The organism is Microbispora triticiradicis, from assembly GCF_005864065.1.
Taxonomy (GTDB): Bacteria; Actinomycetota; Actinomycetes; order Streptosporangiales; family Streptosporangiaceae; genus Microbispora; species Microbispora triticiradicis.
The window spans coordinates 1-115,343 of the sequence record NZ_VANP01000012.1 but is presented as its reverse complement, the minus strand read 5'-3'; the positions used below and the strand labels follow the sequence as shown (position 1 = coordinate 115,343).

Sequence of the window (115,343 nt, the reverse complement as noted above, 5' to 3'; positions counted from 1 at the left end):
GCGATCCGTCAACATCGCCCGGCCGACGCTGGACGACGTCTTCCTCGCCCTGACCGGATCCTCGCTGAACGAGAACCACTCGTGATCCCGGCGCGGCGGCGGCCCCGACCTTAGAGGAGCGTGAATGTCCCTCATATCCGAGAGTTCGCTGATCTTCGTCAGGCAGATGCGGCTGTCGCTGCGCTCCCCGGCGTGGCCGATCATCGGCCTGTTCCAGCCGGCGCTCTACCTGGCCTTCCTCGGCCCGCTGCTGGTCAGCGTGGCCGGGGCCGGGGTCGACGGGCTGCCGGCCGGGGCGGCGTGGCGTTTCTTCGTGCCCGGCCTGCTGATCCAGCTCGGCCTGTTCGGCCCCCTGTTCGCCGGCCTGTCCATCATCGCCGACCTGCGCTCGGGCGTGTTCGAGCGGATGCGGGTCACTCCGGTGAGCCGTTTCGCCCTGCTCGCCGGCCGGGTCATGCGGGACACCGTGGTCCTGCTCGTCCAGACGGTGGTCCTGCTCGCCGTGGCGTACGTGTTCGGCCTGCGCGCGCCGCTGGTCGGCCTGCTCCTGATGTTCCTCTTCGTCGCGGCCATCGCGGTCGGGCTGTCCGCCCTGTCACACGGGCTCGGCCTGCTCGTGCGCAACGAGGAGTCGTTCACGCCCCTGCTGAACGTGGCGGCCATCCCGCTGCTGCTCCTCTCCGGGATCCTGCTCCCGATGACGCTCGCGCCCGCGTGGCTCGACGTCATCTCCCGGCTCACGCCGTTCCGGTACATCGTGGACGGCATGCGCACCGCCCTCTACGGCGACTACACCGGTTCGGTCGTCGTGACGGGCGCCGCGGTCGCCGTCGTCACCGCCGTGGTCTGCCTGGTGCTCGGCGCCCGCCTCTTCTCCAGAAGGCACGCGTGAGGACGGCTCCTCATGCGGGGGCGGGCGTCACGGCAGCGCGTCCCCGCGACGGTCGCCGAGCAGTTCCCGCAACCGGCCGACGCGCGGGTCGTCCGACTCCTCGCAGATCGTGAGCGCCTCACGGAGCGCCACCCGGGCGGGGGCCTCCTCGCGGACGTCGCGGTAGACCTCGCCGAGGTGGAGCAGCGTGGTCGCCGCGCCGTGCCGGTCGCCCAGCTCACGGCGTACCTGGAGCGCGGCGCGCAGGAGATCGACGGCGCGGTCGCCGCATCGGAGGGTCTGGTAGGCCACGCCCATGGTGTCGAGCACGCGCGCCTCGCCGTTCCGGTCACCGAGCTTGGTGAACACGGCGAGCGCGTCGGAGAGGAACCGGAGGGCCTGGTCGATCTGACCGATCCGCAGATAGGTCTCGCCGATCCGGCCGAGCGCGGTGGCCGTCTCGCGCGCGCCGCCGATCTCACGGCTCAGGGCGAGGGCCTCGCGCAACCGGACGAGCGCGGTCGCTGTACGGCCGAACGTGCGGCAGATGTCGCCGAGATCGTTCAGGGAGGCGCACTCGGCCGCGCGGTCGCCCACGCGCCGCCAGATCACGAGAGCCTGCTCGCAGCACTCCAGCGCCTCGTCGAGACTGCCCAGGTCACGGTGGACCGCGGCGAGACCGTCCAGCATCCAGGCCTCGCCCACCTCGTCCTTGCCGTCCCGTGCGGCGGTCAGACCGGCCTGATACGCCGAGACCCACTCGGCCCACGGCTTGCGCAGGACGAAGTAGCTCCCCCCGGCGTCGGCCAGCCGCCAGGCGAGGACGGTGTGGCCCGTGCCGGCGGCGTGCCTTACGACGGCGGCCAGGTTGGCGCGTTCGGCGTCGAACCAGTCGAGCGCCTCGGCGTAGCCGGCGAACGTGATCAGCTGCTCGCCGGGAGGGCCGGACTCCGCGCGGCGGCGCAGGGGATCGATCCGGCGGCCGGCGGCGTCCGCGGTGTGCAGATACCACCCGAGCAGCCGGCGTACGGCCGCGGACCGGTCCTCCGCGGACTCGTCGGCCTCGGCGCACTCGGCGGCGTACAACCGGACCAGGTCGTGGAAGCGGTACCGCCCGGAGGCGGCCTCCTCCAGCAGGTGGACGGCGGCCAGCGCCTCCAGCAGGCGCTGCGCCTGGGAGCGGCCGGTCCCGGCCAGCGCGGCGGCCGCCGGAACCCCGAGGTCGGCGCCGCGGTGCAGGCCGAGCAGCCGGAACATGCGGGCGGCGTCCGGCGGCAGCGCCCGGTAGGACCAGGAGAACACCGAGCGGACCGTGGTCGCCTCGTCCTCGGTGGTGGCCAGCAGGTTCAACCGCTCGCGGGTGACCGCGAGCTCGGTGGCGAGGGCCGCCAGCCGCACCGACGGCCGTGCCTGCGCCCGTTCGGCCGCGATGCGCAGCGCCAGCGGAAGATAACCGCACCTCCTGGCGATCTCCGCGGCGGCCTCGGGCTCCTCCGCGACGCGACGGTCGCCGATGGCCTCCCCGAGCTGCGTCAGCGCCTCGTACTCCGGCAGCGGCGCGAGCACGAGGCGTGCGGCGCCGTCCCTGGCGACCAGGCCGGACAACCGGCTGCGGCTGGTCACCACCAGCCGGCATCCGGCCGAGCCCGGGATCAGCGGGCGCACCTGGTCGGACGTCGCCGCGTTGTCGACGACGATCAGGACGCGCCTGCCGTCCAGCAGGGTGCGCAGCCGGGCCGCGCGCGGCTCCAGACCGGCCGGTATGGACGCGGGGGAGCAGCCGAGGTCGCGGAGGAAGCGGGCGAGCACCTCGGCGGGCTCGGCGGGAGCGCCGGTCGGATCGAAGCCGCGCAGATCCGCGAACAGGCACCCGTCGGGAAACCGGGGAGCGGCGCGGTGGGACCAGTACAGCGCCGTCGCCGTCTTGCCCACGCCGGCCGGGCCGGAGACGACCACCATCTGATGGCTCCGCCGGGCGTCGTCGAGTTCGGCCAGGGCGGCCGCGCGGCCGGCGAAGGCGCGGGGAGCGGCCGGAAGCTGCGCCGGACGCCGGAAGCCGTCCTGGTGCCGACGGCGCGCCGGCACCAGCCCGGCGAGGGCTCCCTCGGCCCGGAGCACCTCGTCACAGCGTCTGGCCACCAGCGGCGTCGGCGGGCGTTCCCCCGTCTCGATCCTGCTCAGGTAGCCCTTGCTGTAGTGGGTCAACGCCGAGAGCGACGCCAGCGACAGGCCGCGTTCCCTGCGTAGATCCCGGAGTGCGACTCCGAACGACGCGTTCTCCATCGAAACCCCAGATGCGGCGAACGTCGGACCGCCGTGACGCGCGGTGCCTCCGGGACGTCGCCCCCTCCGGACCTCCTCTCGGCACACCTCGTCCCGCGCGATCATGTGGCCCCGTGCCGCGTCCAGCCGGTGTACGAGAAGGCCATCTCGCGATCTATCGACTATTCAAGCACTAATTGCCTCAATTGCCATATAGGCATCGTTTGTGCCAGTTTCGGACTGAATGTTTCTGATTTACGGCTCCGCCGCAGATTCGCTTGCTTACTTGTAGTGCTGCCGAATCGCCCTGTGTCATCCACGGGAGTGAGCTTCGAAGCGGTCATGTTCCGGAGTTTCGGTCGCGGAGGACGCGACGGCCGCCCCAGGCCGCGCTACGCCGGTTCCCTGAGGGCAGACCCCGCCGCGGTCCGCTTGTGGGTGACGGGGCGGCGCCGGGCCGGCATGCCGAGCGTCGGGTTGGCGACGCCCCAGGCGGCGCTCTTGCAGACGAGTTCCTTGTAGAGGGCGGCGAGCCGCCCGGTCAGGGCCGCCGGCACGGCTCGGTCGTCGGCGGTGACGAACTGGATCAGACCGTCCTTGCGGCCCAGCGAGACGCACTGGTTGAAGTAGCGGATCGACACATGGGGAAGCTTGCCGCCGGTCAGGCGAGCCGCGATCGCGTCGGCCGCCTGCCAGGCGCTCGGGGTGCCCGAGGCGCACGACATCCGCAGCGGCTTGTTCCCGGGGCCCATCGCCATGGCCGCGTCGCCGACGGCGTACACGTCCGGGTGCGAGACCGAGCGCAGCGTCCCGTCGACCACGATCTGTCCGGTTTCGCTGACCTCCAGGGTGGTCGCCTGCGCGATCGGGTGGACCGCGAACCCGGTGGCCCACACGGTGACCGCGGCCGGGACGGCCGTGCCGTCGGCGGCGACGACGCGGTCGGCCTCGACGGAGCCGACGGTGAAGTGCTCGTGGACGGTGATCCCGAGCCTGCCGAAGACCTTCCGCAGATGCTCGCGGCCCTTGGGCGAGAGCCAGTCGCCGAGGCCGTCTCGGGCGGCGAGGGCGACGCGGAGGTCCGGGCGCGCCTCGGCGATCTCGGTCGCGGCCTCCACACCGGTGAGGCCCCCGCCGACGACGACCACGGTCTGCCCGGCGCCGAGGCGGGCCAGGCGCTCGCGCAGCCGCAGCGCGCCGGGACGGCCGGCGATCTCGTACGCGTGCTCGGCGGTTCCCGGGACGCCCTGGGGATTCCAGCCGCTGCCGAGGGCGTAGACGAGCGTGTCGTAGGCGAGTTCTCCGTCGCCGTCCGCGCCGGTGACGGCGACGGTCCTGCGGTTGGCGTCGACGCCGGTGACCTTCGCGATCCTCACCTCGACGCCGGTGCCCGCGAACATCTCGGCGAACGGCCGGGGCTTGAGGCGCTGGCCGGTCGCCAGCTGGTGCATCCGGACGCGTTCGACGAAGTCGGGCTCGGCGTTGACGAGGGTGATGGCGACGTCCTCGCGGCGGAGCCGCTTGGCGAGGCGTCCGGCGGCGATGGCTCCGGCGTATCCGGCGCCGAGGACGACGATGCGGTGCTGCATGTCCCTGCTCCTGTCGTGTGGTGATCTGCCCCTTGAACCGGGCAGCGCGCCGTTTGCTGACAGGACCGCGATGTGAAGCACCTCACACTGGTTCAGAAGGCGGTGGCCAGCGGCTTTCCGTGGTCGGCGAGCGCCCAGAGCGCCGTGGCGCGTTCGAGCTTGTCCGGATTGACCTGGTTCCGGCACGCGGCGATGCCCTCGGCGGTGACCTCCAGGCACATGACGCCGACGACCCGGCCGTTCACGACGGCCACGACGGCGGGGTCGCCGTTGGCGGTCGACGCGTAGAGTTCGGGCGCGCCGCCGGCGAAGGCGCGCTTGGCCTCGCCGGGTCTGAACAGGCCCCGGAGGAACTTCGCGACCGCGATGGCGCCCTCGAACGCCTTGGCGCGGGCGGGGACCTTCCCGCCGCCGTCGCCGATCGAGACGGCGTCCTCGGTGAGCAGATGTACGAGCGGCTCGATCCGGCCGCTGGCGGCGGCCACGAGGAACTCCTCGACGATCCGCCGGGCGGCGGCCTGGTCGATCTCGGCGCGGGCCCTGCCGTCCGCGACGTGCTTCCTGGCGCGGTGGAAGATCTGCTGGCTGGCGGCCTCGGTGATGTCGAGGATCTCGGCGATGTCCCGGTGCGGGTAGCCGAAGGCCTCCCGCAGCACGTACACGGCCCGCTCGCTGGGGGAGAGGCGCTCCATGAGGGTGAGGACCGCGTACGAGACCGACTCGCGCTGCTCGGCGGTGTCGGCCGGGCCGAGCATCGGGTCTCCGGCGAGCAGCGGCTCCGGCAGCCACTGGCCCACATAGGTCTCGCGGCGCGCCCGCGCGGAGGTGAGCAGGTTGAGGCACAGGTTGGTGAGGACCTTCGTCAGCCAGGCCTCGGGAACCTCGACGCGGTCGACGTCGGCGGCCTGCCAGCGCAGGAACGTCTCCTGTACGGCGTCCTCGGCCTCCCCGGCGGAGCCGAGAAGCCGGTAGGCGATGGCCTCCAGGCGCGGCCTGGCCGCCTCGAACCGGTCGACGTCACTCGCGGTCAAGGGCATGCCCCGATCCTAGGTCGCCGATCCGCCGCCCCTGCGCCGGGGCTCGATGGGATCGCCCTCTGATACTCGCCCCGACCGCGGTTGCCGTCGCCTGGGACATTCGCCTTCATCGGTGAATTCAACGCGATTCACGGATCGCGACCGGTCTGATGTAGATGGTACTTCAATGACGGATTTACGGTGTCCGAGTGACTAGTAGGAGTAAGAAGCAACTCAACCAATCGCCAATGGGTGAGGTGTGGCACCGTTTCCTGTCGCCTGCGAAGGTGGAAACGGGAAACACCGATATCGGCCTTGTCCGGACGGTCCGGCTGGCGCAGTCTTACAGCGGCGGCTGTCCGGCGGAGTGATGGAGGTTCACGCGGTGCAGCAGCCGATCCATTTCGGGCAGGAACTTCGGAGACTACGAATCAGTTCGAATCTGTCGCTGACCGATCTGGCGAAGTTGGTCCACTACAGCAAGGGCCAGCTCAGCAAGGTCGAGCGCGGGCTCAAGGCGCCGAGTCGTGACCTGGTCCGCCTCTGCGACGTCAAACTCGGCGCCGGAGGCGCGCTGGCCCGGCTCGTGCCCGTGAGCTCCGATCCGCCTGCGGACCTGACGACGACGGACGACGCCGACAAGAAGGAGGTGTGGCTGATGCGATTGTCCTTGGACGGGCAGAGCTGGTTCCAGCCCATTGGGCGAAGGCAGGTGCTCAGCCTCGGTGCGATGTCCGTGGCAGGCATGGGCATCGGTGTCACAGGAGGCTCCTCGGGTGCCAAGGCCGCGCTCGGCACCGGGAGCGAGTCCGTGCTCGAAGCATCCCGGGCGTTGTTCGACCAGTACCGGCGGCTGGGTCAGATCGCTCACCCCACAGTCGTGCTTCCCGCGCTTGTCGCGCAGACGCACACGCTCAGGGAAGTGGCCGCCGAAGCCGCCCCCCGTGTCCGCCGAGGCCTGCTGAGGCTTGGCTCCCGGTACGCGGAGTACGCGGGGTGGCTCGTGCAGGAGAGCGGAAACGACGAGGGCGCGCTTTGGTGGACGAGGCTCGCCGTCGAACTGGCGACCGCGGGCGGTGACCGGCATCTCGCCTCGTACGGGCTGGTGCGAAGGGCGCTGATCACCATGTATCGACAGGACGCCGCGCAGACCGTCGGGCTGGCCCGGCAGGCGCAGACGGGCGGGACTCCGCCTCGGATCAGAGGGCTCGCCGCGCAGCGGGAGGCCCAGGGCCACGCGATCGCCTGTGACTACGACGCCTGCATGAGTGCTCTGGACCGTTCCCGGAGCCTTCTCGCGATGGAAAAAGCCGATCAAGACGAGCCGGCGATCGGCACGACGAACCTGCCCGATCCTGTCGCGATGATCACGGGATGGTGCCTGTACGACCTGGGACGTCCGGACGAGGCCGCCGCACTCCTCGACCGGGAACTGGGACGGCTCGCCCCCCAGGCCGTCCGGGCCCGGGTGCGATTCGGGGTGCGCCGCGCTCTCGCGTACGCCGCTGCCGGTGAGGTGGACCACGCGTGTGCGCTGACGCGTGACCTGCTCGGCGACCTTGTCACCGTGGGTTCCGCCACCATCACCTCCGACCTGCGAACACTCGCCCGCATGCTGAACCGCTACCCCAAGAACCCGGCGGTGCGTGATCTGTCACCCGAGCTCAGCGCGGCACTGCGCATCGTCGCCTTATGAAGAAGGAGCAAGCTGCCATGCCCGACGTCTTCGTCAACTATCGCAACGGGGACGGCGACAAAACCGCCACGTTCATCGAAAGAGAACTGTCCCACCGCTTTGGAGACGAGGCGGCCTTCCGTGCGTTCAAGTCCATCCCGCCCGGTACACGCTACCAGGAGGAACTCCTCCACAACGTGCGGCGGAGCGCGGTCCTGCTGGCCGTCATCGGACCCAACTGGACGAACTACCCAGCACTGCATGACGAGAACGACTGGGTTCGCAGGGAGATCCTGGAGGCGTTCGACTGCGGAATATCCGTCATTCCCGTGCTCGAAGGCGCGGGAACCGCACGGCTCAAAGCGGCGGATCTCCCCAAGGAACTCGGACAGCTCGCCGATCGCCAGTTCGTACGACTGGACATGAAGGACCCGGAGCCGGGCCTGACCAAGATTGCGAAGAGGCTGACGGAGTTGGTGCCCACGCTCCGGGATCGCACCGCCCCCGAATCCCAGAGCGCCGTGCGCAATCAGATGGGGAACGTGTCCGGCGGGACGAACGTCCAGGGCAGGGATATCACCGGTGACATCGGTAATGTCATCAAGGGTGACTATGGGCAGTTCCACCTGGGCAAGGGCAACATGTACAACCAGCACTTCTCCGGGCCGGGCGCGACGTTCATCGACGGAGTGAACAACGGCGGTATCCACCAGCGGTTTGACGGCCAAGGCAAAAACGAGGACGACGACCGTTGAGTGACGAGTTCTCCTCTCTCATCCTCAGCCGCTTCGCTCAGATAAGCACGGGAACGGCCCCTATCTTCAATTTCCTGCCGCCGCCTCAGCAGGCCGGTGAGGACAGGTCCTACAGAGGGTTCGCGGCGGATCATCTCCTGTGGCTGGACAGGCGTTTTGTCCCTCCATCGGGATTCGGCGAGGCGCGGGAGATTCTCGACTCGTCCTGGATCGTCCTGCTCGACGGAGCGCCGGGTGGCGGCCGCTTGGCGGCCGCGCAGATGCTTCTGCACGAGTTGCGCTGGGGCGAGATGACGTTCCGGGAGATGCCGCTCAACGACGAGGATGGCGAGAACAGCAGGGACAGACGCCTGCTGGCGTGTGACGCCGTCGTCGACGGCGACCTGCTGTTGCTCGACCTGTCGGCGGCCGACGAACGGTACTGGGCACGTGCCCACCGGGAACTCCTCGACGCGCACGCAGAGGTGCGCGAACACGGGGCGCGACTCGTCGTCGTGCTCCCGCACGACAGAGCCGAGCGGCTGCAGCCGACGCTCGAACAATATCGGGTGGAGATCGTTCGCCCGGCGGAGCTGCAGGTGCTGCGGAGGTATTTGCTGCAGGACGGCTTCACCTGGGACGAGGCACGTTCTGCCAGCCCTGCCGTCGACCGGTTCCTCAGCACGCGACCTCGAATGGAGGACGTCGCCCACTTTGCTCTGCTCGTGGTCGGGCTGAGGAAGCGAGCCGGCGGTGCGGGCAACTTCACATCCTGGTGCCAGGAGGCATACGCCGCTCTATACGTCAGAGACAAACAGGTCGTCACCAATATGCGCAAGCTGCCGGAAGGGCGGCAACGCGCGTTGTTGCTCGCCACCGCCATGCTGCACGGAGCACATGCGGATGTGATCCACGAAGCGGCCTCCACGCTTCTTCACGAGGCCAAGCACCCGCTTGAGGACCTTCCACCGTTGCAGCATGAGGGCCTCGGCTCGCAGTTTCGTGAGATCCGCGCCGTGCGCGGCGACGACGGCCGGGTGCACTTCACAGATCTCGGATATGACGCGGCGGTTCGTCGGCACTTCTGGACCCACCTCCCGGACCTACGGGCGAGCCTGTGCGAATGGGTGCGCCGCACGGCTGTCTCCCAGGGAGTGCACCAGGACGACCGCGACGACCTGGTGGACCGGTTCACCGAGTTGTGCCTGCAAGAGCGCTATCGCGGCGTGCTCATCTCCCTGATCGATGGGTGGACGGCGAAGCCGCTGAACAGTGCGGGAAGGCGTGCGGCGGCGCAGGTACTGACCAGAGGGCTACAGGACCAGTGGCAGGGCAGGTTCTTCCGCCATGCGATTTACGAATGGTCCAGACATGGAGCGCTGTCCGAGACGCTCGCCGAAGTAATCGTCACCGTGTGCTCCGAGGTGATGGCCGTGCGTCATCCTTACGAGGCTGTGGTCCGCCTTCATCACCGGGCCAGGCGCGAGACCGGGACCACGCAAGCCCGTGAGGCGCTCCTCGAACTGGTGCGTGCGGATCGGCGGCTACTGCGCCTGATGTTCAGCCGGCTCAACGACCAGTTCGCTCAGGACAACCGTTATGGGGCCGACGCTGGCCTGTTCCTGGATCTGGCCGACCCGGATCTACTGACCTCGACAGACGGCGGTGCCCGGGCGCCGTTGGCCCGGCCGGTCATGCGCGAGCAGGTGACGGTGGGTTGGAGCGTCGTCTTCGAGCGGAGTGGCGAGGAGGTCTGGACCCAACGGGCCCGGCACTGGCTTGAGGCGGCGGGCGAGAGCGGACCGTGGGCCGACGTGCTCATCGGCGTGATCGTCGAAGGTGGCCGGCAGCGGCCGCCCATCCTGTCCGCCCTGTACGCGATGGCCGGGCAGCTGGAGCGTTCCCGGCCCGAATGGCAGGAGAGCGACGTGCGGTTGCGTGATCGCCTCCTCATGAAAATCAATGCCGTCCTGGGCATCCAGGTCGCGTAGACCCCGCTAGAAAGGCCGTTCCATGAGTTCTGGCCGCACCACCCTGACCGCATACTTCGCCGTTTTCTCCGGCTTGATCTTCGCCGGTTTGTTCATGTTCGCTCCCCGGCCCCTGTGGCTCGGTTTCCTCGTCGTCGTACTGTTCGCGGCCCTGTGGTTGGGGCTGGTGAAGGAGTGGCTCCGGCCGCGGGAGCCGATGCACCATCCCGCTCCACCTCCTCCGGTGACGCCGATTGAGCGCGAGGAGCGGCAGATCACCGATGTCGCTCTGCCGAGCGCCTGGGGCGACTACGACTTCGTGTTCTCCGCGACGGTCCGCTGGTCGCCCATCGCCGCCCGGTTCGACGAATCACTCGCCAACCCCGAAGCTCTGGCGGTCGACTCGATCCTCGAACGCGCCCGCGAGATCACCGAAAGCAGGCCGCCCGGCCGCGCCTCACTCGTCCGGCACGAGCTGAGCGGCGCACTGGCCCGAATGGAACCAGACGCGAAGAGATCCATCCAGGCGATGGCGCACTCCGTCACGCTCACTCTCACCGACCAGGACCAGGACCGGCTCGCCAAGCTCGCGGCGAGGCGCAAGGAGAACGCACTCTGGGAGCACGAGATGAGGTACGAGCAGACCAGGCGCGCCTATCTCAGCGAGAGCGTGCTGAAGGACACCGGCAGCGCTGTGGTCTGGTGGCTCGCCAAGAACGACGACCACATCCAGAAGACCGTGCAGGACATCGGCCTGCTCGCCCAGCTTTCCTCCGCCGCCAACAACACGCATGTCGCCGAGCCGTTCCGCCACCTGCTGTCCACGCCCGCCAACGGGACGACGGCGGCGTCCGCCGGGTACGCGAGCAACGGTGAGACTGGCGGCTTCGCCCCTCCGCCCCGGACCGTACCGGACCTTTTCGGGAACTTCCTGAGCGTGATGGACATCGAGCAGGACAGTCCCGAGCGGATCCTGCTCGCCAAGCACGTGGCGGACGTCCTGCACGCGCACGGCAGGCATGAGGCCGCCGACGCTCTCCTGCGCCGGTTCGACCCGTCGGAGCCCCCAGTGACCGGCGACTTCGACCCTCCGTCCGAGCCGCCCAGCGACGGGCCGGACCAGTGATCGCGCGAGGGCACGCGCGGACGACAAGCCTTGAGGAGGCCGGCTGTGGAGCCTGAACTGGTGGCACTGGCGAGTTCGGGAGCGGCGACTCTGGTCGGGCTGATGGTCTCCGATTCCTGGGTCAAGGTGAAGGAAGGCGTCGTCCGCATGCTCGCCAGGGGGGAGAACGCCAAGCAGATGGCCCTGGACCTCGACGTGTCGCGCGCGGAACTGCTGACCGCGCGCGAAGCCGACGACGGGAGGCTCATGGCCGGCGTCGAAGAGATGTGGCGGGCCCGGCTGTGCCGTCTGATCGAGGCGTACCCTGCTCTGGCGGAAGACCTTAGGCGGTTGTCGGAGGCACTGGACACCACGCCGGGGACGGGGGAGGCGAGCAACGTGTTCAACCTCATCAGTGGAGACGTGCGATACGGGCCGGTGGTGCAGGCGGGACGGGTATCCGGTCTCGTGTTCAATGCTCCGTTTCCCCCACCACCGGCCGAGGAGGGCGAGGGATGACGGGGTTCCGGCAGCCAGAGGTGGCCTGAGGGCAGGAGCCGGCGGTCAGGGCTCGGTCGCGAGGATGGCGCGGGCGGTCATCAGGGCGAAGCCGAGCAGGTTGAGGCCCTGCCAGGTGGCGGGGGAGGCGGCGCGTTCGTCGCCGGCGGTCAGGCCGATGCCCCAGATCCGGTCGTTCGGGCTGGCCTCCACCAACACCCGGCCGGCGGTCGCGAGGAGGAAGCGGCGCAGGTCGGCGTGCTGCCCGAACTTCGCGACGCTGCCGCGGACCACGATGTCGAACCGGTGGGCGTTCCAGACCTGCTCGTCGAAGTCGCGTACGGCGCGGCCGAGGGTCTTGGCCTCGTTCGGGTGACCGGCGGCGAGGATCTTCCCGGCGGTCTGGTCGTCGCCGAACAGCCAGGCCTTGTGCGCCATCATGTAGTGCTCGGCGGAGGCGAAGGCGTGGCCGTCCTCGGTGAAGGCGACCGGCCACCACTGTGACAGGCAGCCGGGGCCGACGCCGCCGTCGCGCGGGGGCCGGTGACCCCAGAAGTACAGGTAGCGAAGGGCGTGACCCGCCTGCTCCGCGGCGACCGCCTCGTCCACACTGCGCGGCAGCGCGATCTGCTCAGACACGTCCACACCGTGCCACACCCGGTCCCGTCCCCGCCATCGACTTATGCGCCGCCCGGCGCTGCGGCGGCGGCACGCCGCCGCAGCGGGGGAGCGGGTCAGCAGTAGCCGAGCATGGTGGTCAGGGCGGACTTCTCGCCGCTCTGCAGGGTGAGGCCGTAGTACCACTTCACCTGGATCCACGCGCGGGCGTAGGTGCACCAGAAGGAGGTCAGGGACGGCTTCCAGGTGGTGGGGTCCTGGTCGCCCTTGGCCTGGTTGACGTTGTCGGTGACGGCCCACAGTTCGGGACCGCCGAGGTCGTTGGCGTACGCCTGGCGCTGGGCGGTGGTCCAGGCCCACGCACCGGACCGCCAGGCCTCGGCGAGAGGGACCATGTGGTCGATGTCGACGTCGGAGGCCGCGTGCCAGGTCGCTCCGTCGTACGGGCTGTACCAGCTTCCGGACACGGAGGCGCAGCTCGAGTCGGTCACCACGCCGCTGCCGTCCCGCTTGAGCACCTGCTCGCGGGTGTTGCAGGCGCCCGAGACGGTGATCCAGTGCGGGAAGAGGTCGCGGTTGTAGGTCGACTGGTGCGACTCGGCGGCCACGGTGAGCGAGGCCAGCCGGGAGGCGGCGGTGCTCGCGGACGGGATGTTCGGCGGGGTGGCGAGGGAGGGGCCGGTGGTCAGGGTGAGGAGGAGGGACAGGGTGCCGAGGGCGGTGGCGAGGGCGGCGAAGGCTCGTCTCACGAGCGTCCCCTTCTGCCTGCTGCTCCGGCCAGGAGAGGGGGCTGGACACGAACGGAGCAGTCAGACAGCTCGGAGATTCGCTAATGGCGATAAATCCGGAAATAGCAGGTCGTAGTTATGCAAATTGACCTTTTTTGTCGGGCTTCGCCGACGACTTCCGCGAGGTGCGGTCGTACCTGCTCAAAAGGCCTCTCAGGGCCGCGGGAGGCGGGGTACGCCCCGCCATCGGGCAAATGAAGATTGTGTAAACGGCGGCGGATCCGTCCTTCCGGCGCGGCCGCGTATGTGACATCGCACCGGCGATCAGGCAGGGTTGCCGGCGAACGAGGCATCGGCTGGCGGCCTGTCAGCGCCCGGCCGCATAGTGATCCGGTGACACCGCCTCCATGCGGAGTGGTCCCCGGCCGCGCGGAGCGCCCGGCCGGACCACACGTCATCGAGGCGGCGTGGCTCGATGCCGCGGCTTGAGAGAGGAGGAGAAACGCATGGCGACGTTCGTCCTCGTGCCCGGCGGTTGGCACGGTTCCTGGTCGTTCGAGGAGGTGGTTCCGCTGCTGGAGGGTGCCGGTCATGCCGTTCACGCCCTGACCCTGACCGGTCTGCGGCCGGACGACGACGACACGACGGTCGCGGCCGCCAACCTCGACACGCACGCCGACGACGTGTTGCGCCTCCTCGATCGCGCCCGCGTCACCGGCGCGACGCTGGTCGGCCACAGCTACGGCGGGATGGTGATCGCCGCCGCCGCCGACCGCGCCGACGGCCGGGTCTCACGACTGGTGCATCTCGACGCCTACGTACCGCGCGACGGCGAGTCGTGCTGGTCGTCGACGACCGAGCGCTACCGGGAGGCGTTCGCGGCCGGCGCCGCGGCCACCGGCTACGCCGTCCGGCCGCCGGACGGCGTCGATCCCCGCTGCCGTCCCCATCCCCTCGCCTCGTTCCTGCAGACGATCCGGCTCACGGGCGCGTTCGGCCGGGTCCCCCGTCGGGAGTTCGTCTACTGCTCGCGGTGGGAGGACCGGACGCCGTTCGCCGCACTCCGCACCCGGCTCCAAGCCGATCCCGCGTGGCAGGTCCACGACCTCCCGACCGGCCACGACGCGATGCACGAGGCTCCGGATGCGGTCGCCGCACTACTGCTCGGCGAAGGTGCCGCGCACGCATCGGCGCAGAGACGGCAGGCCTGCCGTTGAGGGCCGCGCAAGCCCCACCGGTGTGACGGCCGCGGACATGTGCGGCGGCAGTCCCGGCCGGGAGGCGCGCGGCCGGGACTGCCGCTTTTTTGGGACAGGCACCGCCCCCGCCGTGGTCACGCCGACGCTCGCGTACGCATGACCGGGAGCGGGACGCTCACGAGCGCGACTCCGGTGGCACGTACTCGAAGGTGGGGCCCGCGGTGGTGCCGTCCGCGTCCGGCAGCAGCAACAGGGCGTCGGCCTGGGCCCTGAGCGTGTACATGGTGCCGACGGCGGCCCCGAGCAGCTTCGGCAGGCCGTCGAAGGCCTGCTCCAGCTGGTTCAGCAGGGTGCAGTAGGTGCGGTTGAACTCCTCCTGCGCGGTCCGGACGACGCTGCCCGGGGCGTGGTCGGACAGCCGCGGGTTGGGCCGCATCGGGCGTACGGCGGCCGGGTCCACGGAGATCGGCTCGCCGGTCGGCCCGGACTGCGGCGTGTCGCCCCGCCGGTAGCGCCGGCCGAGTTTGAGTTCCTGGAAGCGGTAGTAGTGCGCGACCTCGTCGCGGTCGGGGTGGAAGACGTCCTGGTCCCCGTCCCAGACCTCGCCCCGGGCCGAGCCCTCGCCCTCTTCGACGATCTCCTTCAGCGCCCCCAGCGCCGACTCCAGATCCTCCACCGCGAACAGCCGGCCCGTCGTGTGCCGGAAATGCCCGCCGTTCACCTGGCGGGCGGGGTCGCCGCAGAAGACCTCCTGTTCGCCGAGCCGCTCGCACAGCCGGCGCAGTCCCTGTTCGATCGCCTCGTAGAACTGCCCGATCGTCTCGTAGCCGTCGCCCTGCGCCGGGGCGCCGGGCGGCGCCGGCCGTTCCAGGCGCAGGAACATCTCCAGGGCCTCCGGGCCGAACGGGAGCAGCGACAGTTCCAGGTCGCTGTGGGGCAGCCGCCGAGGGTACGGCGGCAGCATCCCGGGCATGTCGAGACGCGGCCGGCCTCCGACGGCGTTGAGCAGGTTCGCCGCCAGCGCCAGGTGCAGCATCTCCTCGGCGAAGACGCTGCCCACCACCTCCACGGCCTCCGGATTGTCCTCCGGCCGCAGTGAGTACAGCGCGCACAGGTACGACGGCAGCGTCGCGTGTTCCAGCTCGACCGCCCACTGCAGGTGCTCACGCAGACTGTCGAGCGTGTCGATCCCCGCCGGACCGGGAACGGCGATGGTCCCCCGTGGTTCCGGATGTGTCATAAGAGCTCTACCTCCATTGTCGATCGCAGGTGCGCGACCGGTCGTCCGATAGGACCGGACAGCCGCCGCGTTCGTGACAGCCCCGGAGGTCTCTCCGTGATCAGGCTCGTGCCGGGAAGGTGCCGATGCCGCAGCGTCAGCGACGTCGTGGTGGCTTCGGCGGGGACCCCCGGGAGTTCGAGCCGGAGGGAGGCGGCCATGCGCCACCTGGACCTTTCGTGGCGGCGTCTGCAGCCCGGTCTCCACGGTGAGTGGAGACCGGGTGCGGTTCAGGCGCTCCGGCGGAGCCTCAACGCCGCGCGTGGCCGGCGGCGTCGCGGATGACGGCGGTCACGGCGTCGGGCTGCGACGCGGCGACCGCGTGTGACGCGCCCGCGATCTCCCTGGTCCTGCGGGCGCCGGCGCGCTCGGCCATGAAGCGCAGCGCCGCGGCCGGGATGCTGAGATCGCGCTCGCCGTGGACGAACCAGGACGGAATGGTGCGCCAGGCGGGCTCGTCCGCCGTCAGCGCGCCGGTCAGCGCCCGCTCGGTCACCGGCCGCTGGGTCGCCGCCATCAGGGCGGCCTCGCCGGCGTCGAGGTCGGCGCAGAACTGGTGGTGGAACCTGTCCGCCGCGATGCGGAACTCGTTGCCGCCGGAGACGACCGGGTAGGCCTCCAGCGCCGTGCCCAGGGTGCTGCCCTCGAACCTGCCGGTCAGCAGGAACGCGCTCTCGCCGGGCTCGGGGGCGAAGGCCGCGACGTAGACCAGGGCGCGTACGGCCGGGTGACCGGCCGCGGCCTGGGTGACGACCATGCCGCCGTACGAGTGGCCGACCAGGACGACCGGGCGGCCGAGGCCGGCGATCACGTCGCGCACGTACGCGGCGTCGCCCTCGACACCGCGCAGCGGGTTGGCCGCGGCGACGGCGGACAGGCCGTGACCGTGCAGGCGCCGGATGACGCGGTTCCAGGAGGCAGACTCAGCGAAGGCGCCGTGGACCAGGACGATGACGGGCTGCTCGCTCATGCGGGTGCCTTTCCGGTGTTCAGGGCGGTCCTGAGGACGGCGACGGCCTGCACGGTCGCGGCGCGGGTGTCGTGGAGCGGGTTCAGCATCATGAAGAGCGTGCCGTTGTAGCGGACGCTGGTGGTGGGGCCCCCGCCTGGACGAGCTTGCGGGCGTAGGCCTCGCCTCGCCGCAGCATGTCGCACTCGACGACGACGAACGCGGGCGGCGGCCCGGGCCAGGCCAGGCCAGGCCATGCTAGATCATCGAACCGCGGAGCCTCAGTCCGTGGCCCCCACGCCGTCGAGCGGCGTGGCGTTGATCTGCCTGCGGGACGCGATGCCGAGCTTCGCGAAGATCTTCCGCAGGTGCCATTCGACGGTGTGCGGGCTGATGAAGAGCTGCGCGCCGATCTCGGGGTTCGTCAACCCCTCGCCGGCCAGTCGCGCGATCTGCGCATCCTGGGCGGTGAGCGTGGGGCGCGCCTCGGTGGCGCGCCTGCGTACCGTCTCGCCGGTGGCCTGAAGCTCGCGCCGGGCGCGTTCCGCGAACGCCTCGGCCCCCGGCGCCGCACCTCGAATCGGCGCGCAGCCTACTTTTCCGCCGTGCATCCCAACAATCAACCCTGCCGATCAACGCTGCCAATGAACACCGGCCTGGCCGTCGTCGGCGGGACCGCCCGGGCAGGCGCCGTCCTCCAGCACCTCGACCGCGTCGAGGAGACCTCGCAAAGCGATCTCCTCGCGTTCGGCGTCCGCGGGGTCGAACAGCCAGTCGGCGACCGGCAGGCCGGCGGCCTCCTCGGGACGGCTCCACCCGACCTCGACGACCTCCGCCTCGACCTCGATCTGGAGCTCGTGCAGGAAATCGTTCTCGCCGCTCGGGGCACTCATCATTCCTCCGTACGCATGTCCTGGCGCGTGATCCGGTCGTGTCATCCCCGTGTCGTCCGGCCGTGTGATCCGGCCGGGCGCGAAGCGGCCCCCGGCGGGCGGCCGGCACCCAGGCGGGCCCGGCCTCCCGCACCGGCGTCCCGTGCCGGCCTCCCGTAGTGGGGGCCGGCGCCGTCCGCCGTGGTCTACTTTCCGGTGCTGCCGAGCCAGTCCAGGTAACGGATCGTGCCGAGGGTGGCCTCGTCGATCGGCACCAGCGACTGCTCGCTCAGCTCACTGCCGAAGTAACGCGCGTGCGGGTCGGTCACCACCTCGCGCGGGTCGCCCCAGGCGGCGAGCGCCTGGCGGAAGAACTCGTCCATCCGGAGCCGCTCGGGCCCGGCGATCTCCACCCTGCCGTTCAGCGGCGACCCCACCGCGGTCCGGCCGACCGCCTTGGCGACGTCGTCGCCCGCGATGGGCTGGAAGAGCACGGGCGCCATGTGCACCTTGCCGTCCACCGTGCCCTCGTCGGCGATGCCCCGGGCGAACTCGAAGAACTGGGTCGAGTGTACGAGCGAGAACGGGATCCCCGACTTCTCGATCAGCTGCTCCTGCGCGATCTTCGCGGCGAAGTAGCCGTTGTCCGGCATCCGTTCCGTTCCCACGATCGACACCGCGACGTGGTGACCCACGCCCGCCTCCGCCTCCGCCGCGAGCAGGTTGCCCGTGGAGGTCTCGAAGAACTTCAGTACGGCGGCCCGCTCGAACGACGGGGAGTTCGAGACGTCGACGACCACCTGCGCGCCCGTCAGCACCTCGGCGAGTCCCTCGCCGGTCAGCGTGTTGACGCCGGTGTTCGGCGACGCGGCCACCGCCTCGTGGCCGTGCTCGGTCAGCTTCGCCACCAGCTTCGAGCCGATCAGGCCGGTCCCGCCGATCACCACGATCTTCATGCCGTTCCCTTTCCGTACGCCGGGCCACCTCGTCGCGACCCCGGTCGCCAGCTAGGACCGGACAGCCTCCCGGCTTGTGACGGCCGCCGCGGAATTCTTCTGGGCGTGGCGTACGTCACGGGAAAGGGACCGGCTCACCGCGGTTCCCACGACGTGCCCCGGCGGCCGTCCAGATCGTGACGGCGACCAGCAGCACGCAGACGGCCGCGATCGCGGCGACCACGGCGGCCACGCCGATCCAGGGCGCCGCGAGCGGCAGCGACAGGACGACGGCGGCGCACCCCAGCACCACGGCGGGCAGGATGACGGGCTCCGCGACGACGAGCACGTGTACCGCCAGCAGCAGGGCGAGATACAGACCCACCGGAACGGCGACCGCGTAGCCGAGCGCCGTCGGCGACGCCGCGCCGTCGTGCCCGTTCCACTCCACCGCCACTTCGAGCCCGGCACCGAGGGCGGCCAGGGCGGCGAATATGCCGTAGTGGCCGTACCCCCACAGGTAGGACCGGTGACGGCGGTCGGTGAGACCGTCCCCAGCCGGGCCGAGGAAGTACAGCCACCACAGGGCGAACAGCAGGACGAGACCGGCGCCGGCGATCACGAGGAAGGGACCGCCGACCTCGCCCGCCTCGAGCGCTCCTCCGACCCCTCTGCTCGCGGCCAGCACGCTCTCACCGAGCAGGATGATCGTGAACAGGCCGTAGCGCTCGGCGATGTGGTGTGGGTGCCAGTTGGTGGCCCTGACCCGCTCGGCCCACCACGGCACCGCGAGTTCCAGGGCGGCCAGGCAGACGAAGAACGGCAGGCCGGACCACGAGGGCAGGACTCCCGTCTCCACGAGGACGAGTCGCGCCAGCCAGCCCGCCTGCAGGGCGGTGATGCCGCCGGCGTAGCGGAGCGCGGTGCGGCGCCTCTCCGGGTCTTCCAGACCGGCCCGCAGCCACTGGGCGACGAGCCCGATCCTCATGACGAGGTAGCCGAGCGTGATGACCCCGTAGTCGGAGCGGCTCCCCGCGGCGGGCACGCCGGCGGCGAGGATCAGCACACCGGCCATCTGCACCATGGTCAGCAGCCGGTAGGCGACGTCGTCGGTGTCGTAGGACGAGGCGAACCACGTGAAGTTCATCCACGCCCACCAGATCGCGAAGAACACCTGAAGGAACGGCACCACACCGGCCAGGCCGTGCCCGGCGGCGATCTCGTGCGCGAACTGGGCGGTGACGGCCGCCACCGCGACCACGAAGGTGAGGTCGAACAGCAGCTCGAGCTGGCTCGCGGCGCGGTGCGGCTCGTCGACGGCGCGAGCGCTCATCCGGACCCGGATCCGGATCGTGGTGCCTGCTGACGGCAAGGTCGTTCTCCTGTCACTTCGCGACGTGGGGGCCGTCTCGAAGACAGGGCGGCGCTCGGATCTGTGACGACGTGGTGCGGGCCGCCTGCCCGCGGCCGGAGGTACGGACCCTCGCGGAGCCGGCACGGGCGGTGATGCGCCTGCGGCCGGGGCGCGGCCCGGTCAGCGCGCGAGCCACTCCCGATAGGTGGTCCCGGCGATGACGGCGCCCTCCCCGGCGACGAGGGCGTCGCCCGAGGCGGCGGCGTACAGGCCCGCCCCGTCGTCGGTGACGACGGCGCGGTGGTCGCCGCGGGCGGCGAGGGTGATCCTGCCCAGCTCGTCGAGCGCGAAGACCTCGGGCCCGGCGATGTCCAGGGTGCCGCGCAGCGGGACGCCCACGCTGACGTCGGCCACAGCCCGCGCGACGTCGTCCGCGGCGATGGGCTGCATGAGGACGGCGGGCAGGCGGACGGCGTGCTCGTCGGAGGTCCAGGACATCACCGTCTCGATGAACTCGAAGAACTGCGTGGCACGCACGATCGAGTACGGCACGGGGCCGGCCTTGAGGAGGTCCTCCTGCAGCACCTTCGCCCGGTAGTAGACCGAGCCGGGCACCCGGTCGGCGCCCACGATCGACAGGACGACCGCGTGGCCGACGCCGGCCGCCTCTGCGGCGGTCAGCAGGTTGCCCATCGTCGTGCGGAAGAACGCGGGGGACGCGTCGTCGAAGGTCCGCGGCTTCGTCAGGTTGACGACGACCGCGGCGTCCGTCAGCGCCTCGGCGAGGCCCTCTCCGGTGAGCAGGTCCACACCCGTCGACGTCGAGTGCGGCACCGCCTCGTGCCCGTGCGCGTTCAGGATCCCGACCACGCGGGAGCCGATGAGCCCGGTTCCGCCGATGACAGCGATCTTCATATGCCGGCCTTCCTGGTGACCGTCACGGGCCCCTGGGCACCGGTGCCAGGGTAGCGACCAGGCTCACTCCGGGGCGCGACGGAGGGGCCCCGGAGGCGACCGTGACGTTTGCCGGCCCGGTCCTGATCGTTCCGGCTCAGCGGAGCCGGTCGTAGACCATGGCCATCTCGCCGAGTTCGCCGGTCTCCTGGTGGGCGAGCGTCCACTTCGTGGCCGGCAGGCCGTCGTCGAACAGCCGCTGCCCGCCTCCGGCGATCTCGGGGAGGATCATGAGGTGGAGCCGGTCGACGAGGTCCGCGGCCAGGAGCGCCTTGATGACACTCGCGCTGCTGTTGACGAGGATGTCGCCCTCGCCGGTGGCCTTGAGATCGGCGACGACCTCGGCCGCGGGGGCGTTCACCACGCGGGTACGCTCCCACGGCGCCTCGGTCAGGGTGGTCGACAGAACCACCTTCTCGGCGCCGACCAGCCACTTGGCGTATCCGCGGTCACGTGGATCGGCGTCGTCGTTCTCGGCGACCGACGGCCAGTAGCCCATGAATCCCTCGGCGTTGACCCGGCCGAGCAGCGCCGTCGTCGCGCCCTGCCACATGCGGTTCATGTGGTCCCGCGCGACCTCGGTGACCACGTAGGGGGCGAACGCGGCGAAGTCGCCGGGCCCTCCGGGACCGTGGTAGCGCCCGTCGAGAGTGATGCTCAGGTTCGCGGTCACCTTGCGGCCGGTGGGGGTCGTGATGGTCACGTCGTGCTCCTTGATTCTGCTTCGTGAATGGGTGTGTCGGTGTCGTGCGGATCGGCGGCGAGGATCGCCGCGAGCCGGTCGAGGCTCTGGCCGAAGCCGATCTCGACGCCCGCGACGAAGTCCGCGGAGTCGACGGTGCTGTCGGCGATCCGGAACCGGACGTCGAGGTCGGTGCCGGCCGGGGTGGGCGTCAGGTCGAGATCGAGGTGCGCGGTGAAGGCGGTGCCGCCGCCGGGGAGCAGCGGGCGGAGCCGGTAGGCGAGGCGTTCACCGGGCCGCACCTCGTCCACGACCCCCACGGCACGCCCGGCGACCACGTCAGACCCGCCGGCGTCCTCGGCGTCGCGGTACTCCTGGACGATCCGCCCGCCCGGCCGCGCCTCGAAGACGAGTTCGGAGACGCGCAGGTCGTCAGGGGTCCACCAGCGGGCGAGAAGGGAGGCCTCGGTCAGGTGGCGCCAGACCAGTTCGGGACTGCCGGCCAGTGACCGGTGGAACCCGAACGAGCGGCCGTCGGCCCACCCCGGCTCGTCGGCGGCGAGCCGCTCCGTGCGGAGACTGAGCCCGTACCGATCGTAGGTCTCGCGCGGGCCGCCGGCCCGGTCCGCGGTGTCGGCCAGGCGGCCGAGCGCGGCCGCCAGTTCCCGCAGAGGCTCGGACCGGAGCGCGTAGATCCGGCGCTGGCCGCTGCGCTGGGACACGACGAGCCCGGCGCGCTCCAGGGCCTGCAGGTGCTTGGTGGTCTGCGGCTGACGTGCCCCGGCCAGCTCGGCCAGGACGCCGACCGGCCGGGGCCGCTCGGCCAGCAGGCTCACGAGCCGCCACCGGGCCGGGTCGGCCAGTGCGGTGAGGAGTTCGTCCACGACGAGAACTATTCCCCACCGCGAATATTCGTGTCAAGGAATGATTTGGCGGTGCTCAGGTGTGGCTGATCATCACGTGCTTGACGCGGGTGTAGGCGTCGAGGCCGTACCGGGACAGGTCCTTGCCGGTGCCCGAGTGCTTGAAGCCGCCGTGCGGCATCTCCGGGACGAACACCTGGTGGCAGTTGACCCAGACCGCGCCGAAGTCCAGCGCGGCGGACAGCCGCATGGCCCGTCCGGTGTCCCTGGTCCACACGCTTGAGGCGAGCCCGTAGTCGACGCCGTTGGCCAGGGCGACCGCCTCGTCCTCGTCCGCGAACGGCTGCACGGTCACCACCGGGCCGAAGACCTCCTGCTGCACGATCTCGTCGTCCTGGCGCACCCCGGCGACGACGGTCGGCGGGAAGAAGAATCCGGGACGGCCGAGCCTGCCGCCGCCGGCGACCACGCGGGCGTGCGCGGGCAGCCGGTCGAGGAAGCCCGCGACCCGCTCGGCCTGGTTCGCGTTGTTGGCCGGGCCGAGGAACACGTCCTCCTCGTCGGGATGCCCGACGAGGAGCGCCCGCGCCGCCTCGGCGAGCGCCTCGACGAACCCGTCGTACGCGCGCCGCTCCACGAGCACGCGGGTGACGGCGGTGCAGTCCTGCCCGGTGTTGAAGAACGCCGCCGAGGCGATGCCTGCCGCCGTCGCGGCCGGGTCGGCGTCGGCGAAGACCAGCGCGGGGGCCTTGCCGCCCAGCTCCAGGTGGACGTCCTTGAGGTCGCCCGCCGCGGCCGCCATCACCTCGGCTCCGGCCCGCGTGGACCCGGTGATCGCCACCATCTCCACCCCGGGATGGGCGACCAGCGCGCGGCCGGTGTCCCGGTCGCCGCACAGGACGTTGACCACGCCGGGCGGGAACACCCGCGCGCACATCTCACCCAGCAGCACGGTCGAGCCGGGTGTCGTGTCCGACGGCTTGAGCACCACCGTGTCGCCCGCCGCCAGCGCCGGGCCGATCTTCCAGGCGGCCATCATCAGCGGGTAGTTCCACGGCGTCACCTGCGCGACCACGCCGATCGGCTCGCGGCGCACGAACGAGGTGTGCCCCTCGGCGTACTCGGCGGCGCCGAGGCCCTCCAGCAGCCGTGCCGCTCCGGCGAAGTAGCGGACGGCGTCGACAGCCCCGTCCACGTCGACGCTCAGCGCGGTGCCGCGCGGCTTGCCGGTCGCCCGCACCTCGGCCTCGGCCAGCGCCTCCCTGTCCTCCGCCATCAGATCGGCCAGCTCCAGGAGCAGTCGCTGCCGCTCGGCCGGGGTGGTGCGCCGCCAGGCGCGGGCGGCCTCGGTGGCGGCCGCGACCGCCTGGTCCACGTCCTCGCCGCCCGAGCGGGCCGCCCGGGCGTACACCTTTTCGGTGGACGGGTCGACCAGGTCCATCCAGTCGCCGGACGCCGGTTCGCGGCTCTCCCCGGCGATGACGTTCCGTACCGTGTCCATAGCCGGTCTCCCTCGATGTCCAGGAGTCCCTACCCACGGCCGGCGTCTCCGAAGACGACCTCCTCCGGGCCGCGCGGCCCTCACGAACTGATCTGCACCCGGCTGTGGTCTCCCAGGACCAGGCGGTGGGCCCGGGGCGTCTGCGCGGCCGGGGTGACCTCCACGTCCCGGCCGATGAGCGAGGCCTCGATCCGCCCGACCCCCGAGATGGCGGCGTCCCGCAGCACGATCGAGTACTCGATCTCGCTGGCGTCGATCCGGCACCGGTCGCCGATCGACGTGAAGGGCCCCACGTAGGAGTCCCGGATCACCGAACCGGCGCCGATGACGGCCGGGCCGACGATCCGCGAGCAGCTGACGTCGGCGCCCGCCTCGATCACCACACGCCCGATGATCTCGCTGTCCGTGACGACGCCGTCCTGCCGCGGCTCCAGGGACTCCAGCACCAGCCGGTTGACCTCCAGCATGTCGGCGACGTTGCCGGTGTCCTTCCAGTAGCCGGAGATCACCGTGGAGTCCACGCGCCGGCCGGAGTCCAGCAGCAACTGGAGCGTCTCGGTGATCTCCAGCTCGCCGCGCGCGGAGGGCTTCAGCTCCGCGATCACCTCGTGCACCACCGGAGTGAACAGATAGACCCCGACGAGCGCCAGGTCGCTCTTCGGGCGGGCGGGTTTCTCCTCCAGGCCGACGACCCGGCCTCCGGAGTCCAGTTCGGCCACGCCGAACTGCCGGGGATCGGGCACCCGGGTGAGCATGATCTGCGCGTCCGGCCGCCGCTCGGCGAAGCCCCGAACGATGCCGGTGATGCCGCCGAGCACGAAGTTGTCGCCCAGGTACATGACGAACGGGTCGTCGCCGAGGAAGTCCCGGGCGATCAGCACCGCGTGCGCGAGCCCGAGCGGCGCCTCCTGCCGCAGATAGGTCACCTCGATCCCGAACGCGGAGCCGTCCCCGACGGCCGCCTCGATCTCCGCGTGGGTGTCGCCCACCACGACGCCGACGTCGCGGATGCCCGCCTCCGCGATCGCCTCCAGGCCGTAGAAGAGCACCGGCCGGTTGGCCACGGGCACCAGTTGCTTGGCGTGCGTGTGCGTGATGGGACGCAACCGCGTCCCGGAGCCGCCGGCCAGCACGATCGCCTTCATCGGCGCGTCCCCGGCCTGTCTCCCGCGGCGGCGAAGCGCTCGACCACCGCCGCCACGGCGGGGTCGGCGAACCGCGCCGACTGGTGCCGGGCCTCGAAGTCGAGCTGGTCGCGCAGTGTCGCCGCGAAACCCGCGTCGAGGAGCGCGCGGGTCGCGACGACGGCGGCGGGCGCGGCGGCCAGCCCCCGGGCCGTCGCGAGCGCCTGGTCCCGCAACTCGGCGTCGTCGACGCAGCGCCAGATCATGCCCCACCGCTCGGCCCGCTCGGCCGGGACGCGTTCGCCCGTCAGGGACATGCCCATGGCCCGGGCCCGTCCCACGACCCGGCCGAGGACCCAGGTCGCGCCGAGGTCGGGCACGCCGCCGAGAGGCACCACCTGGGGCAGGAGGAAGTACGCGGACCTGGCGGCGATGACCACGTCGGCGAGCAGCGCCAGGCCCACGGCGCCACCGGCACACGGACCGTTGACCGCGGCGACCAACGGCAGCGGCAGGGCCTGCACCACCTCGGCCAGCGGCGCCATCGTCGCGGCCAGGTGGTGCGCGACCTCGGCGGGCAGGTCCTCGCTCGCCGCGAAGTCACGCAGGTCCGCCCCGGCGGAGAACGCGCGGCCCGCGCCGGTGAGGACGATCGCGCCGACGTCCGCGCGGGCGCCGAGCGACTCGAACTCCTTCCTGAGCCGGTTCATCAGCTCCCAGCTCAGGGCGTTGAGCCGCTCGGGGCGGTCCAGGGTCACGACGGCGACGCGCTCGGCGATCTCGGTACGCAGCATGGCGTCAGCCCCAGGCGTCGCCGGACGGGTCCGGCCCGAAGTGGCGGAGACAGACCGATCCCCAGAGGAAGCCGGCCCCGATCCCGGCCATGATCATGAGGTCTCCGTGGCGGACGGTGTTCTCCATCGCCTCGTGCAACACCGTGAACATGCTGGCCGCTCCGGTGTTGCCGAGCCGCCCCACCGTCGTGGGCACGCGGTCCGCGGATATGCCCAAGCTCGACACCGTCTCGTTGATGATGTTCTGGTTGGCCTGGTGCAGGAGGAAGTGCCGTACGTCCTCCAGGCCGACTCCGGCGCGCAGGGCGGCCTGCCTGATGCTGCCCGGCAGCTGACCGGTGGCCATGTCCCAGACGGCCCTGCCGTTCATCTTCAGGAACTGGCCGCGTTCGTCCACCGTCTCGGGGCTGGTCGGCCGGCGGGAACCGCCCGCGGGGATCTGCACCTCGTAGGAGAGCGCGGAGCCGGTGTGCCAGGACAGCAGCCCGAAGCCGCTCGCCGTCGGCCGCAGCAGCGCGGCTCCGGCGGCGTCGCCGAAGAAGACCCGGGTCCCGCGGTCCAGCGGGTCGGTCAGCCGGGACCCGGCGTCGGCTCCGATGACCAGGATGTTGCGGAAGGCGTCGTTCTGCAGCAGGTGCGCGGCCAGGAGGATCGCGTGGATGCCGCCCGCGCAGGCCGACTGCGAGAGGTCGAGCGGAAGCGCGCGCCGCGCGCCGAGCGCCTCGGCGACGATCAGCGCGGTGGAGGGGAGCGGCTGGTCGGGGGTGAACGTGGCGACGATGACGACGTCGAGGTCGCCGGCGTCCACCCCGGACCGGTCGAGCGCCTGCCGTGCCGCGGCGATGCCCATGTCGGACGTGGCCATGCCCTCGGTGAGGAAGCGCCGCTGCCTGATCCCGATCCGGGAGGTGATCCACTCGTCGGAGGTGTCCAGCGTCTCGGCCAGGTCGTCGTTGGTCACGACCTGCTCGGGCACGTAGAGCCCGGTCGCGCCGATGCCGACAGGGCGGGTGAGCGGTGTCGCGGCGCCGGCGATCGCCGGCGCCTCATCCAGACGGAACGTTCTCTGCACGTGTTGTCTCCGATCTGTCATCCCGGCGCACCGAGGGGGCGACACCGTCAGCCCCGTATCGCGCTCGGCATGACGAGCCCCCGTCGCCCCGGTTCCGGCCCTGAGGCGGGAGTGGGCGTCCGGCCGTCTCCGCCCGCGTGGGCGGGCGTCGGTTCGGACTCGACGCCTGTTTCCCCGCGCCCATGGTTCGCGTGCTGCTGGGAAAGCTAGCACCGAATTGTCGGGTGAACCACGCACTTTTGTGCCGCGTTTTTCCGGCCTGACCGGCAGTTTTTTTCTGCCGTCGAAACCGCGTGGTCCGCCCCGGCCCGGCCGATGAGCATGGTCGGCGGCCGCTTTTCCAAGCGTGGTGCCGACCGGCAGAACGGGGGGCCGGATCGGCGGCGGTTCCGCTGAACTTACTGGTCAGGCGCTTGGCGGGCCTCGCCTTTCCCAGGCGTGCGCCCGAAGGTCCGTGGCCGCCGGAAAAAGTGTGTCGTCCAGGTTTCGCGATTCTGCCGCCTGAACCGCATTGTTAGGGCGGGGCCGGACTGCGAATCATTCGGTTTCGAAACGGGGCGGTTGTCGGGCGGCCGGCCGTGGAGCACGAGGGTGTGGGGGCGACGCGATGACCGACGAACAGAAATACCTGGATTATCTCCGGCGCGCCACGGCCGAGATGCAGGATCTGCGGGAGCGGCTGCGCGCGGCGGAGGAACGCGAGCACGAGCCGATCGCCATCGTGGGCATGGGCTGCCGCTACCCGGGCGGGGTGGGCTCGCCGCAGGACCTGTGGGACGTGGTGTCCGGCGGACGCGACGTGGTGTCGGAGTTCCCGCGCGACCGCGGCTGGGACGTCGCGGGACTGTACGACCCGGAGCCCGGCAGCCCGGGCAGGACCTACTCGCGCCACGGCGGTTTCCTGCACGACGCCGCGATGTTCGACGCCGGTCACTTCGGCATCAGCCCGCGCGAGGCGCCCTCGATCGATCCGCAGCATCGGCTGCTCCTCGAATGCTCCGCCGAGGCGTTCGAGCGGGCCGGCCTGGACCCCGGCTCGCTCCGCGGCAGCAGGACCGGCGTCTTCAACGGGGTCATGCCGAACGAGTGGTCGGGTCAGATGGGCAGTCTCGCCTCCGGACGCGTCGCCTACGCCTTCGGCCTCGAAGGACCGGCGGTCACCGTGGACACCGCGTGCTCGTCGTCACTGGTGGCGCTGCACCTCGCCTGCCAGGCGCTGCGGACCGGCGAGTGCTCGCTCGCCCTGGCGGGCGGCGCGACGGTGATCGTGGCGCCGGACACGTTCCTGGAGTTCAGCAGGCAGCGGGGCCTCTCCCCGGACGGGCGGTGCAAGTCGTTCGCCGACTCGGCGGACGGCACCGGGCTGGCCGAGGGCGCCGGTGTCCTGCTGCTCGAGCGGCTGTCGGACGCCAGGAAGCACGGCCACCCGGTGCTGGCCCTGGTCCGCGGCTCCGCCGTCAACCAGGACGGCCGGTCGAACGGCCTCACGGCGCCCAACGGGCCCGCCCAGCAGAGGGTCATCCGCCAGGCGATGAACGCCGCCGGGCTGTCGGCGGCGGACGTGGACGTCGTCGAGGGGCACGGGACGGGCACGCGGCTGGGCGACCCGATCGAGGTGCAGGCGATCCTGGCGACCTACGGCCGGAACCGGCCCGCGGACCGGCCGCTGCTGCTGGGTTCGATCAAGTCCAACATCGGCCACACCCAGGCCGCCGCCGGCGTGGCGGGAGTGATCAAGATGGTGCTGGCGATGCACGCCGGCGTGGTGCCGCCCACGCTGCACGTGGACGAGCCGTCCCGGCAGGTGGACTGGTCCGGAGGAGCGGCGACGCTGGTGCTGGAGCCGACCCCGTGGCCGGAGACGGGCAGGCCGCGCCGGGCCGCGGTGTCGTCGTTCGGGCTCAGCGGCACCAACGGGCACGTCATCCTCGAACAGCCGCCGGCCGGCGACGACGCGCCGCCCATTACGGGCACGCCGGCGTTGCCGTGGATGCTGTCCGCGCGGACCGAGGAGGCGCTGCGGGGCTACGCCGACAAGTTGCGCGCGTACGCGGTCGCCCATCCCGAGGTGGAGCCGGCCGGCATCGCCGCCGCCCTGACGCGGCGTCCCCTGATGGCGCACAGAGCCGCCGTCCTGGCCGCGGACCGCGAGAGTCTCGTAGGCGGACTGACGGCGCTGGCCAGGGGCGAGCAGGCGGCCGGCGTGGTCCACGCCCAGGCGTCGCCGGGCCGGCTCGCCGTGATGTTCTCCGGGCAGGGCTTCCAGCGGGCGCGCATGGGCCGCGAGCTGCACGCCGCCTTCCCCGTCTTCGCCGACGCCTTCGACGCGGTCTGCGCCGAGTTGGACGAGCACCTCGACCGCCCGGTGAGGTCCGTGGTCTTCGCCCGCCCGGACACCGCGGAGGCGCGGCTGCTCGACCGGACCGACTACACCCAGGCCGCGACGTTCGCCCTGGAGATCGCGCTGTACCGGCTGCTGGAGAGCTTCGGCGTCCGGCCCGGCTTCCTGATCGGGCACTCGGTCGGCGAACTGGCCGCGGCCCATGTCGCGGGCGTGCTCTCGGCGGCCGACGCCGCCCGCGTCGTCGCGTACCGCGGCAGGCTGATGCGGGAACTGCCCGGCGGCGGGGCGATGCTCGCCGTCGCGGCCCCCGAGGCGTGGGTCCTGGAGCGGCTCGCGTTCCTCGGCGCCGACGTGAGCCTGGCGGCGGTGAACGGACCCGCCGCGGTCGTGGTCTCCGGCGAGGAGGCGGCGGTCGCGAAGGTCGCCGCCGACTGCCGCGCCCAGGGCGTCCGCGCCCGGCCGCTCCGCGTGTCCCACGCCTTCCACTCGGCGCTGATGGAGCCGATGCTCGCCGGGTTCGCCGACGTGCTGGCGTCGGTCGCGTTCGCTCCGCCCAAGCTGCCGGTGGTGTCGACCGTGACCGGGACGCCGCTCGGCGACGACGAGGCGACCTCGGCCGGCTACTGGCTGTCGCAGGTGCGGCGTACGGTCAGGTTCGGCGACGGCGTCCGGTGGCTGCGTGCCCAGGGCGTGACCCGCTTCCTGGAGATCGGGCCGGACGGCGGGCTGACGACCGCCGCGCGGGACGTGGCCGACGCCCACCCGGGCCCGGACTCCGGCTCGGACATGACGCCGATGTTCCAGGCGGCGCTGCGGCGGGGGCGGCCGGAGACCGAGTCGTTCCTGAACGCCCTGGCCGTGGCGCACACCCACGGCGTCACCGTGGACTGGTCGCCGGTGGTCCCTGCCGAAACGCGCCGGCTCGACCTGCCGACGTACGCCTTCCAGCGGCGGCGCTACTGGCAGGACGACACGGCGACGCCGAGGGATCCGAGCGGGTTCGGGCTCGGTGCCGTCGACCACCCGCTGCTGAGCGCGGCGGCGGACGTCCCCGGCACCGGCGACCTGGTCCTCACCGGGCGGATCTCCCTGGACACCCACCCGTGGATCGGCGACCACGCGATATGGGACGTCGCGCTGGTGCCCGGCGCGGCCCTCGTCGAACTGGCCGCCCAAGCAGGTGAACTGGCGAACTGCGGGCGGGTCCGGGAACTGGTCCTGCGGGCGCCGCTGGCGCTGCCGGAGCGTACGGCGGTGCTGTTGCGGCTGGTCGTGGGGCCGCCGGACGACCAGGGGGAGCGCGCGATCGGCCTGTACTCCCGGCCGGAGGACGACGCGGACGCGACCTGGGTCTGCCACGCCTCCGGTGTCCTCGCCCCCGAGATCGCTGAGACACCCGAACCTTCGGAGGCCGCGACGGAGCGCGAATGGCCTCCGGCCGGCGCGGTCGCGGTGGCGCTGGACGACGCCTACGACCGCCTGGCGTCGAGCGGATACACCTACGGGCCCGCCTTCCGCGGGCTCCGGGCGGTGTGGCGGCGTGGCGAGGAGGTCTTCGCCGAGGTCGCGCTCCCCGAGGACCAGCAGGCGCGGGCCGGGAGGTTCGCCGTGCATCCGGCGCTGCTGGACGCCGCCTTGCAGGCGGCGGTCGTGGACGGCCTGGGCGCCGCCGATGAGGAGTCGCCGGCCCGGCTGCCGTTCTCCTGGCACGACGTGACCCTGCACGCCGCCGGGGCGGTGGCGCTGCGGGTCCGGCTCACCCCGGCCGGTCCCGACGCGCTCACGCTCGCGGCGTACGACCCCTCGGGCCGTCCCGTGGTCACGGTCGGCACGCTGGTGCTGCGGCCGGCGTCGGCCGAGCAGGTGAGCGCGGGCCTGCCCCGTGACGACTCGCTGTTCACCGTGGACTGGACGCCGGCCGGGCCGGCGCCGCAGGATCCGTCCGGCGTGCCGCGCGGCGGCTGGGCGTCCGTCGGAGCCGACGACGTACGCGTGACGGACGCCCTGCGGTCGTCGTGGGGCGACAGCCGCTGGCATCCCGACATCGCCTCCCTGCGGGAGGCCGTCGCCGCCGGGGAACCGGCTCCCGCGCTGGCCGTCGTCCTGTGCGAACCGCCCGCCGGGGAAGCACAGGTCATCGGCGAAGCACGGGCCGCCGGGGACGTCCCGGCCGGCGTGCTCGGCACCGCCGCCGGAACGCTGGCGCTCGTGCAGTCGTGGCTGGCCGACGATCGGCTCGCGTCGTCGCGGCTGGTGGTCGTCACCCGGGGCGCGACGGCGGCCGGGGGCCGGGTCCCGGACCTGGCCGGCGCGGCGGTCTGGAGCATGCTGAGGTCGGCGCAGACCGAGCATCCGAACCGGTTCCTGCTCGTGGACCTCGACGACGAGGAGGCGTCGGTCCGGTCGCTGCCCGCCGTCGCCGTCCTGGACGAGCCGCAGGTCGCGATCCGCGGCGGCGAGCCGCTGGTGCCGCGGCTGACCCGCGCCGGGACGCCGGAGCCGCCGCCCGTCCTCGCCGACCCGGACGGGACCGTCCTGATCACCGGCGGCACCGGCGCGCTGGGCACGGCCGTGGCCCGGCACCTGGTGACCGCGCACGGCGTCCGGCATCTGCTGCTGGCCGGGCGCCGCGGCCGGCTGGAGCCGGCCGTCGAGGCGGAGCTCGCGGAACTTGGCGCGGACGTGGACGTCGTCGCCTGCGACGTCGCCGACCGCGTCAGCGTGGCCCGGCTGCTCCGGGAGATCCCCCGGGAGCGCCCGCTGACGGCCGTCGTCCACGCCGCCGGCGTCCTCGACGACGGGACCGTCGAGACGCTGACCCGCGCGCGGCTGGAGGGCGTGCTGCGGGGCAAGGCCGACGCGGCGTGGCACCTGCACGAGCTGACCCGGGACGCGGACCTGCGATCGTTCGTGCTGTTCTCCTCGCTGGCCGGGACGTTCGGCACGCCCGGGCAGGCCAACTACGCGGCGGCCAACGGGTTCCTGGACGCGCTCGCGGAACGTCGGCGGGCGGACGGCCTCGCGGGCCTCTCGATCGTCTGGGGCGCCTGGGAGAACGGCGGCATGGCCGGCCGGATCGCCGAGGCCGACCGCACCCGGATGGCCCGTGCCGGGGTCGAACCCCTGTCGGCGGACGACGGGCTCGCGCTGTTCGACCGCGCGAACGCGGCCGGCGCCGCCGCGGTCGTCGCGGCCCGGCTCGACCTCGGGAGGCTGCGGAAGGAGGCGGTCCGCTTCGACCAGGTGCCGCCACTGCTGCGCGGCCTGATCCGGCGGCCGAAGACGCGGGCGGGGACGCCGGGCGCCCAGGCCGAGGCGCTGCGCGCGCGGCTGGCGGAGCTGCCGGAACAGGACCGGCTGCGCGAGGTGCTCGGTCTCGTGCGCGAGCACGTCGCCGCCGTGCTCGGACACGCCGCGGCGGCCTCCGTCGAGACCGACCGGGGGTTCCTCGACATGGGCATGGACTCGCTGATGGCGGTGGAGCTCCGCAACCGCCTGGGCGCGGTGACGGGCCTCCGACTGCCCTCCACGCTGGTCTTCGACTACCCGAGCGTCCAGGCGGTGGCGGGCTACCTGGTGGCGGCGCTGCTGCCCGAGGCCGCGCCGGACACCGGGCGGACCGCCGAGGACGACGCGATCAGGAAGGTCCTCGCGACACTCCCGGTGGCCCGGCTGCGGGCGTCCGGCCTGCTGGACGCGTTGCTGGGGCTGGCCGACGACCCGCTCGGGCAGGACCCGCCGCAGGACGACGGCGAACTCGCCATCAAGGAGATGGCCGTGGCCGACCTGGTGGCCCGCGCCTACGAACGAGCCGGCTCGTAGCCCCCGCACTCCTCCCGACCGTTGACGTTCCGCCGCCGTGCCCATGCCGTGCCCATGCCGTGCCCCAAGCGGTGCCCCTTGCCGTACCCCAGCAGTGCCCGAAGGAGCGATGAGACACCATGCCGTCCGACTCTCACCCGTCCCCGAATGGGCACCCGACCCCGAACGGACACCCGACGCTGTGGGGGCTGTCCGCCCCCTACGCGGGCGCTCTGCGCGCCCAGGCCCGGCTCCTCCTCGGACACCTCGGCGGCGGCCACCAACACGGTGACCGACCCGGTGACCGACCCGGTGACCGACCCGGTGACCAGGAATGGCGCCCGGCCGACGTCGGGTGGTCGCTGGCCCGCGCCGGCGCCGGGGGCGCCCACCGGGCGGCGATCGCCGGCGACGACCCCGCGGCCTTCCTGGAGGCGCTGCGGGCGCTCGCCGAGGGAGGCGGCGCCCCGGGGCTGGCCGAAGGGCGCGCCCACCCCGGCGGGGTCGTGTTCGTGTTCCCCGGCAACGGCTCTCAGTGGCAGGGCATGGCGGTCGACCTGCTCGCGTCCTCGCCGGTCTTCCTGGCCCGGATGGAGGAGTGCGCCCGCGCGCTGGAGCCGTACGTCGACTGGGCGCTTCTCGACGTGCTGCGCGGTGCGCCCGGCGCGCCCCGGCTGGACCGCACGGACGTGATCCAGCCCGCGTTGTTCGCGACGATGGTCTCGCTCGCCGACCTGTGGCGGTCGTACGGCGTCGAGCCGTCGGCCGTGCTCGGCCACAGCCTCGGGGAGATCGCCGCCGCGGTGGTCGCCGGGGCGCTGACCCTGGAGGACGGGGCGCGGGTGGTCGCCCTCTGGAGCCAGGCGATGCTCCCCATGACCGGCCACGGGGAGATGGTCTCGGTGCTGGCGTCGGCGGACGACATCTCCGCCCGGGTCAGCGCGTACGGCGGACGGCTGGAGATCGGCGTCCTGAACGGCCCGCAGTCGGTGCTGGTCTCCGGCGACCTGGACGCGGCGCGGCAGTTGGTCGAGGAGCTCACCGCGGACGGCTTCCGCGTCAGGGCCACCGGCACGAACCTCGCGGTGCACTCGCCGCACATCGACGCGATCACCCCGGACCTCCACGGCAGGCTGCTCCCGATCCGGCCGCGCCGCGCCCGCATCCGCTTCTACTCGTCGCTGCTGGGCGGCGTGCTGCCCGACGACGTGCCACTGGACGCGGGCTACTGGTGCCGGAACATCCGCGAGCCCGTCCGGTTCGAGGAGGCCACGCGGGCGGCGCTGGACGACGGGTACGGCGTGCTGCTGGAGGTCAGCGTGCACCCGGTGCTGACCGGGGCGGTGCGCCAGACCGTCGAGGCCACCGGCGCCGCCGTGCCGGTCCGCGGGTCGCTCCGCCGCGACCAGGCCGACCTCGGCAGGGTCATGCGCGCGCTGGGCGAGCTGCACGTCGACGGCGTGCCGCTGGAGTGGGACGCCGTGTACGCCGGCCACGAGCCCCGCGAGGTCGCCCTGCCGGAGACCGCGGCGGCCGCGGAGGAGGAGGACGGCCGGCCGTCCCTGGGCGCGCGCCTGGCGGAGCTGACCGAGACCGGACAGCGTGCGCTGCTGCTCGACCTGGTGGGCCGGGAGCTCGCGGCGCTGCTCGGCACGCCCGGCCCGATCCCGCCCGACCGCCAGTTCCGGGACCTCGGGTTCGACTCGGTGACCGCCCTGGAGATCCGCGGCCGGCTCATGGAGGCGACGGGCACCCGGTTGCCCGCGACCATGGTGTTCGACTACCCGACGCCCGGCGAGCTCGCCGAGTTCCTGCGCGTCACGCTGGCGGGCGCGGAGCCCTCCGGCGCCGTGGCGCCCGCGGCCGCCGCGGACGACGACCCCGTCGTGATCGTCGGAGCCGGGTGCCGTTACCCCGGCGGGATCCGTGGGCCCGAGGACCTCTGGACCCTCGTCAGTGACGGAGCCGACGCCATGGGGCGGTTCCCGGACAACCGGGGATGGGACCTCGAGGGCTCCTACGACGACCAGACGCGCCGGGCCGGGACGCACTACCAGCGCGAGGCCGGCTTCCTGCACGACGCCGACCTGTTCGACGCCGACTTCTTCGGGATCAGCCCGCGTGAGGCCCTCGCGATGGACCCGCAGCAGCGGCTGCTGCTGGAGACCTCCTGGGAGGCGTTCGAGCGGGCCGGCATCGTGCCGGCCTCCCTGCGCGGCAGCGCGACCGGCGTGTTCGTCGGCGCGATGACCGTCGACTACAGTGCGCGCCTGGAGCGGCACCCCGACCTGGAGGGATACGTCCTCACCGGGAACACCGCCAGCGTCCTGTCCGGCCGGGTCTCCTATCTCTACGGTTTCGAGGGGCCGTCGGTCACCGTGGACACGGCGTGCTCGTCGTCGCTGGTCGCGCTGCACCTCGCCGTACAGGCGGTGCGGCGCGGCGAGTGCGGCCTGGCGCTGGCCGCCGGGGTGGCCGTCAACGCGAGCCTCAACATCTTCAAGGAGTTCGCGCGGCTGAACACGCTCGCGCCGGACGGCCGGTGCAAGCCGTTCTCCGACGACGCCGACGGGTTCGGCATCTCCGAGGGCGTCGGCGTGCTCCTGCTGGAGCGCCTCTCGGACGCCCGGCGGAACGGCCACGAGGTGCTGGCCGTGATCAGGGGGTCCGCGGTCAACCAGGACGGCGCGTCCAACGGGCTCGCGGCGCCGAACGGCCCCTCCCAGCAGCGGGTGATCCGCGGCGCGCTCGCGGACGCCGGGCTCCACCCGTCCGAGGTCGACGTGGTCGACGCGCACGGCACCGGCACCCGGCTGGGCGACCCGATCGAGGCCCAGGCGCTGATGGCGACGTACGGGCGGGACCGCGACCGGCCGCTGCTGCTGGGCTCGCTGAAGTCGAACCTCGGCCACACCCAGGCCGCCGCCGGCGTCGGCGCGGTCATCAAGATGGTCGAGGCCATGCGGCACGGGGTGGCTCCCCGGACCCTGCACGTGTCCGCGCCCAACTCGCACGTGGACTGGTCGGAGGGCGCTGTGTCGCTGCTGACCGAGCGGGTCCCCTGGCCGGAGACCGGACGGCCGCGCCGGGCCGGCGTGTCGTCCTTCGGCGTCAGCGGGACCAACGCGCACGTGGTGCTGGAGCAGGCGCCCGATCTCGATCAGAACCTCGATCCCGGGTCCGGGCCCGCCGCCGTCGCGGACCCGGCCGGCCCGCCGCCCGGGCCGGTCACGGTGACCCTGTCGGCCCGCGGCCCGGCCGCCCTGCGCGGGCAGGCCGCGCGGCTGCGGTCGTGGCTGGAGTCCCGGCCGGACGTGCCGCTCGCGGACGTCGCCCTGGAGTTGCGGGCGGCGCGCTCCCCAATGGACCACCGGGCCGCCGTGGTGGCCGCCGACCACGGCGAACTGACGCGCGCACTGTCCGCGCTCGCCGAAGACGCCCCCGACTTCGGCGTCGTGTCCGGCGTCGCACGGCGGTCCGGTGCGGTGTTCGTGTTCCCCGGCCAGGGCGGCCAGTGGCCGGGAATGGGGGCCGGCCTGCTGCGCTCGTCCCCGGAGTTCGCCGCCGCCGTACGGGCGTGCGACGAGGCGCTGGCCCCGTGGACCGGTTACTCGGTCCTGGACGTCCTGTCGGGCTCGCCGGACGCGCCGGGCCTGGACCGGGTCGACGTCGTCCAGCCCGTCTTGTGGGCGGTGATGGTGTCGCTGGCCGAGGTGTGGCGCGCCCACGGCGTGGTGCCCGCCGCGGTCGTGGGCCACTCGCAGGGTGAGATCGCCGCGGCGTGCGTGGCCGGGGCGCTGTCGCTCCGGGACGCGGCGAAGGTCGTCGCGCTGCGCAGCCGCGCGCTGCGGGACCTGTCCGGATCGGGGGCGATGGCCTCGGTCGCGGCGCCGGTGGACGTCGTGGAGCGGCTGCTGTCCCCCTGGGGTGAGGCCCTGTCGGTGGCCGCGGTGAACAGCCCGCTGTCGACCGTGGTGGCCGGTGAGGCCAGGGCGCTGGGGGAGTTCGTGGAGCGGTGCGCGGCCGACGGGGTCCGCGTCCGCCGGATCCAGGTGGACTACGCCTCCCACTCCCCGCAGATGGAGCAGGTGCGGGAGACGCTGCTGGCCGAGCTCGCCGACGTCGAGCCCCGCGCGTCCGCCGTGAGCTTCTACTCGACGGTGACCGGAGACCTGCACGACACCTCCGGGCTCGACGCCGCCTACTGGTACGAGAACCTGCGCGGGCGGGTGCGCTTCGCCGACGTCTGCGCGCGGCTGATGAGCGGGGGCCGGGACTTCTTCGTCGAGTGCGGCCCGCATCCCGTGCTGACCATGGCGGTCGAGGAGTGCGCGGAGGCGGTGGAGGGCGCGGGGGCGCGGCCCGTCGCGATCCCGACGCTGCGCCGCGACGAGGACGGGCCCGCCTCCCTGCGGACCGCGCTGGCGCGGGCCTGGGTGAACGGCGCGCCCGTCACCTGGGACGGGGATCGCCCGCCGCGCCCGGCGCAGCGGCTCGGGCTCCCCACGTACGCGTTCCAGCGGGAGCGCTACTGGGCCGAGACGGGCGGGGTGCGGTCCGCCGGAGCCGGCGCCCTCGGCCTGACCCCCACGGAGCACCCGCTGATCGGCGCGGCCACCGAGATCGCCGACGACGGCGGGGTGCTGTTGTCGGGCCGTCTGTCGGCCCGGTCGCAGCCGTGGCTGGCCGACCACGTGGTGTCCGGTTCGGTGCTGTTCCCGGGCACCGGATTCGTGGAGCTCGCGGTGCGCGCGGGCGACGAGGTCGGCTGCGGGCAGGTGGAGGAGCTGACGCTGGAGGCCCCGCTGGTCCTGCCGGCCGACGGCGACGTGCGCCTGCAGGTCCGCGTCGGCCCGGCTGACTCGGGACGCCGCGGCGTGTCGGTGCACTCCGCGGGCGAGGACGGCGGGTGGACCCGGCACGCCACCGGAGTGCTCGGCCCGGTGGCGGCGGCGTACGAGGAACTGCGGACCTGGCCGCCGCGCGACGCGGCGCCGGTGGCCGTAGACGGGTTGTACGACCTGCTGGCCGAGCGGGGCTACGGGTACGGCCCGGCGTTCCGCGGGCTGCGCGCGGCGTGGCGGCGGGGCGACGAGGTCTTCGTCGAGGCGGCCCTGCCGGAGGACGCCGCCCGTGGCGCGGACGGCTTCGGGCTGCACCCCGCACTGCTCGACACGGCGATGCACGGGCTGTTCCTCGGCGGCCTCCTCCCCGGGGACGACACCTGGTTGCCGTTCTCATGGCAGGGTGTCTCGCTCGCGGCCTCCGGCGCGACCGACGTGCGGGCCCGGCTGTCGCCCGCGGGGCGCGACGCCGTCCGGGTCGTGGTCGCCGACGGCGCGGGGAGCCCGGTCCTGTCGGCCGAGTCCATGGTCCTGCGGCCGGTGCCGAAGTCGCGGCTGCTCGCCTCCGGCCTGGCCGACTCGCTCTACACCCTGGGCTGGACGCCCCTCGACTCCGCCGCCGGCCCTGCTCCGGACCATGCTCAGGATCTGCCCGGCACGTCCGGCTGGGCCGTTCTCGGCCCGGGCGGGCCCGGACTGGCCGAGGATCTCGGCGTCGCCCGCCACGCCGGTGTGCGGGAACTCGCCGACGCGCTCGACTCCGGTGCGCCGGTCCCGGACGTCGTGCTGCTGCCCGTCATGCCGGCGGTCACGGGGGACGCCGCCGGTGTCGGGGAATCGCTCCGGGACCTGCTCTCCACCCTGCGATCGTGGCTCGGCGAGCCGCGCCTCGGCGGGTGCGCGCTCCTCGTGCTCACCGAGAATGCGGTGCTCACTGAGAACGCGGTGCTCACCGAGAACGCGGTGGAGATCGGCGACGCAGGTCCCACGCCCGCGGCGGCCGCCGTCTGGGGGTTCGTCCGCGGCGCGCGGGAGGAGCACCCCGGGCGCCTCCTGCTCGGCGACCTGCTCGGCGACGTCGCCGGCGCGACCGGCCGGGCGCTGCGCGCCGCGGTGGCGTCCGGCGAGCCGGAGTTCGCCGTACGCGGGGACACGGTCCTGGTCCCCAGGCTGGCCCGGGCGGCCGCGGACGAGACGCTGACGCCTCCCGGCGACGGCGCGCCGTGGCGCCTCTCGGTGGCGGGGGAGCGCGGCACGTTCGACGACCTGGCGCTCGTGCCGTCCCCGGAGGCGGCGCGGGACCTGGCACCCGGCGAGGTGCGGATCGAGGTGCGCGCGGCCGGGCTCAACTTCCGCGACGTGGTCGTCTCCCTGCGGATGGTGCCGGGCCAGGAGGGCATCGGCACCGAAGGCGCCGGCGTCGTCGTCGAGACCGGCCCGGCGGTGACCGGGCTGGCGCCGGGAGACCGGGTGATGGGGATCTTCCCCGACGCCTTCGGCTCCTCCGTCGTCGTCGACCACCGTCAGGTCGTACGGATGCCGGCCGGCTGGACGTTCGAGCGCGGAGCCTCGGTGCCGGCGGCCTTCCTGACCGCCCTGCACGGCCTGCGCGACGTGGCGGGACTGTCGGCGGGGGAGACGGTGCTGGTGCACGCCGCCGCGGGCGGCGTGGGGACGGCGGCGGTGCAGGTGGCCGCCGCGCTCGGCGCGCGCGTCCTCGCCACGGCCCATCCGGACAAGTGGCCCGCCCTGAACACTGCGGGTATCGCGGACGAACGGCTCGCCTCGTCCCGCTCGCCGGAGTTCGAGGACCGGTTCCGGGCCGCCACCGGCGGCGCGGGGGTGGACGTCGTGCTGAACTCCCTGACCGGTGAGCTCGTGGACGCCTCGCTCCGGCTGCTGGGCTCCGGCGGCCGGTTCGTCGAACTGGGCAAGACCGACATCCGGGATGCCGCCGAGGTCGAAGCCGCCCACCCGGGCGTGCGGTACCAGGCGATCGACCTGAGCCGGGCCGATCCCGGCCTGGTCCGGCGCCTACTGACCGAGCTGGTGGACCTGTTCGAGAAGGGGACGCTGACGCCGCCGCCCGTCCGGACGCTGGACGTGCGGCGCGCGCCCGAGGCGTTCCGGTTCATGAGCCAGGCGCGGCACGTCGGGAAGATCGTGCTGCGCATGCCGCGCCGCCGGGACCCACGCGGCACCGTGCTGATGACCGGCGCCACCGGGATGGCCGGCCGGGTGATCGCGCGGCACCTCGTGACCGCCGGCGGCGTCCGCCACCTCGTGCTGGTGAGCAGGCGCGGGACGTCGGCCCCGGGCGCGGCGGAGCTGGCCGCCGAACTCGCCGGGCTCGGCGCGGTGGTCGCCGTCGAGGCGTGCGACGCCGCCGACAGGGAGGCCGTCGCCGCGGTGCTGGCGAGGATCCCGGCGGAGCACCCCCTCACCGCCGTGGTGCACGCGGCCGGTGTGCTCGACGACGCGGTGCTGGACACGCTGACCCCCGCGCAGATCGACGCGGTCCTGCGGCCGAAGGCGGACGGCGCGCTGGTCCTGCACGAGCTCACCGCGGGCCTGGACCTGGCGGAGTTCGTGCTGTTCTCCTCGGCCGCCGGGCTGACCGGAAGCGCCGGGCAGGCCCACTACGCCGCGGCGAACACCTTCCTGGACGGCCTGGCGCAGCACCGGCGTTCCAGTGGGCTGCCGGCCACCTCGATCGCGTGGGGCCTTTGGGCCGAGCAGAGCGAGATGACGGCCCGGGCCGACCACGGCCGGCTCGCCCGCCTCGGCCTGCTGCCCATGACCGGAGAGCAGGCGGCGGGGCTGTTCGACGTCGCCACCGGCATGGACCACGCCCTGGCACTCGCCGCGAGGGTGTCGACGGCCGGCCTGCGCGGGCAGGCGGCGAGCGGCACGCTCTCACCGCTCTGGCGGGGGCTGGTGCGTACGGCCGCCCGGCCGGAGGCGGGCACGGCAGGCGGCACGGGAGACGGTCTGGGCGGCGCCTCGCTCACCCACCGGCTGGCCGGGCTCCCGGACGGCGAGCGCCGCCGGACGCTCCTCACCCTCGTGCGCGCCCACGCCGCCACCGTGCTGGGGCGTGCGTCCGGCGCGACGATCGACCCCGGCCGCGGGTTCCTCGACCTCGGCTTCGACTCGCTCAGCGCGGTGGAGTTCCGCAACCGGCTCAGCGCGGCCACCGGCCTGAGGCTGCCGTCCACCCTCATCTTCGATCACCCGAACCCGGAGGTCCTGGCCGGATACCTCGTCACCGAACTGGCGCCGGGAGACCGGCCGGCGGACCGGCCGGTGGCGCCCGGCGGCGACGGCGAGGAGGCCGAGCTGCGCCGTCTGCTGGCGTCCATCCCGCTGGAGCGGCTCCGGCAGGCCCGGCTGGTGGACGTCCTGCGCGAGCTGGCCGGCCGTACGGAGGAGGCGCCGGAGACGGTGCCGCGGGCGGAAGAGAGCGCGATCGACGAGATGAGTGTGGACGAACTGCTCAAGCTGGCCCCCGGGATGAGCGCGTGAACAGGTCGGAAGGGTGGGACGGACGATGAACGCATCCCTCGAAGAGGTAGTGCGGGCCCTGCGCTCCTCGCTGAAGGAGGCCGAACGGCTGCGGGAGGAGAACCGGCTGCTCGCCGCGCGGAGCCGGGAGCCCATCGCGATCGTCGGGATGGCCTGCCGCCTCCCCGGCGGGGCGGACTCCCCGGAGGCGCTGTGGACGATCCTGTCGGAGGGCCGCGACGCCGTCCGCGGATTCCCCGGCGACCGCGGCTGGGACGTCGAGCGGCTCTACGACCCTGACCCGGACGCGCCAGGGAAGACCTACGTACGGGCGGGCGGGTTCCTCCCGCAGGCCGCCCACTTCGACGCGGGGTTCTTCGGGATCTCCCCGCGTGAGGCGCTGGCCATGGACCCGCAGCAGCGGCTGCTGCTGGAGTCGTCGTGGGAGGCGCTGGAGTGGGCGGGCCTGGACGTGGCCTCCCTCCGGGGCAGCCGCACCGGGGTGTACTTCGGCGTCCTTCCTTCGGAGTACCTCACCGACCCCCTGCGGGCGCCGCAGGACGTGCAGGACTTCGCGGCCACCGGCAACTCGACGAGCATCGCCTCGGGCCGCCTCGCCTACGTGCTCGGGCTGGAGGGGCCCGCCGTCACGGTGGACACGGCGTGCTCGTCGTCGCTGGTGGCGCTGCACCTCGCCGTACAGGGACTGCGGCAGGGAGACTGCGCCCTCGCGCTGGCGGGCGGGTGCACGGTCATGTCCAGCCCGGCGACCATCGTCACCTTCTCGCGCCAGCGGGCGTTCTCCGCCGACGGGCGGTGCAAGGCGTTCGGCGCGGCGGCGGACGGTTTCGGGCCCGCGGAGGGCGCGGGCGTGCTGGTGCTGGAGCGGTTGTCCGACGCCCGGCGCAACGGGCACCGGGTGCTCGCGGTCGTGCGCGGCTCGGCGGTGAACCAGGACGGCGCGAGCAGCGGGCTGACCGCGCCGAACGGCCCCTCGCAGCAGCGGGTGATCCGGGACGCCCTCGACAACGCGGGCCTGTCGCCCGCCGACGTCGACGCGGTGGAGGCGCACGGCACCGGCACCCGGCTGGGCGACCCGATCGAGGCCCAGGCCCTGCTGGCGACGTACGGCGCCGGCCGCTCCGACGACCGGCCGGTGTGGCTGGGGTCGGTGAAGTCGAACATCGGCCACACCCAGGCGGCGGCCGGCGTGGCCGGCGTGATCAAGATGGTGCTGGCGATGCGGCACGAGACGCTGCCCCGGACGCTGTGGGCGGACGAGCCCTCCCCGCACATCGACTGGGACGCCGGCGCGGTGCGGCTGCTGTCCGAGGAGCGCGGGTGGCCCGCCGGAGAGCGGGTGCGGCGCGCAGGCGTGTCCTCCTTCGGGCTCAGCGGCACGAACGCCCACGTGGTCATCGAGGAGGCGCCGGACGAACCGGCCGGCCCCGCTCCCGCCTCCCAGCCTCCCGTCCACCCTGCCGCGCGCTCCGGGGGGCCGTTCCCGTTCGTCCTGTCGGGCGCGGGTGAGGAGGGCCTGCGCGCCCAGGCGCGGCGCCTCAGGTCGTTCCTGGACGAGCACGAGCGACTGCCCGTGTCCGGCGTCGCCGCGGCGCTGGCCTCCCGGGCCGCGCTGTCGCACCGCGCGGCGGTGGTCGCGAGCGATCGGGCCGGTCTGCTCGCGGGCCTGGCCGCGATCGGCGACGGCGGCGCGGCCGCCGGCGTGGTGAGCGGGGTGGTGCGGGCCGCGGGCGGCCGTCCGGGTGTGGTGTTCGTCTTCCCCGGTCAGGGGTCGCAGTGGGCGGGGATGGCGGTGGAGCTGGCGGAGTGGTCGCCGGTGTTCGCCGGGCGGTTGGCGGAGTGCGGGCGGGCGCTGAGCCCTTACGTGGACTGGTCGTTGCGGGACGTGCTCGATGACGCGGCGGCGTTGGAGCGGGTGGATGTGGTGCAGCCCGCGTTGTGGGCGGTGATGGTGTCGCTGGCGGAGGTGTGGCGGTCGTTCGGTGTGGTGCCGTCGGCGGTGGTGGGGCATTCGCAGGGGGAGATCGCGGCGGCGTGTGTGGCGGGTGCGCTGAGTCTGGAGGACGCGGCGCGGGTGGTGGCGGTGCGCAGTCAGGTGATCGCGCGGTCGCTGGCGGGGCGTGGCGGTATGGCGTCGGTGGCGTTGCCGGTGGAGCGGGTGCGGTCGCTGCTTGCGGGGTGGGAGGGCAGGGTTGAGGTCGCGGCGGTCAACGGGCCGTCGGCGACGGTGGTGTCGGGTGACGCCGAGGCGATACGCCGGCTGGCGGCCGAGGTGAAGGCGATCCCGGCGGACGTCAAGGTGCTCCCGGTGGACTACGCCTCCCACTCGGCACACGTGGAGGCCATCCGCGACGAACTCGCCGAAGTCCTCGCCCCCGTCACCCCCCAAACCTGCGACGTGCCGATCTTCTCGACGGTGACCGGCGACTTCGCCGACGGCGCCTCGCTGGACGCGGAGTACTGGTACCAGAACCTGCGCCGGGCGGTCCGCTTCCAGGACGCCGCCCGGATGTTCGACGACCACGTGATGATCGAGTGCAGCCCTCACCCGGTGCTCACTCCGGCGGTCGACGTCACCTCGGTCGGCTCGCTGTCACGCGGCAGCGGAGGCGGCGGCAGGTTCCTCCTGTCCGTGGCGGAGGCGCACGCGAACGGCGTGCCCGTCGACTGGCGGGGTCACCTGGCCGGCGCGGGCCCTCGGGTGGACCTGCCGGCCTACGCCTTCCAGCGCCGGCGCTACTGGGTCGGCGGCGGCCGGGCCGGAGCCGCCGACGCGGCCGATCTGGGCCTGTCGGCGGCCGGGCACCCGCTGCTGGGCGCCGAGGTCGAGCTGCCCGAGCCGGGCGGGTTCCTCTACACCTCACGACTCTCCCTCGCCACACAGCCCTGGCTGGCCGACCACGCCGTGCAGGGGATCGTCCCGGTGCCGGCGACGGCGTTCCTGGAGCTGGCGCTCCACCTGGGCGGCCGCCTCGGCCGTGACCTGGTCGAGGAGCTGGTCGTGCAGACCCCGCTCACGCTGCCGGCCGACGGCGGGGCCGTACGGCTGCGGGTGGCGGTCACCCCTCCCGACGACGCGGGACGGCACACGATCACGGTCTACTCCAGGGACGAGCGGGCACTCGACGAGGCCGGATGGACGACGCACGTCACCGGGGTCCTCGCCACCGGCGCCCCGCCCGGCACACAGTCCGGTACGGGGCTCACGGACTGGCCGCCGGCCTCCGGCGGGACCGGCGCCGCCGACGTCTACGCGCGGCTGGCCGCGCAGGGGTACGACTACGGCCCGGCCCTGCGGGGCCTGCGCCGGACCTGGCGGCGAGGGGAGGAGATCTTCGCGGAGGCCGCCCTGCCGGAGGGCGTGCCGGGCGACGGGTTCGGCGTGCACCCCGCCCTGCTCGACGCCGCGCTGCACGGCATCGTCGTCGACACCCTGGAGCTGCCGTTCTCGTGGCGGAACATCGCCCTCCACCGCACCGGGGTCACCACGCTCCGCGCCCGCCTGGCGCCCGCGGACACCGGACTGTCGGTCGAGTTCGCCGACGGCGAGGGCAGGCCGGTGCTGACCGCCGGCTCGCTCGTCTCCCGGCCCGCGACCGCTGGGCTCTTCGGCCGTCCGGCCGCCCGGCCGTACGCGATCCGGCCCGCAACGGTCACGCCTCCCGAGGATCACCCGGCCGTGACGACGGCCGTCGTCCACGCCGCGGCTGAGCTCGGCGAGCCGGAGCCGGCGGCCGACGTCGTGCTGCTGCTCGCGGCCCCGGCCGAACGGGTCCTGGAGGTGGCGCAGGCCTGGCTGGCCGGCGAGCGCCCCCCGTCGTCACGCCTGATGGTCGTCACGCGGAACGCCGGGACGGACCTCGGCCAGGCCGAGGTGCGGGGACTGATGCGGTCGGCCATCACGGAGCATCCGGACCGCTTCGTCCTGGTGGACACCGACGACCCGGACGCGATCGCCGGCCGGGCCGCCGAGATCCTCGCCACCGGCGAACCCGAGGTCTGGGTGCGCGACGGGGTGTTCGAGGCGCCGCGCCTGCGCCTCACCGAACCCGAGCCCGAGCCCGGGCCCGGGCCCGCGCTGGACGGTGCCCCGTGGAGCGACCGGGACCGCGTACTGATCACCGGGGGCACCGGAACGGTCGGCGCGGCCCTGGCCCGCCACCTGGTGCGCGCCCACGGCGTGCACCGCCTGGTGCTGGTCAGCCGCGGCGGCCCGGACGCGCCGGGCGCCGCCGGGCTCCGCGACGAGCTGACGGACGAGCTGGGCGCCGAGGTCGCGGTCGTGGCCTGCGACGTCACCGACCGCGACGCCCTGGGCGCGGTCCTGGAGGACCACCCGGTCACGGCGGTCGTGCACGCCGCGGCCGTGCTCGACGACGGGGTGGTCCAGGCGCTGACGGCCGAGCGGCTGGAGACCGTGCGCGCGGCCAAGGTGACCGCCGCGGTCCACCTGCACGAGCTCACCCGCGACCGGGACCTGACCGCGTTCGTCCTGTGCTCGTCGGTCGCCGGGGTGTTCGGCGCGCCGGGCCAGGGCAACTACGCGGCGGCCAACTGCGCCCTGGACGCCCTCGCCGCCGCCCGCCGCGCCGAGGGCCTGCCCGCGACGTCGCTCGCCTGGGGCCTGTGGTCGGAGGAGAGCGGCATGACCGGCCACCGGACCGGCACCGACCGGGCCAGGCAGGTCCGGCTCGGCATCGCCCCGATGTCCACCGAGGACGCGCTCGCCCTCTTCGACGCCGGCCTCGCCACGGGCGTGGGCACTCCCGTCGTCGCCCGGCTGGACCCCGCCGCGCTGCGTACGCGGGCGGCGTCGGCCGAGGTGCCCGCGATGCTGCGCGCCCTCGTACGGACACCGGTGCGGCGGGAGGCCGGGGCGTCCGGCGGAGACGTCGCGGGGGGCACGGGGAACGACATGGGGAGCGACACGGCGAGCCGCGTCGCCGCCCTGCCCGCGGCCGAACGCCTCGACGCCGTGCTGCGCCTGGTCCGCGACCACGTCGCCGGAATCCTCGGGCACGATTCGGCCGCCGAGGTCGACGGCGACCGGGCCTTCAAGGAGATGGGCTTCGACTCGCTCACCGCCGTGGAGCTGCGCAACAGGCTGAACAGGCAGTTCGCGCTGCGGCTGCCGGCGACGCTCGTCTTCGACCGGCCGACGCCACGGGCGGTCGCGGACGCCATCGCGGGGGCGCTCGCGGCCGGGTCGCCGGGCGGGCGCGCGGAGCCGGTGGGTCCGGTCGCCGTCGCCGCCCGGTCCGACGAGCCCATCGCGGTCGTCGGCATGAGCTGCCGCTTTCCCGGCGGGGTCCGGTCACCCGAGGATCTGTGGCGGCTGGTCGCGTCCGGCGGCGACGCGATCACCGGCTTCCCCACCGACCGGGGATGGGATCTGGCGAACCTGTTCGACGACGATCCGGACCGGCCCGGCCGCAGCTACGTACGCGAGGGAGGGTTCCTGACCGACGCGACCCGGTTCGACGCCGGGTTCTTCGGGATCTCCCCGCGCGAGGCCACCGCGATGGACCCGCAGCAGCGGCTGCTGCTGGAGGCCGCGTGGGAGGCCCTGGAGCGGGCCGGGATCAACCCGGACAGCGTCCGCGGCAGCCGGACCGGTGTGTTCGCCGGCGTGATGAACAGCACCTACGGCGCGCGGCAGCTGAACGCCCCGGAGGGGTCGGGCGAGTACGAGGGCTACCTGGCCAGCGGGTTCGCGGTCAGCGTCGCGTCCGGGCGGGTCGCCTACACGCTGGGCCTGGAGGGCCCGGCCCTGACCGTGGACACCGCGTGTTCGTCGTCGCTGGTGGCGCTGCACCTCGCGGCGCAGTCGCTGCGCCGGGGCGAGTGCACGCTCGCGCTGGCCGGCGGCGTGACCGTCATGTCCAGCCCGTTGCTCTTCGTGGAGTTCAGCCGCCAGCGTGGTCTCGCCCGGGACGGCCGGTGCAAGCCGTTCGCCGCCGCCGCCGACGGCACCTCCTGGGGCGAGGGGGCCGGCGTCCTCGTGCTGGAACGCCTGTCGGACGCGCGCCGGAACGGGCATCCCGTGCTGGCGCTGCTGAGGGGAAGCGCGGTGAACCAGGACGGCGCGTCCAACGGCCTGTCGTCGCCGAACGGGCCGTCGCAGCAGCGGGTGATCAATACCGCGCTCGCGGACGCCAGCCTGTCCGCCGCCGACGTCGACGCGGTCGAGGCGCACGGCACCGGGACGACCCTGGGCGACCCGATCGAGGCCCAGGCGTTGCTGGCGACGTACGGGCAGGGCCGCGAGCGGCCGCTGCTGCTGGGGTCGCTGAAGTCGAACATCGGCCACACGCAGGCCGCCAGCGGGGTCGGCGGCGTCATCAAGATGGTCGAGGCCATGCGCCACGGGGTGCTGCCCAAGACGCTGCACGTCGACGAGCCCACCCCGAACGTGGACTGGTCTCTGGGCGCGGTCGAGCTGCTCACCGGGCACACGGCCTGGCCGGAGGCCGGCCGGCCACGCCGCGCGGGCGTGTCGGCGTTCGGGGTGAGCGGGACGAACGCACATGTCGTGCTGGAACAGGGGGAGACGAATGTCTGAGACCGACGGCGACCGCACGGCGCCGGCGATCGTGCCGTGGGTGGTCTCCGCACGGAGCGCCGCCGCGCTGGACGCCCAGACGGAACGGCTGAAGGAGTTCGTCGAGGCCGGCCCGGACCTCGCGCCGGCCGACGTCGGATACTCGCTGGCCACGACCCGGGCCACGCTGCCGTACCGCGCGGTGCTGCTCGGCGCCGGGCGGGCGGAACTGCTCTCCGGCGCGGACGTCGTGCGGGGCGGCGGGAGCGAGCCGCGGCGCGTCGCGCTGGTGTTCCCCGGTCAGGGGTCGCAGTGGGCGGGGATGGCGGTGGAGCTGGCGGAGTGGTCGCCGGTGTTCGCCGGGCGGTTGGCGGAGTGCGGGCGGGCGCTGAGCCCTTACGTGGACTGGTCGTTGCGGGACGTGCTCGATGACGCGGCGGCGTTGGAGCGGGTGGATGTGGTGCAGCCCGCGTTGTGGGCGGTGATGGTGTCGCTGGCGGAGGTGTGGCGGTCGTTCGGTGTGGTGCCGTCGGCGGTGGTGGGGCATTCGCAGGGGGAGATCGCGGCGGCGTGTGTGGCGGGTGCGCTGAGTCTGGAGGACGCGGCGCGGGTGGTGGCGGTGCGCAGTCAGGTGATCGCGCGGTCGCTGGCGGGGCGTGGCGGTATGGCGTCGGTGGCGTTGCCGGTGGAGCGGGTGCGGTCGCTGCTTGCGGGGTGGGAGGGCAGGGTTGAGGTCGCGGCGGTCAACGGGCCGTCGGCGACGGTGGTGTCGGGTGACGCCGAGGCGATACGCCGGCTGGCGGCCGAGGTGAAGGCGATCCCGGCGGACGTCAAGGTGCTCCCGGTGGACTACGCCTCCCACTCGGCACACGTGGAGGCCATCCGCGACGAACTCGCCGAAGTCCTCGCCCCCGTCACCCCCCAAACCTGCGACGTGCCGTTCTACTCGACCGTGACCGGGCAGCGCCTGGACACGGCCGGGCTCGACGCCGGCTACTGGTTCCGCAACCTGCGCGAACCCGTCCGCCTCGACGCCGCCGTGGGCTCCCTGCTCGACGACGGCGTCAACGCGTTCGTCGAGGCGAGCCCGCACCCCGTGCTGACGGCGGGCCTCTCGGACCTCGCGGAACGGGCCGGGCGGGACGTCGCCGCCGTGGGATCGCTCCGCCGCGACGACGGCGGGCCCCGGCGCTTCCTCACCTCGGCGGCGGAGGCGTGGACGCGCGGCGCGCCGGTCGACTGGACGCCGGCCTTCGGCCCGGAGCCCCGCGTGGTGGGCCTGCCGACCTACGCGTTCCAGCGGGAGCACTACTGGCTCGACACCCCCGTCCCACCGGCCGCCTCTCCCGTGGACGACTGGCGCTACCGGGTCGAATGGCGGGCCGTCGCGGAGGACGAGGCGCCCCGGCTGCGCGGGACCTGGCTCGTGGCCACGGGGGACGAGCCGGCCGGCCCGGTCACGGCCGCGCTGGTCACCGCATCACTGGCCGCCGCCGGCGCGACCGCGGCCGCCGTCCCCGTGGAGTCGCTGCCGGAGGTCGCGGCCCGCACCCCCGGCCTGGCCGGCGTGCTCTCGCTCGCCGCGCTCACCGACCCCGACCCCTTCGGCGTCACGCTCTCCCTGATCCAGGCCGGTCTGGCGGCGCCGCTGTGGGTCGCCACCCGCGGCGCGGTGGCCGTGGACTCCCCGTCCCCGCGTCAGGCGGCCGTCTGGGGCCTCGGCCTGGTCGCCGCGCTGGAGCACCCCGGCCGCTGGGGCGGCCTGGTCGACCTGCCGGACGACACCGGCACCGACACCGACGCGGCGGTCTACCGGCGGCTGGCGGCCGTGCTGGCCGCCGGCGGCGAGGACCAGGTCGCGATCCGGCGCGAGGGGGTCCTCGGCAGGCGGCTGACCCGGGCTCCCCGCGCGGACCGGACGCAGGCCACCTGGCGGCCCCGGGGGACCGTGCTGATCACCGGCGGCACCGGGAACGTCGGCGCGCGGATCGCCCGTCGCTTCGCCGCCGACGGCGCCGAGCACCTGGTGCTGACCGGGCGGCGCGGCCCGGACGCGCCGGGCGCCGCCGACCTCGTGGCCGAGCTGACCGCGCTCGGCGCGCGGGTCACGATCGCCGCGTGCGACGCCGCCGACCGCGCCGCCCTCGCGGAGTTCGTCGCCTCGGTGGAGACGGACGGCCCGATTCGTACGGTGGTGCACGCGGCCGGGATCCCGCACTGGCGGGACCTGGAGGACCTGACCCCGGCCGAGGCCGCCGAGGTGATGCGCGGCAAGGCGGTGGGGGCGGAGAACCTGGACGAGCTGTTCGACCGGGATCTCGACGGCTTCGTGCTGATCTCCTCGGGAGCGGGCGTGTGGGGCGGCGGCGGGCAGGGCGCCTACGCGGCCGCGAACGCCGTGCTCGACGCGCTGGCCGTGCGGCGCAGGTCGCGCGGGCTGCGCGCGGTGTCCCTGGCCTGGGGCGTGTGGGCCGGCAGCGAGAGCGGCGCCGACGGCATGGGGGAGCGGCTGGAGCGGCTCGGCCTGCGGCCGATGCGCTCCGGCGACGCGCTCACGGCGTTCTACGAGGCGCTGTCGGACGACGAGACCTTCCTCTCGGTCGCCGACGTGGACTGGGCCGCGTTCGCCCCGGCGTTCACGGTCGGCAGGCCGAGCCCGCTGATCTCCGAACTGCCCGAGGTCCGCAGGGCGCTCTCCCCGGCGCCCGCGGCGCCCGTGTCGTCCGCCGGGCTCGGCGTGGTCGCGGCGGCCGACCGCCGCAGGGCCGTACGCGAACTGGTGTCCGGCACGGTCGCCGCGGTGCTCGGGCACACCGACGCGGCGAAGGTGACGGGACGGACGTTCCGGGAGATGGGCTTCGACTCCCTGACCGCCGTGGACATGCGGACCAGGCTGGCGGTGGCGACGGGGCTCACCCTGCCGAGCAGCCTCGTCTTCGACTACCCGACGCCTGAGGCGCTCACCACCCACCTGCTGACGCGCATGTACGGCGACGCGGCCGAGTCGCGTCCCACCGCCACGATCGGGGCCGTCGCCGACGAGCCGATCGCCATCGTCGGGATGAGCTGCCGTTTTCCCGGCGGGGTCCGGTCGCCGGAGGACCTGTGGCGGCTGGTGGACCAGGGGGTGGACGCGATCACGGAGTTCCCGCGCGACCGCGGCTGGGACCTCGAAGCGATCTACCACCCCGACCCCGACCACCCCGGCACGACCTATGTGCGGCACGGCGGCTTCGTGGCGGACGTCGCCGGCTTCGACGCCGCGTTCTTCCGGATCGCGCCGCGCGAGGCCCTGGTGATGGACCCCAAGCAGCGCCTGGTGCTGGAGACCTCCTGGGAGGCCTTCGAGCGGGCCGGGATCGACCCGACGGCGCTGAACGGCACGAGCACCGGCGTGTTCGTCGGATCGAGCAGCCAGGAGTACGGGCCGAGGCTGGAGGAGGTGCCCGCGGAACTGGAGGGCCACGTCGTCACCGGCAATCTGGACGCCGTCCTGTCCGGGCGGGTGGCGTACTCGCTGGGGCTGGAGGGCCCGGCGCTGACGGTGGATACGGCGTGCTCCTCGTCGCTGGTGGCGATGCACCTGGCCGCGCAGTCGCTGCGCCGGGGCGAGTGCACGCTGGCATTGGCCGGGGGCGCGGCGGTGATGGCGAACCCTGGCGTGTTCTTCGAGTTCAGCCGCATGCGCGGGCTCTCCCCGGACGGCCGGTGCCGGTCCTTCGGGGCGTCCGCCGACGGCACGGGCTGGGCCGAAGGAGTCGGCATGCTCCTGCTGGAGCGGCTGTCGGACGCCCGGCGCAACGGGCACGAGGTGCTGGCCGTGATGCGCGGGTCGGCGGTGAACCAGGACGGCGCGTCCAACGGGCTGACCGCGCCGAACGGGCCGTCCCAGCAGCGGGTGATCCGGGCCGCGCTGGCCGACGCGGGCCTGGAGCCGTCCGACCTGGACGCGGTGGAGGCGCACGGAAGCGGCACCACGCTCGGCGATCCGATCGAGGCGCAGGCGCTGGTCGAGACGTTCGGGCGGGACCGCGACCGGCCGCTGTGGCTGGGCGCGCTGAAGTCCAACATCGGCCACACGCAGGCGGCCGCGGGCGTCGCCAGTGTGATCAAGATGGTCGAGGCCCTGCGGCACGGGGTGCTGCCCAGGACGCTGCACGCCGACGAGCCCTCGCCGCACGTGGACTGGCCGGCCGGGGCGGTGTCGCTGCTGACCGAGCCGGTGGAGTGGCCGGTCACGGGCGGGCCCCGGCGGGTGGGCGTGTCGGCGTTCGGGGTGAGCGGGACCAACGCCCATGTGGTGCTGGAGCAGGCCCCGGAAGCCGGGCCTGAGCGGGCTCCGGAGCGGGAGTGGCGGGGCCCGGTCCCGCTGCTGGTGTCGGGGCGTGGCGCGGAGGGGTTGCGCGGGCAGGCGGAGCGGCTGAAGTCGTTCCTGGAAGCACGGCCGGAGGTGGCCCTGACCGATGTGGCGGTCTCGCTGGCCGGTCGCGCCGCGCTGGAGGACCGCGCCGTCGTCCTCGGCGGCGACCGGGACGAGACGCTGGCCGGTCTGGCGGCGGTGGCGCGCGGCGCGTCGGCGGCCGGTGTGGTGCGGGGCCCGGCCGGCCTGGACGGTCCGGACGGCGACCGGGGCGTGGTGTTCGTCTTCCCCGGCCAGGGGTCGCAGTGGGCGGGGATGGCGGTGGAGCTCGCCGAGTCGTCGCCGGTGTTCGCCGCGCGGCTGGAGGAGTGCGCGCGGGCGCTGAGCCCCTACGTGGACTGGTCGTTGCGGGACGTGCTGGGCGACGCCGAAGTCCTGCGGCGGGTCGACGTCGTGCAGCCGGCGCTGTTCGCGGTGATGGTGTCGCTGGCGGAGGTGTGGCGGTCGTTCGGGGTGACGCCGTCGGCGGTGGTCGGGCACTCGCAGGGGGAGATCGCCGCGGCGTGCGTGGCGGGCGCGCTCAGCCTGGAGGAGGCCGTGCGCGTCACGGTCCTGCGCAGCCAGGTGATCGGCCGCTCGCTGTCCGGCCGGGGCGGCCTGGTGTCGGTGCCCGCGCCGCTCGCCGAGGTGGAGGAGTGGCTGGCCGGTCGGGACGGGCAGTTGTCGGTCGCGGCCGTGAACGGCCCGCACGCCACCGTGGTCGGCGGCGACCCGGAGGCCCTGGGGGAGGTCCTGGCCCGATGGGACCGCGCCCGGCGGGTGCTGATCGACTACGCGTCGCACACCCCGCAGACCGAGGCGGTGCGGGACGAACTGCTGGAGGTGCTCGGGCCGGTGGCGGCCCGCGACGGCGAGGTGCCGTTCTTCTCCACGGTCACCGGCGGCTTCGTCGAGGGCGCGGCGCTGGACGCGGAGTACTGGTACGGGAACCTGCGCAGCCCGGTCCGCTTCGACCTGGCGCTGCGCGCGCTGGCCGACCACGTCTTCGTCGAGTGCAGCGCTCACCCGGTGGTCACAGCGGGCACGGACGTCGTGTCGGTGGGGTCCCTGCGACGCGGCGACGGCGGCGTCGGCAGACTCCTGACGTCGCTGGCCGAGGCCCACGTGCGGGGCGTCCCGGTCGACTGGCGGAGCGCACTGGAGGGCGCGGGCCGGCGGGTGGACCTGCCGACGTACGCCTTCCGGCACCGGCGCTTCTGGCTCGACGGCGCGTCCGCCTCGCAGACGATGGTGGACGCGACGACCCGGCTGGCCGGCTCCGGCGGCGTGCTGCTCACCGGCCGGCTGTCCACCGGCACGCGGCAGTGGATCGCCGATCACCGGGTGCTGGGTACCGTGCTCCTGCCCGGCACGGCGTTCGTCGAGCTGGCCGTCCGGGCCGCCGACGAGGCCGGCTGCACGATGGTCGACGAGCTCACGCTCGAAAACCCCCTGGTGTTCCGGGACGGCGGCCTGGTCGACATCCAGGTCGGCGTCGGCGCCCCCGACGACTCCGGGCGCCGCTCGCTCGCCGTGCACTCCCGCGCGAGCGGCGAGACGGAGTGGACCCGGCACGCCACCGGGACGGTGAGCCGCGACACCGCCGCCGCCGAGCCGATGCCGTGGCCGCCGCCGGACGCCACACCCGTCGACCTCGCCGAGGTGCGCGCCGCGCTCGCCGCCCACGGGTACGACTACGGCTCCGCCTTCGGCGGGCTGCGGAGGGCGTGGCGGCGGGACGGCGAGTGGTTCGCCGAGGCGGCGTCGCCCGCCGGGCTCACGTCCGAGGGGTTCGTGCTGCACCCGGCGCTGCTGGACACGGCCCTGCAGCCCGCCGTCCTGGAGCTGACCGGCACCCCGCGGCTGCCCTTCGCCTGGCAGCGGGTGTCGGTGCACGCGGCGGGAGCCACCACGGTCAGGGCCCGGCTGACCCCGTCCGCCGACGGCGTGTTCTCCCTGCACCTCGCCGACGACGAGGGCCGGCCGGTGCTGACGGCGGAGTCGGTCGTCATGCGGCCGGTCCCCGAGAGGATCGGCGCCGCCACCCCCCTGCTCGTCGTGGACCGGGTGCCCGCGGAACTCCCCGCCGCCGAACCGCGTGCCGCCGAGCCGCTGACGATCGTTTCGGTGGACCGGGTCGACGAGCGCACCGAGGCGGCGGACGTGGTGCTCCTCACCGGTGCCGGCGACGTGCTGGGCTCCCTGCAGGCGTGGCTGGCGGACGAGCGGTTCGCCGGCTCCCGGCTCGTGGTGGTGACCACGAACGCCGATCACGATCCGGCCGCCGCGGCAGTCGCCGGGCTCGTCCGGTCGGCCCAGGCGGAACACCCGGGCCGGATCGTCCTGGTCGACGCGGACACCGCCGTCGACGGGCTGGTCGCCGGGATCCTCGCGATGGACGAGCCCGAGGTGACCGTACGCGAAGGAGAGGTCTTCGTCCGCCGCCTGAAGCGGGTCACGGCGGAGGGCTCCGTCTGGTCGCCGGACGACTGCGTGCTGATCACGGGCGGCACCGGGACGCTCGGCGGCCTGATCGCCCGGCACCTGGCCACCGCGCACGGGGTCCGCCGCCTCGTCCTGGCCGGTCGCCGAGGGCCGGAGACCCCGGGAGTACGCGAACTGGTCAAGGAGGTGCCGGCCGAGGTGACGGTCGTCGCGTGCGACGTGACCGACCGGGAGGCGCTGGCGCGGGTGCTGGCCGACCACCCGATCACCGCCGTCGTGCACGCCGCCGCCGTGCTCGACGACGGCGTGATCCAGTCGCTCACACCCGAACGGATGGCGCGGGTCCACGACCCGAAGGTGCTCGCCGCGCGTCACCTCGACGAGCTGACCCGAGGCCGCGACCTGACCGCATTCGTCCTGTTCTCCTCGGCGGCCGGGGTGTTCGGCGCGGCCGGGCAGGGCAACTACGCCGCCGCCAACGCGGCGCTCGACGCGATCGCCCGCGCGCGGCGCGCGGACGGGCTGCCCGCGACCTCCCTGGCCTGGGGGCAGTGGGCCGAGACCAGCGCCATGACCGAGGGGCTGGCGGGCGCCGACCGCGCCAGGCTGGCGAGGTCGGGGCTGTCCCCGCTGGCCACGGACGAGGCGCTGGCGATGTTCGACGCCGGGGTGGCGGGCGGGCAGGCGGCCTATGTGGCCGCGCGGCTCGACACCGCCCGGGTGCGGGCGTCGGAGGCGCATCCGCTCCTGCGGGGCGTCGTACGCGGACCGCTTCGCCGCGCGGCCTCCGGCGGAGCGGGAGGAGAGTACGGCCGTCAGCTGGCGGCCCTGCCCGAGGGCGAGCGGGCGGGCGCGGTGCTGCGCCTGGTGCGTGAGCGCGTCGCCGACGTCCTGCGGCACCACAGCCCGCAGTCGGTGGAGGCGGGCAGGTCGTTCGACGAGCTGGGCTTCGACTCGCTCACCTCGGTGGAGCTGCGTAACTCGCTCAACGCCGAGCTGGGCCTGAAGCTGCCCGCGACGGTCGTCTTCGACCATCCGAGCCCCGCCGCGCTCGCGGAGCGGCTCATGACGGAGCTGACCGGCGCCGGCGCGGGGCGGGCGGCGCGGGCCGCCGTCCGGGAGCCGGCCGCCGCCCCGGCCGTCGGCTCCACCGACGACCCGATCGCCGTCGTCGGGATGAGCTGCCGCTATCCCGGCGGCGTGCGCACCCCGGACGACCTGTGGCGGTTGCTGCTCGACGGCCGCGAGGGCATCTCCGCATTCCCGGCCGACCGCGGCTGGGACCTGGCGAACCTGTTCGACGACGACCCCGACAGCCACGGCCACAGTTACGTGCGCGCGGGCGGGTTCCTGCACGAGGCCGGAGACTTCGACGCCGCCTTCTTCGACATCTCCCCGCGTGAGGCGCTCGCGATGGACCCGCAGCAGCGGTTGCTGCTGGAGGCCTCGTGGGAGGCCGTCGAACGGGCGGGGATAGACCCCAGGTCGCTGCGCGGCAGCCGTACGGGCGTGTTCGCCGGGATCATGACCGGTGACTACGCCATGCGGATGCGGCGGGTGCCCAAGGACGTCGAGGGCTACCTCGGGAACGGCAACACGGGCAGCATCGCGTCCGGGCGGGTGGCGTACTCGCTGGGTCTGGAGGGCCCGGCGATGACGGTGGACACGGCGTGCTCCTCGTCGCTGGTGGCGATGCACCTGGCCGCGCAGTCGCTGCGCCGGGGCGAGTGCACGCTCGCGCTGGCGGGCGGCGTGACGGTGATGTCGAGCCCGGCGTTCTTCGTCGAGTACAGCAGGCAGCGCGGGCTGGCGCCCGACGGGCGGTGCAAGCCGTTCAGCGACGACGCCGACGGGACCGCCTGGGCCGAGGGCATCGGGGTCGTGCTGCTGGAGCGGCTGTCGGACGCCCGGCGCAACGGGCACGAGGTGCTGGCCGTGCTGCGCGGGTCGGCGGTGAACCAGGACGGCGCGTCCAACGGGCTGACCGCGCCGAACGGTCCCTCGCAGCAGCGGGTGATCAGGGCCGCGCTGGCCGACGCCGGGTTGGAGCCGTCCGACCTGGACGCGGTGGAGGCGCACGGCACCGGCACCCGGCTCGGCGACCCGATCGAGGCGCAGGCGCTGGTCGAGACGTTCGGGGAGGACCGCGACCGGCCGCTGTGGCTGGGCGCGCTGAAGTCCAACATCGGCCACACGGGGGCCGCGGCGGGCGTCGGCGGGGTCATCAAGATGATCCAGGCCATGCGGCACGGGGTGCTGCCCCGGACGTTGAACGTGAGCGCGCCGAGCTCGTACGTGGACTGGTCGGCCGGGGCGGTGTCGCTGCTGACCGAGCCGGTGGAGTGGCCGGTCACGGGCGGGCCCCGGCGGGTCGGTGTGTCGGCGTTCGGGGTGAGCGGGACCAACGCTCATGTGGTGCTGGAGCAGGCCCCCGAGCCGGATCAGGCGCCGGTGCCGGAGCGGGAGTGGCGGGGCCCGGTCCCGCTGCTGGTGTCGGGGCGCGGCGCGGAGGGACTGCGCGGGCAGGCGGAGCGGCTGCGGTCGTTCCTGGAAGCACGGCCGGAGGTGGCCCTGACGGACGTCGCGGTCTCGCTGGCCGGTCGCGCCGCACTGGAGGACCGGGCGGTCGTGCTCGGCGGCGACCGGCAGGAGGCGCTGGCCGGCCTGACCGCGATCGTCGGCCAGGACACGGCCGCCAACGTGCTGAGCGGGGTGGTGCCCGCCGCGGACGGCGATCGGAACGTGGTGTTCGTCTTCCCCGGCCAGGGGTCGCAGTGGGCCGGGATGGCGGTGGAGCTCGCCGAGTCCTCGCCGGTGTTCGCCGCGCGGCTGGAGGAGTGCGCGCGGGCGCTGGACCCCTACGTGGACTGGTCGTTGCGAGACGTGCTCGACGACGCGGCGGCCCTGGAACGGGTCGACGTGGTCCAGCCCGCGCTGTGGGCGGTGATGGTGTCGCTGGCCGAGGTGTGGCGGTCCTTCGGGGTGACGCCCTCGGCGGTGGTCGGCCACTCGCAGGGAGAGATCGCCGCGGCGTGCGTGGCGGGCGCGCTCGGCCTGGAGGACGCCGCCCGGATCGTGGCGGTGCGCAGCCAGGTGATCGCGCGGTCCCTGGCGGGACACGGCGGCATGGCGTCGGTGCCCGCGCCGCTCGCCGAGGTGGAGGAGTGGCTGGCCGGTCAGGACGGCCGGTTGTCGGTCGCGGCCGTGAACGGCCCGCACGCCACCGTCGTCGGCGGCGACCCGGAGGCGCTGGAGGAGGTCCTGGCCCGATGGGACCGCGCCCGGCGCATCCCCGTCGACTACGCCTCGCATTCGGTTCACGTCGAGAGCATCGAGGACGAACTGCTGGAGGCGCTGGGGCCGGTGGCGGCCCGCGACACGGAGGTGCCGTTCTTCTCCACGGTCACCGGCGGCTTCGCCGAGGGCACGACGCTGGACGCGGAGTACTGGTACCGCAACCTGCGCAGCCCGGTCCGCTTCGACCTGGCGCTGCGCGCGTTCGAGGACCACGTCTTCGTCGAGTGCAGCGCCCATCCCGTGCTGACGGGCGTCGCCGACGGCGTCACGGCCGTCGGGACGCTGCGGCGCGGCGACGGCGGTCTCCGGCGGCTCCGCACCTCACTGGCCGAGGCGTACACGGCGGGAGCGGGTGTGGCGTGGCGGGCCGCGCTGGAGGGCGCGGGCCGGCGGGTGGACCTGCCGACGTACGCCTTCCAGCACCGGCGTTACTGGCTCGACGCCGGGGGCGCCGCGGACGTCTCGTCGGCGGGCCTCGACTCCGTCGACCACGCCATGCTGTCCGCGGCGGTGTCGCTCGCGGCCTCCGACGGGCACGTCTTCACCGCGAAGGTGTCCACCGGCGCGCATCCGTGGCTGACCGGCCACACCGTCCGGGGCTCGGTCGTGGTGCCCGGCACGACCTTCGTCGAATGGGCCGGCCGCGCGGGGAGCGAGACCGGCTGCCCCTTCGTCGAGGAGCTCACCATCCTGGCCCCTCTGGTGCTGGAAGGAGACGGCGCGACGCAGGTCCAGGTCACCGTGGGCGCGGGCGACGAGGACGGCCGCAGGTCCGTCGCCGTGCACGCGCGCGCCGACGGCGGCGACTGGACGTCGCACGCCACCGGGACCCTCGCGCCCGGCTCCCCGGAGCGGCCCGGCGACCTCACCGAGTGGCCGCCGCCCGGCGGCGAGCCGCTCGACCCCGCCGATCTCTACGACCGTCTCGCCGCCACCGGGCTGGGGTACGGCCCGGCGTTCCAGGGCGTACGGGCCGCCTGGCGGCGCGGCGAGGAGATCTTCGCCGAGATCGAGCCCCTCGGGGAGCTCGACGCGGCCGGGTACGTCCTGCACCCGGCGTTGCTCGACGCCGCGATGCATCCCCTCGCCCTCGTGACCGAGGCGGACACGCCGATGCTGCCGTTCTCGTGGTCCGGCGTGGCGCTGCACGCCACCGGCGCGACCGCCCTGCGGGTGCGGATCACCCCCACCGGCGCGGACGGGTTCGCGCTGCTCGCCACGGACGCGTTCGGCGAACCGGTGGCCACGGTGTCGTCGCTGCTCCTCCGCGCGATGGACCCGCCCAGAGGCGACCACCTCTATCGCACGGAGTGGACAGAGCTGCCGGTGCCCGGGACCCCGGCCGCCGGACCCTGGGCGGTCGTCGGCGGCACACCCCTCCCCGGGATGGAGGCCTTCGACGGCATCGCGGAACTGCGGGCGGCGATCGAGGCCGGGCTGCCGGTCCCGGCGGTCGTGTTCGCGCCGATCGAGCGCCCTGCCGAACCACCCGCCGAACCCGGTCTCCCCCTCGCCGTACGGTCCGTGACCGGCCACGTGCTGCGGCTCGTGCAGACGTGGATCGCGGACGACGCGTTCGACGAGTCGCGGCTGGTGCTGGTCGGCCGGGAGGCGGCCGAGGCGGAGCCCGCCGCTCTCGCCCGCGCCGCCGCCTGGGGGCTCGTGCGGTCCGCCCAGGCGGAACACCCTGGCCGGTTCCAGCTCGTGACCGTCGACGTGGACGAGCCCGGCCCCGAACCGCTGAAGGCCGCAGCCGCCCACGACGAGCCGCAGGTCGCCGTACGCGACGGGGTCGCGTACGCGCCGCGCCTCGTCCCCGCACCGGACGCCGCGACCGACGCCGCGACGGGTGGCCGTGGCTGGGACCCGGACGGAACCGTGCTGATCACGGGTGGCACCGGCACGCTGGGCGGGCTGGTCGCCCGGCACCTCGCGGCCGAGCACGGGGTCCGGCGGCTCGTGCTGGCCGGCCGGAGCGGTCCGGCGGCCGACGGCGCGGAGAAACTGGCCGCCGAGCTGGCGGAGCTCGGTGCGGAAGCGGTGATCGTCGCGGCCGACCTGGGTGACCGGGACGCCGTGGCCGGCCTGCTGGCGGCGCATCCGGTCACCGCGGTCGTCCACGCCGCCGGCGCGCTCGACGACGGGGTGGTCGCGTCGCTGACGCCCGAGCGCCTGGACACCGTGTTCCGGGCCAAGGTGGACGCGGCGTCACACCTGCACGAGCTCACCCGAGACCTCGATCTCACCGCGTTCGTGCTGTTCTCCTCGGCCGCCGGGGTCCTCGGCGCGGCGGGCCAGGGCAACTACGCGGCGGCCAACGCGTTCCTGGACGCGCTGGCCGCGCACCGCCGGGCCCTCGGGCTGACGGCCACGTCGGTCGCCTGGGGAATGTGGGAGGAGACCAGCGGGCTGACCGGCGGCCTCGGTGAGCAGGACCGCAGGCGGATGGCCGCGTCCGGGGTCGTCCCGCTGACCTCGGCGCAGGGCCTCGCACTGCTCGACGCCGCGGTCGCGCTGGGCGAACCGGCACCGGTGGCGGTGCGGCTCGACCTCGCGGTGCTGCGCGGGCGGGCCCGGGACGGTGTGCTGAACGCGCGGCTCCGGGCCCTCGTGCCCGCCGCGTCCCGCCCGGCGAACGCAGGCGGCACGGGCGGCGGGAACGGAAACGGCGCGGGGGGCCACGGCCTGCTGCGCAGGATCGGGAGCCTTCCCGAGGCGCAGCGCGAGCAGGCGGTCGTCAGGGCCGTCCTCGCCGAGACGGCGGTGGTGCTCGGCCACCGCCCGGGGGATCTCACGCAGGCGGACCGGCGCTTCAGGGACCTCGGATTCGACTCCCTCACGGCGGTCGAGCTGCGCAACCGGCTGCGGACGGCGACCGGGCTGAAGCTGCCCGCCAGCCTGGTCTTCGACTACCCGACCCCCCGCGCGATCGCCGAGTTCCTGCTGGCCGAACTGGCCCCGGCGCCGGACGAGGCCGCCACCCGGGACGCGGGGATCCGCGCCGCCCTCGCGGCGATTCCCCTGGACACCCTCCGCGACAGCGGCCTGCTCGACCGGCTGCTCCATCTCGCGGGGCAGCAGGGGGCCGAGGGCCGGCACGACGACGAGCAGATCGACTCGATGGACGCCGAGGCCCTGATCGCCATGGCCAACAGCGTCACTGACTGATGACAACAGCCGTTCGGAAGGCGCCATCCATGACCAACCAGGACAACCGCGTTCTCGACGCCCTGAGGACCTCGCTGAAGGAGACCGAACGGCTGCGGCGTCAGGTGGCCGCGTCCCGGGAGCCGGTCGCCATCGTGGCGATGAGCTGCCGCTACCCGGGCGGCGTCACCAGCCCCGAGGACCTCTGGCGGATGGTGTCCGCCGGCGAGGACGCGATCGGCGGGTTCCCCGACGACCGCGGCTGGGACCTGGCGAACCTGTTCGACGACGACCCGGACAGTCACGGGCACAGCTACGCCCGTGAGGGCGGGTTCCTGGACGGCGTCGCCGGGTTCGACCCCGAGTTCTTCGGCATCTCGCCCCGGGAGGCGCTCACACTGGACACCCAGCAGCGGCTGCTGCTGGAGACCTCCTGGGAGCTGTTCGAGCGGGCCGGGATCGACCCGGCGTCGGTCCGGGGCAGCCAGACCGGCGTCTTCACCGGTGTCATGTACAACGACTACGCCGTCCGGGTGCGGCCCGTGCCCAAGGAGGTGGAGGGGCACTTGGGCAACGGGAGCGCCGGCAGCCTCGCGTCCGGCAGGGTGGCCTACACCTTCGGTCTGGAGGGGCCCGCCATCACCCTGGACACCGCCTGCTCCTCCTCGCTCGTGGCGATCCACCTCGCGGTCCAGGCACTCCGCCGGGGAGAGTGCGCGATGGCGCTCGCGGGCGGCGTGACGGTGATGTCGACCCCCGTCCTCTTCGTGGAGTACAGCAGGCAGCGCGCGCTCGCGCCGGACGGGCGCAGCAAGCCCTTCAGCGACGACGCCGACGGCACCTCGGGGGCCGAGGGCGTGGGGCTGGTGCTGCTGGAACGGCTGTCGGACGCCCGGCGCAACGGCCACCGGGTGCTCGCGGTGATCAGGGGCACCGCCCTGAACCAGGACGGCGCCTCCAACGGCCTCACCGCCCCGAACGGCCTGGCCCAGCAGCGGCTGATCCGCGCGGCGCTGGCGGACGCCGGGCTGGCGCCGTCGGACGTGGACATGGTGGAGGCGCACGGGACGGGTACCCGTCTCGGCGACCCCATCGAAGCCCAGGCCCTGATGGCGGCGTACGGGCAGGACCGCGAGCGCCCGCTGTTCCTCGGCTCGGTGAAGTCGAACATCGGCCACACCCAGGCCGCCGCGGGCGTCGCCGGGGTGATCAAGACGGTGGAGGCCATCCGGCACGGCGTGCTGCCCAGGACCCTTCACGTCCGTACGCCCAGCTCGCGGGTGGACTGGTCGGCGGGTGCGGTGTCGCTGCTGACCGAGCCGGTCGAGTGGCCGGGGACCGACCGGCCGAGGCGCGGGGCGGTGTCGTCGTTCGGCATCAGCGGCACCAACGCCCACGTCATCCTGGAACAGGCCGACGAGCTGTCCGGCGAACGGTCCGGGGAGCTGCCCGGAGAGCCGTCCCGGGAGGCGCTCACCGTGACCGGGCCGGGGACGCCGGAGATGTTCGCCTGGCCCGTCACCGCGCACGACGAGCGCGCCCTGCGCGGGCAGGCCGACCGGCTGCGCGCCTTCCTGGCTGGGTCGGACGCGTCCGCCGCCGACGTCGGGTGGTCCCTGGCGACGACCCGGTCGGCGCTGGAGCACCGCGCGGTGGTGCTCGGGCCGGATCGCGCCGGAATGGCCGACGGCCTCGCGGCACTGGCGGAAGGCAGGCAGGCGCCCGGCGTCGTACGCGGCCGGGTGGCCGAGGGCGGCCCGGTCTTCGTGTTCCCGGGTCAGGGGCAGCAGTGGGTGGGGATGGCGGCGCGGTTGCTGGTGGAGTCGCCGGTGTTTTCGGCGCGGGTGGGGGAGTGTGTGGCGGCGTTCGAGCCGTTGGTGGATTTCCCGTTGCTTGAGGTGCTGCGCAGCGGTCCCGGTAGTGGCCCCGGCGAGGGTGCGGGTGGGGGTGTGGGGGGCTTGTTGGAGCGGGACGAGGTGGTGCAGGCGGCGTTGTTCTCGGTGATGGTGTCGCTGGCGGAGGTGTGGCGGTCGGTGGGGGTGGTGCCGTCGGCGGTGGTGGGGCATTCGCAGGGGGAGATCGCGGCGGCGTGTGTGGCGGGTGCGTTGAGTTTGGGGGATGCGGCGCGGTTGGTGGTGGCACGGGGTGGTCCGATCCGGCGGGTGTTGGCGGGTCGTGGGGGGATGGTGTCGGTGGGGTGCTCGGCGGGGGAGGCCGAGGTTTTGGTGGGGCGGTGGGGTGGGCGGTTGGTGGTGGCTGCGGTGAACGGGCCGCGGTCGTGTGCGGTGTCGGGGGAGTTGGAGGCGCTGGGGGAGTTGACCGCGTGGTGTGAGGGGGTGGGGGTGCGGGTGTCGCGGGTGGCGATTGAGTATGCGTCGCATTCGCCGCAGGTGGAGGCGGTGCGGGAGGACGTGGCCGAGGCTTTGGCCTTTGTGGAGCCGCGTGCGTGTGGGGTGGGGGTGTATTCGACGGTGACCGGGGGGTTGGTGGGTGGGGAGGAGTTGGGTGGGGGCTATTGGTTTGAGAATTTGCGGCGGCCGGTGGATTTCGCGGGTGCGGTGGGGTCGTTGCTGGGTGATGGTTACCGGTTGTTCGTGGAGTGTGGGGCGCATCCGGTGCTGGGGTTGGGGTTGCGGGGGGTTGTCGAGGAGGCGGGTGTCGAGGCGGGGGTGGTCGGTTCGTTGCGCCGGGGTGATGGCGGTTTCGCTCGGTTTGTGACGTCGGCGGCCGAGGCGTACACCCACGGCGCCACCGTCGACTGGACCGCCCTCTACGCCGGGACCACGGCCAGGCGCGTGTCGCTGCCGACCTATCCCTTCCAGCACGGCAGGTACTGGGTCGACGCTCCTGCCCGGAGGGAAGGGGACGCCGCGGGGCTCGGCCTGTCCGAGCCCGGCCACCCGCTGCTCGACGCCGCCGTCGACCTCGCGGGCGACGGGGGTGACGGGGGCGAGGTGTTCGTCGGGCGTGTCTCACCCGCCCTCCACGACTGGATCCCCGACCACGCGGTGGCCGGCACCGTCCTGCTGCCAGGTACGGCGCTGGTCGAACTGGCCGCGCACGCGGCGGCCCGCGCCGGGCTCGGCGGCGTCGAGGAACTGACCCTGCACGCGCCCGTCGTCGTCCCCGCCGAAGGGGACCTGACCGTGCAGATGGTCGTGGGACCCGACGACGGCACAGGCCGGCGGTCCCTGGCCCTGCACTCGCGGCCCGCCGGCGACGAGACCGGTGACGCCGCCGTCGACGGGCCGTGGACCCGGCATGCGGAAGGCGCCCTGCTGGCAGGTGCGCCCGGCGACCCGGACGCGCCGGAGTGGGACGACCTTCGGGGCTCCTGGCCTCCGCCGGGCTCCTCGGCGGTCGACGTCACCGGGGTGTACGACCGTCTGGACGAAGGCGGGTTCCACTACGGCCCCGCCTTCCGGGGGCTGCGCGGCGTGTGGCGGCGCGGCGAGGTCCTGTTCGCCGAGGTGACGCTGCCCGAGGCCGCCCAGGCCGCCCCGCAGGGGTACGGCGTCCACCCCGCGCTGTTCGACGCCGCGCTGCACGCGATGCCGGCCGGCCAGATGGCGACAGGGGAACAGGCCGGGGACAGGGCCGGAGAACAGGCCGGGGAACTGCGGGTGCCGTTCGCCTGGCACGGCGTCGCGGTGCACGCCGCCGGGTCCGGCACCCTGCGGGTCCGTTTCTCCCGTACGGGTGACCAGAGCGTGGCGATGCTCGCCGCCGACGAGACCGGCGAGCCCGTCCTGACCGTCGAGTCCCTGGTGACCCGCCCGATCACGGCCGAACAGCTGCAGGCGGCGCGGGCCCCTCACCGCGACTCGCTCTTCCGCCTCGACTGGCCGGCCCTCCAGCCGCTGCCCGCCCAGCGCGTACGGGCGGAGCGGTGCGCGGTGCTCGGCGGCGAACCCGCCCCCTGGGCGGCGCACCACTACCCGCACCCGGCGACGCCGTCCGGCCCAATGGCCGCCGCCTCGGCCCGGGTGGCGGCCGACGGAGCAAGCAGTGCGGCGGCGGACGCATCAGGCGGCGGGCTGGGCGACGCTCTGGCGGATGCTCGGACCGGCTCAGCGGCCGGTGGGCTGGCGGATGCGCTCAACGGGTTGCCGGAGTTCGGTGCTTCCGTGCCGGAGTACGTCGTGGTGCCGCTTCCCGAGCCCGCTCCGGGTGCTCCCGGGGGCGTCGCCGGAGCGGTCCGGTCGTCCCTCGGCGAGGTGCTCGCCCTGGTCCGGCGCTGGCTGGCCGACGAGCGGTTCGCCGCCTCCCGGCTGGTCATCCTGACCCGCGACGCGGTGGCGCCGGAGGGCGGCGCCCTCCCGGACCTGGCCGCCGCGTCGGTCTGGGGCCTGATCCGGTCGGCCCAGTCCGAGCACCCCGGCAGGCTCACGCTGGTGGACATGGACCGGACGGCCCGGTCCGCCGACGCGCTGCCCACCGCGCTGGCGTCCGGCGAACCACAGGTGGTGATCCGGGAGGGCGTGATCCGCGTGGGCCGGCTCGTCCGGGCCGACATCCGGGCGGACGTCCGCTCAGACGCCCAGGCCGACGTCCGGGTCGATGTTCAGGCCGACGTCCGGTCGGACGCGGCGGCGGGCCGGCCGGCCGGGCCCGCCGAGGGAACCGTACTGATCACCGGAGGGCTCGGCACGCTGGGCGGCCTGCTGGCCCGGCACCTGGTCACCGCGCGGGGAGCGAGGCGGCTCCTGCTGCTGGGCCGCAGAGGCGGCGACACGCCGGGCGCGGACCGGCTCGTCGAGGAGCTGACCGCCCTCGGGGCGGACGTGACCGTGGCCCGGTGCGACGCGGCCGACCGCGCGGCGCTCGCGGACGTGCTGGCCGGCATCCCCGCCGAGCACCCGCTCACGACGGTGATCCACGCGGCGGGCCGCACCGACGACTGCGTCGTCTCGGCGCTGACGCCGGAGCGCCTGGACCGGGTGCTGCGGCCCAAGGTCGACGCGGTGGTCAACCTGCACGAGCTGACCCTCGGCCACGAGCTGCACGAATTCGTGTCGTTCTCGTCGGTGTCCGGCGTTCTCGGCGGGGCCGGGCAGGCGAACTACGCCGCCGCCAACGCCTTCCTCGACGCCTTCGCCGAGTATCGCCGGGGCCTCGGCCTGCCGGGGCTGTCCCTCGCCTGGGGCCAGTGGGCGCAGCCCAGCGGCATGACCAGCGCGCTGGACGAGACCGAGCTCAGGCGGCTCGCCGCCGCGGGAGTCGTCGCGATGTCGTCGGAGGAGGCCCTGGCGCTGTTCGACGCCGCGAGCACAGCCGCGAGCACAGCCGCGGGCACAGCCGGAACCGCCTGCGTGGTGCCGGCCCGCGTCGACTTCCCGGCGCTGCGCTCCATCGCCCGGGCGGGTCAGCTGCCGCCCGTCCTGCGCTCGCTCGTGCGTACGCCTGTCCGGGAGCCGAGGCAGGCGCAGGGCACCCGGGGACAGGGCACCCGGGGACAGGGCACCCGGGAACACGGCACGCCCGACTCCGCGTCCTGGCGCCGCGAGCTGGCCGCTCTGCCCGAGGCGGACCGGCCGGGCAGGCTCGTCGACCTGATCCGCGTCAAGGCGGCCCTGGTGCTGGGCCACCCCGAGTCCGCCGCCGGGGCCATCGACGCCGACGGCGCGTTCAAGGAGCTCGGCTTCGACTCGCTCACGGTCGTCGAGCTGCGCAACCGGCTGGCCGAGGTGACCGGCCTGCGCCTGCCGGCGACCCTGGTCTTCGACTACCCGACCCCCGCCGCGCTCGCGGCGCACCTGCTGTCCGAACTGGCGCTGGACGCGACTCCGGGCACGGGCCCGGGCGCCGGCACGACGCCGGACGGCAACGGCGAGGACGCGGTGAACGCCGCCGTCGAACACCTGCGCCAGGTTGTGGCCGCGCACCCGCTGGACGACACCGCACGCGGACACCTGGCGACCCGGCTGGGCGGTCTGCTACGCGAATGGGCCGCCCCGCCCGCGGAACCGGCCGCCCGGCTGGAGTCCGCGAGCCCGGACGAGCTCTTCGCCCTGCTCGACCAGCAGTTCAACGGCCGCTGACGTACGGCGCCCGCCCACACGAACTCACGGAGGGTACACGCAGTGGTGGACACATCTTCCGCCTCGGTCGTCGAGGCGCTGAGGACCTCTCTGCTGGAGAACGAACGGCTTCGGATGCGCAACCGGCAGCTCGCCGCGGCATCCCGGGAGCCGCTGGCGGTGGTCGGGATGGCGTGCAGGCTGCCCGGCGGCGTCCGCACCCCAGCGGACCTGTGGCGCCTGGTCACCGACGGCGAGGACGCCATCGGGCGGTTCCCCGAGGACCGTGGCTGGGACATGGAGACGCTCTATCACCCCGATCCGGACCACCCGGGCAGCTCGTACGTCCGGGAGGGCGGGTTCCTCTACGACGCGGCGGACTTCGACGCGGCCTTCTTCGGCATCTCGCCCCGCGAGGCCCTGGCGACCGACCCCCAGCAGCGGTTGCTGCTGGAGTGTTCCTGGGAGGCGCTGGAGAACGCCGGGATCGACCCGAAGTCGCTCGCGGGCAGCCGCTCCGGCGTCTTCATGGGGCTGATGTACCACGACTACGTGGGCAACACGAGCTCCGGCAGCATGGTCTCGGGCCGGATCTCCTACACCTTCGGGCTTGAGGGCCCGGCGATGACCGTGGACACCGCGTGCTCGTCGTCGCTGGTGGCCCTGCACTCGGCCATGACGGCGCTGCGCCAGGGAGAGTGCTCGCTGGCCCTGGTCGGCGGCGCCACGGTGATGGCCGGCTCCTTCTCCTTCGTCCAGTTCTCGCAGCAGCGGGTGGCCGCCCCCGACGGCCGGTGCAAGCCCTTCTCGGCGGCGGCGGACGGCTCCGGCTGGTCCGAGGGCGCCGTCGTGGTCGCGGTGGAGCGGCTCGCCGACGCCCAGCGGCTGGGGCACCGGGTCCTCGCGGTGCTGCGCGGCTCGGCGGTCAACCAGGACGGCGCGAGCAGCCGCCTCACGGCCCCCAACGGCCCGTCGCAGCAGCGGCTGATCCACCAGGCGCTGGAGAACGCGGGACTGTCCGCCGCCGAGATCGACGTCGTGGAGGCGCACGGCACCGGCACCAGGCTGGGCGACCCGATCGAGGCGCAGGCGCTGCTCGCGACGTACGGCCAGGAACGGCCGGCGGACCAGCCCCTGCTGCTCGGCGCGCTGAAGTCCAACATCGGCCACACCCAGGCCGCGGCCGGCGTCGCCGGCCTGATCAAGATGGTGCTGGCGCTGCGGCACGGCCTGGTGCCGGGCACCCTGCACGTGGACGCGCCCACCCCGCAGGTCGACTGGACGACCGGGGCCGTGGAGCTCGTGACCGAGACCCGGCCGTGGCCGCGCACCGGCCGCCCGCGCCGGGCCGCGGTGTCGTCGTTCGGCCTGAGCGGGACCAACGCGCACATCATCGTGGAGGAGCCGCCCGAGCCGGCCGCCGCGGACGAGCCCGTCCCCGCGCCGGACGGGCCGCTGCCCTGGGTGGTGTCGGGCCGGTCCGCCGCCGCGCTGCGGGCGCAGGCGGCCACGCTGGCGGCGTTCGCGGAGTCCCGTCCGGACGTCCGGCCGTACGACGTGGGCCGGGCCCTCACCACGCGGTCGGCCTTCGAGCACCGGGCCGTCTTGGTCGGACGCGGCCGTGAGGAGTTCCTCGACGGCCTGGCGGCGGTGGCCGCCGGCGCCGACGCCGCCGGAGTGGTGCGGGGCGCGGCACGCGCCACCGGCCGCACCGTGTTCGTGTTCCCGGGGCACGGCTCCCACTGGGCGGGGATGGGCGCCGATCTGCTGGACACCGAGCCCGCCTTCACGGCGGAGATGTCCGCCTGCGACGCGGCGCTCCGCGAACACGTCGAATGGTCGCTGCTCGACGTGCTGCGCGGCGCTCCCGGGGCGCCCGCGCTGGAGGGCGAGGACGTCGTCCAGCCCGTGGTCTTCGCCGTCATGGTGTCGCTGGCGGCGGTCTGGCGCGCCTACGGCGTCGAACCGGCCGCGGTGCTCGGGCACAGCCAGGGCGAGATCGCCGCCGCGTACGTCGCGGGCGCCCTCAGTCTGGAGGACGCGGTGCGCGTCGTGGTGCTGCGCAGCCGCGCGATCGCCCGGAGCATGACCGGGCGCGGCGCGATGGCGGTGGTGTCGGCCGCCGGTGACGCGGTCCGCGACCTCATCGGGCCCTGGGAGGGCCGGCTGGTCGTCGCCGCCGTCAACGGCCCGGCGTCCACCGTCGTGTCCGGGGACGGCGACGCCGTCGGCGAACTGCTCGCCCGCTGCGAGGCCGACGGACTGCGCGCCCGCCGGACGTCGGTCACCTACGCCTCCCACTCGCCGCAGATGGACGCGCTCAGGGACGAACTGCTCGCGGACCTCACCCCCGTACGACCGAGGCGGTCCGCCGTCCCGCTGTTCTCGACCCTGACCGGAGACTGGGCCGACACCGCGCGGATGGACGCCGGCTACTGGTTCCGGGCCCTGCGGGAGCAGGTCCTGTTCGCCCCCGCCGTCGAGGCGCTCGCGGCGCAGGGCTTCGACTGCTTCCTTGAGATCAGCGCGCACTCGGTCCTGGTGCCCGACCTGCAGCAGGCGCTGGAGGCCGGCGGCCGGCCGTTCTGCGTGGCCGGGACGCTGCGCCGCGGCCACGGCGACCGGAGCCAGCTGCTCGCGTCGCTGGGCGCGGCGTACTGCGGCGGAGTCGCGGTCGACTGGCGGGTGGCCTTCCCCCAGGAACCCGGGGGAGCCGGGGGAGCCGCCGACCTGCCGACGTACGCCTTCCAGCGCCGGCGGTTCTGGCTGAACACCGGCACGCCGGGCGGCGGGGAGAGCGAGCTGCTCGCGGCGCTGCCGAGCGACGAGGACGACCACGACGACGTCCGCGAACGGCTGCTGTCCACGACGGGCGACAAGCGGGAGCGGGTCGCGCTCGAACTGGTCGTCGGCGCGATCGCCGGCGTGCTCGGGCACCACTCGACCGAGGAGATCCCCGCCGACGCCGACCTCCTGCGCCTGGGCTTCGACTCGCTGACCGCCCTGGAGCTGCGCAACCGGCTGAACCGGGCGACCGGGCTGGTCCTGCCGGTGAGCATGGCGTTCGACCACCCCACCCCGGTCGCCCTCGCCCGGTTCGTCCTCGCCGAGCTCGCCGCCACCACGGGAGCCGCCGGGGCGGAGGACGGCCCCGGCCTGCTGCGGATCGCGGCCGACCGCCGCCGGGGAGCAGCGGCGGACCACCCGATCCCGCTGTCGTACGCGCAGCAGCGCCTGTGGTCGCTGGAGCAGCTCGTGCCGGACAGCGCCGCGTACAACCTGACGCTGTCGGTCGGGGTGAGCGGGGAGCTGCTGCCGGAGGCGATGGAGAAGGCCGTCAACGAGGTCGTCAGGCGGCACGAGATCCTGCGCACCCGGTTCCCCAGCCCCGGCGGGAAGGCCCGGCAGGAGATCCTGCCGGAGCTGACGATCAGCGTGCCGCTCGTCGACCTGACGGCGTCCGCGGATCCGGAGGCGGAGTACGCGCGGATCGCCGGCGAGGTGGCGCGGCGGCCCTACGACCTCGCCGAGGCGCCGCTGCTGCGGGTGACGCTGTTCCGGTTCGGGCCGCTCGACCACCGGATGCTGCTCGGCATGCACCACATCGTGGCCGACGTGTGGTCGGGCGGGGTGTTCGGGACGGAGCTGACCGCGGCCTACGAGGCCTACGTGAGCGGCCGCGACCCGGAGCTGCCGGAGCTCGCGGTGCAGTACGCCGACTACGCCCTCTGGGAGCGCGAGCGCTTCGCGGGCGAGGGGCTGGCCGCCCGGCTGGAGAGCTGGCGGCGGGCGCTCGGCGGTGATCCCACCGGAGTCGAGCTGCTGCCGGACCGGCCCCGGCCGGCCGCCCAGCGCTTCCGCGGCGGCAGCATGAGCTTCGAGCTCGGCGCGGAGCTGACCGGCAGGCTGCGGTCGCTCAGCGGCGAGCGCGGCGTCACCCTCTTCACGACCATGCTGGCCGCGCTCAAGGCCACGCTCTACCGGTACGCCGGCGACACCGGGAACACGGGCGACGTGGTGATCGGGACCGCGATGGCCAACCGGAACGACGACGCGGTGCAGGAGCTCATCGGGTTCTTCGTCAACATGGTCGTGCTCAAGACCCACGTCGGCGACGACCCCACCGTCGCGGAGCTGGTCGACCGGGTCGGCGAGACGGTCAGGCACGGCTACGACCACCAGGACGTCCCGTACGACGCGGTGGTCGCCGAGCTCGCCCCGAACCGGGGACTCACCGCGAACGCGCTGTTCCAGGTCGTCTTCGACATGAAGCGGCACCGGGCCGGCGCGGGGCGGGACGACCTGGCGGACATCGTCGAGGTGCACAACGACACCAGCAAGTTCGACCTGGAGGTGTCGGTGACCGAGATGTCCGACACGCTGCTGGTCGACGCCGAGTACAACAGCGAGATCTTCGACCACGACACGATCGAGCGGTTCCTCGCCGGCTACCAGGTGCTCCTGGACGAGTTCGCCGACCGGCTCGACCTGCGGGTGTCCGAACTGCCCGTGCTGCCGGCCTCGGCCGAGCGGGAGATCCTCCTCGACTGGAACGACACCGAGCGCGTCTACCCCGGCGAGCGCGTCCGGTGCCTGCACACGCTGATCGAGGAGACCGCCGACGAGCGGCCGGACGCGATCGCGCTGACCTTCGAGGGCGAGCACCTCACGTACGCCGAACTCGACCGCCGCGCGAACCGGGTGGCGCACCGGCTGCGGAGCATGGGAGTGCGCCCCGACCAGCCGGTCGGCATCTGCGCCGAACGCTCCCTGGAGATGGTGGTCGGCCTGCTGGCGATCCTCAAGGCGGGCGGCGCGTACGTGCCGATCGACCCGACGTACCCGCGCGAGCGCGTGGCCTTCATGCTCGCCGACGCGGAACCGGCGATCCTGCTCACGCAGCAGCGGCTGGTGGACGGCCTGCCGGAGCACGGCGCGGTGGTGGTCCCGCTCGATCGGGCCGGGGAGTTCGACGCCGAGCCCGGCTCCCGTCCGGAGAACATCGCGGGGCTGGACGACCTGGCGTACATGATCTACACGTCGGGCTCCACCGGGCGGCCCAAGGCCGCCATGATCACGCATCGCGGGGTGGTCAACCGGCTGCACTGGCAGCAGGACTACTTCCGGCTCACCCCCGACGACCTGGTCCTGCAGAAGACGCCGTTCAGCTTCGACGTGTCGGTGTGGGAGTTCTTCTGGCCTCTCATGATCGGCGCGCGGATGGTGATCGCCCGTCCCGAGGGGCACAAGGACCCCGAGTACCTCGCCGAAACGATCCGGGAGCACGGGATCACCACGCTGCACTTCGTGCCCTCGATGCTGCGGATCTTCCTCCAGCACCCCGGAATCGAGGACTGCCGGTCCGTCACCCGGGTCATCGCCAGCGGCGAGGCGCTGCCCCTCGCCTCGATCCGCTCCCTGTACGAACGCCTGCCCGCCGCGACCCTGTACAACCTGTGGGGAGCCACCGAGTGCTCGGTGGACAGCACCTGCTGGGAGTGCCCGCGTGACCCCGAGACATCCGTGGTGTCGATCGGCACGCCGATCGCCAACACCCAGGTGTACGTCCTCGACCGGAACATGCGGCCGGTGCCGTTCGGCACGCCCGGCGAGGCGTACATCGGCGGCGTCGGGGTGGGCCGCGGCTACTACCGCCGGCCCGAGCTGACCGAGCAGCGTTTCCTGCCGGACCCCTTCCGCTCCGAGCCCGGCGCCCGGCTCTACCGCACCGGCGACCTCGCGCGGTTCCGGCCCGACGGGACGATGGAGTTCCTCGGCCGCACCGACTTCCAGGTGAAGGTGCGGGGGATGCGCATCGAGCCGGGGGAGATCGAGGCGGCCCTGGCCGAGCATCCCGCCGTGCGCGACGTCCTGGTCGTGGCCCGCGACCTCCCGCACGACGCCGAGAGCAAGCAGCTCGTCGCGTACGTGGTCCCCGAGGACGGCTTCGAGGACGGCACGGTCGACTCCGCCGCGCCGTCGGCCGTGGCGGCCTGGCGGGACCTGTTCGACCAGAGCTACCAGCGGGAGGCCGCCGGCGCGGCCGACTTCAACACCATCGGCTGGGACAGCAGCTACACCAGCGAGCGGCTGCCGGACGACGAGATGCGGGTCTGGCGCGACTCAACGGTGGAGCGCATCCTGGCCCTGCGGCCCCGGCGCGTGCTGGAGATCGGCTGCGGCACCGGCATGCTGCTCGCCCGGGTCGCCCCGCACACGACGGCGTACTGGGCGACGGACCTGTCCGGCAAGGCCCTCGACTACGTGCGGGAGCGCCTGGTGCCCGATCTGCCGGACACGGTGGACGTCCGGCTGTTCGAGCGGGAGGCCCAGGACTTCACCGGCCTGGACGGCGAGCGCTTCGACGCCGTGGTGATCAACTCGGTCGTCCAGTACTTCGACAGCCCGGGACACCTCCGGGAGGTGGTCGACAGGGCGCTGGCGTGCCTGCGGCCCGGCGGCGCGCTCTTCCTCGGCGACCTGCGCAGCCTGCCGATGCTCCCGGCCCTCCACGCGGAGATGGAGCTGGCGCGGACCGAGCCGGGGCTCACGGCCGGACGCCTGCGCGAGCGCATCCGCCGGCGGGGGGCGTACGAGCGTGAGCTGCTGCTCGCGCCGGAGTACTTCAGCGCGCTCCGCGAGGAGGTCCCGGCCATCAGCCGGGTGGAGATGATGCTCAAGCGCGGCGACCACCACAACGAGCTGACCCGGTACCGCTACGACGTCGCCGTCCACGTCGGAGAGCCGGCCGGCGCCCAGCCGCCTCCGGAGACCGTCCCCTGGACGTCGGTGGACGAGGTCCGCGGGCTGCTCACCGGCCGCCGGCCGGACGTGCTGCGGGTCGACGGCGTGCCCAACGCCCGGGTCGCCTCGGTCAACGCCCTCCTCGCCGCGATCGACGGCGCGTCGGCGGACGCCCCCGTCGACCGGCTGCCCCGTACGGAGGCCCCTTCCGGCGTCGAGCCCGAGGTCTGGTGGCGGCTGGGCGAGGAGCTCGGCTACGAGGTGAACGTCGCGTGGATGGGCGGGGCGGCCGACGGCGCCTACCGGGTGACGCTGCACCGCCCGGAAGCCGGCCACCTCGTCGACTGGACGGACCCGGCCGAACCGGGGCGTCCGGCCGGGCAGTACGTGAACAACCCGCGGCTCGCCGCGCTCAGCCGCTGGCTGAGCGGCGAGGCCGGGAGCTTCCTGCGGGAGAAGGTGCCGGACTTCATGGTGCCCTCGGCCGTCGTCGCCATCTCCGAGTTCCCGGTCAGCGCCAATGGAAAGCTCGACCGCGACGCGCTGCCGCCGCCGGAGCTGGGCGTCGAGCCGGAGCAGGGCGTCGTCGCCCCCCGCACCGAGACGGAGCGGCGGATCGCGGACATCTGGAAGGAGGTGCTCGGGGTTCACGAGGTGAGCGTCGACCGGGGCTTCTTCGCGATGGGCGGCGACTCGCTGCTCGGCATCCAGATGGTCAGCCGGGCCAAGGCCATCGGCCTGGCGCTCAGCCCGCAGGACGTCTTCCAGAGCCACACCATCGCCGACCTGGCGGCCCTGGCCGAGTCCCGCGGCCGGGTTGACGTCGCGAGCGCCGGCCAGCGGGACCAGCGGGTGCTGGAGTGGGCGCGGTCGCGCCACCCCGGCGCCGAGGACGCCTACCCGGTGACCGGCATGCAGCGGTACATGCTCGACCGGATCCGGCAGCGTCCGGGATCCGGCGTCTACGTCACGCAGCAGTCCTTCCGCCTCTCCGGCCAGGACTTCGACCCGGTCGCGCTGGAGCGGGCCTGGCAGCACACCGTCGACCGGTTCCCCAACCTGCGCTCGGCCTACGTCCAGGACGAGGCCGGCGAGTGGGTCCAGGTGGTCCGGCGGGACGTGCGGCTGCGGATCGAGACGCACGACCTCCGGGGCCTGCGGCCCGTCGAGCAGGAGCGGCGGCGGCACGCCCACCTCGAGGCGGCGCGGCGCCGCGGGTTCACCGGCCCGCCGCCGCAGGTGCGGCTGCTCCTGTTCCGCATCGAGGACGACGTCTACGACTACGACCACTTCTTCTGCATGGCCGCCCAGGACGGCTGGAGCTACCAGATCATGATGCCGGTCCTCCTCGCCGCCTACGAGGCGTACCGGGCGGGCGGCGAGCCGGTGGACGAGCCCTTCACCTCGACGTACGGCGACTTCTGCGTCGAGCAGAGCCGTCGGGACATGACGGAGGCGGAGGCGTTCTGGCGGCGTGAGCTCGGGGCCCTGCCATCCGCGGGGCCGTCCGGGGTGCCTTCCATCACCCTGCCGGCCGCGGAACGGCCGGCCGACCACGTGACGCCGCTGCTGCAGGAGAGCGTGACGGTCCCGCCGGAGGTGGCGAACGGGCTCCTGGAACTGTCCAGGGCACACGGATTCAGCATCAACAGCGTGCTGCACGGCGCGTGGGCCGTCATGCTCAGCGCCATCACCGGCTCGCGGGACGTGGTGTGCGGCGCGGTCTTCTCCGGGCGGGGCAGCACGTCGGTCGAGGTGGACCGGGCGACCGGGCTGATGTTCAACATCCTCCCCCTGGTGGCCAGGGTGGACCCCGGCGCGCCGATGCTGCCGTGGCTGGCGGAGATGCAGGAGAAGATCTCCGCGATCACCGACCACGAGTACGTGCCGCCCGCGGCGCTGTACGGGATCACCGGCGCGCCCACCGGGGAACCGCTCTTCGAGAGCTACCTCGTCAGCGAGAACCTGCCGAAGCTGACCGAGAACCTGCTGCGGTTCATGTCGGTCCTCGGGGCGATGCCGGCCCAGGTCCTGGCCCAGACGGACCACCCGCTCCGGGTCGAGAGCGCGATCTCGGGAGACTTCATGCAGATCTCCCTCAACCACCTGTCCGGCTACTTCCCCGAGGGCGCCCCCGCCCGCTGGCTCGCGGCGTACGTACGGATTCTGGCGGCCGTCGCCGCGGACCCGGGGGGCCGCATCGGGGATTACCTCCCCGGCCCGTCCGCGGTCCGGACCGGCGGCAATTGATCTCAGGAATCGGCGGGCGATCCGCGGGGTCGCCCGCCGGGCGCGCAGGACGAAACGGAGGCTTCACCCATGAGCGTGGTGACCGGATCAATCATCATCGACGCCGACCCGGAGGCGGTCCTCGCCATACTGCTGGACCTCGCCGACTACCCCTCCTGGCAGCCCGGCGTCGAGCGGGTCGACATCGAGGACACCGACGAGCGGGGACGTCCCCGGCAGGCCACCTGGCACGCCAAGGCCATGGGGCTGCGGGCGACGCATTCCCTCCGTTATGAGTATCCGGCGGACGGCTGTTTCGAATACCACCTCGTCGGCAGCGAGGTGATGACCCGATTCGATTTCAGTTGCACCGTCACGGGGGACGGCGGGGGAAAGAGCGAGGTGAGCGTCTCGCAGGAATTGGGCATCAAATGGGCAATGCCGGAGGCCATTCTGAACAAGAATGCGCGGAAGGGGATCGGCAAAATGCTGGACGCGCTCAAGCGGAAGGCGGAGCAGGACCGCCCACGGTGATTTGACGGCCCCGCGTCCGCCCGCCGGTACGGCGTTCCCGCCCTACCGGCGGTCGGGCCTCGCCAGTTCCCCCGCCGCAATGACCGGCATTTAAAACGGTCCAATGCGGGACGGCCGCGCCCGGCCGCGCCGCTCCAATTCCCGACAGTCGCAATTGACTCCTACAAGATCGGCTGTGTACTGTTGGGGAAACGCGAGTTTTCTAGTTGATGTGTGAAATCTCAACTAAAACTCTGTGCGGGGAGTTTCTGGCTGTGGATCAGCACCGGGGGAAAGGTGGCTGTGGAATGGGGTTACTTGACGACTTGGAGAGCCATAACGAGCTCGCGGCGCTGCTGCGAGCACTGCGAGAGGAAGCCTGCCTGACTCAGGAGGAGCTGGCGGAGCGGTCGGGGGTCAGTGTCCGCGCGATCTCCGACCTGGAACGGGGGCGGACGAAGAGACCTCACCGCAAGTCGGTCAGCCTCCTGGCGGAGGCCCTGATGCTGGAGGCCGACGCGTCGGAGAGGTTCCGGCAGGTGGCCCGGCGGCAGGCCGGCGGCGCTCCGGCCGCGCCGGCGCGCCCGCACATCGCCGTCGGGACCCCTCCCGTCGGGGAGTGCCCGCCGAAGGGTGTGTCACAGCCCGCCACGGCAGAGCTGATCGAGTGGATGTACCAGGTCCTGGTCGAGCAGCCGACCCGCCAGCGCGGCCGGGACGAAGTGGGGTCGTCCGGGCCGAGGGTGGTGCAACTCGTCGGCGGCTCGGGCGTCGACAAGGCCGCGGTCATCGTGCAGGCGTCGGCCCGTTTCCGGAAGTACTTCCCGGACGGCCAGTTCTACGTCAACGCCGAGGGGGGCGCGCGCGGGCCGGCCGGGCTGGTCAGCTCCCTCTCCCGGGTGTTCGGCGTCGGCAGCCGGCACCCCGGCACCCTGGTGGACCAGACGATGACCCTCCGGGCCATGTTCCGCTCGCGCCGGGCCCTGGTGGTCCTGGACAACGTGGCGGACGCGGCGGAGGTGCGCCCCCTGCTCGCGACCGACGGCAACTGCGCGGTGATCGTGATCGCGCAGAACAGGCTCGATCTCTTCGAGGGCGTCTGGACGGTCGGCTTCTGCCCGCGCGACCGTTCGGGCGACACGCAGCCCGTCCTGCTCAGGACGGGCTGATCCGGCCGGCGTCATCCGGGGTCCGGCGGACGGCGTGTGTCAGGCGTCGCCGCCGGGCGTCCAGTTCCGTACGCCCGGGGCGTACCCGGCCGGCTTGTCCCCGACCTTGACGCCGGGGCTGACCAGCCAGCCCTGGTAGCCCGGCGTGAACATCTGGTAGACCGACGGGGGCGGCACGGAACTCGCCTCGTCGAGCCTCGCGCGCAGCTCGGCCGGCAGTTCGAAGCCGAGGGCGGCCACGTTGGCGTCAAGCTGCGCGGCACTGCTCGCGCCGACGATGGCCGCCGCGATCCCGGGCTGGGTGGCGACCCAGTTGAGCGCCACCTGGGCCATCGTCACGCCGAGTTTCCCGGCGACCTCTTCGAGTGTCGCGAGAATCCGCCACTCCCGGTCGGTCCAGGAGCGCCCGGGTGTGCCGTCGCCGCCGAGCCTGCCCTCCCCGGCCAGGCCGCGGTCCGCGGGCCGGTACTTCCCGGTCAGGAAGCCGCCGCCGAGCGGGCTCCACGCGGTGATGCCGAGGCCGAGGCTCTGGCCCATGGCGACGTGCTCCAACTCGATCGTCCGGTCGACGAGCGAGTAGGGGAGCTGCAGGCCGACCATCGGCGCGAGGGAGTGCGCCTCGGCCAGGGTCTGCGCTCGCGCCGCGTACCAGCCGGGCACGTCCGACAGGCCCGCGTACCGGATCTTCCCGGCCCTGGTGAGGTCGTCGAAGGTCCGCAGGACCTCCTCGACGGGCGTGACGCGGTCCCAGGTGTGCAGCAGGAACAGGTCGATGTAGTCGGTGCGCAGGCGGCGCAGCGACGCCTCGACCGCTCTGATCATGTGTTTGCGGCCGTTGCCGCCCGCGTTCGGGTTTCCGGGGTCGACGCTGTTGGTGAACTTGGTGGTGAGCACCACCCGGTCGCGCACCCCGGCCTCGGCGATGAGTGCGCCGAGTATGGTCTCGCTCTCCCCGGCCGTGTAGAAGTCCGCGGTGTCGACGAAGTTCCCGCCCGCTTCGAGATAGCGGCGGAAGATCGGGCGGGCCTCGTCCTCGGTCCTGCCGTACGCGGCGTGGAAGCCGCCGGTGCCGAAGTTCATCGTGCCCAGGGCGAGCCGGCTGACCCGCAGCCCGGAACGGCCGAGCAGGTAGTAGTGGTCGAGAGACATGGGGAACCCCTTCGTTCGGAAGGACGGCGAGTGTCGGACCGCGCGGTTCAGTCAGCTTGCGCGAGATAAAATGGACCAGCAAGTCCAAAACTTCAGGGAGGCATCATGCGCACGCTGACCCGCAAGGGGGCCGCGACCCGGCAGCGCATCCTGGAGGGCGCGGCGGCGCTCATCCGTGAGCACGGCGTGGCCGACACCACCCTGGACGACGTGCTGGCCGGCACGGCGACGAGCAAGAGCCAGCTCTTCCACTACTTCCCGGGCGGCCGGGAGGAGCTGCTGCTGGCGGTGGCCCGGCTGGAGGCCGACCGGGTGCTGGAGGACCAGCGGCCCCAGCTCGGCGACCTCACCTCCTGGCCCGCCTGGCAGGCGTGGCGGGACAAGGTCGTCGACCGTTATCGGCGGCAGGGCCGCCTGTGCCCGCTCAACTCCGTCACCTCCCACCTCGGCAGCCGTACGCCCGGCGCCCAGGCGGTCGTCACCGAGCTGATGCGGAGCTGGCAGGCCGAGATCGCGGCGGGAGTACGGCACATGCGGGACGCCGGGGAGATCGGGCCGGACGTGGACCCGGACCGCGTGGCGGCCGCGCTGCTGGCGGGCATCCAGGGCGGCGTGCTGATCCAGATGTCCACCGGCGAGACCACCCATCTGGAGGCCGCCCTGGACATGGGCCTCGCCCACCTTCGCGCAGGTCGGGCTCAGCCTGGTAGGGTGGCGGACGGTTTGTGATCGGAAGAGGAGACCAGACGTGGCAGGTGACGACGACATCTCCGGGTGATACCGGAGGGTGACGGCCCCGGCAGGCGTGTGACTGACCGCTGTCGGCGTGGCCTCATGTCGTCGTTTCTCCAATTCCCCGTCTCACCGGGTCTCTCCGCACGCCCGGGTCACACACCGAGGTCTCTCCAATGTCTGACGCGTTCATCGTCTGCTCCGGCCTGTCCTTCTCCTGGCCCGACGGCACGCCCGTCTTCACCGGCCTGTCCTGCACCGTCGGCGGCGGCCGTACCGGGCTCGTCGCCCCCAACGGCGCCGGCAAGAGCACGCTGCTCAAGCTGATCGCCGGCGAGCACCGGCCGACCGCCGGCACCGTCGCCGCCGAGGGCGAGGTCGGCTACCTGCCGCAGAACCTGCCGTTCACCGCCGGCCTGACCGTGGCCGAGGTGCTCGGCATCGCCCCGGTGATCGCCGCCCTGGACGCCATCGAGTCGGGCGACGCGAGCGAGGAGCACTTCACCGCGATCGGCAACGACTGGGACATCGAGGAGCGCACCCGCGCCCAGCTCGACCGGCTCGGCCTCGGCGACCTCGCCTTCGACCGCACGCTGGGCACGCTGAGCGGCGGCCAGGTCGTCTCGCTCGGCCTGGCGGCCCAGCTTCTCCGGCGGCCCGACGTGCTGCTGCTCGACGAGCCGACCAACAACCTCGACCTCGCGGCGCGGCGCAGGCTCTACGACGTGCTCGGCGACTGGACCGGCTGCCTGCTCGTGGTCAGCCATGACCGGGCCCTGCTCGACCGCATGGACCGCATCGCGGAACTGGAGCAGGGCGAGATCCGCTTCTTCGGCGGCAACTTCACCGCGTACGAGGCGGCCGTACGGGCCGAGCAGGAGGCCGCCGAGCGGACCGTGCGCAGCGCCGAGCAGGAGCTCAAACGGGAGAAGCGGGAGATGCAGCAGGCCCGCGAGCGCGCCGAGCGCCGGGCGGGCAACGCCGCCCGCAACCTCAAGAGCGCCGGCCTGCCGCGCATCGTCGCCGGCAACATGAAGCGCGGCGCGCAGGAGGCGGCCGGGCGGGCGGGCCAGATGCACGCCGCCCGCGTCGGCGACGCCAGGGCCAGGCTCGACGAGGCCGAGCGGGCGCTGCGTGACGACCAGCGGATCACACTGGAGTTGCCGGGCACGAACGTGCCCGCCGGGCGTACGGTCTTCCACGGCGAAGGACTGCGGGCCCGCGACCTGTTCGCCGGACCGGGTCTCGACCTGACCATCCGCGGTCCCGAGCGCATCGCGCTGACCGGCCCCAACGGCGCGGGCAAGTCCACCCTGCTGCGTATCGTCGGCGGCGCCCTGGCACCTGACGGCGGCACGCTGCGGCGGGCCGACGGCCGGGTCGCCTACCTGTCCCAGCGGCTCGACCTGCTCGACCTCGACCGCACGGTCGCGGAGAACCTGGCGGCCTACGCCCCCGGCATGCCTCCGGCGGAGCGGATGAACCTGCTGGCCCGCTTCCTGTTCCGGGGGACGCGGGCCCACCTGCCGGTGGGCGTGCTGTCGGGCGGCGAACGGCTGCGCGCCACGCTGGCCTGCGTGCTGTGCGCCGAGCCGGCCCCTCAGCTCCTGCTGCTCGACGAGCCGACCAACAACCTCGACCTGGTGAGCGTGGCACAGCTGGAGAGTGCGCTCACCGCCTACGAGGGGGCGTTCGTGGTGGTCAGCCACGACGAGCGGTTCCTCGCCGAGATCGGGATCGAGCGGTGGCTGGAGCTCTCCGGCGGCCACCTCCGCGAAACCCGCGGCCCCGCCCCCGCCTGACCCTCAGGGCGAAACCCGCGGCCCCGCCCCCGCCTGACCCTCGGGGCGCGGTTCTGTCAAGCCGAGGATGCGGCCGAGGTGGCTGCGGCGAGTTCAGTCGCAGCTGCCGGGGGTGTCGCGATCACCGCCGTTGTCGCGCTGGTGGCCGCGGCGGGCGTCGCGGTCGAAGATCCCGATGATCTCACACGGTCCGCCTTCGGCGCCGATGGCGTGCGGAATCATCGTGGGAAACTCGGCGGCCTGGTTGGTCTCCACACGCAGACGCCGGTGGCCCAGCATGAGGACCGCGGTGCCGGAGAGTACGACCAGCCATTCCCGGCCGGGGTGGGCGCGCATGCGGGAGGGGTTGTCGGGCGGTGGCTCGGTCATGCGCTGGCGCACGACGCTGATGCCGGGGTCGCCCTTCACCGGCCAGCGCATCAGGCCGTGGGCGCCGTCGATCATCGGGCTGATGACGACGTCGTCGGCGGCGGTCTCGACGAGCTGGTCGAGGGTGGTGTCCAGGGCGCGGGCGAGGGTGACGAGCTGGTCCAGGGCGAGGCGACGCTGACCGTTCTCGATGCGGCTCAGTGAGGACTGGCTGAGATGGGCCCGGGTGGCCAGTTCTTCCAGGGACCAGCCCTGCGCCACCCGCAGGGCGCGGAGGCGTTTGCGTACGAGGCTGTCCAGGTCCCCAGTTTCTTGCTCCATGCGCAACATCCTATGCCTACTTAGCAATGGCGGCCTAGGGTCCTGCGCAGCGGGTCCCCAAGCTACCCGGGGCCACGCATCAGGAAGTGAGAGAGGAACACATGAGTACGAACCAGCCCGCACAGGTGGCGGCCGCTGACGGGGGCGACGGAGTCGCACTGGATGCGCGTCGGCTGCGCACCGTTCTGATCGCCGTCTCCATCGCGCTGATGGCCGTCATCGCGTCGGTATCCGGACTCAACGTCGCCCAGACGCACCTGGCCGTCGAGTTCGGCGCCTCGCAGAACACCATCTTGTGGATCATCAACATCTACACTCTGGCTCTGGCCGCGCTGCTGCTGCCGCTCGGCGCGATCGGTGACCGGCTGGGCCGCAAGCCCATGCTGGTCGCCGGTCTGAGTGTCTTCGGCATCGCGGGCGTCGCGGCGGGCCTGGCGCCGACGGCCGAGGTGATGCTCGCCGCGCGCGCGGCGAGCGGAATCGGCGCCGCGATGGTCATGCCCATCACTCTCGCCGTCATCACCTCCACCTTCCCTGAGGAGGAACGCGGCAAAGCGATCGGTGTGTGGACCGGCGTCGCCGGAGGTGGCGGCGTCCTGGGCATGTTCCTCTCCGCGCTCCTGGTCGACGTCGCCGACTGGCGCTGGCTGTTCGCCCTGCCCGTGGTCCTGGTCGTCGTGGCCCTGGCCATGACGCTGAAGTCGGTCCCCAACTCCCGTGAGAGGTCCGCCCACAGCTTCGACTCCGTCGGCGCACTGGTGTCCATGGTCGCGGTCGCCGGGCTCATCTTCGCCCTGCAGGAGGGTCCCGAGCGTGGTTGGACCGCGCCCGCGACTCTGGTCGGCCTCGCCGCCGGTCTCGTCGCCGCCGTCGGCTTCGTGGCCTGGGAACTACGCCGCCGGGACGCCTCGCTGCTGGACGTGCGCCTGTTCCGTGAGCGTGGTCTGGCCGGTGGCTCGATCACACTGCTGGTGGTCTTCGGCGTCCAGGCGGGCATAGCCGTGGTCCTCTTCCCGTTCCTCCAGGCCGTCCTCGGCTGGTCGGGGCTGCTGTCCACGCTGGCTCTGATGCCCATGGCCGTGACGATGATGGCGAGCTCCGGTCTCGCCCCCAAGCTGGCCGTACGCATCGGCTCCCGTCCGACCATGGCCGCGGGCGTCGCGCTGGGCGGCGCCGGACTGGCTCTCATGGCCGTCTTCGTCTCCGTCGACGGGGGTTACCTGACCATCCTGCCCGGCATGCTCGCCATGGGCATCGGGATGGGCTTGTCGATGACGCCCTCCACCGAGGCCATCACCGGCTCCCTGCCGCGCGAGAAGCAGGGCGTCGCCTCCGCACTCAACGACGTCACCCGCGAATTCGGGACCGCCCTCGGCGTCGCCCTGCTCGGCGCGCTGCTGTCCGCCGGCTACCGCGGTGCCATCGACGACAGGCTGGACGGGATCCCTCCGGAGGCCGCCAGGACGGCCCGGGAAGGCATCGCCAACGCCGTCGAGGTGGCCGGCGGCGCCGGCTCGTACGCGGGGAACCTGATCCACGCCGCCCAGCAGTCCTTCGTCGACGGCTGGCAGCAGGCCATGTGGGCAGGCGTCGCCGTCATGGGTGCTCTGTTCGTCTACGTCACCCTGCGCGGCCCGAAGAACCCCGCCTCCACGACGGCCGGACACACCGGGACCACCGGACCCGTCACCGAACCGCAGTCGGCCGCCCGGTGATCGGCCGAGGCCGGGCGGATCTGGGTTGTCCGCCCGGCCTCGGGATGGATCGGTTCAGGTGGGCTGGGTCATGGGCAGTTGCCGATGTCGCTCTCGGAAGAGGCGAGGACGACGTTGGTCCTGGCCAGGCCGAGGGCGTCGACGGTGACGTGGACCGCGTTGACGGTCAGGCCCTTGTCGGGGGTGGAGAACGGGATCTGCTCGTTGAGGACGAGCTTGACGACGCCGACGTCCACCGCGGTGTTGGGCTGGATAGTGGTGGGTTCTGCGATGACCACCGTGCTGCCGACCTTGAGGAAGGCGATCGTGGTGGTCCCGGCGGATCCGGCGCAGGTGGTGGTGGAGCTGGAGTTGACGGTTTTGACGGTGATCACCGGGATGCCGGTGATCCCGATGGTGGTGTCGTCGATGGAGGCGGTCGCCACGGATTTGCCGGGGAACTCGGTGGTCGCGACCTTGGCGCACAGGGCATGCGCACTGATCAGTCCGCTGAGGGTGGCCGTGCAGGGCACCGAGGTGGTGCTGGTCGAGGTGGTGGAGATGTGGCCGGTGTCGGGAACGGGGGCGATGTTGACCAGTTGGATGCCGGCCAGGGAGGCGGAGGCGGTCAGGCCGTAGGCCCGTCCGGTCAGCCGCTGCGGCGTGACGGTGACCTGTTCGTCGCTGCACGGTGAGGTGACGGAGTTGTTGTCGGCGTCGCCGCTGTAGGTGGCCGTCCACCGGTAGGTGCCGGCCGCGCCGATGGTCACGTTGCCGGATGCGGCGGTGCCGCTGCCGGACAGCGTGCCGGTGCGGGTGGCGATGGGCGTCGCGCAGGTGGTGTCGCCGGGGCCGTACAGCTTGAATGTGACGGTACCGGTGGGGTGGAACCCGCCGGAGACGGTGGCGGTGTCGGACACGACGCCGCCGGCCGGCACGGACCCCGACGGGGTGGTGGCGATGCCTGGGGTGGCCTTGACGACCACGACCTGTTCGTCGCCGCACGGGGAGGTGGCCGGGTTGTTGGCGTCGTCGCCGCTGTAGGAGGCCACCCAGCGGTAGGTGCCCACCCCGCCCGCGGCGACGTTCCCGGACGCGGCGGTGCCGCTGCCCGACACCGTCCCGGTACGGGTCGCGATGGGCGTCGCGCAGGTGGTGTCGCCGGGCCCGAACAACTGGAACGTGACGGTGCCCGTCGGGTGGAACCCGCCGGACAGGGTCGCCGTATCGGAGATGTTCCCGCCCGCGGGCGCCTGGCCCGATGGCGTCGTGGTGATCGACGGGGTCGCCTTCGGGACGTGCTCGGTGATCGTCTCAGTGAAGCCCGGTGACAGGACGCCGTTGAGCAGGAAGTCCACCTTGCAGGTGATGGTGCTTCCCGGCACGGCTCCGGCGCCGACGGAGACGGCCTCGGTGAAGGTGGCGTCGTCGCCGCTGGTCACCGTCCGGCTGCCCGGGGTCAGGGACACCGACAGGTTCGGATCGCAGCCGCGCAGCTGGTGGGTGACCGTGACCGGCAGGTTGTGCAGGGCCGCCAGGATTGTGTCGCTGACCTCCGAGGAGTTGAGGCCGGAGAACAGCCGTCCGCCCGTGGCGTTGGTGATCGCGGTCGCCTGTCCGGTCGAGTTCAGCCCGGACAGGTCGAACGCGAGCACGGTGATGTCGGCTGCCTGCAGGGCGCTGATCGCGTCGGCCAGCGTATGGCCGTTGCTGGGGTCATGGCTGGGGGCGTCCCCGATCAGCAACACGATCCGGGTGCTGTTCGGCCGGAAGCCGACGGCCCCGGACGCGACCTGGAACAGGCCGTTGATGCCGTCCTCGGGGAAGTCGCCGCCGCCCGACGCGACCAGCGAGTTGATACCGCTGGTGACGTCGGCCTGATCCGCGGTGAGGTTCTGCGCCACCCGGAACGGCGTCGCGTCCCCCGCGTCCTTGTACTCGGCAACCGCGAACTGTGCGTCCGGCTGCGCCGAAGCGACATTGGACAAGATGGTGTTCGCATTGGTCCGCACGTTCGAGATGACCCCGCCCATGCTCCCTGTCGTGTCGATCAGGAACGTGATATCCGGCTTGGGCGGGATCGCCGGAGTGGACACGGTCTTGGCGATCGTTGTTGATTCGCCTGGACTCAAATTCAGCGTCACGTCCGCCGGGGTGACCCCGGGCGCGGCGGACGCCGTCCCTGCCCCGGCCACCAGCATCGCACCGGCCACCACCGCGCATACGGCGGCCCGGACTCCTCGCGTCATTCTCACGGTGTCATTCCTTCTGGTGCGGCCTAATGCCGCAACGAATTCGGGATCACTGGCCGTGCAAATCTCTGTGATTGCGCCGCCCGGAACGTCCCCTCCTCATATGTCGGCGCGCGCGGATACCAATCCGCATTGATTGACCTTTTCGGGTGCCAGTCGCTGATCAGCGAGGGAGTGTGGCCACGGTCATATGGTGACCGGTCGGCTAATAGATGTAAATAGGCCACTTACGGAAAGTTCCGGGCTGGCCACAGTAGGCCACTCCGCGCCGATGGGAGGACCCATGCTTCCGGCTCTCTGCAGCGCCTGAATTGTGGTTACGGGCATCGCCGAAGAGCCGACAGGCGTCCGCCGACGGCCATACGTCCCTTTGTTCGGGCGTTGCACGTGGTATTCGGCCTGTCGTTATCGTTAGCGGCGGTCTTCTGGATCGCGGCTCGCACGGTAGACCGAAAATCGGCTAGACGAGTAAGTCCTAAGTCGCTGTGAGGAGCACTGCGGGGAACGGCGAAGGGTGTCGATGATCCGTTTGTGACGACAGACATCAACACCCTTCTCACCGCACTGTACGTCAAGATCGATGACTGGCTGGGGCGTCCGGCCCGGCTCGGACGCCCACCAAAGCTCACCGACGCCGAACTGCTCACCCTGGCCATCGCTCAAGCCCTGCTCGGCATCCGCTCCGAAGCCCGATGACTGCGCTTCCTGCCCAAGCACCTGCCCGGAGCCTTCCCCTACCTCGAACGCGGGGTGCGACTGCTACGCCCGTCCTACCGCAACCGCACACCCCGCCCCGGCGAGCAGCACCTCAAACCCATCCGCCAGCTCATCGAATCGGTCAACGACACCCTCAAAGGCCAACTCGACCTGGAACTGCACGGCGGACGCAGCCCGCTGGGCGTCGCCGCCCGCGTCGCTCAACGGATCCTCGCGCTGACCGCGGCCATCTGGCACAACCGCGCCACCAGCCAGCCCATCACCCGATCACTGATCGCCTACGACCACTGGCCAGACTTCGGACTTACTCGTCTAGGGGGAATCGCACTTGGCGGCAGGGCGGCGCACCGCCCACCGATCACCGCGTGGTCGGCGGGGGCGGGGTATCGCTTCGCCTCCGCGCTGGTCCTACGATCAGAAGCGCCGGAACCCCGCGTAGCTCAGGCGCGCCAGTCGTCTTGGTAGTCGTCGTGCCAGCTGTACGCGGAGGCCTCCAGCTTCAGCAGGTGCTCCGCCTGGGTGTGCTCCTCGACCGCCAGGTAGAGATCGTCGAGGAGGACGGACTCCAGGTACGCCACGCGCTCCCGCTTCGCTTGCAGGTCCTGCTCGGCCCTCCAGTCACGCACGCCCGTCTCCGCGGCCAGGTCCGTCTGATGCAGGCCTTCCTCGATGCGGGCGTTCACGAACGCGATCAGCTCCCCGAACATGGATTCTCCGAGGTTCGCGCGCGTTCGGCGGGCCGCGGCGATGATCTCACGATAGCGGGCGGCGAGAGCGGGCTCCTCGGTGCCGGTGAGGCGTGTCCATGGGAAGCGAAGGACGATCGCCTCCCCGTCGGCCGGCTCTCCCTCACCCACGAACGCGGCCGCCCGGAGAAGCTCGACCGCGAGCAAGGGGCGGTTGCGGACGATCCCCAAGAGGGTCTCGTGATCAAGTGTTGCCATGGACCGGACATTACAATGAGTGACTATATGATCGCCAAGTGTGGTTGACAAAGGTGGGATGGTTTCCTTCTCCCTGGTAGAAGCCTTTACAACCGAGCGGCCTCAAGGTCCCGATCGCAGGCCGGTCCCTGGCGCGGGTGGTGCGGGTCACTGCCCGTGTCCGCCCTGCCTGACCTTCTTGCTGCCCCAGCCGGCCAGCGCCGTTCCGGCGACGACGGCCACCGCGTAGCAAGCGAGACGTGCGGCGAATCCACCGGGCAGCCATGTGAGCAGTCCGGCGTTTCCGTGGTCGGCCAGCAGCCGGATGGTGCCTTGCGCTCCCACGACCAGCAGCAACATGCCGATGACCAGCACGGTGACGTGTTTCATGCGCGCTTGTCTCCTCTCGGTTCGTAGAGATCCTGGCGAAGGCCTCGGCGCACCCCCAACAGTTTGTGGTGCGATCGCACCATAACCCATGTTGGTACGATCGCACCACAAAACAGGTTTGAAGGACGGACGGCATGCCACGACAGGTGGACCATGACCAGCGCCGCCGCCAGATCGCCGAGGCCGTGTGGCGCCTGGCCGCCCGCGGTGGCTTGGAAGACGTCACCTTGAGGCAGGTCGCGGCCGAGGCCGAGGTCTCCGCCCGGCTGCTGCAGTACTACTTCGGCACCCGTGAGCAGTTGCTGCTCGGCACATTGGAGATCCTCAACGAGGACGCCGAGCAACGAGCCCGGGAACGCCTCGCGAAGCTCGGCGAAGCGCCCGGAACGCAGGCGATCGTGCGAGGAGTGCTGCTCGAACTGCTCCCGCTCGACAGGGAACGGCGCAACCGGCATGTGGTGTACGCCGCCTACTTCGTCCGCTTCCTGACCGACCCCGCTCTGGCCGAGGTCGCCCGGGACGCGCCGCGCGCGCTGGAGGATCTTCTCGCCGGCCTGATCGCACAGGGGCAGGAACTGGGCCAGGTGCCTCGTGACATCGACGCCGCGGCCGAGGCCGCGTTTCTGGTGGCGGGCGCCGACGGAATCCAGACGACCGTCCTGCTCGGACAGCGCAGTCCCGAAGAAGCCGTGGCCTTGATCGACCATCAGCTCGCACGCGTTTTCGCGACGGAGACTCAGAATTCGGTGTGAATCGGAACGAGGCCCGGCTTTGCTCGACGGCCTCGCCGCCGCGCGCTGACCTCCGGGCCGCGGACAGGCCCCGGGCCGGCGCACCCCCACAGGGACAGGTCCGTACGAGAATTCTTCGAGGAAATGCAGCGGAGGGTGTCGGATCCGGACGGCGGCGTTCGTAGCAGGGGTGCCAGGCGGCCCGAGGGGGCGGCCACACGACGACAGGAGATGATCCCGATGGCGCAGTACCTGATGTCCGTGCTCAACGAGTCGGCCGTCGCCACCGAGGAGGAGCAGGCCGCGATCGACGTCTTCAACGAGCGGCTGCAGGCCGACGGTCACTGGGTGTTCGCCGCGGGACTCGCGTCGCCCGGCGCGGCCACCGTCGTCGACGGCCGGGACGCTGAGCCGGTGTTCACCGACGGGCCCTACCTGGAGTCGAAGGAGCACATCATCGGCTTCTGGATCATAGAGGCGCCGCACCTCGACGTGGCGCTGCGGCTCGCCGCCGCGGGGTCGAAGAGCTGCAACCGGAGGGTCGAGCTCCGGCCGATCCTGGGTGAATGACACACGTCGACGAGGTGATCGCCCGGGTTCACCGCGAGGAGTGGGCCCGGGTGGTCGCGACCCTGGCCAGGCGTCTTGGAGACCTCGACGTCGCCGAGGAGATGGCCGCCGAGGCGTTCGCGACCGCCGTCGAGCGCTGGCCCGCGGAGGGCGTTCCGCCGAATCCCGGCGCGTGGCTGACCACCACCGCCCACCGCAAGGCCATCGACCGGCTCCGGCGTGAGGTCAGGCGCGAGGAGAAGCACAGGGAGGCGCTGATGTTGTCCGGCACCCCCGAGCCGCTCGGCGTCGTCGACGACGACCGGCTCCGCCTGGTGTTCACCTGCTGCCATCCCGCTCTCGCCATGGAGGCGCGGATCGCGCTGACCCTGCGGATGGTCGGCGGGCTCACCGTGCCCGAGATCGCCCGCGCGTTCCTGGTCGAGGAGACCGCCATGGGGCAGCGGATCACGCGCGCGAAGGCGAAGATCAAGGCGGCGAGGATCCCGTACGGAGTGCCGTTCCGGGAGGACCTCCCGGCCCGGGTCACCGGGGTCCTCACCGTCCTCTACCTGATCTTCAACGAGGGTTACCTGGCCTCGGACCCCGGCAGGGAGCCGGTCCGCGGCGACCTGACCGCCGAGGCGATCCGGCTGACCCGGCTGGTGCGCGCGTTGCTGCCGGCGGACGGCGAGGCCGCCGGGCTGCTGGCGCTGATGCTGCTGACGGAGGCGCGCCGGGCCGCGCGGGTGTCGGCGAGCGGCGAGCTGGTCGCCCTCGGCGAGCAGGACCGCGGCGCCTGGGACCGTGAGCTGATCGCCGAGGGCCACGCCCTGGTCCGCGCGCGCCTCGCCTCGGGGGAGGCGCCTGGGCGCTACCAGATCCTCGCCGCGATCAACGCCGTCCACACCGACGCCCGCGACGTCCGCGACACCGACTGGTCGCAGGTCGTCGCGCTCTACGACCACCTGGTCCGCCTCGACCCCTCGCCGATCGTGCGGCTCAACCGGGCGATCGCGGTCGCCGAGATCGACGGCCCGCAGGTGGCGCTGGCACAGGTGGACGCTCTGCCGCTGGAGGGCTACCACGCCTTCCACGCCACCCGCGCCGACCTGCTGCGCCGGCTGGGCCGCAGCGCCGAGTCCCGGGCGGCGTACGACCGGGCCATCGCGCTCGCCGCCAACACCGCCGAGGCGGCGTACCTCGTCCGCCGCCGCGACCAGCTGGCCGGCCCGTGAACCGCGTCACCCGGGCCACCGCCTCAACCGCACCGGTCCGGGAACTCGACCCGAAGACGGCGGCGTGTCATCTGTGCGGGGGAGCGGTGGACCGGCGTTCGACGAGGCGGACGGCGAGCATCGTGTCGCGGCTCGTCGTCTCGGGGCGGCGGATGCGCTGGACGAGGTGCCAGACGGCCTGGGCGCCGAGCAGTTCCTTGTCGGAGGCGATCGTGGTGAGGGGCGGGGAGGCGTGCGCGGCCATCGCCACGTCGTCGTATCCGATCACGCTGACGTCGGCGGGCACCCGCAGGCCCCGCTCCCGCAGCGCGTCGAGCGCACCGAACGCTGACAGGTCGTTGGCGCAGAACACGGCGGTGGGCGGCGTGGGCAGGTCGAGCAGCGCCGTCATCTGCTCGTACCCGGTCCGCGCGGTGAAGTCTCCGGGCCGCACGTACGCCGGGTCGGGGGCCAGGCCGTGCTCGGCGCAGGCCCGGCGATAGCCCGCCAGCCGCCGGGCGGCGGGCACGATGTGCGCTCCCGCCGTGATGATCGCCGGTGGCGGGCTGGTGTGACCGAGTCCGATGAGGTGGCGGGTGGCGAGGTATCCGCCGGTCTCGTCGTCGTGGCGCACGTAGTCCACCGGCAGGTCGATGACGGCGTGCTCCAGCAGGACGCAGCTCACGCCCGCGTCGAGGATCCTCGCCAGGTGGTCGCGGCTCGCGCCGACGTTCAGCACGAGCAGCCCGGCGACCTGGCCGCGCTCGACGCACAGCGGCAGCCGGTCCCCCTGCGGCTGGATCACCTCGTACGTCATCGAGAGGTCGAGCTCCGCGCACGCCTGCTGCGCGCCGTACACGACGGGGGCGTAGTAGAGGTTGCCGGGGGAGAACAGCTCGCTCACCCACGACACGAACCCGATCATGCCGGTCTCGGCCGGTCGGCGGGCCCGCGGGCGGTAGCCGAGCTCCTCGGCGGCCTGGCGGACCACCGAACCGGTGGAGGGCGAGACCCACGTCTTGCCGGCGAAGACCGCGGAGGCCGTGCCGATCGAGACGCCGGCTCGCTCGGCCACCTCCTTGAGGGTGGACCGTCGCGTCGTCCGCCGCATACGCCCTCCACGAGGGGGCCGATCTCAGTGTATGTCCTGAAATTTCAGTGAAATTTCGTCCTTCTGGCGACGTTAGGCCGTGGGCGCATCACCCGTCAAGGGGTCATATATCGGTCTTAATCGCTCATTGACCCCCGTGTGAGGGCGGCGTAGCTTCATGCGGGATGTCGTGGTTTCACTGAAATCAGAGGAGAGCGATCGTGGCTTCCGACAGCACCGGCGTGGCGATCGTCGGCTGCGGCAACATCGCGGCCCGGTACGCCGCCGACCTGGCCCGTTATCCGGAGATGCGCCTGGTCGGCGCCCAGGATGTGCTGCCGGAGCGGGCCGAGGCGCTGGCGGCCCCGCACGGCGGCCGGGTGTACGGCACGCTCGACGAGGTGCTCGCCGACGACGACGTGGACATCGTCGTGAACCTGACCGTCCACCGGGCGCACTACGAGGTGATCCGCCGCAGCCTGGAGGCCGGCAAGCACGTGCACAGCGAGAAGCCGCTGGCGCTGACCCATGAGGAGGCGGCCGGGCTCGTGGAGATCGCGGAGAGCCGCGGCCTGCGGCTGGGCTGCGCCCCGGCGACCTTCCTCGGCGAGGCCCAGCAGACCACGCTCAAGCTGCTCAGGGAGGGCCGCGTCGGACCGGTGCGGCTCGTCTTCGCCGAGGTCAACTGGGGCAGGATCGAGGCATGGCACCCCGAGCCCGACGGCTTCTACGCCGTGGGGCCGCTGTTCGACGTCGGGGTCTACCCGCTCACGATCGTGACGACGGCACTCGGACCGGCCCGGCGGGTCACCGCGTTCTCCTCCGTCGTCTGGCCCCGCCGCACGCGCCTGGACGGCAGCGAGTTCACGATCACCACGCCCGACTACGTGGTGGCCAACGTGGAGTTCGACGGCGGCGTCCTGCTCCGCCTGACCTGCTCCTTCTACGTGCCCAACGGCTCCACCCGGCAGCAGGGGGTGGAGTTCCACGGGGACGACGGCTCGCTGCTGCTGGAGAGCTGGCACGACTTCGACCCGTCCGTGGAGGTCCGTGCGCCGGGCCGCGACCCCGAGCCGGTGCCCCCGCTGCGGGAGCCGTGGAAGGGGGTGGAGTGGGGGAGGGCGGTGCGCGACCTCGCCGCGGCGATCCGGGAGGACCGCCCCCATCGGGCCACCGGCCGCCAGGCCGCGCACGTGGTGGAGATCCTCTGCGCCGCCAGGGAGTCGTACGAGACGGGCAAGCCGGTCGAGCTGACCTCGGACTTCACCCCGCCCGCGCCGATGGAGTGGGCCCTGTGACCACGTGACGAGCGCCCGCCCAGCGGGCGCCAAGCGCTGTCCAAGTAGCGGCCAATCGGCGACCGGCAGGCTCTTCCCAGACACGGAAACGACGACTGTCCGGGAGAAGACCATGTCGAGACTGACCAGGACGATCACCTGCCTGGCGGCGGCCGCCGCCGTCGCCGGCACGATCACCGCCGCCCCCGCCGCTCACGCCGAACTCAAGCCGGGCGAATGGGCGGGGCTCTACCTCTACGACGACTCGTGGTACGAGGGAGAGCACCGCGTCTTCACGTACTCGAACGGCAGCATCGGGTTCTCCGACCGCGCGAGCTCGATCGTGAACAACAGCTGGCTCGCCTGGGTCGTCTACGACGACAGGGACTTCAGGGACCGCCGCTACTGCATCCGCCCGTGGGAGAAGGTGGACGTCCTCGGGGCGCCGCAGTGGAAGTTCAACGACAAGATCTCGTCGGTCCAGCTCCTCAACAGCTACAACTGCGACGGGTATCCGACCTTCTCCTAGACCTGGTCGTGCGGCTCCCGGAGGCGTACGGGGCCGGTCGTGCCGCGCAGGGAGATGGGCGGGGCGACGAGGAGATGACGGTGGGGGGTGGCGGGCTCGGCGATGCGCTGGATGAGCATCTCGACGGCGTGCGCGCCGAGCTCGTCGGCGGGCATGTCGGCGGCGGTGAGCGGCGGGTGCAGGCTCTCGGCCCACAGGCGCGCGGAGACGCCGGTGACGGAGAAGTCGCCGGGCACCGCCAGGCCCGCCCGCTCGATCGCGCGGTACATGCCGGGCATGGCGGCCTCGTTGATGGTCGCGATGGCGGTGAGACCGGGGTCCTCGGCGAGCAGCCGCTCGACGCAGGACTGCCCGGATCGGGCGTCGTCGGCGCAGCACACCTCCACGCCTTCCACCCCGCGTTCGGCCGCGGCGCGGGTGAAACCGGCCTGGGCCCGATGGGCGGGGCCGTATCCGGCGGCCACCAGCTCGGCGGACCTGTTCACCAGGGCGATCCGGCGGTGGCCGAGGTCGGCCAGGTGGTGTACGCAGCCGGAGATCAGGGTCTCGTAGTCGACGTCCACCCAGGACATCTCGTCGGGGCGGCTCGTGTGGCCGATGCCGACGAACGGCAGCCTGCTCCGCCGCAGGCGGGCGACCCGGTCGTCCTCCAGCCGTATCTCCATCAGGATGACGCCGTCCACCCGCCTGCCGCTGACCACCCGTTCGAACGAACGGTCGTGCTCCCCGCCGGACGGCGACAGCAGGACGTCGAGGTCGGCGCGGGCGGCGGCGTCGACGACGCTGGCGACGAACCCGAGCTGCAGGTCCGTCAGACGCCGGCTGGCCGGGGGGACGACCAGGCCGATGGTCCGGGTCCTGCCCTCCTTGAGCGCCTTGGCGGTGGCGTTGGGCTGGTAGCCCAGCTCGTCGATGACCGCCTGGATGCGGCGGCGGGTCTCCTCGGCCACCGGGCGTTTGCCGCTCAGGGCGTAGGAGACGGTGCTGCGCGCCACGCCCGACCTCCTGGCGATCTCCCCGATGTTCACCGGCGCCCCCTTTGATCCCACCAACCGCTGATCCGACCGACCGCGTCCATCCTAGGTCGAACCGATGAGCCTGCCACTCGGCGGGTGGATTCGGCGGTATCCATTGACGTCGGCGATATGTAGGCCTATGTTCATGCGAACCGATTCGATATCCAACGAAACAGCCGCGTAACGCGCGTCAGCGGAGGTTACGATCATGAGATCAGCGGCACCGGGCCGGCACGTGGCCGGTCTGGCTATTGCGGCCCTTGCGGTCGCCTCGGGGCTCGCGGGATGCTCCTCGTCCGGCGAGCCCGGCGACTCGACAGGTGCGGGCGCCCAGGCGTCCGGCAGCCAGGCCGCCGGCGGCGGGACGTACACGATCTGGGACCCCTACCCGCAGCATGACAAGAGCTCCGACTGGGTCAAGCTGCTGGAGACATGCGGCACCCAGGCGGGCGTCACGGTCGAGCGCACCGCGTACGACACCACCGACCTGACGAACAAGACGCTGCTCGCTGCGCAGCAGGGCAACGCGCCGGACGTGCTCATCGTCGACAACCCGGTGGTCTCCACGCTGGCCGAGGCCGGGGTCCTCACCAGCACCGAGGAGAACAAGCTCGACACCTCCACGATCGCGCCGAACCTGCTGGCGGCCGGGCAGAGCGGGGGCAAGACCTACGGCGTCCCGATCGGGGCCAACACCCTCGCGCTCTACTACAACAAGGGAGTGCTGAAGAAGGCCGGCGTGGACATCGGGTCGGTCAAGGACTGGGCGTCGCTGACCGCCGCCCTGGAGAAGGTCAAGGCCGCGGGCAAGAAGGGGATCACGTTCTCGGCGATCGGCACCGAGGAGGGCAGCTTCCAGTTCCTGCCCTGGTTCTGGGGTTCCGGCGCGCAGCTCACCAAGCTCGACTCACCCGAGGGCGTCTCGGCGGTCGCGCTGTGGACCGACTGGCTGAAGAAGGGATACGCCCCCAACTCGGTGATCAACAACACCCAGACCACGAGCTGGCAGGAGTTCGCCGGCGGCGACTTCGCCTTCGCCGAGAACGGCACCTGGCAGCTCGCCAACGCCGAGAAGGCCGGGTTCGAGTACGGCATCATCCCCGTTCCCTCGAAGGACGGCGGCACCGCGCCCGCCCCGACCGGCGGTGAGTTCGTGAGCATCCCGGTGCAGCAGGACACCGCCCGCTACGCCGTCTCCCAGAAGCTGGTGGCCTGCCTGACCAGCACGGACAACTCCCTGAGCACGACGACGACCCTGTCGTACATCGCGCCCACCGAGGAGGTGCAGGCCAAGCAGGTGGAGCAGAACGCGGGCCTGAAGGTGTGGGTGGACGCGGTCAAGGCGGCCAAGGGCCGCACCAGCGACGACCTCGGCACCAAGTATCCGAAGATCTCCGAGCCGATGTGGAACGCGGTGCAGGCCGCGCTGAGCGGCTCGAAGAGCCCGCAGCAGGCGATGGCCGACGCCCAGACCGCCGCGGCGAGCGCGACGCAGTAGCCGCGGGCCGCGGGGGTGATGGACAGGCCCCGGGGATCGGCGCCCCGGGGCCCCTTTCCGAGATCCTCTCGCGGCCTTCCGTCGGACGAAGGACAGCATGAATCACGTGACACAGGCGCCCGCGCCGCCCGCCGCCGCGCGCGCACCGGCCGCGGGGCGCGGCCGCCGGGCGATGGCGCGGCCCCCGTCCCGGCAGTGGGCGGCGTGGGCCTTCCTCGCTCCGGTCGTCGTCTACCTGGCGGTCTTCTACGCCTACCCGCTCTACCGCAACCTCGACCTGAGCCTGCGCGACTACACCGTGCGGTCGTTCGTACGGGGCGACGCGCCCTTCACCGGGACGGCCAACTACGCGAAGGTCGTGGCGGACCCGACGTTCGGGCCGGCGCTCTGGCACACGGTGGTGTTCACCGTGGTGTCGCTGGCCTTCCAGTTCACCATCGGGCTCGCCCTCGCGATGTTCTTCCACCGGAACTTCCGGTTGTCCGCGACGCTGCGGGCGCTGTTCCTGGTGCCGTGGCTGCTGCCGCTGATCGTGTCGTCCTCCACCTGGTCGTGGATGCTCAACAGCGACTCCGGCGTCGTCAACGCCGTCCTCGGCGCGTTCGGCGCGGCTCCGGTCCACTGGCTGACCTCGCCGGACTGGTCGCTGTGGTCGGTCGTCATCGCCAACATCTGGATCGGCATCCCGTTCAACCTGGTCGTGCTGTACTCCGGCCTGCAGGCCATCGACCCGGTGATCTACGAGGCGGCCGAACTGGACGGCGCGACGGGCGCGCAGCGGTTCTGGCGGGTGACGTTCCCGCTGCTGCGGCCGGTCTCGGCGATCACGCTGCTGCTCGGGCTGGTCTACACGCTCAAGGTGTTCGACATCATCTGGATCATGACCAGGGGCGGGCCGAGCGGGTCGTCCACCACGTTCGCGACCTGGTCCTACCGGCTGGGGTTCGGCAACCTGCTCCCTGCGTTCGGGCCCGGCGCCGCGGTCGGCAACCTGCTGATCGTCATGGCCCTGGTGTTCGGGCTGGTCTACATCCGTCTCCAGCGAAGGCAGGCCTTCTGATGAGGGGCTCCCGCGGTCCGGCGAAGACTGCGCTCGGGCTGGCGCTCACCGGCCTGATGCTGTTCCCGGTCTACTGGATGATCAACGTCTCCTTCACCCGCGACCAGGACATGCGCAAGTCGCCGCCGAACTGGTTCCCCGTCGACGGCACCCTGGAGGGCTACCGCGAGGTGCTCGACCGGCAGTTGCCGTACCTCGCGACCAGCCTGGTCGTGGGGCTCGGCACGGTGGCGCTGACCCTGCTGGTCGCGGCGCCCGCGGCGTACTCGCTGGCCAAGCTCCGCCCGCGCGGCGGCGGGGCGCTGACGTTCGCGCTGCTGATCGCGCAGATGATCCCCGGGATCATCATGGCGATGGGTTTCTACGCCATCTTCCTCAGCACCGGCCTGCTCAACACGCTCCCCGGACTGATCGTGGCCGACTCCACGCTGGCGGTGCCGTTCGCGGTGCTGGTGCTGACGACGTTCATGTCCGGGATCCCGGAGGAGCTGCTGCAGGCCGCCCGGGTGGACGGCGCGGGAGCGACCCGCACGTTCTGGTCGGTCGTGCTCCCGGTCAGCCGGAACGCCGTCATCACGGTCTCGCTGTTCGCGTTCCTGTGGGCCTGGTCGGACTTCGTCTTCGCCAGCACCCTCGACCAGGGCGGCGACCACCAGCCCATCACGCTCGGCATCTACCACTACATCGGCAACAACAACCAGCAGTGGAACGCCATCATGGCCACCGCCGTGATCGCCTCGATCCCCGCCACCGTGCTCCTCGTCGTCGCCCAGCGCTACGTCGCCGCCGGAGTCACCGCCGGCGCGGTGAAGCACTGATCCGGCCCTCCTCGCCGGCAGCCGGCTCTCCTCAGGACAGAAGGGACATCGTCTTCATGACCGTCGCCGCAGGCCCGGTGTTCTCCCCGCAAGAGATCCCGTTCAGCTTCCGCGGATCCTGGTTCGGCTTCTCACCGGTGATCGGGGAGAAGAACTACGCGCGGGACGTCCATCTCGTGTCGCACCAGACCGGCATGCACCCGATCCTGCGGCTGGTGCCGGCCCTGGCGGGCGACCGCGCCGAGACCGTGGTCACCGCCGCGCCGCACCTGCTCACCTGGGCCTGCGACACCGGCCGGATCGACCTCGCGTACGAGAACCCCGACACCGTACGGCTGCGCGGGCACGGTCTCGGGCTGCACCTGCAGGCGGCCGACCCGGTCCTGACCCCGTTCAGCGGTCCGTACTTCTACCAGGATCCCTGCGACGGCTCGTGGGTCTTCACGGTCTACCAGACCGGGCGCCGTTACCGGATCACCCTGCTGGCCGGGCGGGCCGAGCCGGCGGGCGCGCAGGCGCTCGGCACGGCCGAGCGCGGCGTCGTGCTGCCCGGCGACGGCGAGCCGTGGGAGATCGCCGTCGAGGAGTACGAGACCGCCCGCGCCCCCTACGCCGCCGTGAGCGACTTCGACGAGGTGGTCGCGGCGGCCCGGGCCGATTTCGACGCGTTCGCCGAGGCGGTGGCGCCCTGGCGGAGCGACCGCACTCCCGCCGCGGAGCTCGCGGCGTACGTCCTGTGGTCGGCGACGGTGCGCCCGGCCGGGTTCGTCACGCGCTCCGCCGTGCTGATGTCCAAGCACTGGATGGACAAGGTCTGGAGCTGGGACCACTGCTTCAACGCCATCGCCCTCGCCGACGGCCTGCCGGAGCTGGCGTGGGACCAGTTCCGGGTGCCCTTCGACCACCAGGACGCCACTGGCGCGCTGCCCGACTCCGTCACCCACTCCGAAATCCTCTACAACTTCGTCAAGCCGCCCATCCACGGCTGGGCGCTGCGCCGTCTGCCGGAGCGGGCGGAGTCGCTGGAGACGTACCGGCTGCTGGAGCGGTGGACCCGGTTCTGGCTGACGAAGCGGCGCGCGCCGGGCCGCCCGCTCGCGCACTACCAGCACGGCAACGACAGCGGCTGGGACAACGCCACCACCTTCGACCCCGAGCGCGTCGTCGAGACCGCCGACCTGGCCGCGTTCCTGGTCCTGCAGATGCGCGAGCTGGCCCGGCTCGCGGACCGGCTCGGCCGTACGGACGAGGCGGCGGCCTGGAGCCGGGAGGCCGACCGGATGCGCGAGGCGCTGCTCGCGGAGCTGTGGGACGGCGAGCGGTTCGTCGCCAGGGGCGCACTGTCGGGACGCACCTGGTCCAGCTCCAGCCTGCTCGACCTGATGCCGATCGTGCTCGGCGACGAGCTGCCGGAACCCGTCCGCGCGGCGCTCGCCGCCGGTATCGAGACCCACCTGACCGAGTTCGGGCTCGCCACCGAGCCGCCCGCCTCGCCGCACTACCAGGACGACGGCTACTGGCGCGGCCCGATCTGGGCGCCCTCGACCGTGCTGATCGAGGACGGCCTGCGCCGCGCCGGGTACGCGGAGCAGGCCGACGAGATCAGCGCCCGTTTCCGGATGCTGTGCGAGAAGTCGGGGTTCGCGGAGAACTTCGACGCCCGCAGCGGCGCCGGTCTCCGCGACCGCGCCTACACCTGGACGGCCAGCGCCTATCTCATCCTCGCCGCCGCCTGCGAGCGCCGGGAGGGGGCGACGCCGGACACGCCCTGACGGCACGTCTCTCGTCGAAACGCTTCGACCTGCGGAGGCGCGGTCCAGGAGAGGCCGGGCCCCCGCCCGGAGCACGGCCGGGCGGGGGAGCGGGGACCGGCCGGGCCCAGGCGGCGGACCGCCGGGGCGAGCGACCGGGCAGGGTCAGTTACGGCTCCACTGCTGGTTGCTTCCGCCGTTGCAGGACCACACGATGACCTTCGTGCCGTTGGCGGTTCCGGCGCCGTTGGCGTCCAGGCACAGCCCGGACTGGACGCCGGTGACGGTGCCGTCGGCGTTGAGGTTCCACTGCTGGGAGGCCCCGCCGGAGCAGCCGTTGATGACGACCGCGGCGCCGTTGGTGGTGCCGGCTTCGAGGCACTTGCTGCCGTACACCTGGAGCTGCTTGCCGGAGGTGTAGGTCCACTGCTGGTTCGTGCCGCCGTTGCAGTCCCACAGCGCCACCTGGGTGCCGTTGGTCTGCGACTGGTTCGGCACGTCCACGCACCGGCCGCTCGCCAGGCCGCGCAGCAGGTTGCCGTTGCCGGTTCCGCCGCCCTGGCCCGGGGTGATCGTGAGGTTGTCGAACTGCGCGGTCTCGGTCGTGCTGGTGCCCACGCCGATCTGGCCCGCGCCCCAGGTGCCGTCGGTGACCGAGCCCACCTGCGTCCCGTCGATGCTCGCGGTGATCGTGCTGCCGGAGAAGGTCAGGCCCAGGGTGTGCCAGCGGCCGGTGCCGAGCCCGGCGACGTTCCCGCTGCGGACCGTCGTCATCGCGTTGTCGACATTGTTGCGGATGATCTGCCAGGCGCCGCCGTCGGTCACCCGCAGGTAGTAGGCGTTGAGTCCCTCGGGACCGAAGGAGTGCTGGGCGCCGGCCCGGCCGATGACCTCGACGTAGCCGCTCTGCTCCAGCATCACATCGGTGGAGACGGTGTAGTTGCTCCAGCCCAGGTCACCGAGCAGGGCGTACGGGTGGGAGCCGCCGGTCCACAGGATCGGCTGGCGCGGGGCCATCTGGCGCACGCACCGGCCGGACCGTCCGCCGCCGCAGCCCACGACCTCGAACGAGCCCTGCATGTCCATGAGGTACTTCGCCTCCCGGCCCACGGCGTAGGAGTCGAAGGTGTCGGAGTACGGCAGGGCCATCGAGCCCCGGGCCGGGCTGGTCGCGGTGCCCTTGCCCTGTCCGGTCGTGGTGGTGATCGAGTACACGTACCCCGGCTGGACGGTCAGGGAGTAGTTGCCGCCGGACGGGGTGAGGTCGCCGGTGTGGACGAAGTAGTCGGCGGAGTTGCCGGAGTTGAGGTTGGTCGCCCACACGTGCACCTGGCCGGTGGACAGGCCGCCGGTGACGCTGAAGTTCAGCGTCTGGGCGGAGGTGGCGTCCATCGTCTCGATGATCGTGCTGTAGTCGGTGTTGTTCGTCGACTTCAGCGACACGTAGCTGCCGTTGTTGCGATTGCCGCCGATGTAGCCGCTGGAGGAGTCGAGGTACTTCCAGCCGGGGGCGGTGAACTGGGTGGTCTGCGCCATCGCCCAGGCGTTCTTGCCGACGGCGTAGTAACCGGACCAGGGCTGCGGCGCCACCGCCACGCCCATCGTGGCGAAGGGCAGGTTGGGGGTGATCGCGGCGATCACTGGCCAGTTGATGTACGCGGTCATCTTGCCGTCGATGTAGTCGCGGTTGATGCCGCGGGCCAGCGCCTTGGCCCCGTCGTTGTAGTCGTCGGAGCCGTTCTCGCTGGCCCACAGCGCCTTGCCGGAGTTGATCGCGTTGGTGGAACTGGGACAGTTCTGCTGGGCGCCGCGGTAGCCGCAGACGTAGTGCGATCCGTACACGTCGACCGCGTTGCGGAAGGCGCTGTTGTTCACCGCGTCGTCGGCCATGCCCCAGCCGAAGTTGTCATCGGCGATGATCTTCACATTGCTGTAGCCGCGGGAGTCCAGGGCCGAGTTGAGGTTGATGTACCAGTTCGTGTCGCGGCCCTTCTCGTTCCAGCCGCCCAGGTAGTCGATGGTCAGCCCGTGGCTGTTCTTCGCGCAGCCCAGCCAGTCGACCAGGTAGTTGATCGTGTCCTGCGACCAGAAGTTGCCGTTGCCGAGCCAGCCGGGGGCGCCCCAGGCGAGGCCCACCAGCTTGATGTTGGGGTTGCGGGCCTTGGCCTGCTCCATCAGCCACCACTCGTAGCCGCGGTTGCAGTCGATGTCGCCGGAGGTGTGCCGGTGGCTCGGCTCGGCGCCGTCGGTGGAGTTGGTGTCACCGCCGATCTCGACCTTGAGGATCTGCATCGAGGCGCCGTACCCGGGCTTGAACAGGTAGTCGAGGATCTGGCTGCGCTGCGGCTCGGGGTAGTCGACGAGCAGGCGGCTGTTGCCCCCGCCGCCGCTGATCGCGCCGACGCCGTCGAACGTACGGCCGCCGGAACCGCCGTTGATCGTGATCCCGACGGCCGCGTGTGCCGGGGCGACGGCCACCAGGGACATCGCGACCGCCAGGAGCGCGACGACGACACTCACGACGCCGCGCACCGGATTCTCTTTTCGCCGGCTCATTAGGTGGTCCTTCCTCATTGGCTCGCAATGTTAGCGTTAACAATGACTGCCATAGGGCAGTCGACGCTTGCGGCCACCGCGGGGAGGTCCGGGGGGCTCCCGGGCCCGGCGTGATGGTCGGACCGCGAGGCGGGGCCCGGAGAGGGCCGGCCTCGGAGGTCTGGGTACCAGTTATCAGCGGAACATAACGGTCCGTCAAGCCCCAAGTTTCACACTCGTCATCGGACCCTTGACCCGCTGCTCGCCCGGCCGCTGTCCCGGTTCGTCGCGGATGAATGTTTCATACCGATCGGCTCCGGCGGAGACCTGACCAGCCCCAGGGGGAGCGCATGGGCGGTGTCCGGAGGCCGGGAGAAGCACCGGAAAGGCCCGAGTGCGGGCTCTTGACGGGCTTCCCGGTGTCGGATTCGCTCGGCCACTACGTTCGCACGAGAGGAGTGGTCGGATGTCCAGATCTCTGGCGGCGCTGGTTCTGGCCGGGGGCGCGGTGACCGTCGTCCCGACCGCGGCCGAGGCCTCCACCAGCCAGTTCGGAGGGATCGACCGGATGGGGCGACTGCCCGCCCAGGCGGCGCAAGCGGTGCTGAAACGGGTGACCCGGCCGCAGAGCGCCTGGGGTGTGGGCGACGGGGGCGGCGCCTATGTGTGGATCCGCAACGCGAGCACCGACCTGTGCGCCGGCAGCGGCAGCGCCAGCCGGCAGTGGAAGATCGTCCCGGCGGGTGGACCATGATCCCTCGCCGGTGAAACTTTCACGGGGCGCTCTCCGGGCGGGGCGATCTTCGCTCCATAAGGGCAGGTGGGGTCGCGCGGGCGAGGGGACCGCCCGTGCCGTCTACTTGACGGGCTCCGGACACGTGGTATTTGCTCTGCCTCACACCACCACCGTCACGACGAGTTGCCAGGACGAAGAGTCGGACTCCGCGACTCAGTCGTGCGACGCACCGGAGCGCCTATGGAGCAACCCCGTGCCGACCGGTCCGCCCTGAACCGCGTCGCCTGTATCCGCCCCGCTCACCCAGACCTGCCCGTGCTGACCGCCGGGCCGGGCCGGTCGGCCGGGGAGAAGAGGCGATGCTGGATCTCTCTGCGGTAGTCGTCCAGGGTGTTGTCGATGTGCGTGGCGGCGGCGTGGGCCGCGGCCGCCGGATCTCCGGCGCAGATGGCCTGGTAGATGGCGTCGTGTTCCTCGACGGCCTTGGCGGTGTGCCCGCCGACCGAGCCGCGCAGCCCGATCATGTTGGACTGGACCTGCAGCCGCCGCGCCTCGCGTACGGCGATCTGGAGGAACATGTTGTGTGAGGCCGTGGCGATGGCGGTGTGGAAGGCGTCGTCGCCCTCGTTGAACAGGTCCTCGCGTCCGGTCTCGAAGCCGTGGCGGCACACGGCGGCGGCCTCCTCGACGGCTCTGAGCTCGGCGGGGGTGGCGCGGCGGGCGGCCAGCCGGCTGGTCTCCATCTCCTGGGCGCGCCGGAACTCGAACAGCATGTAGACGTGGTCGAGGTCGGTGGGAAGGAAGAACGACGCCAGCCGCCCGGCGCCGAGCATTCCCTCGTCGTCGGCGACGTACAGGCCCCGGCCCTTCTGGGCGCGCACCCGGCCGAGCGCCGACAGGATCTTCACCGCCTCGCGCACGACGGTGCGGCTGGTGCCCAGCTGCCCGGCCAGGTCGTTCTCCGTCGGCATGCGGTCACCCGGACGCAGGCCAAGCCGGGCGATCAACTCCAGCACCTGCTCCGCGGCCACCTCGTAGCCCGGCCGGTATCCGCCCTCGCGCGGGGTGTCGGTCACGGCGCTCCCTCCTTGTGATCGCTGGTAGAAGCATGACTCATTTCCTCGGGCGGGACACGCGGAGGGTTGGCGGGCGCGCGCGTTGAGTGCCGCGAAGCGGGAATCGGCGAGCACAGAAGTGGTGCCGGCGACGCCTCAGGAGTGAGTCATTCATCCGAGCACTGCGGCACGGCGGGGTGGGCCGGTTCTCCTCCCGGAACCGGGCGGCCCGCACCGTGTCGGCGGCGATCACACGAACGGGCGCGCGGGCGCGCGGCCGGTCAACCCCGCCGGCCGGCCAACCCCGCCCCGCCATACCTACCGTGATGTCTGTCGCGATGGTCGCCGTGCTGTTCGCCGTGATGGCTGCGGGCCGAAGGGGGCCGCCCCGACCGGGCGCACATGACCGGGCGCACATGACCGCGGTGTCCGCACGCCGTCTTCCCGTGTGCCGCGACAGGCTTCCCGTGTGTCGCGACAGGCCCGCTGACCGGCGGGGGACCGGCGCGAGGTCACCCCGCCGCGCGTGCCGAGGCCGCGTGGGCGGCCCGAAACCGGAGCAGACCGCGGCTCAACGGGTCTGGCTCAGTGGATCCGGCTCAGTGGATCCGGCTCAGTGGGCCCGGCTGAGTGACCTGGTTCGGTGGCCCGGTTGAGTGGACCTGGCTCAGCGGGAGTGGCTCAGCGGGACTGGGCGGGCACGACGATGGCGGCCAGCAGCAGGCCGTTGGTGGCGACCCAGCGACCGGAGAAGCCGGTGAGCTGCGCCCCCGAGACGTACGGTCCCTTCACCTTCAGCGCGGCGGTGAAGCGGCCGTTGTCGGGATCGATGGTCACCATCGCGTCCTCGAAGTCGAGCCAGCGCTTCGTCAGCGGGAACCACGCCTTGTAGACCGCTTCCTTGGCCGAGAACAGCAGCCTGTCCCACGCGACTCCGGGATGCTTGCGGGCCAGCTTCTGCAGGGCCAGGCGTTCCTCGGGCAGGGAGATCGCTTCGAGCACGCCGTTCGTCAGGGCGTCGTCGGGTTCGGCGTCGATGCCGAGGGTGACGACCTCGCCGCGAGGCGCGAGGACGGCCCCCCGGTAGCCGGCGCAGTGCGTGATGCTGCCGACCAGGCCCGCCGGCCACTTGGGCTCGCCCTGATCACCCCGCAGGATGGGCTGCTCGGGGACGCCGAGCAGTTTCATCGCCCGGCGCGCGCAGATGCGCGCGGTGGTGAATTCGTTGCGGCGCTTGTCCACGGATCGGCTCACGGCCTTCTCCTCCGCCGCGAAGAGCATCCCGTCGTGGGCGTCGTGAAAGGTGTCGACCGCCACCACTTCGGGCGGCAGGATGCTCCTGATCGCCGCAGGTTCGTTCATGGTGCCAGTTAAGCGGGCCGGCGCCGCGGGAGAAAGCGTCGGAGGCCGATCTCGGGGCAGAGCGGGCGCATCTGCAGGGTCCGGCAGGGGTGATCCCGGTAGGGGTTGTCGGTCCGCCTGATCGTCGCCATCGTTGCCGCCGTGGGCTCCCCGCAGGCCGTCGGCGACCGAATAACGGTCGGTGTTAGGGGTCGGCAGGGGATGTGCCCGGCGATGGCGTGATGTGAAACTCAAATCGTGACAATGCAAGTGGAATCACTTATAGACGCAGGCGCCTTTCGCCAGGCGATGGCGGAACTCGTGGCACCGCTCACAATCGTCACGACAGTGGACGAGAATGGGCGTCGCTGGGGTTTCACTGCCAGTTCCGTCACTTCTGGGTCCCTTGAGCCGCCGCTGCTTCTGGTCGGTGTGGACCGCCGATCGAGTTGCCACGAGGCCATCACCTCCTGCCGGGAGTTCGTGGTGAACGTCCTCGGCGAGCAGCACCGCGACCTCGCGAGGACCTTCGCCACCCACGGCGTCGACCGCTTCGCGGGCGGCGAGCTGGGCTTCTGGCCCGACTCCGACCTGCCCTGCCTGCTCGACGCGAAGGCGGCCTTCCGCTGCGTGTCGAGCGGCACCCTCGCGGTGGGGGACCACGACCTGCTGGTCGGGTCGATGGTCGCGACGCGACTGAACGTCGGCGGCACGCCGCTGCTGTGGTACCAGCGTGACTTCGCCCTGCCGGCCAGGGAGGCCGGCGTGGTACGCGAACCGGTGTGAGTCACCGGCCTTCCGTCCCCACACCCGTCCCCACACCCGGTGTCGCACCCGTCACCAGGCACCCCACCTAGGACGTCACCAGGCACGTCACCAGGGGTGCCGCCAGGCACGTCATGCGGCTCGGCATCAGGTACGTCACCGGGCTCGGCGCCACCGTGGCGTGACCCGCACGCGCCGTGACCCGCGCCGTGACCGCCCGGCCACGGCCACCAGGGCGGCCGGCGTCCCGGCGTCCTGAACGACGGCCGCGCGCACCGCGACCACGCTCGCGCCGGGCGTACGCGAGAACCGGCCGCACACACGACGGTCCCAGGTGCGAGGGCCGCGTGGAGCGGCATGCGGACGAGAGCCGCGCGGATGAGGATCACGCCCGTGACGGGACCCCGCGCGAGTCGCGCATGCGCCGCGCGCGAGCACCGCGACGTACGGACCGCGACGTACGGACCGCGACGTACGGACCGCGGCGTACGGACCGCGGCGTACAGACTGCGGCGCACGACCGCGGTGTACGGACCGCGGCGCGACGGCCCCGCGGAGGAGAGCGCCCCGGTTGGGGTGCCCCGGTTCTGGCGTCCCGGGGGTGGCGCTCCGGCCGGCCGCCCCGCGTGTGAGCCGGCGGCTCACGGAGCTGCCCGGCCGCCCCCGCCCGGCGTCAGGCGCGAGGCGACGAGCGGCCGGCGATGAATATCGCGTACGCGCCCACTATTAGCCCCATTTGCGGGCGATTTCACCCTGTTGCCACTCAGGGCGTTTCCCCTTGAAAAGGGCAATAGACCCCTATCCCTGCTAAGCCAATGATAGGGGGCGAATCCTCTGGCGGTTCGGGGTTGCATCCCGATTCAATGAATCAGCAAATGAGCGTTCGCCGCCGTGGTCGACGGCCAGCTCACCCGAAGAACCCTGATGAGTGAAGAGGTACCTCATGCTGAGCCTTATGGAGTCAGCCACCATCACCGGCGACATCGCCTCAGTCTGGGAGACCGTGTCGGACCCGGCCTCGTGGGCGAGCTGGGACCCGCACGTCGACGTGTCGCGCTTCGAGGGCGACTTCGTGCCGGGCGCGGAGGGCTGGACCAAGCCGCGCGGCGCCCCCGGAGGCCCGTTCAAGGTCGTCGCGGTGATCCCCGGCAAGGAGTACTCGACCGAGTCGCCGATGCCCGGCGGGGCCATGGCGATCACCAACACCTATGAGCAGATCGGCGCCGGCCAGGTCAGGGTGACCCGCCGGGTCCAGCTGACCGGCTGGTTCACGCCGGTCTTCAAGCTGTTCTGGGCCAAGGGCATGGCACGCGACATGCACCACACCTTCGCGGCGCTGGAGCAGGAGGCCCAGCGCCGAGCGGCGAGCGTCTGAAACCGGGGAGAGCGACGATGACCCACGCGGCGATCATCGGCGGTGGGATGGCCGGGATGCTGGCGGCGACTGCGATCGCCCGCCACGTCGACCGGGTCACCATCATCGAGAGCGACACGTTTCCCACCTCGCCCGCTCAGCGGCGCGGGCTTCCCCAGGGCCACCACAACCACATGCTGTTCGGCGGCGGGGCGATGGCGCTGGACACGCTGCTGCCCAAGACGACCGACCTGCTCTACGCGCACGGGGCGCATCACCTGCGGATCGGCGAGCGGATGGCGATGCTGTCCCCGCAGGGCTGGAGCCGGCGCTTCGACGGCGACCCCTTCGTCGTCACCTGCAGCCGCCCGCTGCTCGACCACGTCGTACGCCGCCAGGCGCTCAGCTATCACCGGATCACCCTCATCCAATCGGCCAAGGTCGTCGGGCTGACCGGTGACGCCTCCCGGGTCACCGGCGTACGGGTCGAGCGTGACGGCGGACCGGCGGAGACGATCGAGGCGGACCTCGTCGTCGACGCGGCCGGCCGCCGTTCCGACTCGCCCCGCTGGCTCACCGACCTGGGCCTGCCCGAGGTCGCCGAGGACACGCTGGACGCCGGCTTCGCGTACGCGGGACGGTCGTTCCTGGCGCCGCCGTCCGCCGGCGACGACTTCCCGGGCATCCTGATCCAGGCCGACAACAGCACCGGAGAGCCGGGCCGAGGCGCCGCGCTGCTCCCCAACGAGGACGGCCGCTGGATCGTCGCGCTGATCGGCACCAGGGGCGCGCACCCGCCCACCGACGAGGAGGGCTGGCTCGAGTTCGCCCGCAGCATGCGGAGCCCGATCATCGCGGACCTGCTCGCGGGCGCGACGCCGCTCGGCGAGATCCGGGCCTACCGCGGCCTGGCCAACCGGCGCAGGCACTTCGAGCGGATCGTCCCGGAGGGCTTCGTCGTGCTCGGCGACGCGGCGATGACGCTCAACCCCAACTACGCCACCGGGATGTCGATCTCGGCCTTCGGCGCGCTCGCGCTGCGGGAGGAAGTGGAGCGTACGGGGTTCACCGACGGCCTGGCCCGGCGGGCGCAGCAGCGTATCGCGAAGGCCGGCGAGCCCTGGTGGGAGGTCGCGATCGGGCAGGACCGGTGGTTCCCCAACGTGCGCACCAACCTGACCCTCCGCGGCGGCCCATCGCAGCTCAAGATGGCCGCCCGCTGGGGCCGCGTGGTCACCGAGCACCCCGCCATGGCCCGTGCGACCTACAGCGCGGCGTCCTTGGTGATCACCCCCAAGAAGATGATGACGTTGCCGCTGCTGGTGGCGATGATGCGTGGACCGAAGCTGCCGCCGCTGACCGCCGACGAGGCGATCGCGCAGTATCCCGGCTTCTCCGGCGTCCTCGACGCCGCGCCCGCTGATTCGGCCGTTTCCCAGACCACGGCATAGGGACCTCGCGGAGAAGAAATGGGCAACGAGGAGAGGCTGCTCGAATACCTCAGGCGGACCACCGCCGACCTGCGGGAGGCCAAGAGACGGCTCGCCGAGCTGGAACACCGGTCCTCCGGTGAACCCATCGCGATCGTCGGGATGGCGTGCCGCTACCCGCACGGGGTGTCCTCGCCGGAGGACCTGTGGAACCTGGTCGTCGACGAGGTCGACGCGACGTCGGCGTTCCCCGCCGACCGCGGCTGGCCGGAGGACCTGTACGACCCGGAACCCGGCAAACCCGGCAAGGCGTACACCCGTGAGGGTGCGTTCCTGTACGACGCGGGGGACTTCGACGCGGCCTTCTTCGGCATCTCGCCCCGTGAGGCCCTGGCGATGGACCCCCAGCAGCGGCTGCTGCTGGAGACCACCTGGGAGGCGTTCGAACGCGCCGGCATCGACCCGGGGACGCTGAAGGGCAGCGCCACGGGCGTGTTCACCGGGATGATGTACCACGACTACGCCGACGCGCAGGGCACCGGTTCCGTCGCCTCGGGCCGCGTGTCCTACATCTTCGGCTTCGAGGGCCCCTGTGTGACGGTGGACACGGCCTGCTCCTCGTCCCTCGTCGCGGTGCACCTCGCCGCGCAGTCCCTGCGCGCGGGGGAGAGCACGCTGGCCCTCGCCTCCGGCGTGTGCCTGATGGCGAGCCCGGACGCCTTCGTCGAGTTCAGCAAGCAGCGGGCGCTCTCCCCGGACGGCCGGTGCCGGTCGTACGCGGCGGCCGCGGACGGGACCGGCTGGGGCGAGGGCTGCGGCGTGCTGCTGCTGGAGCGGCTGTCGGACGCGCGTGCGAACGGCCACCCCGTGCTGGCCGTGCTGCGCGCGACGGCGACGAACCAGGACGGCGCGAGCAGCGGGCTGACCGCGCCCAACGGGCCGTCGCAGCAGCGGCTCATCCGCCGCGCGCTGGAGCACGCCGGGCTGTCGCCGGCGGACGTGGACGTGGTCGAGGGCCACGGCACCGGCACCAAGCTCGGTGACCCCATCGAGGCCCAGGCGATCATCGCGACGTACGGCCAGAACCGCCCGGACGACCGGCCGCTGTGGCTGGGCTCCCTCAAGTCGAACCTGGGGCACACCCAGTCGGCGGCCGGCGTGGGCGGGGTCATCAAGATGGTGCAGGCGATCCGGCACGGGCTGATGCCCAGGACCCTGCACGTGGACGCGCCGACGCCGAACGTGGACTGGTCGGCGGGCAACGTCCGGCTGCTGACCGAGGCCACGCCCTGGCCCGAGGTCGACCGGCCGCGGCGTGCCGCGGTGTCGTCGTTCGGCGTCAGCGGCACCAACGCCCACGTGATCATCGAACAGGCGGCCGACTCCCCGGCCGCTTCCCATAGCGAGACCCCGGGAGAGGTCACGGGCGAGTCCCCGTCGGATTCCCCGGCGGAGGCCGGCGCGTCCCCGGTGACGTCGTGGATCCTGTCGGCCAAGAGCCCGGAGGCGCTGCGCGCCCAGGCCGGGCAGCTCCGGTCCCACCTGAACGTCCGCCCGGAGCTGGAGGCGGCGGACGTCGCGCACTCGCTCGCGACGGCCCGCGCCCGCTTCGAGCACCGGGCCGTCGTCCTCGGCGGCGACCGGGACGAACTGGTCGCGGGGCTGGCGGCGCTCGCCGCCGGCCAGAACGACGCCAAGGTCGTCACCGGTGTCGCGCCGGTGACGCGCCGTCCCGTCTTCGTCTTCCCCGGTCAGGGGTCGCAGTGGGCGGGGATGGCGGCGGACCTGATCGACCAGGCGCCCGCGTTCGCCGACCGGATGGCGGCCTGCGCGCGGGCGCTGGAGCCGTTCGTCGACTGGGACCTGTTCGCCGTGCTGCGGCGCGAGCCCGGGGCGCCGGGCTTCGACCGGGTGGACGTCGTGCAGCCCGTGCTGTGGGCCGTCATGGTGTCGCTGGCCGAGCTGTGGCGGGCCAACGGGGTGGTCCCGGAGGCCGTCGTCGGCCACTCGCAGGGCGAGATCGCCGCGGCCGTCGTGGCGGGCGCGCTGTCCCTGGAGGACGGCGCGCGGGTGGTCGCCCTGCGCAGCCGGCTGATCGGCGAGCAGCTCGCCGGACAGGGCGGCATGATGTCCGTCCCGCTCGGCGCGGAGGCCGCCACCGCCCGCATCGAGCGCTGGGGCGGCCGGCTGTGCCTGGCCGCGGTCAACGGCCCCGGCTCCGTGGTGGTCTGCGGAGACCCCGAGGCGCTGGCCGAACTGTTCGCCGAACTGACCGGCGAGGGCCTGCGGGCCAAGAACATCCCGGTCGACTACGCGTCCCACTCCCAGTACGTCGAGGCCATCCGCGAGAGCCTCATCGAGATCCTCGCCCCGGTGACCCCCCGGCCCGCGTCGGTCGCGTTCTACTCCACGGTGACCGGCGACCTCGCCGACACCACCGCCTTCGGCGCGGAGTACTGGTACACCAACCTCCGCGAGACCGTACGGTTCGACGAGGCCACCCGGGCGCTGCTGCGGGACGGATTCGACCTCTGGGTCGAGTGCAGCCCGCACCCCGTGCTGCGGCACGGCGTTGAGGCGACCTTCGAGGCCGAGGAGGCCGACGCCGCGGTGGTCGGGTCGCTGCTCCGCGACCAGGGCGACCTCACCCGGTTCCTGACCTCCCTCGCGAACGCGCACGTCTGCGGGGCGAAGGTCGACTGGACCGCCGGACGGCCCGCCGCGCGCGTGGTCGACCTGCCGACGTACGCCTTCCAGCGCGAGCGCTACTGGCAGAACCCCGAGTCGGCCGTCGAGGTGACCGCGCTGGGCCAGGAGCCGATCGACCACCCGCTGCTGCGCGCCGCCGTCACCCTCGCCGACGGCGACGGGCACCTGTTCACCGGCCGCGTCTCGCTGCGCACCCACCCCTGGCTGGCCGACCACGACGCGCTCGGCACGGTGCTCATGCCGGGCACCGGCTTCGTCGACCTGGCGCTGATCGCGGGCCAGCAGGCCGGCTGCCCGGTGCTCGAAGAGCTGACCATCCAGGCGCCGCTGATCCTGGCGGACGACGAGAACGTGCTGGTGCAGGTCGTCGTCGGGCCCGCCGACGAGTCCGGCGCCCGCCCGGTCGCCGTGCACTCGCGCCGGGACGACGACCCCGACGGGCCGTGGACGTGTCACGCGTCCGGCGCGCTGCGGGACCGTGCCGCGACACCGTCCGATGCCGGTCTGGCGACCTGGCCGCCGCGTGACGCGACCGCGATCGCGCTCGACGGCGCGTACGACCGGCTCCTTGAGCGCGGGTACGCCTACGGCCCGGTGTTCCAGGGCCTGCGGGCGGCCTGGCGGCGGGGCGACGAGCTGTTCGCCGAGGTGAGGCTCCCCGAGGAGGCCCACGGCGACGCCGAGCGGTTCGCGGTGCACCCGGCCGCCCTGGACGCCGCTCTCCACACGGCCCTGGTGACCGGGTCGGGCGACACTGTCCTGCCGTTCGCCTGGACCGACGTCACGCTGCACGCGGTCGGCGCCACCGAACTGCGGGTGCGGCTCACTCCGGAGGGGCCGGACGCGGTGCGGCTGGAGGCGGCCGACGCCGCGGGCCGCCCGGTGCTGACCGTGGCGGGGCTGGTCAGCCGGCCGGTCTCCGCCGAGCAACTGGCCCCGGCGGCGGAGACGAAGGCGCTCTCGCCGTACCGGATCGTCTGGCGGCCGGTCTCCGCGCCCGCGGAGGGCCCGGCGGAGAGCATTGAGGTCGCCGTCTATCACTGCCCCGTCCCGGCAGGCGATGCCGTGCCGGGCGAGGTGCGGGATATCGTTCGGCAGGTGCTCGGCGCGCTGCGTGACCGGCTCGCCGACGAGCGGGCCGCGACCGGCCCGCTGGTGCTGGTCACCCGGGGGGCCGTCGCCGTGGACGGCGGCCCGGTCGAGCTGACCCAGGCGCCCGTGTGGGGCCTGGTCCGGGCGGCCCAGGCGGAGAACCCCGGCGCGTTCGTGCTGGTCGACGCCGACGAATCCGATGTCACCCCGGAGACGCTGGCCCGCGCCGCCGCCACCGGCGAGCCCGAGCTCGCGCTGCGCGGCGGCGAACTCCTCGTGCCACGCCTGGCGCTCGTCCCCGAGACGGACGGCGTCCCCGGTTCCTCGCTCGCCCCGGCCGGCGCTGCGCAGAACGGCGCGGCGCTCGACGCTGCGGTGCCCGGCGGTGCCGCGTCCGGCGGTCGGGTGCTCGACCCGGACGGCACGGTGCTGATCACGGGTGGCACCGGTGGCCTGGGCGGGCGCGTCGCGCGGCACCTGGTCACCGCGTACGGCGTGCGCCGCCTGGTGCTGACCAGCCGCCGGGGCGTCGCCGCGCCCGGTGCCGCGGAGCTTCGCGAGGAGCTGATCGGCCTGGGAGCGGACGTCACCATCGCGGCCTGCGACGTCGCCGACCGGGCCGCGCTCGCCGCCGTCATCGACGCGATCCCGGCCGGGCACCCGCTCACCGGCGTCGTGCACACCGCGGGCGTGCTCGCCGACGGGGTGCTCGCCACTCTCACGCCGGACGACTTCGAAGCCGTGCTGCGGCCCAAGGCGGACGCCGCCTGGCACCTGCACGAGCTGACCGAGCACCTCGACCTGGCCGTCTTCGCCCTGTTCTCCTCGGTCGCCGGCACCATCGGCGCCGCCGGACAGGCCAACTACGCCACGGCGAACGCGTTCCTCGACGCGCTCGCCGCCCACCGGCGCGCCTCGGGCCTGTCGGCGACCTCGATGGCCTGGGGCCCGTGGACCGGGGTCGGCATGGCCGACGCGCTCGACGACCAGCACGCGCGGAGACTGCGCCGCGACGGGCTTCCGCCGCTCACTCCCGAGCAGGGCCTGATCCTGTTCGACGCCGCGCTCGCCGCCGGGGACGCCCACCTCGCCCTGGTCCGCCTGGACCCGGCCGGGCTCCGCGCCCAGGCGTCCGCCGACGCGCTCCCCACCGTGCTCGGCGATCTGGTACGGCGGCCGCCGCGCCGGGCCTCGCGCGACTCGGGAACGGCCGACGGCTCGCTCGCCGACCGGCTGGCCGGTCTCGGGCCCGACGAGGTCACCCGTACGCTGCTCGACCTGGTGCGGACCTGCGTCGCGGACGTGCTCCGGCACTCGTCGGCTGACGCGATCGAGCCGGACCGGGCCTTCAAGGAGCTGGGCTTCGACTCGCTGACGGCGCTGGAGATGCGCAACCGGCTCAACGCGGCCACCGGCCTCCGGCTCCCCGCCACGATGATCTTCGACTATCCGACGAGCCGCGCCGCGGCGAACCGCCTGGCCGAGCTGCTCGCCCCGGCGGCCACGTCCGCCTCCGTCCCGGTGCCCGCGTCGGCGGTCACGCCGGGTGCGGACGAGCCGATCGCGATCATCGGCATGGCCTGCCGGTACCCGGGCGGGGTGGCCTCGCCCGAGGACCTGTGGCGGCTGGTCGCCGACGGCGTGGACGCGATCTCCGAGTTCCCCGCCGACCGCGGCTGGGACGTCGACGCGCTGTACGACCCCGAGCGCGGCGCGCCGGGCAAGGTGTACGCGCGGGGCGGCGGCTTCCTGTACGAGGGAGCCGAGTTCGACGCCGGGTTCTTCGGGATCTCGCCGAACGAGGCGCTGACGATGGACCCGCAGCAGCGGTTGCTGCTGGAGACCTCGTGGGAGGCGATCGAGCGGGCCGGCATCGACCCGGATACGTTGCGGGGCTCGGCGACCGGGGTGTTCGCCGGGATGATGTACCACGACTACGCCGCGAACAGCAGCACCGGATCCATCGCCTCGGGCCGGGTGTCGTACGTGTTCGGGTTCGAGGGCCCGTCGGTCACGATCGACACCGCGTGCTCGTCCTCGCTGGTGGCGCTGCACCTGGCGGTCCAGTCGGTGCGGTCGGGGGAGTGCTCCCTCGCCCTGGCCGGCGGGGTGACGCTGATGGCCACCCCGGAGATGCTGGTCGACTTCAGCGAGCAGCAGGGCCTGTCGCCCGACGGCCGCTGCCGCGCGTACGGCGCGGGCGCGGACGGCACCTCACTCGGTGAAGGCGTCGGCGTGCTGCTGGTGGAGCGGTTGTCGGACGCCCGGCGGCTCGGGCACCGGGTGCTCGCGGTGGTGCGGGGCTCGGCGGTGAACCAGGACGGCGCGTCGAATGGTCTGACGGCGCCGAACGGTCCGTCGCAGGAGCGGGTGATCCGCCAGGCCCTGGCGAACGCCAGGTTGTCGGTGCGGGACGTCGATGCGGTGGAGGGTCACGGCACGGGGACGACGCTGGGTGACCCGATCGAGGCGCAGGCGGTGCTTGCGACTTATGGTCAGGATCGGCCGGAGGAGCGGCCGTTGTGGCTGGGGTCGCTGAAGTCGAACATCGGGCACGCGCAGGCGGCGGCCGGTGTCGGCGGGGTCATCAAGATGGTGCAGGCGATCCGGCACGGGGTGCTGCCCAAGACGCTGCACGTGGACGAGCCGTCTCCGCACATCGAGTGGTCGGCCGGCCACGTGCGGCTGCTGACCGAGGCGATGCCGTGGCCGGAGGTGGACCGCCCCCGCCGCGCGGGTGTGTCGTCGTTCGGCATCAGCGGCACCAACGCCCACGTCA

At 72.9% G+C, this 115,343-nt stretch carries 61 protein-coding genes and 1 pseudogene (1 of these 62 running past the window's edge); 34 read left to right on the top strand and 28 right to left on the bottom strand.

The annotated features are described in order from the left end of the window. Nucleotides 1–85 carry the final stretch of an ABC transporter ATP-binding protein gene (locus tag FED44_RS26885; RefSeq protein WP_111701604.1) on the top strand. Its footprint begins 866 nt before the window's first position, so only the last 85 of its 951 coding nucleotides appear in the window; its start codon lies beyond the left edge, outside the window; it ends in the stop codon at nucleotides 83–85. Between the two features lie 39 nt (nucleotides 86–124). Continuing rightward, nucleotides 125–892: an ABC transporter permease gene (locus FED44_RS26880; protein WP_111701593.1), complete on the top strand. Its 768-nt coding sequence runs from the start codon at nucleotides 125–127 to the stop codon at nucleotides 890–892. Nucleotides 893–919: 27 nt separating this feature from the next. Here FED44_RS26880 and FED44_RS26875 read toward each other — a convergent pair whose 3' ends face one another. The 3 genes from FED44_RS26875 to FED44_RS26865 all read right to left on the bottom strand — a co-directional run bounded on the left by FED44_RS26875 (nucleotide 920) and on the right by FED44_RS26865 (nucleotide 5,759). Beyond that, nucleotides 920–3,154, bottom strand: coding sequence for an ATP-binding protein (locus tag FED44_RS26875; protein WP_167521603.1), 2,235 nt, complete (start codon nucleotides 3,152–3,154; stop codon nucleotides 920–922). 371 nt (nucleotides 3,155–3,525) lie between these two features. Then, on the bottom strand, nucleotides 3,526–4,722 hold the full coding sequence (locus FED44_RS26870) for an NAD(P)/FAD-dependent oxidoreductase (RefSeq protein WP_138462459.1): 1,197 nt from the start codon (nucleotides 4,720–4,722) through the stop codon (nucleotides 3,526–3,528). A gap of 92 nt (nucleotides 4,723–4,814) precedes the next feature. Beyond that, nucleotides 4,815–5,759: an RNA polymerase sigma-70 factor gene (locus FED44_RS26865; RefSeq protein WP_138462458.1), complete on the bottom strand. Its 945-nt coding sequence runs from the start codon at nucleotides 5,757–5,759 to the stop codon at nucleotides 4,815–4,817. A 364-nt stretch (nucleotides 5,760–6,123) separates the two neighbouring features. Here FED44_RS26865 and FED44_RS26860 point away from each other — a divergent pair, with 364 nt between their 5' ends. From FED44_RS26860 to FED44_RS26840, 5 genes are read left to right on the top strand one after another with little or no spacing between them, the layout of a single operon-like run. Then, nucleotides 6,124–7,434 carry a helix-turn-helix domain-containing protein gene (locus FED44_RS26860; RefSeq protein ID WP_244302296.1) on the top strand — a complete coding sequence of 437 codons (1,311 nt, stop codon included), beginning with the start codon at nucleotides 6,124–6,126 and terminating at the stop codon, nucleotides 7,432–7,434. Beyond that, a complete protein-coding gene (locus FED44_RS26855) occupies nucleotides 7,431–8,168 on the top strand; it encodes a toll/interleukin-1 receptor domain-containing protein (RefSeq protein WP_208759193.1) in 738 nt (245 codons plus the stop codon). The genes FED44_RS26860 and FED44_RS26855 overlap by 4 nt, the downstream gene beginning before the upstream one ends. Beyond that, nucleotides 8,165–10,138 (top strand): hypothetical protein, encoded by a 1,974-nt coding sequence (locus FED44_RS26850; RefSeq protein WP_138462456.1) that lies wholly within the window; start codon nucleotides 8,165–8,167, stop codon nucleotides 10,136–10,138. The genes FED44_RS26855 and FED44_RS26850 overlap by 4 nt, the downstream gene beginning before the upstream one ends. A gap of 22 nt (nucleotides 10,139–10,160) precedes the next feature. Then, entirely contained in the window at nucleotides 10,161–11,243 is a 1,083-nt protein-coding gene (locus tag FED44_RS26845; RefSeq protein ID WP_138462455.1) for a hypothetical protein, read from the top strand. 45 nt (nucleotides 11,244–11,288) lie between these two features. Beyond that, nucleotides 11,289–11,741 carry a hypothetical protein gene (locus FED44_RS26840; RefSeq protein ID WP_138462454.1) on the top strand — a complete coding sequence of 151 codons (453 nt, stop codon included), beginning with the start codon at nucleotides 11,289–11,291 and terminating at the stop codon, nucleotides 11,739–11,741. Nucleotides 11,742–11,786: 45 nt separating this feature from the next. Here FED44_RS26840 and FED44_RS26835 read toward each other — a convergent pair whose 3' ends face one another. Continuing rightward, entirely contained in the window at nucleotides 11,787–12,365 is a 579-nt protein-coding gene (locus FED44_RS26835) for an NADAR family protein (RefSeq protein ID WP_138462453.1), read from the bottom strand. 89 nt (nucleotides 12,366–12,454) lie between these two features. Beyond that, nucleotides 12,455–13,087 carry an HNH endonuclease family protein gene (locus FED44_RS26830; RefSeq protein ID WP_138462452.1) on the bottom strand — a complete coding sequence of 211 codons (633 nt, stop codon included), beginning with the start codon at nucleotides 13,085–13,087 and terminating at the stop codon, nucleotides 12,455–12,457. Nucleotides 13,088–13,572: 485 nt separating this feature from the next. Between FED44_RS26830 and FED44_RS26825 the strand changes: the two genes are divergently transcribed. Next, the gene (locus FED44_RS26825) at nucleotides 13,573–14,283 is read left to right on the top strand and encodes an alpha/beta fold hydrolase (protein WP_138462451.1); all 711 of its coding nucleotides are present in this window, start codon (nucleotides 13,573–13,575) and stop codon (nucleotides 14,281–14,283) included. A gap of 157 nt (nucleotides 14,284–14,440) precedes the next feature. Here FED44_RS26825 and FED44_RS26820 read toward each other — a convergent pair whose 3' ends face one another. From FED44_RS26820 to FED44_RS26755, 13 genes are all read right to left on the bottom strand, one after another. Beyond that, a complete protein-coding gene (locus FED44_RS26820; protein WP_138462450.1) occupies nucleotides 14,441–15,505 on the bottom strand; it encodes a ferritin-like domain-containing protein in 1,065 nt (354 codons plus the stop codon). 289 nt (nucleotides 15,506–15,794) lie between these two features. Then, nucleotides 15,795–16,514: an alpha/beta fold hydrolase gene (locus FED44_RS26815; RefSeq protein WP_138462449.1), complete on the bottom strand. Its 720-nt coding sequence runs from the start codon at nucleotides 16,512–16,514 to the stop codon at nucleotides 15,795–15,797. Nucleotides 16,515–16,774: 260 nt separating this feature from the next. After that, complete coding sequence (locus FED44_RS26805) at nucleotides 16,775–17,104, bottom strand: helix-turn-helix domain-containing protein (RefSeq protein ID WP_208759192.1); 330 nt, start codon at nucleotides 17,102–17,104, stop codon at nucleotides 16,775–16,777. Between the two features lie 21 nt (nucleotides 17,105–17,125). Further along, entirely contained in the window at nucleotides 17,126–17,386 is a 261-nt protein-coding gene (locus FED44_RS26800) for a hypothetical protein (protein ID WP_138462448.1), read from the bottom strand. 185 nt (nucleotides 17,387–17,571) lie between these two features. Next, nucleotides 17,572–18,321, bottom strand: a complete 750-nt coding sequence (locus FED44_RS26795; RefSeq protein WP_138462447.1) for an SDR family oxidoreductase — start codon at nucleotides 18,319–18,321, stop codon at nucleotides 17,572–17,574. Between the two features lie 115 nt (nucleotides 18,322–18,436). After that, the gene (locus FED44_RS26790; protein WP_208759191.1) at nucleotides 18,437–19,672 is read right to left on the bottom strand and encodes a low temperature requirement protein A; all 1,236 of its coding nucleotides are present in this window, start codon (nucleotides 19,670–19,672) and stop codon (nucleotides 18,437–18,439) included. Nucleotides 19,673–19,834: 162 nt separating this feature from the next. Beyond that, nucleotides 19,835–20,569: an SDR family oxidoreductase gene (locus FED44_RS26785; RefSeq protein ID WP_138462446.1), complete on the bottom strand. Its 735-nt coding sequence runs from the start codon at nucleotides 20,567–20,569 to the stop codon at nucleotides 19,835–19,837. A gap of 136 nt (nucleotides 20,570–20,705) precedes the next feature. Continuing rightward, complete coding sequence (locus FED44_RS26780) at nucleotides 20,706–21,311, bottom strand: dihydrofolate reductase family protein (protein ID WP_244302295.1); 606 nt, start codon at nucleotides 21,309–21,311, stop codon at nucleotides 20,706–20,708. Beyond that, nucleotides 21,308–22,174: a metalloregulator ArsR/SmtB family transcription factor gene (locus FED44_RS26775; protein WP_138462445.1), complete on the bottom strand. Its 867-nt coding sequence runs from the start codon at nucleotides 22,172–22,174 to the stop codon at nucleotides 21,308–21,310. The genes FED44_RS26780 and FED44_RS26775 overlap by 4 nt, the downstream gene beginning before the upstream one ends. A gap of 55 nt (nucleotides 22,175–22,229) precedes the next feature. Further along, nucleotides 22,230–23,654: an aminobutyraldehyde dehydrogenase gene (locus FED44_RS26770; RefSeq protein ID WP_111701579.1), complete on the bottom strand. Its 1,425-nt coding sequence runs from the start codon at nucleotides 23,652–23,654 to the stop codon at nucleotides 22,230–22,232. A gap of 80 nt (nucleotides 23,655–23,734) precedes the next feature. Further along, nucleotides 23,735–24,799, bottom strand: coding sequence for a glucose-1-phosphate thymidylyltransferase (locus FED44_RS26765; protein WP_138462444.1), 1,065 nt, complete (start codon nucleotides 24,797–24,799; stop codon nucleotides 23,735–23,737). Continuing rightward, complete coding sequence (locus FED44_RS26760; RefSeq protein WP_138462443.1) at nucleotides 24,796–25,572, bottom strand: enoyl-CoA hydratase/isomerase family protein; 777 nt, start codon at nucleotides 25,570–25,572, stop codon at nucleotides 24,796–24,798. The genes FED44_RS26765 and FED44_RS26760 overlap by 4 nt, the downstream gene beginning before the upstream one ends. Before the next feature lie 4 nt (nucleotides 25,573–25,576). Further along, on the bottom strand, nucleotides 25,577–26,644 hold the full coding sequence (locus tag FED44_RS26755) for a 3-oxoacyl-ACP synthase III family protein (RefSeq protein ID WP_244302294.1): 1,068 nt from the start codon (nucleotides 26,642–26,644) through the stop codon (nucleotides 25,577–25,579). Between the two features lie 607 nt (nucleotides 26,645–27,251). Between FED44_RS26755 and FED44_RS26750 the strand changes: the two genes are divergently transcribed. From FED44_RS26750 to FED44_RS26715, 8 genes are all read left to right on the top strand, one after another. Beyond that, the gene (locus tag FED44_RS26750; RefSeq protein ID WP_138462442.1) at nucleotides 27,252–32,810 is read left to right on the top strand and encodes a type I polyketide synthase; all 5,559 of its coding nucleotides are present in this window, start codon (nucleotides 27,252–27,254) and stop codon (nucleotides 32,808–32,810) included. Between the two features lie 119 nt (nucleotides 32,811–32,929). Continuing rightward, nucleotides 32,930–41,158, top strand: a complete 8,229-nt coding sequence (locus FED44_RS26745; RefSeq protein WP_138462441.1) for a type I polyketide synthase — start codon at nucleotides 32,930–32,932, stop codon at nucleotides 41,156–41,158. A gap of 25 nt (nucleotides 41,159–41,183) precedes the next feature. After that, nucleotides 41,184–47,720: a type I polyketide synthase gene (locus FED44_RS26740; RefSeq protein ID WP_138462440.1), complete on the top strand. Its 6,537-nt coding sequence runs from the start codon at nucleotides 41,184–41,186 to the stop codon at nucleotides 47,718–47,720. Then, nucleotides 47,713–61,008, top strand: coding sequence for a type I polyketide synthase (locus tag FED44_RS26735; RefSeq protein WP_167521602.1), 13,296 nt, complete (start codon nucleotides 47,713–47,715; stop codon nucleotides 61,006–61,008). The genes FED44_RS26740 and FED44_RS26735 overlap by 8 nt, the downstream gene beginning before the upstream one ends. A 29-nt stretch (nucleotides 61,009–61,037) precedes the next feature. After that, nucleotides 61,038–67,028: a type I polyketide synthase gene (locus FED44_RS26730; protein ID WP_138462438.1), complete on the top strand. Its 5,991-nt coding sequence runs from the start codon at nucleotides 61,038–61,040 to the stop codon at nucleotides 67,026–67,028. A gap of 42 nt (nucleotides 67,029–67,070) precedes the next feature. Continuing rightward, nucleotides 67,071–76,001, top strand: coding sequence for a non-ribosomal peptide synthetase/type I polyketide synthase (locus FED44_RS26725; RefSeq protein WP_154956778.1), 8,931 nt, complete (start codon nucleotides 67,071–67,073; stop codon nucleotides 75,999–76,001). Nucleotides 76,002–76,070: 69 nt separating this feature from the next. Continuing rightward, nucleotides 76,071–76,514 (top strand): SRPBCC family protein, encoded by a 444-nt coding sequence (locus FED44_RS26720; RefSeq protein WP_117408226.1) that lies wholly within the window; start codon nucleotides 76,071–76,073, stop codon nucleotides 76,512–76,514. Nucleotides 76,515–76,801: 287 nt separating this feature from the next. After that, nucleotides 76,802–77,662 carry a helix-turn-helix domain-containing protein gene (locus FED44_RS26715; protein ID WP_167521601.1) on the top strand — a complete coding sequence of 287 codons (861 nt, stop codon included), beginning with the start codon at nucleotides 76,802–76,804 and terminating at the stop codon, nucleotides 77,660–77,662. 39 nt (nucleotides 77,663–77,701) lie between these two features. On the opposite strand, the gene FED44_RS26710 is transcribed toward FED44_RS26715, so the two are convergent. Next, nucleotides 77,702–78,811, bottom strand: coding sequence for an aldo/keto reductase (locus tag FED44_RS26710; RefSeq protein ID WP_138462435.1), 1,110 nt, complete (start codon nucleotides 78,809–78,811; stop codon nucleotides 77,702–77,704). A gap of 105 nt (nucleotides 78,812–78,916) precedes the next feature. On the opposite strand from FED44_RS26710, the gene FED44_RS26705 reads away from it, so the two are divergent. Further along, the gene (locus FED44_RS26705; RefSeq protein ID WP_167521600.1) at nucleotides 78,917–79,540 is read left to right on the top strand and encodes a TetR/AcrR family transcriptional regulator; all 624 of its coding nucleotides are present in this window, start codon (nucleotides 78,917–78,919) and stop codon (nucleotides 79,538–79,540) included. A 179-nt stretch (nucleotides 79,541–79,719) separates the two neighbouring features. Beyond that, on the top strand, nucleotides 79,720–81,345 hold the full coding sequence (locus FED44_RS26700; RefSeq protein WP_117408230.1) for an ABC-F family ATP-binding cassette domain-containing protein: 1,626 nt from the start codon (nucleotides 79,720–79,722) through the stop codon (nucleotides 81,343–81,345). A gap of 93 nt (nucleotides 81,346–81,438) precedes the next feature. Here FED44_RS26700 and FED44_RS26695 read toward each other — a convergent pair whose 3' ends face one another. Then, a complete protein-coding gene (locus FED44_RS26695; RefSeq protein WP_138462433.1) occupies nucleotides 81,439–82,035 on the bottom strand; it encodes an XRE family transcriptional regulator in 597 nt (198 codons plus the stop codon). A gap of 101 nt (nucleotides 82,036–82,136) precedes the next feature. Between FED44_RS26695 and FED44_RS26690 the strand changes: the two genes are divergently transcribed. After that, nucleotides 82,137–83,750 carry an MFS transporter gene (locus tag FED44_RS26690; protein ID WP_138462432.1) on the top strand — a complete coding sequence of 538 codons (1,614 nt, stop codon included), beginning with the start codon at nucleotides 82,137–82,139 and terminating at the stop codon, nucleotides 83,748–83,750. A gap of 68 nt (nucleotides 83,751–83,818) precedes the next feature. On the opposite strand, the gene FED44_RS26685 is transcribed toward FED44_RS26690, so the two are convergent. Continuing rightward, entirely contained in the window at nucleotides 83,819–85,978 is a 2,160-nt protein-coding gene (locus FED44_RS26685) for a vWA domain-containing protein (RefSeq protein WP_244302303.1), read from the bottom strand. Nucleotides 85,979–86,512: 534 nt separating this feature from the next. On the opposite strand from FED44_RS26685, the pseudogene FED44_RS38625 reads away from it, so the two are divergent. Next, nucleotides 86,513–86,986, top strand: a pseudogene (locus FED44_RS38625) (IS982 family transposase); the annotation flags it as partial. Between the two features lie 152 nt (nucleotides 86,987–87,138). Here FED44_RS38625 and FED44_RS26675 read toward each other — a convergent pair. Continuing rightward, on the bottom strand, nucleotides 87,139–87,642 hold the full coding sequence (locus FED44_RS26675) for a hypothetical protein (RefSeq protein ID WP_133306068.1): 504 nt from the start codon (nucleotides 87,640–87,642) through the stop codon (nucleotides 87,139–87,141). A gap of 147 nt (nucleotides 87,643–87,789) precedes the next feature. After that, entirely contained in the window at nucleotides 87,790–88,011 is a 222-nt protein-coding gene (locus FED44_RS26670) for a hypothetical protein (RefSeq protein WP_138462430.1), read from the bottom strand. Between the two features lie 134 nt (nucleotides 88,012–88,145). On the opposite strand from FED44_RS26670, the gene FED44_RS26665 reads away from it, so the two are divergent. From FED44_RS26665 to FED44_RS26655, 3 genes are all read left to right on the top strand, one after another. After that, nucleotides 88,146–88,763, top strand: a complete 618-nt coding sequence (locus FED44_RS26665) for a TetR/AcrR family transcriptional regulator (protein ID WP_138462429.1) — start codon at nucleotides 88,146–88,148, stop codon at nucleotides 88,761–88,763. 219 nt (nucleotides 88,764–88,982) lie between these two features. Beyond that, a complete protein-coding gene (locus FED44_RS26660) occupies nucleotides 88,983–89,312 on the top strand; it encodes a YciI family protein (protein WP_117408243.1) in 330 nt (109 codons plus the stop codon). After that, complete coding sequence (locus tag FED44_RS26655; RefSeq protein WP_138462428.1) at nucleotides 89,309–90,529, top strand: RNA polymerase sigma factor; 1,221 nt, start codon at nucleotides 89,309–89,311, stop codon at nucleotides 90,527–90,529. Before FED44_RS26660 ends, FED44_RS26655 begins: the two co-directional genes overlap by 4 nt. Nucleotides 90,530–90,596: 67 nt before the next feature. Here FED44_RS26655 and FED44_RS26650 read toward each other — a convergent pair whose 3' ends face one another. Then, a complete protein-coding gene (locus FED44_RS26650; RefSeq protein WP_117408238.1) occupies nucleotides 90,597–91,619 on the bottom strand; it encodes a LacI family DNA-binding transcriptional regulator in 1,023 nt (340 codons plus the stop codon). Between the two features lie 200 nt (nucleotides 91,620–91,819). Between FED44_RS26650 and FED44_RS26645 the strand changes: the two genes are divergently transcribed. Beyond that, a complete protein-coding gene (locus FED44_RS26645; RefSeq protein WP_138462427.1) occupies nucleotides 91,820–92,896 on the top strand; it encodes a Gfo/Idh/MocA family protein in 1,077 nt (358 codons plus the stop codon). Between the two features lie 112 nt (nucleotides 92,897–93,008). Continuing rightward, entirely contained in the window at nucleotides 93,009–93,404 is a 396-nt protein-coding gene (locus FED44_RS26640; RefSeq protein ID WP_117408240.1) for a hypothetical protein, read from the top strand. Here the strand turns inward: FED44_RS26640 and FED44_RS26635 are convergent. Beyond that, on the bottom strand, nucleotides 93,401–94,432 hold the full coding sequence (locus tag FED44_RS26635; RefSeq protein ID WP_117408241.1) for a LacI family DNA-binding transcriptional regulator: 1,032 nt from the start codon (nucleotides 94,430–94,432) through the stop codon (nucleotides 93,401–93,403). The genes FED44_RS26640 and FED44_RS26635 overlap by 4 nt on opposite strands. 196 nt (nucleotides 94,433–94,628) lie before the next feature. Here FED44_RS26635 and FED44_RS26630 point away from each other — a divergent pair, with 196 nt between their 5' ends. The 4 genes from FED44_RS26630 (at nucleotide 94,629) to FED44_RS26615 (ending at nucleotide 99,568) form a co-directional block, all read left to right on the top strand. After that, nucleotides 94,629–95,918: a sugar ABC transporter substrate-binding protein gene (locus FED44_RS26630; protein ID WP_117408242.1), complete on the top strand. Its 1,290-nt coding sequence runs from the start codon at nucleotides 94,629–94,631 to the stop codon at nucleotides 95,916–95,918. A 106-nt stretch (nucleotides 95,919–96,024) separates the two neighbouring features. Continuing rightward, a complete protein-coding gene (locus tag FED44_RS26625) occupies nucleotides 96,025–96,978 on the top strand; it encodes a carbohydrate ABC transporter permease (RefSeq protein WP_244302292.1) in 954 nt (317 codons plus the stop codon). Further along, nucleotides 96,978–97,796, top strand: a complete 819-nt coding sequence (locus FED44_RS26620; protein ID WP_111700070.1) for a carbohydrate ABC transporter permease — start codon at nucleotides 96,978–96,980, stop codon at nucleotides 97,794–97,796. Before FED44_RS26625 ends, FED44_RS26620 begins: the two co-directional genes overlap by 1 nt. Nucleotides 97,797–97,852: 56 nt before the next feature. Then, nucleotides 97,853–99,568 (top strand): amylo-alpha-1,6-glucosidase, encoded by a 1,716-nt coding sequence (locus FED44_RS26615; protein WP_138462425.1) that lies wholly within the window; start codon nucleotides 97,853–97,855, stop codon nucleotides 99,566–99,568. Between the two features lie 144 nt (nucleotides 99,569–99,712). Here the strand turns inward: FED44_RS26615 and FED44_RS37695 are convergent, their stop codons facing one another. Continuing rightward, nucleotides 99,713–102,079, bottom strand: a complete 2,367-nt coding sequence (locus tag FED44_RS37695; RefSeq protein WP_244302291.1) for a ricin-type beta-trefoil lectin domain protein — start codon at nucleotides 102,077–102,079, stop codon at nucleotides 99,713–99,715. Between the two features lie 469 nt (nucleotides 102,080–102,548). Between FED44_RS37695 and FED44_RS26605 the strand changes: the two genes are divergently transcribed. Further along, entirely contained in the window at nucleotides 102,549–102,836 is a 288-nt protein-coding gene (locus FED44_RS26605; protein ID WP_138462423.1) for a hypothetical protein, read from the top strand. A 281-nt stretch (nucleotides 102,837–103,117) separates the two neighbouring features. Here FED44_RS26605 and FED44_RS26600 read toward each other — a convergent pair whose 3' ends face one another. Next, nucleotides 103,118–103,894: a FadR/GntR family transcriptional regulator gene (locus FED44_RS26600; RefSeq protein ID WP_167521599.1), complete on the bottom strand. Its 777-nt coding sequence runs from the start codon at nucleotides 103,892–103,894 to the stop codon at nucleotides 103,118–103,120. Nucleotides 103,895–104,554: 660 nt separating this feature from the next. After that, a complete protein-coding gene (locus FED44_RS26595; protein WP_111700066.1) occupies nucleotides 104,555–105,235 on the bottom strand; it encodes a 4'-phosphopantetheinyl transferase family protein in 681 nt (226 codons plus the stop codon). 243 nt (nucleotides 105,236–105,478) lie between these two features. Between FED44_RS26595 and FED44_RS26590 the strand changes: the two genes are divergently transcribed. The 4 genes from FED44_RS26590 to FED44_RS37690 all read left to right on the top strand — a co-directional run. Next, on the top strand, nucleotides 105,479–106,000 hold the full coding sequence (locus FED44_RS26590) for a flavin reductase family protein (RefSeq protein WP_111700065.1): 522 nt from the start codon (nucleotides 105,479–105,481) through the stop codon (nucleotides 105,998–106,000). A 934-nt stretch (nucleotides 106,001–106,934) separates the two neighbouring features. Then, the gene (locus FED44_RS26585; protein ID WP_167521598.1) at nucleotides 106,935–107,354 is read left to right on the top strand and encodes an SRPBCC family protein; all 420 of its coding nucleotides are present in this window, start codon (nucleotides 106,935–106,937) and stop codon (nucleotides 107,352–107,354) included. A 17-nt stretch (nucleotides 107,355–107,371) separates the two neighbouring features. After that, nucleotides 107,372–108,784 (top strand): NAD(P)/FAD-dependent oxidoreductase, encoded by a 1,413-nt coding sequence (locus tag FED44_RS26580; protein WP_111700063.1) that lies wholly within the window; start codon nucleotides 107,372–107,374, stop codon nucleotides 108,782–108,784. Between the two features lie 18 nt (nucleotides 108,785–108,802). Then, a partial coding sequence (locus FED44_RS37690) for a type I polyketide synthase (RefSeq protein WP_138462421.1) occupies nucleotides 108,803–115,343 on the top strand: 6,541 nt, incomplete at its 3' end.

Coding starts and splice junctions, on each gene's coding strand:
- FED44_RS26855 (WP_208759193.1), top strand. CDS start 7,431: ATGAAGAAGGAGCAAGCTGCCATGCCCGACGTCTTCGTCAACTATCGC.
- FED44_RS26655 (WP_138462428.1), top strand. CDS start 89,309: ATGACACACGTCGACGAGGTGATCGCCCGGGTTCACCGCGAGGAGTGG.
- FED44_RS26735 (WP_167521602.1), top strand. CDS start 47,713: ATGTCTGAGACCGACGGCGACCGCACGGCGCCGGCGATCGTGCCGTGG.
- FED44_RS26750 (WP_138462442.1), top strand. CDS start 27,252: ATGACCGACGAACAGAAATACCTGGATTATCTCCGGCGCGCCACGGCC.
- FED44_RS26800 (WP_138462448.1), bottom strand. CDS start 17,386: ATGAGTGCCCCGAGCGGCGAGAACGATTTCCTGCACGAGCTCCAGATC.
- FED44_RS26760 (WP_138462443.1), bottom strand. CDS start 25,572: ATGCTGCGTACCGAGATCGCCGAGCGCGTCGCCGTCGTGACCCTGGAC.
- FED44_RS26605 (WP_138462423.1), top strand. CDS start 102,549: ATGTCCAGATCTCTGGCGGCGCTGGTTCTGGCCGGGGGCGCGGTGACC.
- FED44_RS26805 (WP_208759192.1), bottom strand. CDS start 17,104: ATGCACGGCGGAAAAGTAGGCTGCGCGCCGATTCGAGGTGCGGCGCCG.
- FED44_RS26875 (WP_167521603.1), bottom strand. CDS start 3,154: ATGGAGAACGCGTCGTTCGGAGTCGCACTCCGGGATCTACGCAGGGAA.
- FED44_RS26795 (WP_138462447.1), bottom strand. CDS start 18,321: ATGAAGATCGTGGTGATCGGCGGGACCGGCCTGATCGGCTCGAAGCTG.
- FED44_RS26705 (WP_167521600.1), top strand. CDS start 78,917: ATGCGCACGCTGACCCGCAAGGGGGCCGCGACCCGGCAGCGCATCCTG.
- FED44_RS26675 (WP_133306068.1), bottom strand. CDS start 87,642: ATGGCAACACTTGATCACGAGACCCTCTTGGGGATCGTCCGCAACCGC.
- FED44_RS26660 (WP_117408243.1), top strand. CDS start 88,983: ATGGCGCAGTACCTGATGTCCGTGCTCAACGAGTCGGCCGTCGCCACC.
- FED44_RS26880 (WP_111701593.1), top strand. CDS start 125: ATGTCCCTCATATCCGAGAGTTCGCTGATCTTCGTCAGGCAGATGCGG.
- FED44_RS26870 (WP_138462459.1), bottom strand. CDS start 4,722: ATGCAGCACCGCATCGTCGTCCTCGGCGCCGGATACGCCGGAGCCATC.
- FED44_RS26820 (WP_138462450.1), bottom strand. CDS start 15,505: ATGACACATCCGGAACCACGGGGGACCATCGCCGTTCCCGGTCCGGCG.
- FED44_RS26730 (WP_138462438.1), top strand. CDS start 61,038: ATGACCAACCAGGACAACCGCGTTCTCGACGCCCTGAGGACCTCGCTG.
- FED44_RS26740 (WP_138462440.1), top strand. CDS start 41,184: ATGAACGCATCCCTCGAAGAGGTAGTGCGGGCCCTGCGCTCCTCGCTG.
- FED44_RS26585 (WP_167521598.1), top strand. CDS start 106,935: ATGGAGTCAGCCACCATCACCGGCGACATCGCCTCAGTCTGGGAGACC.
- FED44_RS26670 (WP_138462430.1), bottom strand. CDS start 88,011: ATGAAACACGTCACCGTGCTGGTCATCGGCATGTTGCTGCTGGTCGTG.
- FED44_RS26765 (WP_138462444.1), bottom strand. CDS start 24,799: ATGAAGGCGATCGTGCTGGCCGGCGGCTCCGGGACGCGGTTGCGTCCC.
- FED44_RS26590 (WP_111700065.1), top strand. CDS start 105,479: ATGCAAGTGGAATCACTTATAGACGCAGGCGCCTTTCGCCAGGCGATG.
- FED44_RS26580 (WP_111700063.1), top strand. CDS start 107,372: ATGACCCACGCGGCGATCATCGGCGGTGGGATGGCCGGGATGCTGGCG.
- FED44_RS26720 (WP_117408226.1), top strand. CDS start 76,071: ATGAGCGTGGTGACCGGATCAATCATCATCGACGCCGACCCGGAGGCG.
- FED44_RS26685 (WP_244302303.1), bottom strand. CDS start 85,978: ATGACGCGAGGAGTCCGGGCCGCCGTATGCGCGGTGGTGGCCGGTGCG.
- FED44_RS26640 (WP_117408240.1), top strand. CDS start 93,009: ATGTCGAGACTGACCAGGACGATCACCTGCCTGGCGGCGGCCGCCGCC.
- FED44_RS26700 (WP_117408230.1), top strand. CDS start 79,720: ATGTCTGACGCGTTCATCGTCTGCTCCGGCCTGTCCTTCTCCTGGCCC.
- FED44_RS26825 (WP_138462451.1), top strand. CDS start 13,573: ATGGCGACGTTCGTCCTCGTGCCCGGCGGTTGGCACGGTTCCTGGTCG.
- FED44_RS26815 (WP_138462449.1), bottom strand. CDS start 16,514: ATGAGCGAGCAGCCCGTCATCGTCCTGGTCCACGGCGCCTTCGCTGAG.
- FED44_RS26650 (WP_117408238.1), bottom strand. CDS start 91,619: ATGCGGCGGACGACGCGACGGTCCACCCTCAAGGAGGTGGCCGAGCGA.
- FED44_RS26695 (WP_138462433.1), bottom strand. CDS start 82,035: ATGGAGCAAGAAACTGGGGACCTGGACAGCCTCGTACGCAAACGCCTC.
- FED44_RS26690 (WP_138462432.1), top strand. CDS start 82,137: ATGAGTACGAACCAGCCCGCACAGGTGGCGGCCGCTGACGGGGGCGAC.
- FED44_RS26665 (WP_138462429.1), top strand. CDS start 88,146: ATGCCACGACAGGTGGACCATGACCAGCGCCGCCGCCAGATCGCCGAG.
- FED44_RS26595 (WP_111700066.1), bottom strand. CDS start 105,235: ATGAACGAACCTGCGGCGATCAGGAGCATCCTGCCGCCCGAAGTGGTG.
- FED44_RS26710 (WP_138462435.1), bottom strand. CDS start 78,811: ATGTCTCTCGACCACTACTACCTGCTCGGCCGTTCCGGGCTGCGGGTC.
- FED44_RS26745 (WP_138462441.1), top strand. CDS start 32,930: ATGCCGTCCGACTCTCACCCGTCCCCGAATGGGCACCCGACCCCGAAC.
- FED44_RS26620 (WP_111700070.1), top strand. CDS start 96,978: ATGAGGGGCTCCCGCGGTCCGGCGAAGACTGCGCTCGGGCTGGCGCTC.
- FED44_RS26630 (WP_117408242.1), top strand. CDS start 94,629: ATGAGATCAGCGGCACCGGGCCGGCACGTGGCCGGTCTGGCTATTGCG.
- FED44_RS26715 (WP_167521601.1), top strand. CDS start 76,802: ATGGGGTTACTTGACGACTTGGAGAGCCATAACGAGCTCGCGGCGCTG.
- FED44_RS26615 (WP_138462425.1), top strand. CDS start 97,853: ATGACCGTCGCCGCAGGCCCGGTGTTCTCCCCGCAAGAGATCCCGTTC.
- FED44_RS26865 (WP_138462458.1), bottom strand. CDS start 5,759: ATGCCCTTGACCGCGAGTGACGTCGACCGGTTCGAGGCGGCCAGGCCG.
- FED44_RS26845 (WP_138462455.1), top strand. CDS start 10,161: ATGAGTTCTGGCCGCACCACCCTGACCGCATACTTCGCCGTTTTCTCC.
- FED44_RS26785 (WP_138462446.1), bottom strand. CDS start 20,569: ATGAAGATCGCTGTCATCGGCGGAACCGGGCTCATCGGCTCCCGCGTG.
- FED44_RS26770 (WP_111701579.1), bottom strand. CDS start 23,654: ATGGACACGGTACGGAACGTCATCGCCGGGGAGAGCCGCGAACCGGCG.